Annotated in this window: 81 protein-coding genes and 1 riboswitch (2 of these 82 running past the window's edge); of the genes, 53 read left to right on the top strand and 28 right to left on the bottom strand. The window is 57.8% G+C overall.

Going from position 1 to position 115,343, the window contains the following annotated elements; all coding sequences use genetic code 11:
• The 7 genes from ETAA8_RS15765 to ETAA8_RS15795 all read right to left on the bottom strand — a co-directional run.
• A protein-coding gene (locus tag ETAA8_RS15765; protein ID WP_145090060.1) for an outer membrane protein assembly factor BamB family protein crosses the window boundary here: on the bottom strand, positions 1-3,243 show its 5' portion. The gene continues 471 nt to the left of window position 1, outside the view; 3,243 of the gene's 3,714 nt are visible here — the first part of the coding sequence; it begins with the start codon at positions 3,241-3,243; its stop codon lies off the left edge, out of view.
• Positions 3,244-3,253: 10 nt separating this feature from the next.
• Positions 3,254-4,138: a hypothetical protein gene (locus tag ETAA8_RS15770; RefSeq protein WP_145090063.1), complete on the bottom strand. Its 885-nt coding sequence runs from the start codon at positions 4,136-4,138 to the stop codon at positions 3,254-3,256.
• Positions 4,139-4,178: 40 nt separating this feature from the next.
• Positions 4,179-5,828 carry a prenyltransferase/squalene oxidase repeat-containing protein gene (locus ETAA8_RS15775; RefSeq protein ID WP_145090066.1) on the bottom strand — a complete coding sequence of 550 codons (1,650 nt, stop codon included), beginning with the start codon at positions 5,826-5,828 and terminating at the stop codon, positions 4,179-4,181.
• 224 nt (positions 5,829-6,052) lie between these two features.
• Entirely contained in the window at positions 6,053-6,862 is an 810-nt protein-coding gene (locus ETAA8_RS15780) for an alpha/beta fold hydrolase (protein ID WP_145090069.1), read from the bottom strand.
• A 63-nt stretch (positions 6,863-6,925) separates the two neighbouring features.
• On the bottom strand, positions 6,926-7,420 hold the full coding sequence (locus tag ETAA8_RS15785; protein ID WP_202921864.1) for a DUF2752 domain-containing protein: 495 nt from the start codon (positions 7,418-7,420) through the stop codon (positions 6,926-6,928).
• Between the two features lie 43 nt (positions 7,421-7,463).
• Complete coding sequence (locus tag ETAA8_RS15790) at positions 7,464-9,371, bottom strand: tetratricopeptide repeat protein (protein WP_145090072.1); 1,908 nt, start codon at positions 9,369-9,371, stop codon at positions 7,464-7,466.
• 224 nt (positions 9,372-9,595) lie between these two features.
• Positions 9,596-12,640 carry a PVC-type heme-binding CxxCH protein gene (locus ETAA8_RS15795; RefSeq protein ID WP_145090075.1) on the bottom strand — a complete coding sequence of 1,015 codons (3,045 nt, stop codon included), beginning with the start codon at positions 12,638-12,640 and terminating at the stop codon, positions 9,596-9,598.
• A 147-nt stretch (positions 12,641-12,787) separates the two neighbouring features.
• Between ETAA8_RS15795 and ETAA8_RS15800 the strand changes: the two genes are divergently transcribed.
• The 4 genes from ETAA8_RS15800 to ETAA8_RS15815 all read left to right on the top strand — a co-directional run bounded on the left by ETAA8_RS15800 (position 12,788) and on the right by ETAA8_RS15815 (position 14,605).
• Positions 12,788-13,330 (top strand): pyridoxamine 5'-phosphate oxidase family protein, encoded by a 543-nt coding sequence (locus ETAA8_RS15800; RefSeq protein ID WP_145090078.1) that lies wholly within the window; start codon positions 12,788-12,790, stop codon positions 13,328-13,330.
• 98 nt (positions 13,331-13,428) lie between these two features.
• Positions 13,429-13,677, top strand: coding sequence for a hypothetical protein (locus ETAA8_RS15805; protein WP_145090081.1), 249 nt, complete (start codon positions 13,429-13,431; stop codon positions 13,675-13,677).
• An 86-nt stretch (positions 13,678-13,763) separates the two neighbouring features.
• Complete coding sequence (locus ETAA8_RS15810; protein ID WP_145090084.1) at positions 13,764-14,075, top strand: type II toxin-antitoxin system VapC family toxin; 312 nt, start codon at positions 13,764-13,766, stop codon at positions 14,073-14,075.
• A gap of 146 nt (positions 14,076-14,221) precedes the next feature.
• On the top strand, positions 14,222-14,605 hold the full coding sequence (locus ETAA8_RS15815) for a Dabb family protein (RefSeq protein ID WP_145090087.1): 384 nt from the start codon (positions 14,222-14,224) through the stop codon (positions 14,603-14,605).
• A 104-nt stretch (positions 14,606-14,709) separates the two neighbouring features.
• Here ETAA8_RS15815 and ETAA8_RS15820 read toward each other — a convergent pair whose 3' ends face one another.
• Together ETAA8_RS15820 and ETAA8_RS15825 are read right to left on the bottom strand one after the other, a co-directional pair.
• The gene (locus ETAA8_RS15820; RefSeq protein WP_238397780.1) at positions 14,710-15,783 is read right to left on the bottom strand and encodes a ribonucleotide-diphosphate reductase subunit beta; all 1,074 of its coding nucleotides are present in this window, start codon (positions 15,781-15,783) and stop codon (positions 14,710-14,712) included.
• Positions 15,784-15,946: 163 nt separating this feature from the next.
• A complete protein-coding gene (locus ETAA8_RS15825) occupies positions 15,947-18,784 on the bottom strand; it encodes a ribonucleoside-diphosphate reductase subunit alpha (protein ID WP_145090089.1) in 2,838 nt (945 codons plus the stop codon).
• 257 nt (positions 18,785-19,041) lie between these two features.
• Positions 19,042-19,296, bottom strand: a riboswitch (cobalamin riboswitch).
• Positions 19,297-19,475: 179 nt separating this feature from the next.
• Between ETAA8_RS15825 and ETAA8_RS15830 the strand changes: the two genes are divergently transcribed.
• Complete coding sequence (locus ETAA8_RS15830) at positions 19,476-20,885, top strand: PQQ-binding-like beta-propeller repeat protein (protein ID WP_145090092.1); 1,410 nt, start codon at positions 19,476-19,478, stop codon at positions 20,883-20,885.
• Positions 20,886-20,918: 33 nt separating this feature from the next.
• Entirely contained in the window at positions 20,919-22,403 is a 1,485-nt protein-coding gene (locus tag ETAA8_RS15835) for a M81 family metallopeptidase (protein ID WP_145090095.1), read from the top strand.
• Between the two features lies 1 nt (position 22,404).
• On the opposite strand, the gene ETAA8_RS15840 is transcribed toward ETAA8_RS15835, so the two are convergent.
• On the bottom strand, positions 22,405-23,910 hold the full coding sequence (locus tag ETAA8_RS15840) for a GGDEF domain-containing protein (protein WP_145090099.1): 1,506 nt from the start codon (positions 23,908-23,910) through the stop codon (positions 22,405-22,407).
• Between the two features lie 465 nt (positions 23,911-24,375).
• On the opposite strand from ETAA8_RS15840, the gene ETAA8_RS15845 reads away from it, so the two are divergent.
• From ETAA8_RS15845 to ETAA8_RS15890, 10 genes are all read left to right on the top strand, one after another.
• On the top strand, positions 24,376-25,392 hold the full coding sequence (locus tag ETAA8_RS15845; RefSeq protein WP_145090102.1) for a hypothetical protein: 1,017 nt from the start codon (positions 24,376-24,378) through the stop codon (positions 25,390-25,392).
• Between the two features lie 189 nt (positions 25,393-25,581).
• Positions 25,582-26,844 (top strand): ornithine cyclodeaminase, encoded by a 1,263-nt coding sequence (locus ETAA8_RS15850; protein ID WP_145090105.1) that lies wholly within the window; start codon positions 25,582-25,584, stop codon positions 26,842-26,844.
• A gap of 39 nt (positions 26,845-26,883) precedes the next feature.
• The gene (locus ETAA8_RS15855) at positions 26,884-27,306 is read left to right on the top strand and encodes a VOC family protein (RefSeq protein WP_145090109.1); all 423 of its coding nucleotides are present in this window, start codon (positions 26,884-26,886) and stop codon (positions 27,304-27,306) included.
• 147 nt (positions 27,307-27,453) lie between these two features.
• Positions 27,454-29,328, top strand: a complete 1,875-nt coding sequence (locus tag ETAA8_RS15860; protein WP_145090111.1) for a leucine-rich repeat domain-containing protein — start codon at positions 27,454-27,456, stop codon at positions 29,326-29,328.
• Positions 29,329-29,383: 55 nt separating this feature from the next.
• Positions 29,384-31,783 (top strand): DUF1592 domain-containing protein, encoded by a 2,400-nt coding sequence (locus ETAA8_RS15865; protein WP_145090114.1) that lies wholly within the window; start codon positions 29,384-29,386, stop codon positions 31,781-31,783.
• 50 nt (positions 31,784-31,833) lie between these two features.
• Positions 31,834-33,024: a hypothetical protein gene (locus ETAA8_RS15870; protein ID WP_145090117.1), complete on the top strand. Its 1,191-nt coding sequence runs from the start codon at positions 31,834-31,836 to the stop codon at positions 33,022-33,024.
• Between the two features lie 49 nt (positions 33,025-33,073).
• Positions 33,074-34,444 carry a DUF1552 domain-containing protein gene (locus tag ETAA8_RS15875; protein WP_145090120.1) on the top strand — a complete coding sequence of 457 codons (1,371 nt, stop codon included), beginning with the start codon at positions 33,074-33,076 and terminating at the stop codon, positions 34,442-34,444.
• A 47-nt stretch (positions 34,445-34,491) separates the two neighbouring features.
• A complete protein-coding gene (locus tag ETAA8_RS15880; protein ID WP_145090123.1) occupies positions 34,492-35,622 on the top strand; it encodes a hypothetical protein in 1,131 nt (376 codons plus the stop codon).
• 29 nt (positions 35,623-35,651) lie between these two features.
• Positions 35,652-36,590: an SMP-30/gluconolactonase/LRE family protein gene (locus ETAA8_RS15885; protein WP_202921865.1), complete on the top strand. Its 939-nt coding sequence runs from the start codon at positions 35,652-35,654 to the stop codon at positions 36,588-36,590.
• Positions 36,591-36,622: 32 nt separating this feature from the next.
• Positions 36,623-38,998 carry a DUF1592 domain-containing protein gene (locus ETAA8_RS15890; protein WP_202921866.1) on the top strand — a complete coding sequence of 792 codons (2,376 nt, stop codon included), beginning with the start codon at positions 36,623-36,625 and terminating at the stop codon, positions 38,996-38,998.
• A 5-nt stretch (positions 38,999-39,003) separates the two neighbouring features.
• Here ETAA8_RS15890 and ETAA8_RS15895 read toward each other — a convergent pair whose 3' ends face one another.
• Complete coding sequence (locus ETAA8_RS15895) at positions 39,004-39,720, bottom strand: isochorismatase family protein (protein ID WP_202921867.1); 717 nt, start codon at positions 39,718-39,720, stop codon at positions 39,004-39,006.
• A gap of 138 nt (positions 39,721-39,858) precedes the next feature.
• Here ETAA8_RS15895 and ETAA8_RS15900 point away from each other — a divergent pair, with 138 nt between their 5' ends.
• Positions 39,859-40,998: an alpha/beta hydrolase gene (locus tag ETAA8_RS15900; RefSeq protein WP_145090132.1), complete on the top strand. Its 1,140-nt coding sequence runs from the start codon at positions 39,859-39,861 to the stop codon at positions 40,996-40,998.
• Between the two features lie 36 nt (positions 40,999-41,034).
• Here ETAA8_RS15900 and ETAA8_RS15905 read toward each other — a convergent pair whose 3' ends face one another.
• Genes ETAA8_RS15905 through ETAA8_RS15925 form a run of 5 tightly spaced genes read right to left on the bottom strand, consistent with a single transcriptional unit; the run spans position 41,035 to position 48,152 of the window.
• A complete protein-coding gene (locus ETAA8_RS15905) occupies positions 41,035-42,300 on the bottom strand; it encodes an NAD(P)/FAD-dependent oxidoreductase (RefSeq protein ID WP_145090134.1) in 1,266 nt (421 codons plus the stop codon).
• A 24-nt stretch (positions 42,301-42,324) separates the two neighbouring features.
• On the bottom strand, positions 42,325-43,092 hold the full coding sequence (locus ETAA8_RS15910) for an SDR family NAD(P)-dependent oxidoreductase (protein WP_145090137.1): 768 nt from the start codon (positions 43,090-43,092) through the stop codon (positions 42,325-42,327).
• The gene (locus ETAA8_RS15915) at positions 43,089-43,922 is read right to left on the bottom strand and encodes an MIP/aquaporin family protein (protein ID WP_145090140.1); all 834 of its coding nucleotides are present in this window, start codon (positions 43,920-43,922) and stop codon (positions 43,089-43,091) included. The genes ETAA8_RS15910 and ETAA8_RS15915 overlap by 4 nt, the downstream gene beginning before the upstream one ends.
• 10 nt (positions 43,923-43,932) lie before the next feature.
• Positions 43,933-45,483, bottom strand: coding sequence for a GMC oxidoreductase (locus ETAA8_RS15920; RefSeq protein ID WP_145090143.1), 1,551 nt, complete (start codon positions 45,481-45,483; stop codon positions 43,933-43,935).
• Positions 45,480-48,152 (bottom strand): MGH1-like glycoside hydrolase domain-containing protein, encoded by a 2,673-nt coding sequence (locus ETAA8_RS15925; RefSeq protein WP_145090146.1) that lies wholly within the window; start codon positions 48,150-48,152, stop codon positions 45,480-45,482. The genes ETAA8_RS15920 and ETAA8_RS15925 overlap by 4 nt, the downstream gene beginning before the upstream one ends.
• A gap of 310 nt (positions 48,153-48,462) precedes the next feature.
• Here ETAA8_RS15925 and coxB point away from each other — a divergent pair, with 310 nt between their 5' ends.
• The 10 genes from coxB (at position 48,463) to ppdK (ending at position 62,302) form a co-directional block, all read left to right on the top strand.
• Complete coding sequence (coxB, locus tag ETAA8_RS15930) at positions 48,463-49,488, top strand: cytochrome c oxidase subunit II (RefSeq protein WP_145090149.1); 1,026 nt, start codon at positions 48,463-48,465, stop codon at positions 49,486-49,488.
• A gap of 19 nt (positions 49,489-49,507) precedes the next feature.
• Positions 49,508-51,169 carry a cytochrome c oxidase subunit I gene (gene ctaD / locus ETAA8_RS15935; protein ID WP_145090151.1) on the top strand — a complete coding sequence of 554 codons (1,662 nt, stop codon included), beginning with the start codon at positions 49,508-49,510 and terminating at the stop codon, positions 51,167-51,169.
• Between the two features lie 42 nt (positions 51,170-51,211).
• Positions 51,212-51,820 carry a cytochrome c oxidase subunit 3 gene (locus ETAA8_RS15940; protein ID WP_145090154.1) on the top strand — a complete coding sequence of 203 codons (609 nt, stop codon included), beginning with the start codon at positions 51,212-51,214 and terminating at the stop codon, positions 51,818-51,820.
• Positions 51,821-51,882: 62 nt separating this feature from the next.
• On the top strand, positions 51,883-53,136 hold the full coding sequence (locus ETAA8_RS15945) for a hypothetical protein (RefSeq protein WP_145090157.1): 1,254 nt from the start codon (positions 51,883-51,885) through the stop codon (positions 53,134-53,136).
• Positions 53,121-53,876 carry a cytochrome c gene (locus ETAA8_RS15950; protein WP_145090160.1) on the top strand — a complete coding sequence of 252 codons (756 nt, stop codon included), beginning with the start codon at positions 53,121-53,123 and terminating at the stop codon, positions 53,874-53,876. Before ETAA8_RS15945 ends, ETAA8_RS15950 begins: the two co-directional genes overlap by 16 nt.
• A 29-nt stretch (positions 53,877-53,905) precedes the next feature.
• Positions 53,906-54,493 (top strand): QcrA and Rieske domain-containing protein, encoded by a 588-nt coding sequence (locus ETAA8_RS15955; RefSeq protein ID WP_145090163.1) that lies wholly within the window; start codon positions 53,906-53,908, stop codon positions 54,491-54,493.
• Positions 54,486-55,958: a cytochrome b N-terminal domain-containing protein gene (locus tag ETAA8_RS15960; protein ID WP_145090166.1), complete on the top strand. Its 1,473-nt coding sequence runs from the start codon at positions 54,486-54,488 to the stop codon at positions 55,956-55,958. The genes ETAA8_RS15955 and ETAA8_RS15960 overlap by 8 nt, the downstream gene beginning before the upstream one ends.
• Positions 55,959-55,969: 11 nt before the next feature.
• Positions 55,970-58,264 carry a cytochrome c oxidase assembly protein gene (locus tag ETAA8_RS15965; protein WP_145090169.1) on the top strand — a complete coding sequence of 765 codons (2,295 nt, stop codon included), beginning with the start codon at positions 55,970-55,972 and terminating at the stop codon, positions 58,262-58,264.
• Positions 58,264-58,794 (top strand): hypothetical protein, encoded by a 531-nt coding sequence (locus ETAA8_RS15970; RefSeq protein ID WP_145090172.1) that lies wholly within the window; start codon positions 58,264-58,266, stop codon positions 58,792-58,794. Before ETAA8_RS15965 ends, ETAA8_RS15970 begins: the two co-directional genes overlap by 1 nt.
• Positions 58,795-59,617: 823 nt before the next feature.
• The gene (ppdK, locus tag ETAA8_RS15975; protein WP_145090175.1) at positions 59,618-62,302 is read left to right on the top strand and encodes a pyruvate, phosphate dikinase; all 2,685 of its coding nucleotides are present in this window, start codon (positions 59,618-59,620) and stop codon (positions 62,300-62,302) included.
• A gap of 193 nt (positions 62,303-62,495) precedes the next feature.
• Here ppdK and ETAA8_RS15980 read toward each other — a convergent pair whose 3' ends face one another.
• Complete coding sequence (locus ETAA8_RS15980) at positions 62,496-62,768, bottom strand: hypothetical protein (RefSeq protein WP_145090179.1); 273 nt, start codon at positions 62,766-62,768, stop codon at positions 62,496-62,498.
• A gap of 77 nt (positions 62,769-62,845) precedes the next feature.
• Between ETAA8_RS15980 and ETAA8_RS15985 the strand changes: the two genes are divergently transcribed.
• From ETAA8_RS15985 to ETAA8_RS16010, 6 genes are all read left to right on the top strand, one after another.
• Positions 62,846-63,139, top strand: a complete 294-nt coding sequence (locus ETAA8_RS15985; protein ID WP_145090182.1) for a hypothetical protein — start codon at positions 62,846-62,848, stop codon at positions 63,137-63,139.
• 51 nt (positions 63,140-63,190) lie between these two features.
• Entirely contained in the window at positions 63,191-63,472 is a 282-nt protein-coding gene (locus ETAA8_RS15990) for a hypothetical protein (protein ID WP_145090185.1), read from the top strand.
• Positions 63,473-63,562: 90 nt separating this feature from the next.
• Positions 63,563-63,985, top strand: coding sequence for an archease (locus tag ETAA8_RS15995; protein ID WP_145090188.1), 423 nt, complete (start codon positions 63,563-63,565; stop codon positions 63,983-63,985).
• A gap of 23 nt (positions 63,986-64,008) precedes the next feature.
• Positions 64,009-65,472 carry an RtcB family protein gene (locus tag ETAA8_RS16000; RefSeq protein ID WP_145090191.1) on the top strand — a complete coding sequence of 488 codons (1,464 nt, stop codon included), beginning with the start codon at positions 64,009-64,011 and terminating at the stop codon, positions 65,470-65,472.
• 334 nt (positions 65,473-65,806) lie between these two features.
• Complete coding sequence (locus tag ETAA8_RS16005; RefSeq protein ID WP_145100611.1) at positions 65,807-66,721, top strand: DUF1559 domain-containing protein; 915 nt, start codon at positions 65,807-65,809, stop codon at positions 66,719-66,721.
• 65 nt (positions 66,722-66,786) lie between these two features.
• Entirely contained in the window at positions 66,787-67,212 is a 426-nt protein-coding gene (locus ETAA8_RS16010) for a hypothetical protein (protein WP_145090194.1), read from the top strand.
• A 40-nt stretch (positions 67,213-67,252) separates the two neighbouring features.
• Here ETAA8_RS16010 and ETAA8_RS16015 read toward each other — a convergent pair whose 3' ends face one another.
• Together ETAA8_RS16015 and ETAA8_RS16020 are read right to left on the bottom strand one after the other, a co-directional pair.
• Positions 67,253-69,556 carry a DUF1592 domain-containing protein gene (locus ETAA8_RS16015; protein ID WP_145090197.1) on the bottom strand — a complete coding sequence of 768 codons (2,304 nt, stop codon included), beginning with the start codon at positions 69,554-69,556 and terminating at the stop codon, positions 67,253-67,255.
• A 177-nt stretch (positions 69,557-69,733) separates the two neighbouring features.
• Positions 69,734-74,632 carry an outer membrane protein assembly factor BamB family protein gene (locus ETAA8_RS16020; RefSeq protein ID WP_145090200.1) on the bottom strand — a complete coding sequence of 1,633 codons (4,899 nt, stop codon included), beginning with the start codon at positions 74,630-74,632 and terminating at the stop codon, positions 69,734-69,736.
• A gap of 435 nt (positions 74,633-75,067) precedes the next feature.
• On the opposite strand from ETAA8_RS16020, the gene ETAA8_RS16025 reads away from it, so the two are divergent.
• Both ETAA8_RS16025 and ETAA8_RS16030 read left to right on the top strand, forming a co-directional pair.
• Entirely contained in the window at positions 75,068-75,394 is a 327-nt protein-coding gene (locus tag ETAA8_RS16025) for an HU family DNA-binding protein (RefSeq protein WP_145090203.1), read from the top strand.
• 697 nt (positions 75,395-76,091) lie between these two features.
• Positions 76,092-77,210: an HD domain-containing protein gene (locus ETAA8_RS16030; RefSeq protein ID WP_238397781.1), complete on the top strand. Its 1,119-nt coding sequence runs from the start codon at positions 76,092-76,094 to the stop codon at positions 77,208-77,210.
• 99 nt (positions 77,211-77,309) lie between these two features.
• Here ETAA8_RS16030 and ETAA8_RS16035 read toward each other — a convergent pair whose 3' ends face one another.
• The 3 genes from ETAA8_RS16035 to ETAA8_RS16045 form a co-directional block, all read right to left on the bottom strand.
• Positions 77,310-78,200, bottom strand: coding sequence for a WD40/YVTN/BNR-like repeat-containing protein (locus ETAA8_RS16035; RefSeq protein ID WP_145090206.1), 891 nt, complete (start codon positions 78,198-78,200; stop codon positions 77,310-77,312).
• 91 nt (positions 78,201-78,291) lie between these two features.
• Entirely contained in the window at positions 78,292-79,743 is a 1,452-nt protein-coding gene (locus tag ETAA8_RS16040) for a DUF1552 domain-containing protein (RefSeq protein ID WP_145090209.1), read from the bottom strand.
• Positions 79,744-79,774: 31 nt separating this feature from the next.
• Complete coding sequence (locus ETAA8_RS16045) at positions 79,775-82,192, bottom strand: DUF1592 domain-containing protein (protein WP_145090212.1); 2,418 nt, start codon at positions 82,190-82,192, stop codon at positions 79,775-79,777.
• Between the two features lie 117 nt (positions 82,193-82,309).
• Between ETAA8_RS16045 and ETAA8_RS16050 the strand changes: the two genes are divergently transcribed.
• The 4 genes from ETAA8_RS16050 (at position 82,310) to carA (ending at position 86,931) form a co-directional block, all read left to right on the top strand.
• On the top strand, positions 82,310-82,549 hold the full coding sequence (locus ETAA8_RS16050; RefSeq protein WP_145090215.1) for a hypothetical protein: 240 nt from the start codon (positions 82,310-82,312) through the stop codon (positions 82,547-82,549).
• A 29-nt stretch (positions 82,550-82,578) separates the two neighbouring features.
• Positions 82,579-83,460: an SDR family oxidoreductase gene (locus tag ETAA8_RS16055; RefSeq protein ID WP_202921868.1), complete on the top strand. Its 882-nt coding sequence runs from the start codon at positions 82,579-82,581 to the stop codon at positions 83,458-83,460.
• 638 nt (positions 83,461-84,098) lie between these two features.
• Positions 84,099-85,364: an aminotransferase class I/II-fold pyridoxal phosphate-dependent enzyme gene (locus ETAA8_RS16060; RefSeq protein WP_145090220.1), complete on the top strand. Its 1,266-nt coding sequence runs from the start codon at positions 84,099-84,101 to the stop codon at positions 85,362-85,364.
• Positions 85,365-85,782: 418 nt separating this feature from the next.
• Positions 85,783-86,931, top strand: a complete 1,149-nt coding sequence (gene carA, locus ETAA8_RS16065; RefSeq protein ID WP_145090223.1) for a glutamine-hydrolyzing carbamoyl-phosphate synthase small subunit — start codon at positions 85,783-85,785, stop codon at positions 86,929-86,931.
• A gap of 194 nt (positions 86,932-87,125) precedes the next feature.
• Here carA and ETAA8_RS16070 read toward each other — a convergent pair whose 3' ends face one another.
• Positions 87,126-87,773: a thioredoxin family protein gene (locus tag ETAA8_RS16070; RefSeq protein ID WP_238397782.1), complete on the bottom strand. Its 648-nt coding sequence runs from the start codon at positions 87,771-87,773 to the stop codon at positions 87,126-87,128.
• A gap of 213 nt (positions 87,774-87,986) precedes the next feature.
• Here ETAA8_RS16070 and ETAA8_RS34690 point away from each other — a divergent pair, with 213 nt between their 5' ends.
• The gene (locus ETAA8_RS34690; RefSeq protein WP_202921869.1) at positions 87,987-92,864 is read left to right on the top strand and encodes a hypothetical protein; all 4,878 of its coding nucleotides are present in this window, start codon (positions 87,987-87,989) and stop codon (positions 92,862-92,864) included.
• A gap of 249 nt (positions 92,865-93,113) precedes the next feature.
• Complete coding sequence (locus tag ETAA8_RS16080; protein ID WP_145090226.1) at positions 93,114-93,695, top strand: hypothetical protein; 582 nt, start codon at positions 93,114-93,116, stop codon at positions 93,693-93,695.
• A 27-nt stretch (positions 93,696-93,722) separates the two neighbouring features.
• On the opposite strand, the gene ETAA8_RS16085 is transcribed toward ETAA8_RS16080, so the two are convergent.
• Positions 93,723-94,130: a response regulator transcription factor gene (locus ETAA8_RS16085; RefSeq protein WP_145090230.1), complete on the bottom strand. Its 408-nt coding sequence runs from the start codon at positions 94,128-94,130 to the stop codon at positions 93,723-93,725.
• Between the two features lie 192 nt (positions 94,131-94,322).
• Between ETAA8_RS16085 and ETAA8_RS16090 the strand changes: the two genes are divergently transcribed.
• The 4 genes from ETAA8_RS16090 (at position 94,323) to ETAA8_RS16105 (ending at position 98,695) form a co-directional block, all read left to right on the top strand.
• On the top strand, positions 94,323-95,093 hold the full coding sequence (locus ETAA8_RS16090) for a phytanoyl-CoA dioxygenase family protein (protein WP_145090233.1): 771 nt from the start codon (positions 94,323-94,325) through the stop codon (positions 95,091-95,093).
• Positions 95,094-95,360: 267 nt separating this feature from the next.
• Positions 95,361-96,770 (top strand): transposase, encoded by a 1,410-nt coding sequence (locus tag ETAA8_RS16095; RefSeq protein ID WP_145090236.1) that lies wholly within the window; start codon positions 95,361-95,363, stop codon positions 96,768-96,770.
• A gap of 53 nt (positions 96,771-96,823) precedes the next feature.
• Complete coding sequence (locus ETAA8_RS16100) at positions 96,824-97,738, top strand: hypothetical protein (RefSeq protein ID WP_145090239.1); 915 nt, start codon at positions 96,824-96,826, stop codon at positions 97,736-97,738.
• 417 nt (positions 97,739-98,155) lie between these two features.
• The gene (locus ETAA8_RS16105) at positions 98,156-98,695 is read left to right on the top strand and encodes a hypothetical protein (RefSeq protein WP_145090242.1); all 540 of its coding nucleotides are present in this window, start codon (positions 98,156-98,158) and stop codon (positions 98,693-98,695) included.
• A gap of 40 nt (positions 98,696-98,735) precedes the next feature.
• Here ETAA8_RS16105 and ETAA8_RS16110 read toward each other — a convergent pair whose 3' ends face one another.
• Complete coding sequence (locus ETAA8_RS16110) at positions 98,736-100,226, bottom strand: cryptochrome/DNA photolyase family protein (protein ID WP_145090245.1); 1,491 nt, start codon at positions 100,224-100,226, stop codon at positions 98,736-98,738.
• 268 nt (positions 100,227-100,494) lie between these two features.
• Here ETAA8_RS16110 and ETAA8_RS16115 point away from each other — a divergent pair, with 268 nt between their 5' ends.
• Positions 100,495-101,640: a GTPase gene (locus tag ETAA8_RS16115; RefSeq protein ID WP_145090248.1), complete on the top strand. Its 1,146-nt coding sequence runs from the start codon at positions 100,495-100,497 to the stop codon at positions 101,638-101,640.
• Here the strand turns inward: ETAA8_RS16115 and ETAA8_RS16120 are convergent.
• On the bottom strand, positions 101,637-101,948 hold the full coding sequence (locus ETAA8_RS16120) for a hypothetical protein (RefSeq protein ID WP_145090253.1): 312 nt from the start codon (positions 101,946-101,948) through the stop codon (positions 101,637-101,639). The genes ETAA8_RS16115 and ETAA8_RS16120 overlap by 4 nt on opposite strands.
• A 508-nt stretch (positions 101,949-102,456) precedes the next feature.
• On the opposite strand from ETAA8_RS16120, the gene ETAA8_RS16125 reads away from it, so the two are divergent.
• Positions 102,457-105,996 carry an efflux RND transporter permease subunit gene (locus ETAA8_RS16125; protein WP_145090255.1) on the top strand — a complete coding sequence of 1,180 codons (3,540 nt, stop codon included), beginning with the start codon at positions 102,457-102,459 and terminating at the stop codon, positions 105,994-105,996.
• 32 nt (positions 105,997-106,028) lie between these two features.
• On the opposite strand, the gene ETAA8_RS16130 is transcribed toward ETAA8_RS16125, so the two are convergent.
• The gene (locus ETAA8_RS16130; RefSeq protein WP_145090258.1) at positions 106,029-107,603 is read right to left on the bottom strand and encodes a 30S ribosomal protein S1; all 1,575 of its coding nucleotides are present in this window, start codon (positions 107,601-107,603) and stop codon (positions 106,029-106,031) included.
• Positions 107,604-108,838: 1,235 nt separating this feature from the next.
• Between ETAA8_RS16130 and ETAA8_RS16135 the strand changes: the two genes are divergently transcribed.
• The 4 genes from ETAA8_RS16135 (at position 108,839) to glsA (ending at position 112,743) form a co-directional block, all read left to right on the top strand.
• A complete protein-coding gene (locus ETAA8_RS16135) occupies positions 108,839-110,014 on the top strand; it encodes a zinc-binding metallopeptidase family protein (protein WP_202921870.1) in 1,176 nt (391 codons plus the stop codon).
• Between the two features lie 351 nt (positions 110,015-110,365).
• Entirely contained in the window at positions 110,366-110,872 is a 507-nt protein-coding gene (locus tag ETAA8_RS16140; RefSeq protein WP_202921871.1) for an FHA domain-containing protein, read from the top strand.
• A gap of 48 nt (positions 110,873-110,920) precedes the next feature.
• Positions 110,921-111,691 carry a MinD/ParA family ATP-binding protein gene (locus tag ETAA8_RS16145; RefSeq protein ID WP_145090264.1) on the top strand — a complete coding sequence of 257 codons (771 nt, stop codon included), beginning with the start codon at positions 110,921-110,923 and terminating at the stop codon, positions 111,689-111,691.
• A gap of 20 nt (positions 111,692-111,711) precedes the next feature.
• Positions 111,712-112,743 (top strand): glutaminase A, encoded by a 1,032-nt coding sequence (glsA, locus tag ETAA8_RS16150; RefSeq protein WP_202921872.1) that lies wholly within the window; start codon positions 111,712-111,714, stop codon positions 112,741-112,743.
• Positions 112,744-112,775: 32 nt separating this feature from the next.
• On the opposite strand, the gene ETAA8_RS16155 is transcribed toward glsA, so the two are convergent.
• A complete protein-coding gene (locus ETAA8_RS16155) occupies positions 112,776-114,347 on the bottom strand; it encodes a serine/threonine-protein kinase (protein ID WP_202921873.1) in 1,572 nt (523 codons plus the stop codon).
• 242 nt (positions 114,348-114,589) lie between these two features.
• On the opposite strand from ETAA8_RS16155, the gene ETAA8_RS16160 reads away from it, so the two are divergent.
• Entirely contained in the window at positions 114,590-115,006 is a 417-nt protein-coding gene (locus ETAA8_RS16160) for a cupin domain-containing protein (RefSeq protein WP_145090270.1), read from the top strand.
• A 208-nt stretch (positions 115,007-115,214) separates the two neighbouring features.
• On the top strand, positions 115,215-115,343 hold the beginning of the coding sequence (locus ETAA8_RS16165) for an SDR family oxidoreductase (protein ID WP_145090273.1). The gene runs 624 nt beyond the window's last position; the window shows 129 of its 753 coding nt (coding positions 1-129); it begins with the start codon at positions 115,215-115,217; the stop codon falls past the right edge of the window.

Raw genomic sequence — 115,343 nt, forward strand, 5'->3', positions numbered from 1 at the left:
GGAAAAATCGGCAGACTTGGTGGCCAAGGCAAACGGCGCGGCGAGAGGCTCGCCGGTTTGGGGATTCAAGCAGGCGATGGTCCCATCGGTCAGGGGCACCAGCAATTGCTGGCCGCAGAGCGCGGGCATTCCCGCGACGACCCCGGGAAGTTTCCTGGTGCGAGTCATTGGCGCAGTTCCGGTCGCTTCGGACGAATCAACCAGCGAGAGTTCGCTCTTACCAATCGCGAATAGTAGTAACTGTTTCTCATTGAGAGCGACCGCGCCCAGTTGATCCGCACGATGAATCGCAGAAGTGGCCGCCGTTGGGGAGGCGGGAATGTTCTGCCACGGAATGATGAGGGGGAGTGCCTCACCTGACGCGCGGCTGACCAGGCTCAAAGGGAGCGACAGTGGTACTTGCCAGCGCGGTGCGCCAGCGGCTGAACTCACGGCTGTAGCCCAGGTGATTCCTTGCCCTGCGTCGTGATGCACGGCAATGGTGGTTTGGTTTTGGGACTGAGCCGCAGCGTCAAACGTGGCCGTGGTTACTGCTGACCAGGCTGGTTGGAGCTTTTTGTCTGCGCCGAGCGTAAGTTGTGAAAGGCCCTGGCCGGCGCACAACAGGCCGCCGCCACTGGCAGACAAGTAACATGCGACGGGCTCCGCAGTCGCCGGGCTGTGCGAACTGACCAGCTTCAGAGGCTCGCCTCCTTCGGTCGCAGCTTCGAGCACGTGAATCTTGCCCGCCAAGGTAGGAACAAGGAGCCGCGAACCGACAACCAGCAGCGGAGTGCTTACGTTGCCGTCTACGCGCTGCGACTTCGTCTCAGCTGAACTGCCGGTCAAGGAGATTGAATTCAACTTAGTCTGATTGCCCACGTTCTCGGCCATCACAAGGCGGCTAAGAAATTCAAGGGGCGGGTCGACGATACTCCCCGCATCGTGCCCCAAGTAAACAGCGCGCTGGCAATTGAGATCAGCAGCATTCAGGACGTAGAGCAAGCCTTCATTGGCAACCTGAATCAATTGCTGGCCATCGGCCGTGGCCTGCAGACCAAGCGTCACCGTTTGTGGCAACTGAGCGTGCGCCAGGAGTTCGCCGCTGGCGGCATCAAAGCAATTCAGTTCGCCGGTGCTGAGAGAAACATAGGCTTTGCCCTCGACCACAAGTGGCGCGCCTACCGGATCACTGGCCAGCGGTTGTCGCCAGGCGAGCTGGCCTGTTTGTGTGCTGACTTGCAGCAGTTCGCGGCGCGCGAAATCGACCAGCAAGCTGCTGCCGCTCGTTTGCGGGAAGGAAGCGACGTTCGCCGGACAACCCAGGTAACGACTCCAACGCACATCGCCGGTGGATTCATCGAGCGCGTAGATAGTGCCACCCGCCACCACAGTAACAACGGTGCCATTCGCGACACCGCTCGCTTGTCCCGTCAGTTGTTGCCAAGGAATTGTGTTGAGGACCGCCGACTTCGCAGCCGCCGTCTCAGCAGGACGTTTGTCGCCGGAGCTCTTCACCGCACGCTGCGCGGCTTCGGCCAGTGGTGCCGCCAGTTCCTGCCAGAATGGCTCGCTCGCAACTTCTGGAAAGTGAAGCAAGAGCGTGCTTCGCGCCGCGAGTGCGCCCTGCACATCGCCGGCCGCCAGCTTTGTGGTAATGGTCTGCCGGGCTTGCTCGCGGGCTTGGGCCCGGAGTTCATCGCGGGCGATGAACTGCAGGCTTTCTTCGATCTCGGCCAACTTTTGCCAGGGGCGGAGATTGGCCGGCAGCAGGCGAGCATCGTTGCAAAGGGCGAGGGAAGCGCGAACCGAGGCAGCCGACGCTTGCCGCTCGTCAGCCGACTTCGCTTGCAGCAGTTGCGCGCCGAAGTACTCGGTCAGCGGCAGCAACAAGGGAGCAAGTTCGGTGTGAATTTGCGCGGCAGCTGATTCGCTGGCGAGGGTACCGGCCTCTTGCTGCATGGCCGTGAGCAGTCGCGGCCAATCGGGGGGCGAACTGTGGGCCGCATGAATGGCTGCCATGCTGCGGTGAACCTTGGCCAGCGACGCCTGGTCGTGGTTCGGAAATGTCTTCAGCAGTTGATCGTACTTCGGGATCGCCGCCGCGTACTGCTTTTCTTGATACGCCTGCTCGGCAGCTGCGAATTCTTCCTGCCCACTACCGCGCGGCCACAAGAACAGGGCGAGCCCGACAATGACTACCAGCAACGCGACGCTGCCAATGCCAATTCCCACCCAAAGCGTTTGCCGATTTTCAGTGGCCACTGCGATTGCAGTAGGTGCGGCCGGCGCAGGTTGCGTGCCAGACCCTGGCTTGGCAGCGGGTGGTGGAGCAGAGAGTGAGTTGAGGTCGGCAGGAGTGGCAAAAGGATCGAGCGCCGCGGAACCAAGGGGATTGTCATTGTTGAGTGAATCGAGCGATTCAAGTGAATCAAGGCCGGCTGAGCCCAGATCGTCGAGTGCGGTTAAATCATCCAGTCCACTGGCAGCTGGCGCGGGTGCTGATAGGGGAGCAACCGGTATCGCGGGCTTATTCGCCGGTGCAGGTTTAGCCGCTGGCGCAGTGGCTGGCTTGGATGCGGACTTCGCCGGTGTCGCAGCGGGGGTTGGTTCTGATAAATCGTCGAGCGGCGCCAGCCCCAGATCATCCAGCGCGATGGGTGTGACGGTGGGTGCAAGTGCTGGCTTCGCGGGTATAGTCTTCGCCGGGGCGGCCGGCGCTTTGCTAACAGCAGAAGCAGCCTTGGCAGGAGTCGCCGGCAACTCGGGCAGGTCGTCCAGCGGCGCGAGGCCCAGATCATCGAGCGCGAAAGGAGTGTCAGCTGGCGCTTTAACAACGGCTGGGGCAGGTTTGGCCCCGGCAGGTTTAGCAGGTGCAGCGACCGCTTGATTCACAGCCGGCTTGGCGGGCCCCTTGGCGGGCGGTTCTGGCAGATCGTCCAGCGGCGCAAGGCCAAGGTCGTCAAGTGCGGAACTGCTATGCACCGGCGCAGCTGCCGGTTTCTGAATGGCCGACGCACCAGCGGGCTTGGTTGCCGGCGCGGGTGCGGCGGGCTTTGGCGCTGCGCTCGCGGTACCTCCCGCATCGAGCAAGCGGTACGCTTGGTTGGGGGTCAAATGGCCTTTATCGACGAGCAGTTTGGCGATTGTCGCGGGCACAATCGGTTGCTTAGCGGCCGCGACTTGCCGGCGCAAACTGGCAACAATCTCCGGCGGCGCGAGTCCCCCTTGTTCCAACTTCTGCAAAAATACTTCGCTGGTCATGGCTGCTGGGTCACTCGCCTGTTTGATCGGTCACGACGAGGCGAAATTGATCCAGGCCAGCGGGCTGGATGCCGAAGACGGTGCGGCGAACCCGCGCGAATTGATTCACCTTCGCTTGCTCGCTTTCGACCCGCAGCAGTTCGGCTTCGAACTCCGGCGGACAAAAGTGAGCGAGGACTTTGCCCGCGGGATTCAGCCCCGCACGTTTGACGAGAATTTCGTCGGCTTCGTGCATCGGCCCGCGGTTCCAAATCAAATACATGCGCGTGTCGGCATTGCCGGGTGCTTCGCGGGTGGGTGGCTTGGGGTTCGAGAGATCGGTCAGATAGGTGACGTTCGGCGAGCCGCCAATTACGCCCAGTTCGATCCCGAAAAAGTCGAGCTGCCGGGCGTAAGTTTCGATGGTCGTGCCGGTCGGGAACCGCAACTCCCAGCGCTCATGATTGGGCAACTCCAGCCCACTCACTTCGTTCGTCCCGCCGCCGCGCACAATGTACGGTGGTGGCGCGGCCACTTCACCAGCACCGACGAAGTTGCGCGCTTGCATACGCAGCGTCGCGCTCATCACCTTGCCGATCACTTCGGGCGTATCGCTGGCTGAAGATTGCTTCGTGTCATCGCCGCTCAGGACAAACGCTGGCAATGCCGGCGGTGGTCCAGGTTCGGCAGCGACGGGAAGTGAATCGGCGGCGGATGTAGTTGTTGGAGATGAACTAAAGCGGTAGCTGGCGACCACGCCCCCCACGACGATCAACAGCACGACACCCACCGCGCCGATGATGAGCAGAAATCGATTCGACTTCGCGGGCGCGACTGCTGGAGCACTTGGTTCCGCCGCAACGGAAGTAACCGGCTGCGAAGGTTGGGTGTCAGCGAGAGGAGTGCCGGAAGTCATAAGAGAGAGTCGCAGGCAGACGGGTGCATTTCGGAAGGGGTCAGTTGAAAAATTCCGCATCCGGGCGAATCGACAGGAGCCACAGTTTCCAACTCTGGATGGCATCGGCGCGGGCCACTTTGTTCGGCTTGTCGCCAAGCGTGCTGGGCGAAACGATCCGCCCAATTTGCCGCAAGCTGTGGTCAGCAGCAACGACAATTCGCCAATCGAGATCGTCGAGCGCGGCGATTAGCGATTCGGCCCCGTGCAGATCTCTCACCAGACCCAGCACCTTCACCGCGGCCAGACGGCTCTCTGCGCCCCCCGTTAGCGCGAGAGTGCGTAGGCGAGCTAAGTGTGTTGCCTGTTCGGCAGCCGTTAGTGGCGTGAGTCGTTCGCGGAGCAGCTCCAAGTCGCCACTGACAGTGCCGAAAGCCTTGTGCTCGGGTGCGTGCAGGATATCGACCAGCTGCGTGATGGTGACGTTGACCTTGGTCTGCACGATGCGGCCGGAGCGAATCGCCACTTCCTGGCTATTGCCCGGCAGCCCGCGACCAGAGACAAGGGTCGCCTCGCTGTACGCTCTCGATTTCTCGATGGCCTTCTTCGTCGAGCGAAGCAGGAAGAGGACGGCGAAAGCGGTATCCGGCGCGTTGAGCGCTTCGTTGGCCCCCTTCCAGCTGCCGTCTTCTTGTTGTTCTTTCTTTAGATAGACGAAGCCTTCGTTGTACCAACGGGGTTCTTTGATGAAGCGCCCCTCGGAGGCTTCGTAAAAGCTCTGATATCGTTCGAGGCCGTAGAGGTAATAGAACGTGAAGCCGGGTGGATCGATCTTATAGTTCTTGGCTAACCAACTGCGGCCGCGCTCTTGCGCCGCGCGAATGTAACGCAGTTCGACCTTGTCGGTCAGGGCAACCTGAGCCAGCGGCTTTTTGACCGGACGCAGAGCCGGCGGCAATTTGGCGTCGCGCTCGGTGGTCAGTTCGCTCAGTTTGAGCAAGTCGGCAACCATGTAGGTGCAACCGAGCCCGGCTGCGGCCATGCTCAGTTTGGCGCTATCCTGCTTGACGAGTTCCATCTTGGGCTTTTTGCCCTCTTCTTCTTCAAAGGTGGCTTCGCGCCCTTGATAGCCAAAACTGCCGCCCGGATCTTGGGTGCGGATGATCCAGTTGGCCACTTTCTCGGTCGACTCGATGTCGCAACCCAGCCCCGCTTTCGAGATCTCCCAAAAACTGAGAACGGCGTACTGCGTCATCGAGGTGTCCCCCGTGTCGCGCTCGGGATAGCCCCAGCCCCCGTGCGGCTTTTGGCGGGCGAGCAAAGAATCGCGCAGCTTGAGGATCTCGACGGAGTACTTGCTGGGATTGAGGGTGCAGAGAAAGATGATCGCGATGCCGGTGCTATAGATATCATTCTTGATCTCGGTCGCATCGCGCTTGGTGGCGGCAATGCAGGCCTTTACGGCCGCTTCGATCTTGGGATGCTTTTCGTCGGCGCCATTCTTTAGGAAGGCGAGGCCGATCAGGCACTTGCCCCCCAGTCGCGCGTCGTCGGCTGTCTCGAGAAATTGGAAGGCCTTGTCGAGGACAGCTTTGACATCCGGGCTATCGGGCGTGACAGCGCGAGCGGATCGCCACGGGCCGCAGGCCAGTGTCGCAAATACCAACAAACCGCTGAGCCAGCGGAGGTGGTGGAACCGTCGAAGCATCATGGCGGCAGCCCCGGGGTGGACAAACCCAAGTCGGCCAGGCGTGCAGAACTACGGTAAATAGTCGGTGCAACGCAGAAAAGATGGAGACAAGTCGTTCGCTCGGCGAACTCCAGGGATGCTAACGAGCCTGCTGGCCGCTGTCAAACAAAAACCGACAGTAATGTCGAGGAACTCGACAAAGCGAGGAGAAAAACGACTTCATGAAGCGTGATGAGTAGTAGACCCTATTTCGGCAGCGACTTCAAAAAGGCCGAGATGGCCGCGTTCACTTCGGCTGGCTTTTCGAGCGGGGCCATGTGCCCAGCACCCGCGATGCTGACGTATTTCGCACCGGGAATCGTTTCGGCAATTTCTTTCATTTCAGCGGGAGGGGCGATGGCATCTTCCGCGCCGCAAATGATGAGCGTGGGAACATCGATCTTGGCCAGTTCCTTGGTGAAGTCGGGCCGCTCGGCCATGCCGCGGAGCGCGGCGGCCACACCCGCGGGAGGTGCAGCGAGCATCACTTTTTTCGTAGCGGTGACGAAGTCAGCGTCGCGTTCGACGGCGGCAGCGGGGAATAACTTAGGGAGCATCGCGTCTGCTACCACTTGCGAGCCCTCGGTCTCGACCTTGGTCGCTGTTTCCAGTCGCCCGGCGGCCGCTTTCTCGTTATCGGCCACCGCCCGCGAATCGCAGACAATCAACCCGGCGAGTCGTTGGCGATGGTGGGCATAAAATTGCCACGCCACGTAGCCACCCATCGAGAGCCCGCAGAAGACAACCGGTTCGGTGATCTCCAGCGCGTCGAGCAGTTGGGCCAGTTCATCCGCATATTCCCGCATCGTCGTCTTGGACGATGTGGCCGCAATGCTTTGGCCGAATCCGCGCAAGTCGGGAGAAATCACCCGAAATTCGCTGGCCAGCGCGGCGATCTGTCCTTGCCACATCGTGTGATCCAGCGGAAAGCCATGCACCAGCAAGAGAGGCCGGCCACTTCCTTGATCGACGACATTCATCTGCAGATTACCGACGGTAACTTTGTTGCCACTCATGGTTGTCTCGTTTCTGTTGTCCGGTTGGTCAGGCGCGATTGCGCATGCGCGACGCTTCCAAATTCACCACGCTGGGAGAAATTTAGCCACCCATTGAACAATGAGCACAACGAACAGGGCGATAAACACGCCTTGCGCGACAGTGGTCAGGTTCCAGGGTCGGTGGCCACGCCCTACACGCAATAATTGCGCCAGGCGATAAGGAATCTGAAAGAGAACCACGGGAAACAGCAACACGCCAGCTGGATTGAAGTGCCAGGCTGCCAGCAGTTGCCCGTGCGCGAGCGAAATGAATGACCGCGTCAGCCCACAGCCCGGACAATCGAGCCCCGTAGCACGACGAAAATAGCAGAGTTCCGGAAGTGAGAACCAGGTGCCAGGCAGGCGAACCTCGTGCACTTCGTGCACCTTCATTGTGGCCGCCAATACGATGACCAACACCGAACCAGCCAGCAGCCATAAATGAATTGCCCCGTCGAAGCGACGAACTTCGCCCTCCGTAGCTTGAGCGGGCACCGATTCATCGGGCGCGGCTTCATCGGTGATGATAGCAACCATGGCAGGTCGGGCAGTCGAAGAACTGGCGGCAGTCATCATCAGCTTATGGCGTGGCCGCCGGCTTTGCGGCCCGCTGCCTGGCCAGAGCTTGTTCGAATAATTCAAGCTGCCGGCGAATCTGCCCCGAATGAGGCTGCAACTTCACGGCCTGCGACTGCTGCTTCACCGCATTCTCAAAGTCACCTTTGGCATAGTAACAGCGGCCCAGGGTATCCCAGTAACCACCTTCATCGGGGCGGACTTCCAGCGACCGCTGGCTGCACTTCAGGGCCTCGTCGAAATCTCCCTGCGTATTGCTCACCAGCCAGGCAAGTTGATTGCAGGCAATGGCCAATTGCAGATTGAACTGTGCTCGCATCTGTTCGTTCTGCGCTTCCTGCGCATTCTCGCGCGACTCGGCAACCTGATCGCGAAAATCTTTGGCCGAAGCTTCGATCTGGTCGATGACTTCTTTCCGCTCGTCGGCCGTCAGGTTCGGCAGGCGAAACTGCCCAATCAGCACATCGGCATCGGTCGGGTCGGACTCAATCGCCTTGGCCAGTTCGGCTTTTTCTTTCGCATGGTCCTTCTGCTCGTGATAATGCCGCGAGAAGAAATAATGCATCCGTGAGCGAACTGCTTCGGGGTCTCGCCGGGCACGAATGGCCATATCGCGGGCTACTTCTCCCTTGGCATCGTCCCCTTCGGGATACATCAGTTCGATGGCGGGCTTGAGCGATTCTGCCGCGGCCAGTTCTTGCCCCTGATCGTGCAATTGTTCCGAAAGTTGAAAGCGGGCCTTAAAGTCGGCAACGGATCCGGGAGCGGCCGTCTTCATGACGACGCGATATTCCTGCTCTGCAAAATCGAACAAGCCTCGGTCGCCGAGCAAGGCTGCGACTCGCAGATGCTCTTCCAGGTTGTCTTTACGCAGTTCGAGTGCCGTTTGCGCCATCTCGGCAGCCTTCTTCGCGGCAGCTTTATCGTTTTTGCCGAGCGCCAGAAAAGCTTGAGCGCGCAGATAGAGGAGCAGCGCATCGTCGGCAACGATATGCGGGAACCGATCGCCGACATCGATCACCACTTGCCAGGCCTGGCGATGAACCAGCCAATCGACAATCTCGGTGACTTGCGCTGGGTCGCCATCGAGCAGGTCGATGGTTTGCCGCATCAGGGCGATCGCTTCCTGATCGCGATTCAACTGCTGCAGCAGTTTGATCTGCCACCGATACAAATCGCGCACCAGTTGCCGACTGGTCAACGCGGGCTGAAGCGCGAGCAGTTCCTGCTCTTTCTCAATCGTGACTTGCCACTCGGCCACGCTGGCGGCGGGATCGCGGAGCGTATCGCAATAGGTTTGCAGCCATTGTATTGCGGGACGTTTGCTTGCCCCGATGCCGGCGGCAATGGTCGTGGCCGTTTGTGCGCGCAGGTCACCCTTTGTCGGTTCGGGGCGATGCAGAACTAAAATCGCGGCATGCTTCGACAGAATCGGATTCACTTCGTACCGCGCGAGTCGGCAGAGAGCCGTGAGGCTGGGCAGATCTTCCATGTTGCCGAGACGATCCATTCGGCTGCGGCGCTCTTCGTCCGATTGTTCGCCATACGACTTCAGCAGGCGGGCCACTTCGGGAGGATCGGTTTCGTCGTACCAACGCACCGACATGCCGCGAACCAAAAATCGGGCCCGCATTTGCACTTCGAGCACGGGGTGATATTGCGCGGCTACCAGCGCATCGAACGCTTCGAGCCCCATCCGGCTCAGCCGAGCCTGCGCCAACTGACGAATGGCGAAATCGTCGTCACCCAGTTGCTCGACCAGGGCGGCAACTTTCGGGTCGATATCGCCCGCCCCCCGCTTTTCCGGCGGATCGGCAGCTGGCAGCAACGCACACCAGGCAGGCCCGAAAAACAACCAGCCCAATAACAACAGCCCCACGAAACTGCTGGCTGTTTTCGATTGATGATTCATCAGCGTGTGCCCTTCTCGCGCCTGATCCGTGAGCCTCTACCGACAGTGTAGTTTAATTCCTACCCGCCCATCTTCCTGATTCATCCCAGAATAACCCAGCTTGCTCGACTGCGGCAAGCGCGATTACCCCGTAGACGAGTCATTCCATGACTCGCTGGGCCTCGGTCACGGAATGACCCAGCTACGGATAAAGCGGCCCGTGCGGGACGAAGACAAGTCCGCTCTTACTTCCCGTTGGCGTCATCCATCGGAAGTGGCACTTGCTCGGGGCCCATTAGATAAGCGAGTAGTTGCTGAACCTGGTCGGTCGAGAGATTTTGCAGCAGGCCGTCGGGCATCATGGAGACGGGCGAGACTTTTCGCTCCTCGATTTCATCGGCCGGGACAACGATCTTTTCGTTGACCGTTTGGACGGTGATGGCGGTTTTCGATTCCTCCACAATCAGCCCGGTGATGATTCGTCCGCTAGTCGTGGCAATCACTTGCATCTGGTAATCCTTATTCACCGCAGCGCTCGGATCGATGAGCGTATTCAGCAGGTAATCGAGATTCGTCCGCTGCGAGCCGGTGATATCGGGACCGATCTTGCCCCCGGCATCAAAGAATCGATGGCAGTTCGCGCAGGTCTTTTGAAAGAGGACGCGGCCCGCGGCGCGATCGGCGCGGGCAATCGCGTCGGGAGTGACTCGCCGCTTGATGTTCGCGACCAGCAGTTGCTTATCGGCTGGCGACTCGCGCAATTCTCCCCAGACCGCTTTCACGCGGGCAGTGAGCTCGGCATGATCGAGGCTGAAGAGTTGCCGAGCGGTGTAGGCGGTCACATCGCTGCGGGCAATCTTGTTCGCTTCTAACGCATCGACCAGCTTCATGGCCCAGGCGCTGCGCGCGGCCAATGTTTGCAGCGCATCTTGCCGGGCCGCGCTGGGGAGCGAGTTGTAGTTATTCAGAATGATTGTCGGCGTTTCCGGATTCTCATATTCGGCGAGTCCGCGCAGCGCTACCCGCGCGACAGCTGGATCGGCAGCTAATTTGAGCAAGAGAAAATCGACATTCGCAGCCTTCTTTGCGACGAGCGCTTGCAGCGCTCGATTGCGGACGGCGGGAATTACTTTCTCGTCGGCAGCTTGAGTTTTAAGGAGTTCAAGCGCCGTGGGATCATCGAAAATCAGCGCCAATTGCAGGGCTTGTTCAAGCAAGCGGTCATCGCGGCGTTCCTTCAAGCTGACAAACGTTGCAGGCCACGATTCCGGCATCGGCACACTGCGACGACCTTCGAGCCCGGTAATGATGCCGGTGAGAAACTCCTGCTGCGTCTCTCCTTTGGTGCCGCCGAGCAGTTTAATCGCCGCTGCTAACTCATCCTTCGCCGCTGGAATGCCGGCGATGCGTCGGCCAATGAAGCGGGCCACGAGTGGCAACTCCGTTGTGCCCGCAAGTGACACAAAGCGCGCAGCATCTTCGTTCACCAGCGGCTCGATCGCATACCAGATCATCAGCGGCAGGTTTTCATCGTCGGCGTCTTCGCTTCGCTGTAACAATCGTTCGGCAATCGTCCACCGCTGCTCGGGCTTCAAGCGCTGCAAGCAACTGGCAATATGCAATCGCACGAGGGGTGAAACATCGTGCGCGGCCAGCATGGAGAAGCGATCGAGGGCAGCAGCTGGAGGATCGCGATCTTCGCACAGCAGCCGCACCGCCCAGGCGCGAATGTATTCGTTTTCATTCCCTAATTGTTCGATCAGCAAGGCATCGTTCAATTCGCCGATCACTTGAAGTGCCCACAGTGCGCGGAGCTTCTTCGGCACTTCGATCTGTTCGCTGTACATTGCCCTCAGTTGCTGGGCGACGTCGGTCATGTCTTGTCCCGCCGCCATTCGTTCTTGCAGCAGTCGCCGCGCATGTTGCACGTGCCAGTCGTTGCGATGCAATTGCTTCTCGACCAGCTCTTTGTTGCTCAGCTTCGCGAAGTCGACGGCACCCGTTTGGGGCTGGCCATACGAAATCTTGTAGATGCGGCCCGTCTCGCGTCGTGTATTCTTCACGCTATGGCATTCGCCCGTATCCGACCAATCGCTGGCGAAGACCGAGCCATCGGGGCCGTAGCGTAGCGTCACGCCCATGTACCAAGGGTCTTTCGAGCGCATCAGGTCGTCGCCATGCGCAGCGAGATAACCCGAGCCTGAACGGCGGAGCAGGTCGTTGTTGATGCGACGGCCGTGAATGTTGTTCGTAAAGAGGGTGTTGCGATATTTGTCGGGCCAGTTGTCGCCCAGATAAACCATCGTGCCGCAGTGGGCATGTCCGCCTCCCGCTTTGTCTTCAGCAGCGGAACCAAGACCATCGCGCACGTTGCCGGCCCCGACAAAGTGCAAATGGTCGGCAATGGTATCTATTCGCTGATAAGCGTATTGGCTCGACTCGCGATTGCGCCACGGTTCGTAATGCGCGCCATAGATGACGTGAAACAAGTGTGGATTGACGCAATTGCAGATGAACGATTCGCCGAAGTCGTTCCAATCGATGCCCCAAGGGTTGGTCGTGCCGTCAGCGTACGGTTCCCACTCGTGCGTGATGGGATGATAGCGATAGACGCCGCCATCGAAACGTACTCGCTCTTCCTTCGGAGTACCCGGTTTGCCGAGGAGCGACCAATTTGTGCGGCCGTGAGTGCCGTACAGCCAGCCATCGGGGCCCCACGAAAAACCATTGGCCAGGTTGTGCGAATTGGCGTGATTGCCAAACCCATCGAGCAGCACTTGCGGCGCGCCGTCAGGCTGGTCGTCGCCATCGCGGTCGGGAATGAAGTAGAGGTTCGGTGGCGACATCACCCACGCGCCGCCAAAGCCCACTTCGATCCCGGTCACATAGTTCAGCTGATCGTAGAAGATGGTGCGCTTGTCGAAGCGGCCGTCGTTGTCGGTATCTTCGAAGATGAGAATTCGATCGCCCGGTTTCGTGCCGTGATGCGGATAGTTGTAAGCCTCGGCGACCCATAGCCGGCCACGATCGTCGATACAGAAACCGATGGGCTGTTGCACGTCCGGTTCGCCAGCGAACAGCGTGACTTGAAAACCAGCAGGGACCACCATTGTCCGCGCGGCCTCGAGCGGCGGCAGAGGTTCGTCGACTTCGAGCTCGCGTGGCGGATTGGCAGCGGGCTGCTGCGCCTGCATGACGGTGCCACTACTGAAGAGGGCGAGCGCCAGCAGCGGCACGAGCAGGCCGATGGATAGCAACCTCAGCCGGGCAGGAATCAACTTGTTCGACATTACAGCTCTCGCGGCTCGCTTGCACACATGAATCGACGAGCTTGAATAATCGCCCACAGAATTGTGCCTGACAAGGCACACAGCTTGCACTTCGTGAAAGCCAGACCTTTTGATTCCCCAGCAGATAACACCTTCAGGTGCGCAATCATGACTGCCTCAACTCAGAAATCGGTGCACAATAACAATGCTACGGGCCACGAAACTCACGGCGATATCGACAGGCTGGCGGAGCTGATCAGCGATATTCGCGTGGCCATGCTCACCACGTTCCCGAGTGGCGGCAAGCCGCACGCGCGCCCCATGTACACGCAAGAAATCGAGGCAGAAGATTTCGATGGCACCCTCTGGTTTATGACCGATGCGGAGTCGCTCAAGATTGCCGAGCTGGCAGCGAACCCCGCCGTGCTCATTACTTATGCGGCTCCGAGCAAGAACCGCTATGTCGTGGTGACTGGCACCGCCCACAGCGAACACAATCCCGAGAAAGCGCACGAGCTTTGGAATATTCACGCCAAGGGCTGGTATCCCAATGGGCCCGACGACCCCTCGCTAGCGCTCATTCGCGTGCAAGTCGCCTCGGCCGAATACTGGGACGGCCCCTCGAACACTTCTTATCTGCTCAATCTGCTGACCGCCGTGGTGACCGGTACCCGCGTAAGCACCACGGGGAAGCATGGGACGTTGGGGTGATTTCTTCCGAGCTGCTTTTGACCAGAGACTGAAATCGTTGATAGAATTCAGTTAGGCTTCGATGCTATTTTACGGCTTCTCCCTGCTTGAACAAAGTAATGATTCAGGTCAACCTTTCGCCTGATCGGGAAGCAGTGCTTGCGGAAGCTGCTGCGGAGACGGGCTCGGATGTTTCCGAGTATATCTGGCAGGCTGTGCAGGCAAGAATTGCCGAGCGCAACGCATTGCTCGCGCCAGGAGATCAACGATCTCGCGAACACCGGAAAAGAGAGTATCGCGCATTTATTGAACAACAGACCTCGCACAACCCGAACTTCGACGATAGTCGAGATAGTATCTACGACTAATGCGAGTCTCGCTCGACACAAATATTTAGCTCCGCCTTGCAGAGACTGGGCATCCTCAACACACGCTTGCTGATACAGCAGTGGAAATGCTATTGGATGCCGGATACGAGCTAGTCGTTGTGCCGCAAAACTTTTATGAGTATTGGTCAGTGGTGACTCGTCCTGCAGTTCAAAACGGCTTCGGGTTGTCGGTAGCAGAGGCAACCTCGAAGATTCAATCGTTCCAGTATCACTTTCGATTTCTTCGGGACGAACACGCCATTTTCGAATTCTGGTACCCACTCGTAAACTCGCTCGAAGTAAAAGGCAAGCAAGCCCACGATGCTCGGCTGGCTGCGGCGATGCAACGTCACGCCGCGACGCATTTGCTGACATTCAATGGTGCAGATTTCAAGTGATTTCCTTTCATTCAAGTCATAGAGCCGAGTGCGCTGCTGCTCATTCCGCCCGCGAATTGACCGCCGCGTTCCCCACCTTGGCGTCTAATCACAGCCAGCCGATAATCGCGCAGCCGTTTTGTCTCACGATTATCTGGAGTCTTTCGATGAAAAGTTTGCTTTGCGCGTTTGCGCTGCTCGCCTTCGCCACTAACTTCGCTGCCGCTGCGGAGCCGCAGCTGGCGCACATGGTCTTCTTCACCTTGGCCAGCGATACGCCCGAGAATCAGCAAAAGTTGATCGACGGCGCTGAAAAGTATCTCTCGAACCACGAAGGAGTTGTTTACTTTTCGGTCGGTGCCTTGGCCAAGGATCTCGACCGCGAAGTGAACGATAAGGGCTTTCAGGTCGCCCTGCACATCGTCTTCGTGAACAAGGCCGCGTATGAAAAGTACGCTCCCCATCCGCGGCACAATAAGTTCATCGAAGAGAACAAGGCCCTGTGGAGCAAGGTCCGAGTCTTCGATTCGTACGTGAAGACAGCGAAATAAGTCGTTCAGCTGTCCATGCGGTGAGCGTCTAACCACAAAAGAGGGGTGTTCAACAATCGAACTAATTGTTGAACAAGCTGATTGAAAATAGGCGACTTTGGCGACTAATCCCAGCTCAGCGTGGACGCACTCTGATACTCCGTGACGCGGGTCTCGAAGAAGTTCTTTTCCTTCGAGAGGTCGATCGTTTCGCTCATCCACGGGAATGGGTTCGAGCTGCCGTACTGTGTGGCCAGGCCGATGCGTTCGAGGCGACGGTCGGCGATGAACTGCACATAGTCGCGGAACAGGTCGGCATTGAGGCCGAGAATGCCGCGGGGGAGCACGTCGCGAGCGTAAGCAATTTCCAGTTCAACCGCCTGGCGCACGCGGGCGATCATGGCTGCCTGAAACTCGGGCGTCCAGAGGTGTGGGTTCTCGTTGCGGATGCCGTTGATCAGGTCGATGCCGAAGTTGAGATGGATCGTCTCATCGCGCAGGATGTACTGAAACTGCTCGCCGATGCCGGTCATCAAGTTGCGGCGATGGAACGACAGGACCATCACAAAGCCGGTGTAGAAGAAGATCCCTTCCATGATCAGGTAGTAGCCGATCAAGTTCTTCAAAAAGGCCTGCGCGCCTTCAAACGTATCGGTGGTGAAGTTCGGGTCGAGGATTTCGGCCGTCAACTCCATTTCCATGTCGTCTTTATCAGCGATCGCGGGAACCTCGTGATACATGTTGAAGACCTCGCCTTCGTTCAGGCCGAGGCTTTCGACAACGTACAGAAACGTGTGAGAGTGTACCGCTTCTTCGAACGCCTGACGCAACAAGTACTGCCGGCATTCGGCATTGGTGACGTGGCGAAATATCGCAAGAACCAAGTTATTGCCGACCAGGCTTTCGGCCGTTGCAAAAAAGCCGAGATTCCGCAGGATTACCCGCCGCTCATCTTCGGTCAGTTTGCTGCCGCGCCAAGTTTCGATGTCTTTATTCATCGGCACTTCGGTGGGCATCCAATGGTTCGCGCACGCATTGACGTAGTGCTCCCAGGCCCAGCGATACTTCAGCGGCATCAGCTGATTCACGTCGACCTGGTGACAGCTGATGAGTCGCTTTTCGCTGGCCTCAATCCGCTTATTGGCGGCATTAGCCATCGAAGACAAAGAATCCATTTTCAAAGGAGAAACGGTGGACATGAGTATTTCTTTCGTTGGGTTGTAATTGTCTGTTTCATCGCCCCCGAGCCTGAGATCGGGGGTTTATTAGCTTTTGCACTAGTTGATGCCAGAGGCCTCGTCAGTTAGTGCAGAAGCCGTTGAACCCCCGCCGCAGGGGCGGGGGCGGAAGATTCGCGAGATGCTACTGGCACGCTTCGCAAGTTGGGTCGGTGATGAGGCACTGCTTGGGGCCTGTGTCGGCGGTGAGTTCCCCCTCGCGGCGAACTTCGACGTCGCTCGAGGCGCTGCGGTTTTTCATCCACTTGGGCTGGATGCCGAAGCGATTCACGTCCACCGTCGATTTTTCCACTTGGGTTGCCGCCAGAGTGCGCAGGTAGTAAGTCGTCTTCAAACCCTTCGACCAGGCGAGCAGGTACATATCGTGCAACTTGCGGCCGCTCGGTTCGGCCAGATACAAGTTGAGCGACTGCCCTTGATCGATCCACTTCTGTCGCCGGGCAGCGCACTCGATGAGCCACTTGGGATCGATTTCGAACGACGTGAGAAACCGGCTGCGAAGATCGACGGGAATCCGGCCGATGTTCTGCAGCGAACCATCGTAGTACTTAATCTCTTCCAGCATCTGGGCGTCCCACAGGCCGCGGCGTTTCAGTTCTGCGACGAGGACTTCGTTCACCTGCGTGAACTCGCCCGAGAGATTGCTCTTCACATACAGCAGCTTGTACTCAGGCTCAATCGACTGAGTGACGCCGATGATCGTCGAGATCGTCGCCGTGGGAGCAATTGCCAGCACATTGCTGTTGCGCATGCCGTGCCTGGCAATCGCCTCGCGTACCGGCTGCCAATCGAGCGAGCAGTTGCGGTCGACGAGCACCGGGTCGCGGCGCTCTTGCTCGAGCACATCGACCGTGTCGATTGGCAGCAAGCCGCGGTCCCACTTCGAGCCGACATAGGTCGGATACTGACCACGTTCCGCGGCCAGCTGAGCTGAGGCCGATAGCGCGTAGTAGGAAATGGCTTCCATACTTTCGTCGGCAAAGGCAACCGCTGCTTCGCTGGCATAGCTGATGCCCAGCGCGTGCAGCGCGTCTTGAAAGCCCATGATGCCAAGCCCAATAGGCCGGTGTCGCAGGTTCGAAGTTCGCGCCTCGGGCGTCGGATAATAGTTGATGTCGATGACGTTATCGAGCATTCGCACCGCGGTGCTCACGGTCGTCTTCAATTTTTCCAGATCGAGCTTGCCGTCCTTAATATGGTTCCCAAGATTCACGGAACCCAAATTGCAGACCGCAGTCTCGGTTTCCGAAGTGTTGAGCAGGATTTCGGTGCAGAGATTACTGCTGTGTACCACGCCCGCGTGATCCTGCGGCGAACGGATGTTCGATGGATCCTTGAACGTGATCCACGGATGTCCGGTTTCGAACAGTCGCGTCAGCATCTTGCGCCACAAGTCAGCGGCGGGAATGCGGCGGAAGAGTTGCACGTCGCCAGCATCCGCCATTCGTTCGTACTCTTCGTAACGCTCTTCGAACGCGCGGCCAAACAAGTCGTGCAGATCGCTGACTTCATCCGGGCTGAAGAGGGTCCATTCGGCGTTCTGCTTGACCCGCTTAAGGAACAAGTCGGGAATCCAGTTGGCCGTGTGCATGTCGTGCGTACGCCGACGATCGTCACCGGTGTTCTTGCGGAGGTCGAGAAACTCTTCGATATCGAGATGCCACGTCTCGAGGTACGAACAAACGGCTCCCTTGCGCTTGCCACCTTGATTCACAGCGACAGCTGCATCGTTGACGACTTTCAAAAATGGAATCACGCCCTGGCTGCGGCCATTGGTTCCCTTAATGTGGGAATTCGTCGCCCGCACATTGGTCCAATCGTTCCCCAGTCCACCAGCCCACTTCGAGAGCAACGCATTATCCGAAACGGCCTTGAAAATGTGAGCCAGGTCATCGCTCACGGTGCTCAGATAGCACGAACTGAGCTGTGGGTGCGGAGTCCCCGAGTTAAACAGCGTCGGCGTGGCCGAAGTAAAGCTGAACGTCGACAGCGCTTCATAGAACTGAATTGCACGTTCTTCACGCGCATCTTCCTTGAGCGCGAGGCCCATTGCCACGCGCATCCAGAAGTATTGCGGCGTTTCAATCCGGCGACCGTCGATATGCAGCAGATAGCGGTCGTAAATCGCTTGCACACCGAGGTAGCGGAACTGGCCATCGCGCTCCGGCTTCATCGCCGCGGCGAGCTTAGTCAGATTCAGTTCGCGCAGTTCATTCGACAAGCGGCCGGCGCGAATCCCATCGATGATATAGTGCTCGAATTGATTCTCGTGGACGCGCTGCAGGTTCTTTGCGTCGGGTGTTTCGCCGAACGCTTCGCGATAAATGACGTTGAGTGTCAGCCGCGAGGCCACAATATCGAAGGCCGGGTCGCGTTCAATCCGCGAACGCGAGGCGAGTATCTGAGCGCGATAGATTTCGTCGACCGAAATGCCATCGAACACGCTACGAATCACTTCTTCCAGTAGTTCGTCGACGTTGACCACGTCTTCCAAGCCGCGGGCTGCTTCGGCCAGTCGCTTGCGAGCGCGACGTTGATCGAAAGGAACGCGCGAGCCGTCTTCGAGCACAACATGTACGGTGGTCGTCGGGATGTTTGCTTCATCCGCCAGAGGCACATCGCTGCGCAAGGCGCGAATCTTGGCATGTTCCGCGCGGTAGATGATGTAAGTGCGCGCTACGCGATAATGCCCGCGCGACATCAGTCCCATTTCGACAAGGTCTTGAATCCGTTCGACATCCACGCCGTTCGGCTGGCTGGCGAGTGGGCCGACGTCGTCGGCGACGGATTGCGCAACGGCCGCAATTTCGTGCATCAAGTCGGTATCGAGAGGCTGACCATCGGCCAGTCGCAACTCGGCGCGGAACGCATTGGCGATCGCGTTTTGAATACGACCAAGATCAAACGTCGTGACGCGGGCATCGCGTTTCCGTACCAGCCATTCGTGCGGGGCAAGCAACATCTCGCAAGACTCCTGTGGGCGTATCCGTCCGATACGCATGTGCGGGGCCACGCCGAGGCGACGCGAGAAGCGGAAGATCGAGGTGCGTTGCCGTAGCCTGCGCATGACCAAGCGGCGACAGAAGTGCCGATGAGTCGTGAGTGCGCGCGGGCATTCGCAAGGCCGGCTTTCGCCAGCTGTCCTCGACCGACCTTCCCCGAGAAGGTAACGGCGGATGAGCGTGCACGGCCTGACAGTAACCGGCTGTCATGGGTAAAGCCGCTGCTCAGTCGCTGGCAGGTCTTCGGACTTGTGGACAAACGGGCAAGGCGAACCTCGACCGAACCTACTGGCCATCGCTTCCCAAGGTCGTGCGCGAAGATGTAGGCAGTCCATGCTCCGGGGCAAAATCTCAGTGCTGTTGATGGCGGTCGTTTCCACTTACCGCTGCGGGGCAGTCCCGGTTTTTCACCGGCGTTCCCTCTTTTCGAGGCTCTGAGCGTTCAGAGCCAACCAGCAACGAGGCCCATGATATCGTGCTACCAGAGTCCGTCAACCACAACGTATAGATTTTATGAAGTTGCCGGGTAGGACGTCGGGAGAACTTGCCCAGTGTGAAAAGTCTTCCGGAAAAAGTTGGTTCAGCGGCCTCGCACCGTTAGAATCAGCGGCGCGTGCGTATCCCAGATCGGTTCGTCCAAGCGAGTTCACCATGCGTTGGCAAAGTGATTGGTCGGCGTCCCTGGCCGTTGTTGTGGCGGTTTCATTATTGACTGGCTGCGGGCAGCAGTTGCCCAATCCTGACCAGCGCTCAGCGGCGGCTACAGCAGAGACGGTAGATGACGAAGCACGGGAAGTGGACGAGAGCCCGGCACGAGCGATAGCACAACCTGCGGTGAAACTCACTTCGTTTAACGCAGCCTCGTCCGACGCCAACTGGTCTAGCTTTCGCGGACCGAGCGGTATGGGCACGACCGCAGCCAAGGGCTTGCCGCTGACTTGGAGTAAGGACGAAAACATCGCTTGGAAGGTCGAAATGCCCGGCCCGGGAGCATCGAGCCCGATCGTCTTCGGCGACCGAATCTACATAACATGCTATTCAGGCTTCTTCGTCCCCGGCGAGAAAGGGGACAAGGCAAATCTTAAGCGTCACCTGCTCGCGCTGAAAAAGAGTGATGGGAGTTTGATCTGGGAGCAGAAGGTTGCCGCCAAACTGCCCGAAGAAGACAGCATTCGCGATCACGGTTTCGCCGCCAGCACACCTGCTGCCGATGCCGACCACGTTTATGTCTTCTTTGGCAAGACAGGAGTAATTGCCTTCACTCACGATGGCAAGGAAGTCTGGCGGGCTGATGTTGGCAGCAAGACCAACAAGTGGGGCTCGTCGTCATCGCCGGTTCTTTACAAAGACCTCGTATTCGTGAATGCGAGCGTCGAGAGCGAAACGCTTTACGCCCTTGATCGAAAGACGGGCGAAGTGAAGTGGCAGCAGAAAAAAATCCGCGAGTCGTGGAATACTCCAGTGCTGGTGATAGCAGATTCTGGCCGCCAGGAATTAATTGTGTCGGTGCAGGGCAAAGTGCTGGCGTTCAATCCCGAGACCGGTGAACCGCTGTGGAATTGCGACACTGACATCGGTTGGTACATGGTGCCGAGCGTCGTCGCTGCTGATGGAATTGTTTACTGCCTCGGTGGTCGTTCGGGCAACGCCGCCCTCGCAGTGAAGGCCGGTGGCAGTGGCGATGTGACCGATACTCATCGCTTGTGGACGAGCATCAAAGGCTCGAATGTGACGTCCCCCGTTTACCTCGATAAGCACCTGTATTGGATGCACGAGCAGCGGGGCGTGGCTTATTGTGCGAAGGTCGAAACAGGAGAGGTAACTTACGAAGAACGACTCGAACGAGCCGGGCAGGTCTATGCTTCGGCATTGCTGGCTGAAGGGCGCGTGTATTATCTGACTCGCGAGGGTAAAACGTTCGTGCTCGAAGCCAATCCGCAGTTCAAGCAGTTGGCGGTAAACGACCTGAATGACCGAAGCGTATTCAACGCCAGTCCCGCCGTCGATGGTTCGCGGCTGCTGATTCGGAGCAACAAGTTTCTGTATTGTGTGGGTAAGTGATTTGGTCATTACGTAGGGAGAAATGGGGCTGTCATGCGAATCGGGATCATTGCGCTGTTGCAGGAGTCGAACACCTTCATTGCGCAGCCCACGACGCTGAAGCATTTTGAGCAGGATTTGCTCGTCACCGGCGAAGAGGTTCGCACGCGCCTCGCTGGTTCGCAGCACGAAGTGGGGGGCATGTTTCACGTGCTCGACGATGCGGGCGTGGAAGTGGTTCCCATTTTCGCCGCCCGGGCTCTTCCTTTTGCCTGCATCGAGAAGGCCGCGGCCGAAGAACTGCTGCAGCGAATGTTCACTGCCTACGAAGCGTGCGGTCCACTCGATGGGCTGCTCGTCGCCCCCCACGGAGCCACAGTCAGCGAACCGTGGCCCGACTTCGACGGTCATTGGCTGAGTGAACTTCGCCGCTTATCGCGCCCCGAACTGCCGATCATCGGTACTCTCGACCCGCACGGCAATCTCTCGCCGAAAATGGTCGCGGCCTGCAACGCGCTCATCGCATATCGCACGAATCCCCATCTCGATCAGCGGGCGCGGGGCATCGATGCTGCCCGGCTGATGATTCGCACTGCCAAAGGTGACTTGCAGCCGACAATGGCCGCTGCGTTTCCGCCTCTTGCGATCAATATCGAACGGCAATGTACGCACGACGAGCCGTGCCATTCGTTATATAAGCTGGCTGATGAGCAATTGAACGACGACCAGGTGCTTACTAACAGCATCATGCTGGGCTTCCCCTATGCCGACGTCGAAGAAATGGGCTCCGCGATGCTTGTCGTGACGAACAACAATCGCCCCCTCGCTCAGCATTTGGCCAACCAGTTGGCCGGATATTTGTGGCAACATCGGCAGGATTTCGAAGGGCACTTGATCAGCATCAATCAGGCACTTGATCAGGCCGTGCACATGCCGGGACCGGTTTGTCTGCTCGATATGGGCGACAACGTCGGTGGGGGCTCACCCGCCGATGGGACGTTACTCGCGCAGGCCATCAACGACCGGGCGATTCCCGATTCGTTCGTCTGTCTTTACGATCCGGCGGCCGTGCAGGCCTGCGTGGCTGCTGGCGTCGGTGGCAAGTTGTCGGTCGCGATGGGAGGCAACACCGATTCGTTGCATGGTGCGCCGCTGGTCGCCGAAGTTGAAGTTCTTGGCATCTACGACGGCAAGTTCGAAGAAACGCAAGCGCGCCACGGCGGCTTTACCAAGATGGATCAAGGCGCAACGGCGGTTGTTCGCACCTCGCGCGGGCTGACGTGCATGCTCACGACGCGCCGCGTGCCGCCGTTCAGTCTCAAACAGATTACGACCTTCGGCATCGAGCCAACCAAGTACAAGCTGCTAGTGGCCAAGGGCGTGAACGCGCCGCTGGCCGCCTACAAGGAAGTCTGCAAGAGCTTTATCAAGGTCAACACGCCGGGCTGCACGTCAGCGGATCTGAATTCATTTCACTACGACCATCGTCGCCGACCGCTTTATCCACTCGAACGAGATTTTGAGTGGTCGCCGGTTTGACCTACTCGTCGGTTGCTGTGGGCAGTTTGATGGTCACGTCTTGCGCGCTGAGGCCGGCGAGACGCTGTGCGGGATGGAGCAGGGCGTTGTCGAGAGCTTTGCGAGCTCGTCGCAGCACCGCTTGCAGGTCATCGGAATTGCTCGCTTCGGCCACACCAATGGCAACCGAGACCCGCGTCACGCCGGCACGTTTCGGAAGTGGATAACGGGCCACAGCCGATTGTATGCGCTGAGCAATGGCAAGGGCATCGGTCCCCTGAATGCCTGGCAAGAGGAGCGAAAACGTGTTGTCCTCAAGTCGCGAAATCTGATCGAGGTCGCGCAGATTGGCTTTAAAGATCTGGGCTGCCACGCGTACCGCGATCGAGCCAGCTGAGACGCCGTGTTCGGTACGAATTCGCTCCAGCCCATCAAGTTGCACTAGCAACAGCGACAGCTTGGTTTTCGGCAATTTCTTCAAGATCGAGAGACGCTCGATCATGCAATCGAAAAATGCTGGGCGACTGGAGACTTGCGCGGCGGGATCATCTTCCGCGATCTCTTCGGCCGCGGGTTCGTAGAGCCATTCGTCGCCGACAACCGGTTTGCCGGTTTTGGCCGGAGTCGTCGGGGCGCGGGTGCTTTCGAGCTTAACCGCGTGATTGGCAAAGCCATCGTTGAAGTGGGCACAATTGCGCCCTGCGTGCTTCGAAGCATAGAGCGCTTCATCGGCGCGCTTCACCAGCGAGACGTCCGTCTCGCCGATCATCAGTTCGGCCAGGCCGGCGCTAGCGGTCACTCGCAGTTCGCGACCTTCGTAGCGAAAGCGGGCCGAGGCAATCGCCAGCCGTGCTTTTTCGGCTATTTCGCGCGCCGCGCCGAACGTGGAGCCGGGAAATACGATGGCGAACTCTTCGCCGCCGTAGCGGGCCACGAGATTTGACTCCGCCGTTGACTGCCGCAGCACGCGCGCCACGCTGCGGAGGATTTCGTCGCCGGCCTGATGGCCATGTGTATCGTTGAACTTCTTGAAATGGTCGACATCGATAATCATCACCGACAACGGGCGACCACGTTGCTGATAGTCGTCCACACCGCGCCGCAATTCGTCCTCGAGCGCGCGGCGATTGGCGACCTGCGTCAGCGGATCGGTGCGGGCTTCGACAGCATGTGATTCAATTTGCCGGGCCTGCGACTTCAACCGGTCTTCAGCAGCTTGCAGTTGCTGCTTCATGTGCTCGTTAACGTCAATCAACTTGTTGACGGTCAGCAGCACGTCTTGTTCATCGGGTTTATCAAGCGAGGCGAGCTCGTCGCTGATTTCCTCTACCTTATGCGAATGCTCATCGACCTGCTGAGCAACTCGACCGGCCAATTCTCGTAGTTTGCCCAGCGTTTCTTTCGCTGCTTGCTGAGTGCCGGCCTCTTCTTCGTGAATGGCAAACGCCGCGCGCAGCCGCCAGCCCGTGAACGCCAGAGCGGACACGAGTGTGATGACGACCGCGGCGATGACAATCCAGAGGACCATCGGCAAGGAACTTGGATAACGAGTAAACGGACGATCGCTGGCTTGGAATAGCCTGCAATTTCTCCATTTAGAGCTACGTTGCGGGCAGCAACTGTCAAACCGAGGTAGGGGGAATCAGCCCACCAGTCGGCGTGTTCGCGACAAAGTTGTTGGCAATCAATCACGTAACGGCGAAGTTTGCCGTAGGGAGCGAAAGTGGCACCCGTGGATTTGATCCTTCATGGCATCCTATTCATTACGACCGACACTGCCCCAATTGCAGGCAACGGCTGCAGATTAGTTACGATTGCCGCAGGTGGAACCCGCAGGGAGCTACATTGCCTGCTCGCTCAAGTTGGCTTCGTATCTTGTTTCTAATGCTCGCGAGGGTTCTATTAAGTCAACGCGATTCGGCAACTGCGGGAGGGTTGTTCACGTCGCGATTTACAACACAGTTGAGTTCACCACACGATACGGGAGTTTACGATGAAAAAGTTGGCAGGATTGGCCCTGGGATGCGCTGCTTGGCTCGCAGGAACTGTGGCTTTAGCAGAAGTTAAGACAGAGGTTGTCCTCAGCGGGTTGAGCAATCCCTGCGGCGTGGCAATTCAGCCCGAAACCGGACACGTGTTCGTGTCGGATAGCGGTACCGGCAAAGTGATTCGCGTCGTCAACGGCAAGGCCGAAGATGTGATCGTCGGCTCGCCGAAGGACATCTACGGCAAGGGCCCGATGTACGATATCGGACCATTGGGATTGATCTTCCTCGATAAGAACACACTGGTTGTGGGCGACGGTGGCTTCAAGGATGGCGAAGAGTATGTCCGCGTTTACAACGTTCCCGAAGCCGGCAAGGCCCCGCTTGATTTCGAGAAAGACGCCAAGGAAAAAATCGGCCCCCTGGCAGCTGATGGCGAAATCAAGGGAGAAGGCAATCTCTACGGCTTGGCCGCCACTCCGACCGCCATCTACGTTACGTGCAACGGCGACGATACCAAGGGTTGGGTCGCGAAGATCGAACGCAACGGCACCAAGTTCGGCAAACTCGAACGCTCGATTGCCACTAAGGAACAAGTGGAAGTCGACGCTCCCGTTGCGATCACTATTAATGCCGAAGGGCAGATTGTGGTTGGCCAAATGGGCGAAATCAACAAGCCCAAAGATGGTCTGCTGACGTTCTACTCGGCGAAGACCGGCAAGAAGCTGTTGAACCTGGAGACGGGCCTGTTCGATATCACGGGCCTCGGCTACGCCCCGAAGACCGGCCTGCTATACGCGACCGACTTCGCTTGGATGGAGCCTGCGGAAGGTGGCCTGTTTCGCTTGGATCGCGAGAGCAAGGGTGGCACGCAAAGCGTGAAGGCCACCAAAATCGCCAAGCTCGATAAGCCCACCTCCCTGGTCTTCGCCGACGATGGCAGCGTTTATGTCACGGTCATCGGCACTGCCAAAGAAGGCGAAACCGGCAAAGCAGGAGCCCTGCTGAAGCTGTCAGGATTGTAAACGATCCCGAATTGTTTTCTCGCTCCAGACTTTGGGGAGAGATGTTTCGGATGACGGGCTCAGCTGCCGGTAGTGTCGGTCATCGCAATTGAGTTTCACCAAGAAGTGAACTTTGAACGGGGAGCCCAGTCTCCCCGTTTTTCGTATCTGGCTCTTATGGATTGCGTAGAATGCACAAGGAGGTGTTTCATGCCGAAGAAAACTCAGCCGGCTGGCGAAGTCTTTACCGAGCGGGTCGAAGTTTCAGGACACATCATCGATAGTCTGATTCTTCCCAAGATTCTCGATTGCATTACCGCTGCGGGTGGGGCATTCAAGATCGACCGGATCACGGTTGGCCAAGCGCGCAAAGACCCGAGCTACGCGCTATTGGAAGTGAGCGCACCGAGCGAACAACGATTGCAAGAGATTCTGGCTGTGATTGCCGATCACGGCGCAGTTACCGTTGCCGGCGCTGATTGCCGACTCGTCGCGGCCGATATGGACGGCGTATTTCCCGAGGGGTTTTACAGCAGTACCAATCAGCGCACCGAAGTGCGCCTGGGTGGGCAGTGGATCGATGTCGATTTGCAAGAAATGGATTGCGGCGTCGTCGTCGATCCGCAATCGAAAACAGCGGCGTGTCGCGCGATGACCGAAGTGAGGCGTGGCGAACTTTACATCGTCGGTCATGCCGGCACTCGGGTGCACCCGCCCGAACGGCAGCAGCAACAGCATGGCTTTGAATTCATGAACAGTCCGGTTTCAACCGAGAAGCCCAAAGGAGTGGCCATTCGGCAGGTCGCAATCGAACTGGTGCGAACCAAACAGCAAGGCGGTAAGTCGCTGCTGGTCGGTGGTCCGGCCATCGTGCATACCGGTAGCGTCGAACACGTCTGCGAACTTATTCGCCGGGGCTATATTCACCGCCTCTTTGCGGGCAATGCCCTAGCCACTCACGACATTGAGCAGTCCCTTTTCGGCACCAGCTTGGGCGTGCGGCTCGATTGTGGCGACATTGTCGAAGCGGGGCACGAGCATCACTTGCGGGCGATCAATCGCGTGCGCCGCTGGGGTGGCATCAAACCAGCGGTAGAAATGGGAGAGCTAAAGAGCGGCATCATGTACGAATGTGTCAAGTACGACGTGCCGTTCCTACTCGCCGGCAGCATTCGAGACGATGGCCCGCTGACGGATGTCGTTACTGATGCGCTCGAAGCGCAGCGAATCATGCGCGAGCAAGTTCGCGATGTGTCGTTTTGCCTGATGGTCGCCACGACATTGCACTCGATAGCGGTTGGAAATTTGCTGCCAGCTTGGGTGAAGGTCGTTTGCGTTGATATTAACCCTTCGACCGTCATCAAGCTTGGTGATCGCGGCTCGTTTCAGACGGTCGGCCTGGTAACCGATGTCGAGCCGTTCTTCCGCTCGCTCGTGGCCGAGGTCGACCGCCTGGAAAAGTCAGCATCGTGATTCCGTTGAATTCTTACCATCGAACTCGCACCTCTCATCATGAAACGTGTCGAACATATTCTGGAAACTTGTCTCTGCGTCGATGACCTGCATGCAGCGCGGCGGTTCTATACCGAAGTGCTGGGGCTAGAAGTTGCCGCAGAACAAAACGAACGGCACCTCTTTTTCCGAGTGGGGAATCGCATGCTGCTGCTGTTCGATCCTAAAGAGAGTAGCAAGCCGCTGGGCACTATTCCTCCGCACGGCACTCACGGGGCCAGTCACGTTTGCTTTGGCGTGCGTGAGGCAGAACTGGCCATTTGGCACGAGCAACTATTGAGCGCGGGAGTAGTCATTGAAAGTGTCCACGATTGGCCCCAAGGGGGACGTTCGATCTATTTCCGCGATCCCGCCGGCAACAGCCTGGAATTCGCCACGCCGCGAATTTGGGGCATTCGCGAGGACACGCTTGCGAGGGACTAATTCGGCTGGGCACCTTTAGCATTCCAGTGCTGTAATTCCCCTGCAAACGAACTACACTACTCGTAGTTCCCACCCTGCCCCCTCCCACCTTGGTTTGGTGCGCCTCTCGCTCTCTGGCACCGCCCTTTTTTTGCCAACTGTCATCTCATGAGAACACACATCATTGTTCCCCTCGTCGTGCTGTGTACCTGCTTTGCTGCAGCTGCGAATGAGCCCGCCGCATCGCGCTACTTTCTGATTGGCAACTCGCTAACTTGGGACACAGTTCCGTCGCTTCTGTCGGGCGATACGCAGTGGCATGTCGACTGTGGCGTGAACTTGCCGTTCATTCATGCCAATTCTGCTCATCCTTGTGTGAAGACCTCCACGCTCTGGCCAAACGCGCTGCGCGATAAACAATACGACGTCGTCTCGGTGCAGCCGCACTACGGTTCGACGTTGGCACAGGATGTCGAAACAATCTCCGCTTGGATGAAGCTGCAGCCCCAGGCGGTATTCGTCATTCACTCCGGTTGGGCGAAACACGCGCAACGAGCGGACGAATTCGCCAGTTACACAACACCCGATCTGATGGTTCACAGCCCGGCATATCTTCGCGCACTCATTGCCGAACTGCAGCGGCTACATCCTGACCGCGAGATTCGCCAGACATTCGCGCAAAACTTACTAGCCAAGATTGCCGCCGACGTTGATGCCAAACAGGCTCCCTTCAGCAAGCTCGAAGAACTCTATCGCGACGAAATTCATCTCACACACGACGCTGGCAAATACCTGATGCACAATGCCATGCGCAAAGCACTCGGCCAGCCCGCATCGGCTGCGGGTTTCGACAAGATCGATCCCAAGGTGAAGACGTATTTGGATGGCGTGCTCGCACTGCTCGATACCACACCCTCAGATAAAGCGTTGCTGACAGAGATTTTGTCGAGTGCAGCTAAGGTGGATCGCGCCGCGCTAGTCGCCAAATTGTCTGACAAGGACTTACAGCGCAAGCTGACGACTCTGCTGCCGAACATCGAGCGGGCCGCCGAAGTGCGCCAAAGCACACTGAAATTAGAAGCCGAGATCAAAGAGATTGGTGGCAAGCTAATCTGCACCCCTAGTGGTCCGGAGTGGCTGTATCTCGCCACCGGCGACAGCGGAATGGAGATCTTCGAGACCCCCGCAGCGATTGACCTCTACAACGGCAATAACCCGCTTAAGGGAAAGGGTGGACGGAACGAGTTAGTGACCGATGCCTGGCTTGAGCGACTCTCGGGACTTGCTTCACTGCGTAAACTCGACCTGGCCAATTGTGCCGTGCAGGGAGATGGGTTGCGATTCGTTGGCACACTGAGCGGCCTCCGCGAACTCAACTTGACTTTGACACCGGTGAACGACGACGGCTTGAAACATCTCGCTGGTCTGACGGAGTTGCGCACGTTGGGACTGGCTTCGACCAAGTGCACTGGTACCGGTTTTGTCCATCTCAAGTCGTTGAACAAACTAGAGAACGTGAACTTCCATTTCACTCCCCTGAACGATGCTGGCTTGCGAGCGATCTCGCAGGTTCCCATTTCCGGCCGCTTGTGGTTTGCCCACACGCACTTTACCGATGAAGGAGCCGCCAGTCTGGCCGCCCTCACGCAACTCAAGCGTTGCGGCATTGGCAGCATGGAGAAAGCCAGTTCGGGGGAAGCAGTGGCTGCGCTAGTCAAACTCCCACTTGAAGACCTCTCTTTGCTCGACAATCAGGCCACGCCGCGGGGACTGGAACATGCGGCGAAGATTGCCACTCTCCGCCGACTCGATGCTTCGCATGCACCCACCGTCGGTGATGATTCGTTGAAGCTGCTGGCTCAACTGCCGCAACTCGAAGAACTTAAGCTCGGCAATGCTCAAATTACCGATGAGGGGTTGCAGGCGTTGGCGTCGATAAAGTCGCTGAAGAAACTGTTCCTCAGTGGCTTAAAGAAAGTCACCCCTGCCGGCTTCGAGCGTTTACGTCAGGCTCGTGCCGATTTGGTGATTGAAGCCAAGTAGATGCAGGTCACTTCGGTCGGTTGTCGATTCAACTTTGCCAGATGAAGACAATGGTATGGTACGAAAAACAGGCACATTCACCTTGCTGCTGATCGCGCTAATCGGCAACTGTTTCGCGGCCAACACGTGGGCTATTGAACCTGCGGGTTACGAGCAGCAGGTTCTGCCGTTTTTTCAGAAGTACTGTCTTCGCTGCCATAACGACAAAGAGCAGCAGGGTGAGTTTCGTCTCGACACTTTGTCGCGCGACTTCACCGTTGAAGACAAGGCACAGCGCTGGGGCGAGGTTGTCTTCCGGATGAACTCGGCAGAAATGCCGCCGAGAAATGAGCTGCAGCCGCAGGCAGAGGAACTAGGCAAGGTGGTCGATTGGCTCGCTGCACGCTTAAAAGAAGGAGAAGCAGCGCGGATGGCCAAGCGCGGGCCGGTTTCGCATTATCGACTGAGCCGCGAAGAGTATGGCAACACAGTTTATGATCTGCTCGGAGTTTACTACGACGTCAATCTGCCGGGTGCATTTAACGAAGATCCTCGCTGGCACGGTTTCGAACGTATCGGTTCCATGCTGTCTCTGTCGCCTTCGCATGTCGATCGCTATTTCAAGGCAGCTGAGATTGTGTTGGATCGGGCCTTTCCAGCGCAGCCTCCCAAAATCGCCAAAGGTCGACGCGATGCCAACGAAGGTCGAGAAAGTTGGCTGGCAGAGCGAGGAATCACGGGCCGCGTACGCTGGCCGTTGTGGCCGGAAAAAGGGATCGGTGCCATTACCACCAGTGTGCCGGGGACGTATCGCATTCGGATGCAACTGAGCGGCCTGCAGCCGCCTAACGGCAGAACACCGCACCTGTCGCTCTGGCATCAGCAGCTGAAGCGTTCGGTATTCGATCAAGACATTCTCGCGCCTGAGGATAAGCCGGTCATTCTGGATTTTGAACTCGATTTGTCGCCAGGCAGCTTAAGCATCGTGAATGAAGTTCCCCGGGCATTCACCGATGTCGGCAATCACACGCTCAACGTGCTCAATGGCGGGGGAAGCGTTTTTACAAGCTCGCGCGAGACGAGGCATCTGAATCCTACCGGCTACAAGCTGTTCGACGATCAAGGACAGGCTCTCTATCCGTTGTTGCTGCTGGATTGGGTCGAATGGGAAGGACCGCTGACCAGCGAGGCTGATCTGCAGAAACGCGAGGGGCTGATTCCTGCTACTCAACTCGAAGCTCGCGAAGGTTTGCGCAAACTTGCGACGCGCGCGTGGCGGCGACCAGTCGCCGATGCGGAACTTGATCGCTATTTAAAGGTTGTCGATGACGAATTGGCCGCGGGCGAGAAGTTTCCCATCGCCTATCGGGCAGCCATGGTCGGTGTTCTCACGTCTAAGAATTTCTACTACTTGGAAGAAGGCTCGCCGGAACAGCGTCGCGACAAGGTGAATGACTGGGAGCTTGCCTCGCGATTGTCGTATTTCATTTGGGGATCGATGCCCGACGAAGAAATGTTTGCCGCGGCACGGTCTGGTCAATTGCACCAGCCCGAGGTGCTGCGTGGACAATTAGCTCGACTACTTGCTGACCCGAAGAGCGAACGCTTTGCCGAGTCCTTCCCGCGGCAGTGGTTGCAATTGCACCGGGTGGGCATATTTCCGCCCGATCCCCGTCTGTTTCCCGACTACGATAACTGGCTGCAGACGAGCATGGTTCTCGAAACGACTCACTTCTTTGGTGAAGTGCTGAACAAGAACCTGTCGCTCGCTGAGTTTTTGGATTCCGACTGGACGATGGTCAATCCGCGTCTGGCACTCCACTACAAATTGCCTCCGCTACATGAATCGGGCATGCAGCGCGTCGCGCTCAGGCCGGAGGATCATCGCGGTGGCCTGCTAACTCAAGCTGCAGTGCTGATGCTCACTTCCGACGGCACGCGGCACCGGCCCGTGCATCGCGGTGTGTGGGTTTCGGAAGCGATCTTCGGCCGCACACCTCCCCCGCCGCCGCCGAATGTCGAACCGTTGGCACCAACTCCCAGCAATCAAACCAAGGCAACAATCCGCATGCAGCTGGATGCTCATGCCACACACGCAACGTGTGCCTCGTGCCACCAAAAAATCGACCCGCTCGGTTTTGCCTTTGAGAACTTCGATGCCATCGGCCAGTGGCGAACCGAGGAAGTTGTGCCGGCGGGCAAGGGAGCCAATCCCCCTGTGAATGCTACTGGTAAGTTACCTGGTGGCCGCTCTTTCAACGGTGCCGCAGAATTCAAGCAACTGCTCAAGCAAGATATTGATCCATTCGCAGAGGCCTTTGTCGAACAGTTGGCGACCTTTGCGCTCCGCCGCGTGATGACCATCGACGATCGGGCGCAGCTCAAGCTGATCGCGGCGAACAGCAAGAAAGACGACTATCGCCTGCGAGCCGTGATTGAAAACTTCGTGACGTCCGACTTGTTTCAGAAGCGGTAAAGCAGCAACTTCAATCCACAGCTTGTAGATATAGATGCATTGAACTTCGAATGAGTACGTTCCTCGCAACAACACGTTCCAATGATGCTAACTCGAACAAGCGAGTGGTTCGTGTTATCGCTTTGCTGCTTGTAATAATTGCTGGGCTCACGTCGCTACGCTCAGCGGAGCCTGACTACGTCCCAAAGCTCGGCGAATTTCCGCCAGTTACGGCGGGCGAGTACTTCGCAGGGGAACTTGTCGCCATCGATCACGTCAATCGCCGTGGAGCTTTGCGACTCGATGGCGATGGGGTGGATGATAGGTATCACCACGCCGAATCGCATCGGTTTGCCATGCTTCCCTATGGAATGATTCGTTATCACGGTGCGCCTGCCGAACTGCGAGACATTCCCATTGGCACGCATTTGCATGGCAAGTTCGTGTTGCCACCGGACGGCGATCAATCGATTCCTCCCACCAAACGAACTCCCAAGTACGTCCCGAAACAGAATCACGCCTTGCTGTTGGAAGACGATTTCAGTTTTTACCTGCGGCAAGGGCAAAGTTGGAGGGTCGAAGCTGTTGACCCTGTCAAAGGCAGACTAAAAGTGACTGCTACCGGGCAGTCAGTTGCCGTGGGATTGAAAGGGGAACAGAACTTTGATTTCGACGGTAGCACGCGAGTTTGGAAAGGGCGCCAAATCGGCGGTTTGAACGACCTGGCACCGGAGCAAGTAGTTCAGGTCAACCTCACTTGGGCTCCCGATTGGAAAAACGGGCAGTTCCATGTGGCCGATGTCTGGATCGACCAAGAAAGTCGTGAAGTTGCCAGCGAAGTGCAACGCCAGATCCACATCCGCCATCAACGCCATCGCTGGCTTGCCGGGTGGGTCGATCATGTCGAGCATCAAGCGGCTGGCAAGGGTATTGTGACGGTCACGCTGTTCGGCGGCATGGACAACTCGCTCTACGACCTGGCTAGAGCACAGGCTAAGCCCGGCGGTGGTGCTGCGCTCGCAGCCGGCGAACCGACGCTGCGCACCTGGTGGCAGGAACACGATTCGAAGAGTGGCCCAGTCCTCGACTTCAAAGACATTCCTAATCCTCCACCGGGCAGCAGCGGTCTGCAGTTGAGGGTACAAATAGATGAGTTATTAGAGGGTTACCGTCCGGGACGCATCATCCGCTTTCGCCCGAATGGTTTCCCCAGCGTCAAATTACCGCCCGAAGAACGAGTTAAAAGCTTGGACGACCGGTAGTCTCCCAGCATCCACCTTACGAAGACAAATTCCGCACAAGGAAACACGCATGGCTCACTTCCTTTCGCAGAACTGGCTCATTAGCCGCCGGCACGCGCTGCGAGGCCTCGGCGTCTCGCTGGCGTTGCCGCTGCTCGACTGCATGCGTCCGCTTGGAGCGGCAGAAACCAAATCTCGGGCCAAGCGAAGTGTGTTCATCTATTTGCCCAATGGCGTTAATACGATCGACTTTCAGATCACGCAACCGGGCGCGGACTACAAGTTTTCGAAGTCGCTGCTGCCGCTGGAAAAGCACCGGGCGAATATTACACCGATCAGTGGGCTCTACCATCCGCATGGCCTCGGCCATCACCACAATTGCAGCAGCATTTGGCTTACGGGCGGCAAGATTGGGCAGTCGGAGCGGAACACGATTTCGGTCGATCAACTCATGGCGCAAGTGACCGCGCCGCAAACCCGCTACTCTTCCATCGAAATGAGCAATCAGGGTCAATCGCTGGCCTATACGGCCGATGGTATCGGGCTCCCGGCACAGGGCAATCCCGGCGTAGTGTTCCGAGAAATGTTCACGGCACCGCAAGGTGGCATCGTCAAACAGCGCCGTGGTCTGCAGCGCCGCGGTAGCATTCTTGATGCCGTCTTGGGTGAAGCAACCACTCTAGGAGATCAACTGGGACAGGAAGATCGAGGTCGGCTCGAGCAGTACTTAACTTCTGTCCGCGAGGTGGAAGTGAGGACCCAGCGGGCCGATAAGTGGCTCGATACTCCCCGCCCGACGGTCGACGCTGCTGTTCAATCCCAACTTAATCGAGACATCGCGCTCGATCGTCTCGGCGAGTATCTGCGCACAATGTACGACATCATTGTGTTGGCCTTCCAAACCGATATGACCCGGGTCGCAACATTCAGCACTGGTGAGGAAGGGAAGGGGCCAGCTGTGCCAGAGATCGGCGTGAAGCAAGATCGCCATTCCCTCTCGCATCACAATGCTAATCCGAAACTGATGCAGGATTTGACGGCCAGCGACACGTTCAACATCCAGCAGTTCAGCTATTTTCTCGATCGATTGAGCCAGGTGAAGGATGCCGATGGTCCACTCCTCGATTCGACGATGGCCCTTTATGGCAGCGGCATGGCGTTTGGCCACAGTCACGGTAACGCGAACCTGCCACTCATCCTCGCCGGTGGCGGAGGGCTTGGCTTGAAGCACGGTCGGCACGTCGATTTCAATGCCAAGTCGAAGCCGGAAGGCTATGCCTACAATTTGGACATCCACGCCAAGCACTACGCCATTTGCCACAACCCGGTGAACAACAAAGCCCACTTGAGCAACTTGCTGCTAACGATGGCGCAAAAGATGGACGTGAAGACCGAAAAGTTTGCCGATAGCACGGGCACCGTCTCGGAGGTGCTCGCGTGATGCGACGTTCCCTTTCCTGGCTACTGGCTTGTTCCGCAACTTGTTGCTTGTTTTCAGTTCCTGCCAATGCTCAGGAAGTAGTTAGCTACGTGCCGAAGGTGGGTGAGTTTCCACCGCCGAATAGTGGCACCTATCTCGCGGGTGAACTGGTGGTAATCGACCCAGTAAATCGCCGCGGGGGTTTACGACTCGATGGCAACGGTGCCGGGGACCGTTACAACAGCGGGCCGCTTCATTACTTTGCCATGCTCCCGTACGGCACAATCTCATTCAACGGTGCGCCGGCGGAGCTGCGTGATATTCCCCTCGGCACACATGTGCATGGTTACTTCTATCTGCCGCCCGTTGGCGAAGAAGCCACGATCCCGCCTCTGCCCAAGGATTTGGCCAAGTACGAGATCAAGCAGAATCATGCCGTTTCGCTGGAAGACGACTTCAGCTTTTATCAGCGCCAAGGTCAGAGTTGGAAGGTGGTGTCGCTGGAACTGATGAAGGGAAAGATCAACGTTGCGCCGTCGGGGCAACTTGCTAAGGACGGAATCAACACGACTTACACCTTCGACATCGACGATTCGACCACGGTCTGGAAAGGTCGCAAGCTGGTGGACCTGGCAGACATCACTCCTGACCAGATAGTGCAGTTCAATCTTGGCTGGTCACCGGGCTGGCGTGATAAAGAATTCACGGTTGCGGAAGTTTGGCTTGATGAAGAAAGCCGCAACTTTGCTACGGAACTTCAGCGTCGTCGGCATGTGAAATATCAGAAGCAGCGTTGGCTGCCCGCATGGATCGATCGCGTGGAAGACAACGACTTCGGCGGTGGCATGGTCACACTTACTCTCTTCGGCGGCATGGATCCTTCGCTCTATGCCGACTTAAAGGCGACCCAAGACAAAGGCTTCGGCGTCGCAGCTGCCGAGAAAACATTGCGCACGTGGTTTCATCGTGGCGACAAGAAAATCGGCCAGGTAATTGAATGGAAAGAATCCACGAACCCTCCACCCGGCAGCAGCGGCATTCAAATTCGGCTGAAGTTTACCGAACTTCTCGATGGCTACCGACCCGGCAGAGTGGTTCGTGTGAAGTGCCACGATTGGATCTTTGTCACCATGCCGCCGGAAGAGCGCGTAAAGTCCGTTGAGGACCAGCAACGTTCCACAATCTTTAGCATTCCTTAAGTCAAGCTTTCTCAGGAACCGAAACGATCATGTTCAAACAACTCTCCTGTTCGTTCATCGCGGTCGTCGCCTTGGCGATGACGTTGCGGGCTGAAGAAGCAGAATCACTCGTGGCTTCTGGCGCCAAGATTGAGAAACTTGCCAGCGGGATGAAATTTACCGAAGGACCAGCGTGGTTTCCGGCGAAGAAGACACTGGTTTTCTCTGACATTCCCAACAGCAAGCTTATGCAGTGGCGCGAAGGTGAAGGCCTGTCGGTGTTTCGCCCCAGTGAACAAGCCAATGGCAATATTCTCGATCTGGACGGCCGACTCGTTTCGTGCCAGCATGCGGCCCGCAACCTGGTGCGGACGGAGACCGACGGCACGATTTCAGTGCTTGTCGACAAGTTCGACGGCAAGCGGTTTAACTCGCCCAACGATGTAGCGGTTCGTTCCGACGGGACTCTCTGGTTCACCGATCCGCCGTGGGGACTCACGGGTGCTGCAGAAGTTCCTGGGCATTGGGTCTATAAGTTTGACCCAGCCACGAAAACCGTTGTACCGGTCGTTAAAGACCTGGCCATGCCTAACGGCATTAACTTTTCGCCAGATGAAACCCGCCTTTACATCGCCGATACTGGCGGCCATGCCAAGCATCCTGATCCTGCTTTTCATAAGTTGCCGGCTGGGGTTCATTGCTACGAAGTCAGCAAAGCGGGCGAGCTTGGCAAGAAGCTGTTCACCATCAAGGAGGGCAGCGACGGCATGACTATCGATGTGAAGGGAAACCTCTACACGACCCACGGCGGTGTGAATATCTACAACGCCGACGGCAAGCTACTGGAGAAGATCGAAGTGCCTGAAGGTCCAGCCAATGTTTGCTTCGGCGGCGAGGATATGCGGACGCTATTTATTACCGCCCGCACTTCTCTCTATAGCATTCGCATGAAGAACCCCGGTGCCAAGCCGGTCGGTGCGAAGTGGTAAGCAGCATGAATTCCTCGCTCATGGCGTCAATAATGAAGTACGTGTTGCTTTTAGGTTTGTTGGTGGCAGCTGCACCTGCTGTGCAATCTGCTGATGGGCCACTCGGTTTTGAGCAAGCAGTGCAACCATTCTTTCAGACCTATTGCTTGCACTGTCACGACGGCAAGCAGCAGGAAGGAGAGTTTCGGCTCGATACTTTACCCCGCGACTTTGCGGACGAAACGACGGCACAGCGCTGGGCCGAAGTTGTGTTTCGCATGAACTCAGGAGAGATGCCGCCGAAAAAGGAACTGCAACCAAAGCCTCACGAATTGGGAGTTGCCGTAGATTGGCTCTCCACGCGGTTGAAGGAAGGGGAAGCGGTACGAATGGCGCGCCGCGGTCCCATTGCGCACTACCGTCTCAGTCGCGAAGAATATGGCCACACCGTTTACGATCTGCTCGGCGTTTACTTCGATGTGAACATGCCAGGCGCATTCAATGAGGATCCCCGTTGGCACGGCTTCGATCGCATCGGCTCGCTCCTCTCGCTGTCGCCGTCGCATGTGGACCGTTACTTTCGTGCCGCAGAAACCGTAGTCGCACAAGCCTTCCCCGATCAACCTGTCAAGTTGCAAAAGGGGCGCAACGAAGCCAACGCTGGCCAAGAGAAGTGGTTGCAGGAGAGTGGGCTGACCGGCCCGGTTCGCTGGCCTCTTTGGCCAGGACATGGTCGTCAGATTTTCAAAGCAGCTTCCCCTGGCCTATATCGCATTCGTATCCAGCTCAGTGCATTGCCGTCGTTCAAAGGTCGATTACCGCACCTCAGTCTGTGGCATCACCAGCTGAAGCGCTCGGTCTATGGGTTGGACGTGAGTGCGCCCGAAGACAAACCAACGACCATCGAGATCGAAACGTTCTTGCCCGAGGGGAACTTCAATCTGATGAACGAATCCCCTGGTATCTTGAACGATGGTCAGACCCCCAGTATCTCTCAAATTACGTTTGTGAACACGAAAGTCAGTCGTCAGAATCGCCCCACGGGATACCGGCTGTACAACGACCACGGAGAGTCGATCTTTCCGCTGCTAATCATTGACTGGGTCGAGTTCGAAGGGCCCATTCAACTCGAAGCGGATCAGCAGAAACGGGCAGGGATGTTCCCAGTGAACAACGGCGATCTTGCCGAAGCGCGCGAATGTCTGCGGCGATTTGCCTCGCGTGGCTGGCGTCGCCCCGTGCCCGATGCCGAGTTAGATCGCTATGTGAAGGTCATCGATAGCGAACTGGCAGCTGGTGAAAACTTTCGCTCGGCCTATCGTGCAGCATTAGTGGCTATCCTTACATCTAAGAATTTCTATTACCTCGAAGAAGGTTCGCCCGCTCAACGTCGCGAGACGGTGAACGACTGGGAACTAGCCTCGCGTCTGTCGTACTTCCTTTGGAGTTCACTTCCGGACGAAGAACTCGCCAACCTAGCACGGCAAGATACTTTGCATCGTCCTGAGATCCTGCGGGCTCAACTGACGCGCTTGCTTGCCGATCGCAAGGTCAACCGTTTTACGGAGTCGTTCCCCAAACAGTGGCTGCAGTTGCACCGCGTCGGCGTGTTTCCGCCCGATGAAGGACTTTATCCCGACTACGATAAATGGCTCGAACGAAGCATGGTGCTGGAAAGCACTGGGTACTTCGGCGAGGTGTTCTCGCAGAATCTGCCATTACGCGAGTTTCTCGTTTCCGACTGGACCATCCTGAATTCGCGCTTGGCGATGCACTACGGTATGCCTCGGCCAGCTGCCGCAGGTTTGCAACGCGTCGCGCTTCGCCCAGAGGACCATCGCGGCGGATTGCTTACGCAGGCCTCGATTCTCTCCCTGACGTCCGATGGAACCCGGCATCGGCCCGTCCATCGTGGTGTCTGGGTATCAGAGGCCGTTTTCGGTCGCACTCCGCCTCCGCCGCCCCCGAACGTCGAGCCGCTCGCTCCGACACCGAGCGATCAACCCAAAGCGACGATCCGCATGCAGTTGGAAGCGCACGCGACGCATGCGACCTGCGCGTCGTGCCACGAAAAGATCGACCCGCTCGGTTTTGCCTTCGACAATTTCGACGCCATTGGTCGTTGGCGAACAACAGAACAAGTAGCTGGCGGCAATGGCGACGACCCAAGCGTAAATGCCAGCGGCAAACTGGCCGACGGTCGGCCCTACAACGGCTCGGATGAATTCAAACAGTTGCTGGCGCAAGACCTGGATCTCTTTGCCGAAGCTTTCGTCGAGCAATTGGCCACCTATTCGCTGCGCCGCGTGATGACACTCGACGACACCGCGCAGATCAGGTCCATTGCGGCTGCTAGCAAGAAGGACGATTACAAACTCCGTACTGTCATCGAGAACTTTGTACTCTCCGACTTATTCCGCAAGCGATAGTTGGTTCAATAATTTGCTGTTCGCGGTTCCAAGCCCTGCACCGCGACGATGACATCGTCGAGAGGCATGACATCACCCAAGTCGATATCGATATCCAGCAGATTCACTTCGTGCATGATCTCGCATCGTTCTCCCACAGCTTCACGAGGAACGATGACGCGCACACTGTCGGTTGCATCGCGGCACGTTGCATAGACGCAGTGACTCGTGCTGATGCCGGTGACAATCAGCGTATCGATGCCGAGCGAGGCAAGCATCTCGTGCAGATTCGTTCCTTTGAACGCTGAGGCATAGCGCTTGCGAATCAGCTTCTCGCCCAGTCGCGGCGCGAGGCGCGGATCGAGTTCAAACAGCCGTTCATCACCCGGCTGCAACTTTAGCTGCAGCTTTTTGTTCTGCGGGCTCGGGGGATCGGACGGATCGTAGGCATAGGTTGTGAAGAAGACTGGAATCTTTGCATTACGTGCTGCGTCAAGCATTCGCAGGGTTGCCTGCAAGACCGGCTCCGCCTCGGTGCCAATTTGTGCCCGCGGCTGCGTCCAAAACACTGCCAGATCAATCACGATCAGCGCCGGCCGTTTACCGAAGCCCACGCGACCCGCCCAGCCCCGGGCGAGATACCGCTTGCGCAGTTCGGCCAGATGCGCCAAGAGTGGTGTCCGCAAATCATCCGGCAGTCGCAAGTCTGCAGAGCCGCAATGTGATTGTCTTTCGTGTGTCATCGGGTCAGTCCTACTGCGAAGGAAATATGGCAGCAGGCAATTGTGACGAGCCGTCATGTTTCATGCAAATATCGTTCAGCCGGCGGAAGTGCTAAACTCCATCATTCAACTTCGACGTTATTTGTAGCAGGCAAGAATATGAACGCCGTTCGCAGCTTGATTGCGGCACTGGTTACTTTGTCGGTGCTTGTTTCTGCAGTAGCGCAAGAGCGCGTTGTTCCACAAAGTGCCAAGGGTGGCAAGGAGCAACAAGGTGAAGCGTGGGCAGAAGTACCAGAGCTCTTCAAGGCCATCAAGCTGCCCGGGTGGCAAGTTCCCCAGGATCTGAAGCGTTGGGAGGAAACTGATCGCGCGCAGACGAAGGCCACTCTGGTAGAGTGCCTAGGCGAAATGCCGAAGCGACCAGATCCGAAACAAGTGAAGGTGATTTCGCGCGAAGACAAAGGGACCTTCTGGTTGGAGAAGTTTGAGTTTCACAACGGTGCCGACATGGTCGTGACCGGCATCCTGGCGATCCCAAAGAACATCAAAGAGCCTGCGCCAGTGGTGGTTGGGATGCACGGCCATTCCGGCTCCAAAGGCGAATACATTCCGAACCCGGAGAACGAACTATCGCTTGGTTGGATGCTGGTGCAGAAAGGATTCGTGGTTGCCGCCATCGATGGTTACTTCAACGGCGAGCGTGTCGGCAAAGGTCCCGGTGGAGCGAAGCTCGATGCGGGTGCCTATCCGCAGGAACTGAGTCTGTTCAAGTTGCATCTGTGGCAAGGTCGTTGCCTGTGGGGCATGATGATTCGCGATGAGCAGTGCCTGCTCGATTATTTGGAAACGCGGCCGGAAGTCGATAAAAGTCGCATTGGCGTGACCGGCATGAGCATGGGTTGCACGCGGGCATGGTGGGTGTCTGCTGTTGACGATCGCGTTCAAGCTCAGGTTGGTGTGGCTTGTTTTACTCGCTACACCGAACTGATTGCGCACGGCAATTTGCGTCGGCACGGCATCTACTATTTTGTTCCCGGTGTCTTTCAGCACTTCGATACCGAGGCCATTTTTGCGTTGTCGGCACCGAAACCCAACCTGCAACTATCGGGCGATGAAGACGGCGGTGCCCCAACCGACGGCGTGATCGTGCTGGAGAAAAAACTGGGCGAGATCTACAAACTCTATGGCAAACCCGAGAACTTTCGCAGCGTACTGTACGCGAAGACAGGTCACGAATATCTGCCCGAAATGCGAGTTGAAATGGTCGCTTGGTTTACGAAGCACCTGAAGCCGTAGGGCCGTGGTAAGAAGTACATCGCATAAGCGGTGGGTTCAGGCTGGTGTCTTGGCGTCAGTAGATAGGCCGCTCTCGCCGCGCCGACCGGTGATGAGGTTCCAGCCCCAATCGACAATTGCGGTGTTTCGCTGCTCAGCCGTGTGCAGCAAGCTGAGATGAACGCCTAACCAGGCCAGCCAGGCAGGCAGGCCAGTCAAGGTGAGACCCAGTGGCAGTTCGACGATGGCAGCGCCATGACCGATGGTCGCCATTGTTCCCTTATCGCAATAGACAAATGGTTCGACTGCCTGGTTGGCAAGGCGGCGCTGTATCGACTCGCCCAGATACTCGCCAGCTTGCAGGGCAACAGCACCGAGTCCCGGCAGCGGCGCACCGGTTTTTGCGTCTTTCATGGCTGCGATGTCGCCTAACGCAAAGGCATTCGGATGTCCCGTGATCTGTAGGTCTGCATCAATGGGAATGCGATCTCCATGGGCCAGCGGAATTCCCAGCGAAGCAACCAGCGGATTCGCTTGCAAGCCAGCAGCCCAAATCAATGTTTGCGTCTTTATCGATTCGCCTGTGCTCAACACGATGCTTGCTGCGTTCACTTGGCTGACACCGTTGCTGGTACGCACGTCCACGCCACGCTTCACAAGTTCCTCGCGCGCATAGTTGCGCAGCGCCGGCTGAAAAGGCCCCAGCAAGTCGGGCGCGTATTCGAACAACATGATTCGCGCTCGTGACGTCGGTAAATTCGGGTAGTCTTTAATAAAATCCGACCGCAGCAATTCCGCGATCGCGCCAGCTACTTCCACCCCTGTTGGTCCGCCGCCGACAACACAAAATGTCAGAGCCCCTTCATCGCAAAGCGCTGGATTCTGATGGGCGGCCTCGAGTTGGCTGAGGATCTTAGCTTTCAGTCGCAAGGCGTCATTCAGCGTGTACATGGGTAACGCATAGCTGGCAGCGCCAGGGGTTTGAAAATAGTTCACGACAGCGCCGAGCGCGATCACCAGGTAATCGTATTGCTGTGGCGGTTGGCCCGCGACAAGAACTTGCCTGTTGACGAGGTCGATCTTCTGCACCGCTGCTTCGATAAACCGCAAGTTGGCATATTGGTTCGATAACTCCTGCAGTGGAAAGGAAACAGCGCTGGGCCCCAGTTCGTTGGTCGCCACTTGATAGAGCAACGGCTGGAAGGTGTGATAAGGATTCTTGTCGATCAGCGTGATTCGCACATTCGCAGCGCGCAGACGTTCGACCACGCCAAGACCGCCGAACCCGGCACCCAGAATCACAACATGAGGCTGATCCGTCATTGCTACTCCCAGAGGTTGGACCCTCTACAGCCCCGGGCTGCTCTGCATAATTCCACCGTCGGCAAAAATGGTGGTCGCTGTCAGGTAACTTGCGCCTGGACCGGCCAGAAATGCAACAACGCTGGCAATCTCGCCCGGTTGTGCCATGCGGCCGATTGGAATGGCGCTATCGAGCTTGGCAAGCAACTTGGGATCGTTCATGGTGCCGAGATTAATGGGCGTAGCGACCGCACCGGGCCCGACGCCCACAACGAGCACATTGTGCGGAGCAAGTTCGACCCCCGCAGTGCGGGTGAGCATTCGCATGCCACCCTTCGACAGGCAGTAGGCCGTGTTTCCGGGCATCGGCCAATCTTCGTGAACCGACGTGATGTTGATAATCCGGCCCCCTTCCCCTTGCTTGATCATCTGCTTCGCGGCCAGTTGTGTGCCGAAGAAAGCGCTCTTGAGATTGATCTCCAGCACCTTCTCGTATTGCTCTTCCGTGGTATCGAGAATCGAGGTGCGGGTCTCGACTCCGGCATTGTTGACCATGATATCAAGCCGGCCAAACGTGCTGACGGCGGTATCTACCAGCTTTTGTAGATCGGCGACCTTGCTCACATTCGCTTCGACACCGACGGCCTGATCGTTGAGTGCGACAACCTGCTTCACCAGTGCGTCGGTCGCTTCGGGATGGGCGACGTAGTCGATCACGATGTTCGCACCTTGCCGAGCAAGTTCCAGCACAATTGCCATGCCGATGCCACTGTTGCCGCCGGTTACGATGGCGACCTTTCCTGCGAGGTTCATAGGTGATCCTTTGCGGGTTGTGATTGTGAAGCTTGAGATTCCGTCGAGTGTTCGGGAGGCCGATAACCGCAGCGAAAAATGCAACGCCTGCGATGATCGTGATGTAACTTCGCACAACGGACGTTTGGCAAGCCCTGCACGCGGGCATATATTTCCGCAGCGGTCAGCATGGCGAGCGGGGGAGCAAGAAAGTAGATCCACCACGCGGTCCAGATTTGCGCGGGCCAGGCCGAAGCAAAAGTCCGCGCGGGATTCATGCTCATGCCCGAGAGGGGCGACTCAAAAAGAACAAAGCAGACAAGTAGCAGGCCGACCAGGCAGCCGGTATAGGGAGCCAATCGCCTGCTGTTGGAACTCAGCAGCACCGTGCTCATTAACAGAAACGAGATTGCGAACTCAGCGAGAAAAGCGATGGGTGTTCCCTGAGAACCGGGAACGGTGACGATGTAGTCGACGCCGGGGACAGAGATTGCCTGACCGAGGACGGCTGCTGCGAACAAGACACCGGCAACGCCGCCAGCAAACTGAAAAACAACATAAAACACAGCATCCCAAGTTTCGATTTTGCCCAAGCGCCAAAAGGTCAGCGTCACGGCAGGGTTGAAGTGCGCACCCGATTGTTTGCCCCAGGGTGAGTAGACAATCGCCACTGCAGTCCCTCCCATCGCCATTCCCATCAACAGTCGTCGCAGCCAGGGCGAAGATATCATTGCAGGAGAAGTGGGATCAAACAGCACCACGGCGGCTACGCACGCCGCCAGCATGAAGATTGCCAGTTCGGCAGCTTCCATGCAGTATTCCGGCCAATGGTGCTTGAACGCGTGCCGCATGAGTCCTCGACTAGGTCAACCGTTGAAGCAAATGATCGCCGACGCGCAGCGCATTGGCCATGGCAGTCAGCGCGGGATTGACCGCCCCGATGCTGGGAAAAAAGCTGGTGTCGACGACATACAGGTTATCGAGTTCGTGCGCCTTGCAATTTCGATCGAGGACCGAAGTCTGCGGATCATCACCAAAGCGGCACGTCCCTGCCTGATGCGCGACGCCTCCTAAGTCGATCTCGTTCTTCATGTACAGATTGCGCGGAATGAGATGCTCGTGCATGTCGAGTTGGTTGAGCATCGACTTCAATTTTTCAAAAAGCTTTTGCTTCGGAACCTGGTTCGAGGGCGTGTAGTTGAGCTTGATCGAACCCTGCGAATTGACGGTGACGCGATTCTCAGGGCGCGGCAGATCTTCGGTCGAGAGCCAGAAATCAACGGCGTGCAGGGCAATCTCGTCGAGCGTCCAAGTCGGGGCGAGAATGGTCTCAATCGGCTTTTCGCCGCGGTACATTGGCCCCTGGGACTTGCCGACCATTTGAATGTTCCCCATGGGGAACTCGAATCCGGGCATGCCGAAGTAGAAGTCGTTAAGCCCGAGTGTCTTCTGATACTTCGTCGGGTTAGGCTCTTTCGAGATTGCCAGCACGGCCTGGCTATTGTGGAACATATAGTGTCGCCCGACCTGGTCGGAGCCGTTGGCCAGGCCATGCGGATGTTTGTCATTGGCGGACATTAGCAGCAGTCGCGCGGAATTAGCTGCACCACAGGAGACGACGACAATACTCGCCGAGAAGCTTTCGGTATTGCCGCCGCGACTGACAAGGACGTTGGTGACCGCCGTTCCCGAGGCGTTTGTCTCGAGCTTCAAGACTTGCGAATTGGTCAGAAGCGTCACATTGGGGTGAGCTAGTGCGGGGCGAATGCCGAGGACTTCTGCATCGGACTTGGCGTGAACGAGGCAGGGAAAGCCATCACAGTCCATGCAGCGCACACATGCACTGTAGGGGCGATTCGCTTCGTTGAGCATGATGCCGCAGGGTGAATGAAACGGATGGTAACCAGCCCGGGCAAGATCGTCGGCCAGTTTCTGAATGCGCGGTTCGTGCGAAACCGCTGGAAAAGGGTACGGCGCGCTCGCAGGTGGCTCGGTCGGGTCTTCTCCCCGTGCCCCATGAACTTGATACAGCTGTTCGGCCTGCGAGTAATAGGGCTCGAACTCGTCATAGCTCACTGGCCAGGCCGGTGAAAGACCGTCGTAATGCTGCAGTTCACCGAAGTCTTCTTTTCTCAGGCGGTACAGGGCAGCGCCATACATTTTGGTAGCGCCCCCGACGTAATAATGTACGCCGGGCTGAAAACCGCGGCCGGTCTTGTCGTACCAGGTATCCTTCGAGACGTAACGATTGTCGATGAAGACGGCGGAGGCATCCCAGTTTTCGGGTTCGCGCGGCAGATAGTCGCCGCGCTCCAGCACCAGGATCTTTTTGCCTGATGGTGCCAGATGCCGCGCCAGCGTGCCGCCCCCTGCGCCGCTGCCAATGATGATTACGTCGTAGCTGGCAGTCATGCTCGCTCCTTAGAGGTTTTTGGCAGGCGGCCGCCATATTCGTACAGCAGCGAGACGATCAACGCCGTCCAACCCGTTTGGTGGCTGGCCCCCAAGCCCGCGCCGTTGTCGCCATGAAAATATTCGTGAAACGGAATGTGATCGCGCCAGTGCGGATCGTTTTGAAAGTAGGCGTTACCGCCATAAACAGCGCGCCAGCCGGTACTCGCGTTGCGTTTGAAAATGCTCGTGAGTCTACGCGTGATTTCAGCTCCTACTTCATCGAGATTGCACGTTCGCCCGGAACCGGTCGGACATTCGACTTGAAAGCTGTCGTCATAGTGTTTGTGAAACTCCTGCAGTGCCTGCACGAGCATGTAATTGACGGGAAACCAGATCGGCCCGCGCCAGTTTGAGTTGCCGCCGAATAAGCGATTCTCTGACTCCGCCGGTTCGTACTTGACGACAACTTCCTGGCCCCCTGCGCTAAACACATACGGATGATCGAGGTGATAGCGAGAAAGCGCGCGGATGCCATAGTCCGAGAGAAACTCATTCGGATCGAGCATCCGCCGTAGAACAGCCGCGAGGCGATCTTTGGTCAAGATCGCGAGCATGCGGGTGTTGTTGTCCCCCAAGATGTTGACCGGCGCGACATTCTTCAGCAGGTCGGGGCGGTGTCTCAAAAACCACTCTGCCCGCTCTGCAAACAGGTCGAGACCTCGCGAACGGTAGCGAGGTGTGGTGAGTACGGCAAAAATCGGTACCAGGCCCACCATCGAGTGGATCTTGAGCGGAATGTTTTGCCCGTCGGTCAGATGTACCACATCGTAGAAGAATTGATCTTCTTCATCCCACAGATTGATCCCTTCGCCATTCATGTTGGTCATGGCGTGAGCAATCGACAGGAAGTGCTCAAAGTATTTGAGCGCCATGTTCTGATAGAAGGGCTCGTGCTGTGCGAGTTCAGTGGCAATGGATAGCATCGTTGTGCAGTAAAGCGCCATCCAACTTGTGCCGTCGCTCTGCTCCAACTGTGCGCCGTCGGCCAGCGGCTTGTCGCGATCGAAGCAGCCGATGTTGTCCATTCCCAAGAAGCCACCGCCAAAGATGTCTCGGCCACTGCTGTCTTTGCGATTAATCCAAAAGCTGAAGTTGAGCATTTCGTTCTGAAATATTTCTTTCAGAAACGTGAGATCGCCGACTCCGGCCCGCTCTTTTTCAATTTGATAGACGCGCCACGCTGCCCAGCCGACGACTGGCGGATTCACGTCGTCGAAATTCCATTCGTAGGCCGGATATTGCCCGCTGGCGTGCTGATACCATTCGTGCCCCATGTTCAGCAGTTGTTGCTTGGCGAAGGCCGAGTCAATGCGGGCTAGCGCCACGCAGTGGAACGAGAGATCCCACGAAGCGTACCAAGGATACTCCCAGGTATCGGGCATCAGAATTACGTCGGCATTGTGCAACTCTTTCCAATTTGTGTTGCGGCCGTGCCAGCGCGCGTCTGGCGGGGTGGGTTCGGTCTCATCGCCCCGCAACCACCGATAGACATCGTAATGGTAGAACTGTTTCGACCAGAGTAAGCCGGCCAAGGCTTGACGCATAATTCGCTGCTCGTCGACATCGAGCCCTGCGGGTTGCACAGCGGCATAAAAGGAGTCTGCCTCGGCCGCGCGCGTGGTTAGGAAGTGGTCGAAGTCGCCGAACGGCTCGCTCGAATGCGTATCACTCAAGCGAACATCAACCACGATAGTTCCACCGGCGGGGATCACCGCGCGAGCGTGCCCCGCCAGTTTGCTGCCTTGCAGGTTGTTGACGGCGCTCTTTGCGTTATGCACCACAGCTTCATGAATGCCGTCCTTTACAAAGGGTGAAGTGTTTGGGTAGTGATCGAGCCGCTCGATGTTCGAGTCATTCTCGGTGAAGAGCAACTCGACTTGCTGGTTGTCGCTGGTGCGGACGTACCACCAGCGATTGCCGAGCACTTCGTGAGATGTACTCGCTGTGCCTGGCCCCACGGCTTTGATTGAGGGCCGGGTCGAGTTGAACTTCCACGACCAGGTATTGCGATACCAGAGGTGAGGCAACACATGAATGGGCGCTGCTGCGGGGCCGCGATTGACGACTGTGATACGGCAAAGCAGATCTTCGGGGCTCGCCTTCGCGTATTCGATGGAGACGTCAAAATACCGGTTCGCGAGAAAAGTATCGTGCAGAGCGTCGAACAACTCATACTCGGGCTGATCTCGCCCGCGTGCGCCGTTTACCTTCACCAGGTCTTCGTACGGGTAGGCCACCTGCGGGTACTTGTACACCATCTTCATGTACGAGTGCGTCGGCGTGCCATCGAGAAAGAAATAGTATTCTTTGACGTCTTCGCCGTGGTTCCCCTGCGGGTTGCTGAGCCCGAACATCCGCTCCTTTAAGATCGGATCGCGCTCGTTCCACAGTGCCACGGCCAGACAGAGGTATTGTTTGTCGTCGCAAAAGCCGCCGATGCCATCTTCGTTCCAGCGATACGCCCGGCTGCGGGCATCGTCGTGCGAGAAGTAAGCCCAAGAATCGCCGCTAGCGCTATAGTCTTCTCGAACAGTTCCCCAAGCTCGCTCACTGAGGTAAGGCCCCCAGCGTTTCCAATTGGTCGACTTGGCGTCGTGTTCGGCCAGGCGTTGTTGCTCGGGGGTCAAGTGGCACTCCGCTGCAAGAGACTATGGTGCGCTGGCCATTTTAGCGGCCGGGCGAAACGTTCCAAGTCGTAATCGGAGCATGGGGGCGGATTGTCATAGAGATAAATACAACAGTGAATTCTGGGCAAGTAATCAGTAACAATTCATCGTCGACCCCGGCTAGCGACGACGACGGCGGCAGGAGATACTTCACCTTCTCTCCACCGGCCGGAACTTGCGAGTGACCGGGCGATAGGTCGAGGCAAACTCGACAAAATTGCTGTGACGTGGATGTTGATCGACGTTGAAGCTAGGTGATGGGGCAGAGCGAATGGATCTGTTTGGTGTAGGCACGCTGCTCGCGGATTGCGTCCCACCGGAGAATTTATCGATCTTTCATCCCGTTTCTCCTGGGGGGCGTTCGATCGTCAGTTTGTCGATCTTAGTGCTCGCCATCACGGGTGGCATTCTGCTGGTTGTCGGCACCGTGCTGATGTACTGCGTTTTTCGCTTTCGAACCAAGACATTTGACGGTCACGAACCACCTCAAGTGTACGGCAGTGTGCCCATCGAAGTTGCCTGGACCGCCGCACCGGCAATGATCGTCTTCATTTTGGTTTTGGTGACCACCCGCACTCTGTGGGAAGTTGAAATTCCGGTGCCAGAACCAGTTGTCGGCGACAACACCCTGTTTGTCACCGTGGTCGGCCGGCAGTGGTGGTGGGAGTATCAATACGAATACTACAACGGCCAGAAGCTGGGTTTCACGACGGCCAATGAACTGCACATGCCGGTCAGTGAAGCGAGTCAGCAGCGGCGAGTTTACTTGACATTAAAGTCGGCCGATGTCTGCCACAGCTTTTGGGTTCCGCGACTCGCGGGCAAAACGGACTTGATTCCCGGCCGCGTGAACAGCATGTGGCTACAGACCGAACAGCCCGGGTTGTATTTGGGCCAATGCGCCGAATATTGCGGCACCCAGCATGCTCACATGTTGCTAAGGGTGAATGTCGAATCACCAGCTGAGTTTGAGCGTTGGTTGCAACAAGAGGCATCCGTGGCTTTGCACGTGGACGAGGCGACGATCACTCGAGGTCGTGAAGTCTTCCTCGGGCTGTCTTGCATCAATTGCCATGCAGTCCGCGGCACAGGTGCCAAGGGAACGTATGGCCCCGACTTGACCCACATCATGAGTCGTGCCACCCTCGCCTCGGGGCAGATTCCAAATAATCGTGAGAATCTGCGCAGCTGGATCGCTGATCCGCAGAAGATCAAGCCGGGCTGCTTGATGCCCGCTTTTGGTCTGTCAGATAAGCAGTTGGATGAAGTCGTTTCGTACTTGGAGTCATTGCGTTAGTCGCGCGATGAAACCTGCCATGGCAATTGCCGAACAGCGCCGAACCGACTACCAACGCCAAGTCGTGGCCGCGTCGGGCTGGACTGCTATCTTGCACGACTGGACCACAACCGTCGACCACAAGAAGATCGGCATCTTGTATGTGCTGATGAGCCTGGTGTTTTTGGTAATTGGGGGCTGCGAAGCGATATTGATGCGCTCGCAACTCCTCTTTCCGCGGTACGACTTTCTGCCGCCAGACACGTTCAATCAACTCTTCACCATGCATGGTACGACGATGGTGTTCTTTGTCGGCATGCCGATTTTGATCGGCGTGGGGAACTACCTGGTTCCGCTGATGATCGGCGCTCGCGACATGGCCTTTCCCCGCATGAACGCGCTGGGCTTTTGGGCGACGCTCTTCGGTGGATTGCTGGTCTACTCGAGCTATGCCACCGGCGGTGCGCCGGCAATTGGCTGGTTCGCCTATGCTCCGCTGACGGAACGCACGTTTGCTCGCACGGCAGCGACAGATCTTTGGGCATTGGGACTGCTGGTCAGTGGAATCGGCACGCTCACGGCGGGTATCAACTTCATCGTGACGATTCTCGGCATGCGTTGCCCCGGCATGACGCTTCGCAAGATTCCGTTTTTCGCCTGGACGATGCTCTGGACGTCAGTACAGATTCTGTTGGCAATTCCGCCCCTCACCGCGGCGCTCGTAATGGTACTTCTCGACCGCAATCTGGGTGCGCACTTCTTTGATACGCAAAACGGTGGTTCGGCTTATCTGTGGCAGCACTTGTTCTGGTTCTTTGGCCACCCCGAGGTCTACATCCTGGTCTTACCCGCGTTCGGCATGATTTCCGAAATCATTCCAGTCTTCTCTCGCAAGGTGCTATTTGGTTATGAGTTCATGGCTGCTGCCACTGCGGCCATCGCGTTTATCAGCATGGGTGTCTGGTCGCATCACATGTTCACCGTGGGCATGAGCAAGACCTTGGACCTGTACTTTGCGGCTGCCAGCTTGCTGGTTTCCATTCCCACGGGGATTAAGTTTTTCAATTGGCTGGCGACAATGTACGGCGGCAAGATTCGCTTCGCCTCGCCGATGCTTTTTGCCTTTGGTTTTCTTTCGATGTTCCTTATCGGCGGCCTGACTGGAATCATGCTGGCAATTGCCCCCTTCAACTTTCAGCTTTCGGATAGCTACTTTGTCGTCGGCCATTTCCACTGGGTGTTGATTGGTGGCACGCTGTTTGGCTTATTCGCCGGTTTGCACTATTGGTATCCGAAAGTCACTGGTCGCATGCTCTCGGAGCGGATGGCCCAGTGGCAGTTCTGGCTGCTGCTGATCGGTTTCATTTTGACTTTCGGGCCGATGCACATCTCGGGCATTCTCGGCATGCCAAGGCGGATCTATACCTATGAGCCCGATCGCGGTTGGGAAGTGTGGAATCAAATCACCACGCTTGGTGCGGCGATTCAGGTACCCAGTTACGCACTCTTTGTTATCAACATTGTCTGGTCGTACTTCAAAGGACCGCTGGCCGGCGATGACCCATGGAATGCCTGGACGCTGGAGTGGGCTACCACGTCGCCGCCGCCTGCGTACAACTTCGAGCAAATCCTGGTGGTTAAGAGTCGCCGACCATTGTGGGATCTGAAGCATCCAGACGATCCCGATTGGAACTACGAATAGTCTCTCCATTTGTAAAGCGACCCTGCCTTTCTCAGGCATAACATGTCTTCTACCACGAACCTCGCTCACGAAGAACATCCGCTGTCTGCCGGAAGCATCCTCACGCTTACGCAGATGGGCATGGTGGCATTTCTAGTCTCAGAAGTTGCCTTCTTCAGCACGCTGATCGTGGCGTACCTGACCTTTCTTGGCAAAGACACAATTGGTCCGACGCCACTCGAAGCACTCTCGTTGCCCACGGCGATTGTTTCGTCCGTCTTTCTGCTGGCCAGCAGCGGGACGATCTACCTGGCCGAGAAACAGCTCCATCTGGGAAGCCTGCGCGGCTTTCAAGGCTGGTGGACGTTGACGTTTTTGCTAGGGGCAACCTTTCTTGCAGCAACCGCTTATGAATGGAGTGAATTAATTCGCGTTCATCAACTGACGATCAGTCGCAATCTGTTCGGCTCGACTTACTACACATTGATCGGCTTTCATGCCCTGCATGTCTCATGCGGACTAGTTGCCATGTTGGCGATCTTGTTTCTCTCGTTCCGTGGGGACGTGAAATCGGAGCCTGGGGGCGGCGCGGAACTTGTCAGCTGGTACTGGCACTTCGTCGATTGCGTGTGGATCGTGGTCTTCTGCATTGTCTATTTGTGGGGGCGATAAGTGTGACCAGTGAGTCGCCGGACAATTTGCCGCCTGCCAAAGCAGAACATGGGTCTGTCTTGATGCCGGAGCCAACAGCGGCACCGCTGGTGTTGGCGCTTGGGCTTGCGACTGCTGCCTTGGGTGTGGCCTTCGGTATCGCTTTCATGGTCGTCGGTGGTTTATTGTTGACGGTTGGGCTGGGAATGTGGTTCGCTCATTTGCTCCCAGGCAAGGGGCATTTTCACGAGCCCCTCGTCGCGCCCGAATTTCGGCCCGCGGCCATCAGTGCCAGTTTGGGGACAGTTGCTGAACTCCATCCCGGCGTTCCTGGCTATCGCTTTCGACTGCCAGAGGAAGTTCATCCCATTTCGGCTGGCGTCAAAGGGGGAATTGTCGGCGGCCTGCTTATGCCCATCCCAGCGCTGGCCTATGGAATCCTCAGCGGGCACGGCATTTGGTACCCGATCAATCTGCTTGCCGGCATGGTCCTGCCCGGCATGGATCAGTTGACCATCGAGCAGCTTGAAGCTTTTCGTCTCGACCTGTTTATCGCGTCGAGCCTGATTCACATTGTGATCTGCCTGATCGTGGGGCTGATCTATGGCGTGCTGATGCCGACGCTTCCGTCGCTTCCCCGATCGGTGGCCTGGGGCGGATTGCTAATGCCCATTCTCTGGACCGGCACGATGTATCTCACCATCGGTTTGTTCAATCCGCTGCTGTCGCTTGGTGTTGACTGGCCCAGCTTCATTGTTTCGCAGTTTCTCTTTGGCATCGTAGTCGCCGTTGTCGTGCAGTTGGACCAGCGACGCCATTCGATGATCGCCGGGCTTCTGGGTGGGCTCGTCGGTGGTCTGCTCATGCCGTTACCGGCGATCGTTTGGGCCTGGTCGACTGGGCGAACGATTTGGTATCCCCCCAACCTGCTCGCGGCGATGATCTATCCTGAAATGCGTTCCCTGTCTTCACAAGAATTGCAAATGTTTCGCACCGACTGGTTGGTCGCGGCGATTGCGATTCATCTGGCGATGACCCTGTCATTCGGATTGGTCTACGGAGCCCTATTACCCCGCGTAACACGCATTCCCGGTCCCCTTGCCTGGGGCGGACTGGTGTTGCCGCTGGTTTGGACCGGCATGAGCTATGGACTGATGGGCATAGTGAATCCACTGATGCAGCAGCGTGTCGACTGGCCGTGGTTCGTGGTCTCACAATTCATTTTCGGTATCGTCGCGGCGATTGTGGTCCTGCGCAGCGAAATGGTGCATATCGCGCCAGCCGGAAGTGGTCCCGCTGTCGATCAGGAAGCAGCGACGAAGTGGCTTACGAAATGACGAGCACGCAGACAATACTTGCGAACAAAATCGAGTCGCTCAGCGTCTTCGCTCTCGGTGCGCTCGCGATCACTCTGCTCGCCGCAGGCTGCGGTCATTTGCCCGGCAAGCCCGACCCTGCGCTGCGCCCCATCGCGCCCAATGAGATCACCGATTTTAATGTTCTCTTTGAGCGCAACTGCGCTGGCTGCCATGGCCGCGATGGCACTCTCGGCCCGGCCCCGCCACTGAACGATCGCCTGTTTCTCGCGATTGTGCCGGACGCTGAGTTGCATCGAATCGTCAGCGAAGGGCGTCACGGAACCTCCATGCCAGCCTTTGTTCAGCATCGCGGCGGGCCATTGACCGAGCAGCAAGTTGGCATTCTCGCGGCCGGGTTGAAGCCTAAGTGGCAAGGCCAGCAGTTGCCCAGCAACGATTTGCCAACTTATGCAGTGAGTGCCGGCGATCCCCAAAACGGCGAGCAGGTGTTTGCGCAGGCATGTGCTGTGTGTCATGGCGAGCATGGACGTGGCGGCGATGCGGGAACCATCAACGACGTCGCATTTCTTTCCCTCATCAGCGATCAGGCCTTGCGGCGATTGGTCATCACTGGCCGCCCCGATCTGGGCATGCCCGATCATGCCGGCAGCGAGGGAAGAATCGCTGGCTTCCAGCCACTTAGTTCCGAGCAGATTAACGACGTCGTCGCACTGTTAGCATCGTGGCGAACGGCAAACTCAGTTTCACCAGCACAATAAATCCTCACTAGTGATCCAGGCCAGCGGCCATGCAAACTGAACCTACTCCGCCACTCGACTTGCTCCCCGGTCGCCGCACCTTCTTCGGTTGGTTCACGTATGCCCTCGGCGCGATCGCTGCCTTCGTGCTCGGTCTGCCACTCGCTCAATACTTTCTGGGCACCAACAAAAGTCAGCTGGCTTGGGTCAAACTGGGCGATGTCGATTCCTTTCCAACCGGCGAAACGCGAATGGTTACGTTTGACAACCCCATTCGCCAACCCTGGGATGGTAAGACGTCCCACACCGGGGTCTTTGTTCGCTACCGGGGCAAAGACACCAAGCAGCAAGATCAGTTCCTCATTTTGGCCGTGAATTGCGCTCACCTGGGCTGCCCTGTCTCTTGGTTTCCGCAGTCCGGGCTGTTCATGTGTCCCTGTCATGGCGGCGTCTATCATGCCAATGGCGAGCGGGCGTCCGGTCCACCTCCACGCGGTTTGTTTCGCTGCGTCTGGCGAGTCGAAAAGGGACAGCTCGAAGTTCAGGCTCCTCACTTTCCCAGCCTGCAGGACACACTCGATCCTCAAGGTGATCCGGCATTGTTAGCTGGGAACCTGCCGAGGTGCGATCATGCTTAAATGGCTGACGCAAATCGGTGGCTGGGTCGATCATCGCCTGGGTCTTGGCGCGTTTCTCGTCCCCATGCTCGAGCATCCCATACCGCGAGGTGCTGCGGGACCAATGGGCTGGTGGTATGTATTCGGCAGCGCCTCGATGACGCTCCTTGCCATTCAAATTCTCACCGGCATTGGCTTGTCGCTCGTGTATGTGCCGGCCCCGGACCAGGCCTTCGAGAGTCTCGAATACTTGAACTACGAACAGCCGATGGGCTGGTTTTTGCGAGCGCTGCACTACTATGCGGGCTCGGCGATGGTGGTGATGGTGCTCGTGCATATGACACAAGTGTTTTTGCATGGGTCGTACAAGTACCCGCGTGAACTGACGTGGGTGGTCGGCGTGTTCTTGCTCCTCTGCACACTGGGGATGTTCTTCAGCGGGCAGATATTGCGCTGGGATCCCGATGCTTACTGGGGACTGGCGGTCGCCGGTTCGATGGCGGGACGAGTGCCCGTAGCCGGCCCTTGGATTGTGCAGTTGTTGCACGGCGGGGCTGTCATTGGTGGCAGTTCGCTGAGTCGCTTCTTCGCCCTGCATGTATTCATCATCCCTGGCGCATTGATGTCGCTGCTCGTGGTGCACTTATGGCTGGTGTTGCGCTGCGGTGTGAGTGCTCCGCCCAATGCGCAGCAGCCCGTCGATCCGCGCACCTACGACGCCGACTATCACACTGAGCTGCATCGTACGGGCGTTCCCTTCTTCGGCGATGCGGTTGTCAAAGACGCCTGCTTCTCGGCACTCGTGGTGATTGTGGTGGTCGCTCTGGCGGCGATCATGGGTCCGAAAGGACCAAGCGAACTTCCCGACCCGACCCTCGGCGGCGCCAACCCGCGCCCGGAGTGGCCGTTCCTCTGGTTGTTTGCGTTGCTCTCCATGAGCCCTCCTGCTGCGGAGACTTTCATCATTCTGGTGTTGCCGGTGCTGCTCATCGGCCTGCTGTTGCTGGTTCCCTTCATCAGCAATCGGGGGCAACGAGCGCCGAGTCAGCGGCCCGTCGCGGTTTTGATCGTGGTCATCTCATACACAGTCCTCGGTGTGCTCACCTACGAGGGCTATAGTGCTCCTTGGTCACCGGCGATGAATGCGTGGAGTGGCGATCCTGTTCCTGTCTCGATGGTGAAGCAAAGTTCTCCGCTGCAGTTGCAGGGAAGTTTGGTGTTTCAAAACAAGAACTGCCGGAACTGTCATGCCTTGGCCGGAGTCGGCGGCAGGCGCGGCCCTGACTTGTCGACCATCGGCACGCGCCTGACGCGCGACCAACTCATCGACCAGATCAGCAACGGCACGCCCGGCGGCGGCAACATGCCCGCCTATGGTCAACAGATGGGCCCGCACGAAATGACTGCGGTCGTCGACTTCTTAGTTAGTTTGCGACCAGCAGGACAGCCCCCCGCCCGAGTTGCCACGGTCGATCCACCGCAGTAGGTTCGCTTCTCATGCCTCCTACGCTTGCTGCTTTCGCTCGCTCCTGGCCTTGGGATCCTTGGCTCGTCATTGTTCTGGTCATCACGGCTGCCATCTATGCGCGCGGGTTCTGGCTGCTGCACCGGCGCGATCCAACGCGCTGGCCGCTCCTTCGCCTGGTTGCTTTTCTCGCCGGTCTTGCCACTCTCTTTCTCGCGCTCGCTTCGCCGATTGAACCGTTTGCCAGCCTGCTGTTGCAAGTCCACATGCTGCAGCACTTACTGCTGATGATGGTGGTCGCGCCCCTCGTTTGGCTCGGCACGCCATTAATGCCACTCCTGCGCGGGCTGCCAAGACAGCTGCGCAAGAGCTGGTTCGCGCCGCTCCTCCGCTCGCGCTCGTTGCAATCTCTGTTAGCAGCAATGACTCATCCTTTCGTTGCCTTGCCTCTCTTCACGGCGATGACCTGGCTGTGGCATCTGCCGCGAGTCTACGATGCGGCCCTCCGCGCGCCGCAGTTGCACTACTGGCAACATGTTTCGTTTCTGCTCGCTGGTCTGTTGTTTTGGTATCCAGTTGTTCGTCCTTATCCGGCTCGGCCGCGCTGGTCTCCTTGGCTGCTCTTGCCCTACTTGTTGCTGGCCGATATTCAAAACACCGTCCTCTCGGCACTTCTCACATTTTCCGATCGCGTTCTCTACTCTTACTACAACGAAGTCCCGCGCATTGCCGGTATCACCGCACTCGAAGATCAGTCCTCGGCGGGCGTGTTGATGTGGGTTCCCGGGTCGATCGCTTTTCTCGGACCTTTGTTCTGGATCGGCCTGCAGTTGCTTTTCGGAAGCAGTCAGCGCGCACCAGTAAAACGCGAATCCCACCCCAGCCTGCGAATTCTGCCGGTTGAGCAAGTTGCTCCCTTCGATTTGCTGCATGTTCCCGTCCTCGGTCACTTTCTTCGTTGGCGCTATGCGCGCTTCACGGCCCAAGCCGCGATGACGGTGCTCGCCGCGGTTGTCATTTATGATGGTCTTGTTGGTCCGCAGGTCGGTGCCATGAATCTCGCCGGCGTCTTGCCGTGGATCCACTGGCGCGGGCTGCTGGTCTTGGGTCTGCTCGTTGCCGGCAACTTCTTTTGCTTCGCTTGCCCCTTCACCCTTCCCCGCGCGCTCGCCCGCCGCTGGCTGCCGCAGGGGCGAGCGTGGCCCACTTGGCTGCGCAGTAAATGGCTCGCGGCTGGTCTGTTGGTTTTGTTTCTTTGGTCGTACGAGGCTTTCTCGCTGTGGGATAGCCCGTGGCTGACCGCTTGGATCACCGTTGGTTACTTCGTCGCTGCCTTCACGATTGAAGGCTTCTTTCGCGGCGGTTCGTTCTGCAAATATGTTTGCCCCATCGGTCAGTTCAACTTCGTGCAATCGCTCATCTCTCCCCTGGAGGTTCGCGTGCGCAGGGCAGACACCTGTGCCAACTGCACGACGCACGACTGCCTGAAAGGTAACGCGACCAACACGGGCTGTGAGTTGCAACTCTTCCAGCCACGCAAGGGCGGGAACATGGACTGCACGTTTTGTCTTGACTGTGTTCAAGCGTGTCCTCAGCAAAATGTGGGCATCCTGGCGACGACTTCTGTGACTGAACTCTGGAGCGATCGTTGGCGTTCGGGTGTGGGTAGGTTTTCGCAGCGGCCCGATCTCGCCGCTCTGGTGTTGGTGTTGGTGTTTGGTGCCTTCGCCAATGCGGCTGGCATGGTGGGTCCGGTGGTCGATTGGCAAAACGAGTTGAGTAGTCGACTTGGTCAACGTTCGCATTGGCTGACCTCCACTCTTTTCTATTCCGCAACCATCGTGGCATTGCCGCTGCTCGCCGTAGTAAGTGCCTCTGCGCTGAATCGTTTGGGCAATCCACTCACCACCTCGCGCCGGGAACTCGCCACGCGTTTTGCGTTTGCGTTCGTGCCGCTCGGGTTTGCCATGTGGCTCGCTCATTACAGCTTTCATTTTCTGACGAGTAGCGAAACGATCGTTCCCGTGACGCAACGTTTCACTAGTGACCTGGGTTTCAGCTGGCTCGGTTCGCCGCTGTGGAGTTGTGCCTGTTGCCGACCATTGACCGATTGGTTGTTGCAGTTCGAACTCCTCGCGCTTGATGTCGGCTTGCTCGCTTCGCTATATGTCGTTTGGAAAATTGCCGGCTCGCTGACGAACTCGTCCTCTTCTACTTGGAAGATTGCCGCTCCCTGGGCGGGCCTCGTGTTGCTCCTGTTCGCGCTGGGTGTCTGGATCGTTTTTCAGCCGATGCAAATGCGCGGCACGTTGCCGGGAGGTGGCTGATGCGAACCAATCTCTCGCTGCTGATCGTTACCTCCCTCACTATGCTGTGTCCGCACATGGCCAGTGCAGATGGCGGGACCGTGCGATTACTGGAGCGCCGTGGCAGTCAAACGATTACCGTTTTCACCTCACCCGCGCCGCTTCGCGCCGGCATTATCGACGTCAGCGTACTGGTGCAGGACCAAACCGGCACGGTTGCCATGCGCGAGGTCGCCATCGAAGTCGTGGCTCAGCCCCGCGACCACTCGGGACCGATCATTCGCCTCCCGGCCACAACTGACGCCGCGACGAACAAGTTGCTGCGGGCAGCCAAGTTCAACCTTCCGCATTCAGGCTGGTGGCAGGTCGAAGTCGTCATGCATTCCCCCAATCAGCCCACGGAGCGTTTTCACTTCGATGTGGAAGTTGCCCCGGCCCAACCGCGCTGGGTGACGTTCTGGCCCTGGTTCACCTGGCCCATACTAGCCATCGTCCTGTTCGCCTGGCACCAATGGCGGGCGCCATCCAGGGATTGCACTAAGGTGAACTAACGGCCCATTGGTTCGAGTCCGTCACCTTGGCAATTTACTGCTTGCTCAAGTCCACCGCCCGTTTGGCCAAGTGGAAAAATTTCCGGAATTCTCAATTTTCATCAACTGAGAGTGTTATACAGAGAAACAACTTACGTCAAAAACTCTAGGAAACTTTCCATAATCGATTTCCGGAAATTTACCGCTTTTGGAACTGGAAAAATCCGTCGCGACCTCCCCAAACTTCGCATCCTAATCACTTGTCGACCCGGGCAGTTCAAATGAGTAATGGTGAATCCGTTTCCCTTGTCCGGGCGAGCAGGCAGGCGTTCTGCGACTCGAATTTCCCCTTCGCAAGTGACCACAACTTCGCCGGCCAACCGCGGTACGACGCTGCGCAGTAAATTGCCAGTAAAATACTACCGTATTGTCAAAGAACTTCTCCCAACTCATTAGACGCAAGGGGCGTGACACGTCAGGTCATACGGCAGCAAGAAATTTCGAGGCCGCTACCCATGCTCGTGCGCCGCACCCGGCTCGATCTCCAATCGTTCCTTGCGATTCCCTTATGGCAGCACTTTCAGGGCTAACGCCAGCTTCACCAGATATTCAAAATGGCCGCCCAAAACCCGCTCCCAGCCCGTTTCCCCTTCATTGACGATCAAAGCCTGCGTTGGTAAATTTTTCGCTTCATTTCTAGGGAGTTTCGGCCGATTTTGTAGGCTTCGACTCCCCTCCTGCTGGAAACTAGGCCAGCGGGCCGCCGGAGAGCCCCTGGATCAGCCAGGAACGAGCCTCGCGGTGGTCGGTTTTGTGGTTTTTTCAATTTTGTGAGAAGAATTTCATGGCCAAGACTCGCCCCGCCGCCAAAGCATCCAACGGCAAGATGACGTATTACTTCAGCAAGACCAAAACCGAAGGCAAAGGCCTGAGCAAGGAACTGCTGGGTGGCAAGGGACTCAATCTGGCTGAAATGACCAGCATCGGCCTCCCGGTCCCTCCCGGCTTCACCATCACCACCGAAGTTTGCGATGGCTACTACAAGTCGGGCAAGAAGCTGCCTGCCGGCCTGATGGACGAAGTTCGCAAGAACGTCGGCATGCTCGAAAAGGAACTGGGCAAGAAGTTCGGCGACGACAAGAGCCCGCTCCTCGTCTCGGTTCGCTCGGGCGCTGCGATGTCGATGCCGGGCATGATGAACACCATTCTCAACCTCGGTCTGAACGACGTTTCGACCGCCGGCCTGGCGAATGCCACCCAAAACGAACGCTTTGCCTACGATGCCTACCGCCGCTTGATCGACATGTTCGGCGATGTGGTGATGGGTGTCGATCACGAGCACTTCGATCACGCCTTCGGCAAGATCAAGGCCAAATACAAGGTCAAGGCCGATACCGATGTGCCTGCTGAAGGCCTGATCGAACTCTGCGCGGCCTACAAAGAAATCTTCCGTAAGTACACCGGCAAGGACTTCCCTCAAGATCCTTACACCCAGTTGGAAGCGGCCGTCGAAGCGGTGTTCAAGAGCTGGATGGGCGCCAAAGCTGTTACCTATCGCGAAGTCGAAAACATTCGTGGCTTGCTCGGCACGGCGGTCAACGTGCAATCGATGGTGTACGGCAACATGGGCGACGACAGCGGCACGGGTGTCGCTTTCACCCGCGACCCCAACACCGGCAAGAACGAATTCTTCGGCGAATTCCTCGTCAACGCCCAGGGCGAAGACGTGGTCGCCGGTATTCGCACGCCGCAGCCTGTGGCCGAAATGCCCAAGTGGAACAAGGCCATCCACAAGCAACTCCTCGAGATCAAGGACATTCTCGAACAGCACTACACCGACATGCAAGACATTGAGTTCACCATTGAAAAGGGAACTCTGTTCATGCTGCAAACTCGCAACGGCAAGCGCACCGGCACCGCTGCCGTGAAGATGGCCGTCGACATGGTCAAGGAAAAACTGATCGACGAGAAGAAGGCCATCCGCCGCATTCCCGCCGGTGACCTTTCGCAACTGTTGCTCCCCAGCCTCGATACCAAGGCTTTGGAAGACGCTCGCGAAAAGAAGCTGGTCCTCACCATCGGTTTGCCGGCTTCACCAGGCGCTGCCGTGGGCAAGCTGACCTTCACGGCCGAAGAAGCCGTGGAACGTGCCGCCAGTGGCGAACGCGTGATTCTGTGCCGCAAAGAAACCAGCCCCGAAGACGTCGCTGGTATGCACTCGGCCGCTGGTATTTTGACCAGCACCGGTGGTATGACTAGCCACGCAGCCGTCGTGGCTCGTGGTTGGGGACGCTGCTGCGTCGTGGGTGCAGGCGAAATGACCATCGACGAAAAAGCCAAGAAGATGACCATTAAGGGTAAGACCTATAGTGGCAACGACATCATTACCATCAACGGTACCACCGGCGAAGTTTTCGCCGGGGCCATGCCCACGATGGAACCGAAGCTGGGTGGCGACTTTGCCACGGTGATGAAATGGTCCGACAAGTACCGCACGCTCGGTATTCGCACCAATGCCGACTCGCCCACCGATGCTCAGCGGGCTCGCGAGTTCGGTGCCGAAGGGATTGGCCTGTGCCGCACCGAGCACATGTTCTTTGGCGAAGACCGGATCGCAGCGATGCGTGAAATGATCCTGGCGACCGAAGTGGACGCTCGCAAGACAGCCCTCGCCAAGTTGCTGCCGTTCCAACGCGAAGATTTCGTCGGCATCTTCACTGCCATGAAGGGCTTGCCCGTTACGGTTCGTCTGCTCGATCCGCCGTTGCACGAATTCCTGCCGCACGATGCCAAAACGCAGGAAGAACTTGGCAAGCAAATGGGTCTGAAGCCGGCCGTGATCAAGGCTCGCGTGGCTCAATTGCACGAATCGAACCCGATGCTCGGTCACCGTGGTTGCCGCCTCAGCGTGACGTATCCCGAAATCCTCGAGATGCAGGTTCGCGCGATCATCGAAGCGGCCATCATCTGCAAGGGAAAGAAGATCGACGCCAAGCCCGAGATCATGATTCCGCTCGTCGGCACCGCCGTCGAACTGAAGTACTTGAAGGAACTGACCCAGAAGACGATCGACGAAGTCATCGCCGAGAAGAAGTTCAAGGGTTCGCTCGACGTGCTGATCGGCACGATGATCGAAATTCCTCGCGCGGCTCTCACGGCCGACGAGATCGCCGAGCATGCTCAGTTCTTCAGCTTCGGCACGAACGACCTGACGCAAATGACGTTCGGCTTCAGCCGCGACGACATCAATAGCTTCTTGCCCGACTACCTGCGGAAGGATCTGCTCACCGCCGATCCGTTCCAAACGCTCGATCAATCGGGCGTCGGCCAACTGGTCGAAATGGGCGTCCAGAAGGGTCGCAAGACCAACAAGGACCTGAAGGTCGGCATCTGCGGCGAACACGGTGGCGACCCGGCTTCGGTCGACTTCTGCCATCGCGCCGGACTCAACTACGTCAGCTGCTCGCCGTTCCGCGTGCCCATCGCTCGCCTGGCTGCTGCCCAAGCAGCGATCAAGCACGCGAAGTAAAAGCAGAAGTTAGAAGTCAGAATGCAGAAGTAAAAACAAAAGAGGCTCATTGCGATCAACTCGCAGTGAGCCTTTTTTCGTAGCTCAGTCACTCCGTGACTGAGAACCAACTCACTGATTTGTGCGCGCGAATGTAGTGATTCCCTAACTCGGGTAGTGGGCTAATTTGAGGAACTAGTCTGGTCACCGCTGGCTAGTAATAGCCCTCAGGAATTTCCACGCCCCCGCCCATTGGTTGCTCCTTGACGTGTTTGAGGATTAAATCGCGGATAGCGGGATCGCTTATTGCTTCTGCCTTGCTGTTCCACCACATTCGACTTTCCTTTTGGCCCTGCATATGTCCAGCCACAAAGACAAAGTCGCGATCTAACTTGATTCTTCGGATTGTTATTGCCGTGAGTGACCAACCCAGGCCCATGGCAACAATTAAAATCAACCAGAACAAGTCGCGGGTGGTGAATTTCATTCCCCAATTCTACCCGCGCACGAAAAAGCCCCGCTAGGTTTCGCGGGGCCAATTCGGCTCACGTACAATTCATCCCCATGCCCACCACCCGCACAGCTGCGCCGATCTTTGCAGCCCTCTTGCTGCTGCTGGCGATCTACGTGGGAAGCTACTACGTGATGGTCTTGCCAGTGGGGTTTGTGCAAGTCAGCGGCGTCTACGGCTACATTCGCTGGGCATTTTGGCCGGTGGAACAAGTTGACCGCCGGTTGCGACCCGAATGCTGGTATCTGATCGAGGAAGAACCCCGTGACCAGAATAGCCATTCAAAACCGGAGACTCCCGAAACCGATTGGTTTGATTTTGAGCCGATAAACAATGTCAAACCGTGACCTAACTGGTCCCCCAAATTAGCCCACTACCTCAAAATGGATCCGTTGGCGATGAACAAAAACCCATACGAATCGCCGGAGCAGCCATCAAAGGGCGATCTGGGTGGGCCTACTTCGCAATCGGTCTGGCGAATGGCATTCTTGGGCGCATTGTGCTTGTTCGGGGTATCGCTGATGCTTCGAAACTGGTTGCCATTCGAAAAGGCATTTGGTTTCTCGTCGCTCGAATGGGATAACGTGGTGATCGCGTCCATGTTGTTAGTTCTCGTCAGTTTTGCCGCCACGCTGGTAACTGGTGCCGCCTGGTTCGTCGCTTGGGTGCGAAATGCCTAAATACCAGCGGCTTTCAAGTGCGAACTTTGACTACGGAAACTGCCTCCTGGCACAGTAGTAGCGGTAATTTGGCGCGGAGTAGACGCCCCCATGTACGAAGTCTTCGAGCACACTGCCGACCTGGGCATTCGCGTGCGGGCAAGTTCGCTGAATGAACTGTTTGCCGATGCGGGGCGGGGATTAATTGCCCAACTCGCGAACCTCGCGCGCGTGCAGCCTGTCTCGAAGAGAACGATCACGCTGCAGAACGAGTCGCTCGAATATCTGTTTTTCGATTGGCTCACCGAGTTGCTGTACGCGTTTGAAGAGTCTCGGCTGCTGCTATGTGAGTTCGACGTGCAGGTCGAACAGAGTGGCGAGACGTTCACGCTTAGCGCAATTTGCCGCGGCGAGGCGGCCGATGAAACCAGGCACGAATTGGATCACGAAGTGAAGGCAATCACGTATCACGATTTGCTCATCGAGCAGGCGGACGACGGCAGTTGGCTGGCCGAAGTGATTGTCGATATCTAAGGCGGAAAGTAAGGAAACGGGGCATGGCAAAGAGTGGATTCTATGGGCCGCTGGAGCAGGTCAACGAGTGCCTTTGGCGAATTCCTAAGTCGTACAAGGAAGGCATGCGCGTCGACGGGTTGATCTTCGCCGACGAGAAGCTAATGGAACTGATCCGTAAAGATCAGGCTGCGGAGCAGGTGGCCAATGTCGCGTTCTTGCCCGGCATTCAGCGGGCCAGCCTGGCCATGCCCGATATTCACTGGGGTTATGGGTTTTGCATCGGTGGCGTATGCGCTACCGACCCGAACGAGGGCGGTGTCATCTCGCCCGGCGGTGTTGGCTACGACATCAACTGCGGCGTGCGACTGGTGCGGTCGAGCCTTTTCTACCAGGACGTGAAGCCGCATCTCAAGCGACTGATGGACACGCTCTATACGCACGTGCCGGCCGGTCTGGGCCAGGATGGCAAGTACCACTTTAGCCACAAGGAGCTGCGCCAACTGATGGGGCAAGGGGCTTCGTACCTGAAGAAGCGGGGCCTCGTCACCGCCAATGACCTGGAGCACACCGAAGCGGGCGGCTATTTGAATACCGCGGAGCCAGACTCCGTCAGCGAGCGCGCACTCACCCGCGGCAGTCAGCAGTGCGGAACCCTGGGCTCGGGAAATCACTTTCTGGAAGTGCAGGTAGTCGATGCGATCTTCGATGCCGAAGCTGCCGAGACCATGGGCCTGGAGAAGGATATGGTCTGCGTAATGATTCACTCCGGCAGTCGCGGACTTGGCTACCAGGTTTGCGACGACGCCTTGCGCGAACTGCGACAAGCGCCAGCCAAGTACGGTATTCATCTGCCCGATAAGCAACTCGTTTGCGCGCCGGTGAATAGCGATGAAGGTCGCCAATATCTGGGCGCGATGTCGGCTGCGGCCAACTATGCGTGGTGCAATCGCCAGCTACTAATGTGGCAGGCCCGCGAATCGTTCGAGCTTGTCTTTGCGAAAGGCTGGGAAGCGCTGCAGATGAGCCTCGTCTATGACGTGGCCCACAACATCGCCAAGCTGGAAGAGCACGACGTGAATGGCACCCAGAAGAAAGTCTGGGTTCATCGCAAGGGTGCGACCCGCGCGTTCCCCAAGGGACACCCGGAGATTCCATCGCAGTATGCAGCCATCGGTCAGCCCGTAATCATTCCCGGCGATATGGGGCGGGCCAGCTGGGTGCTCGTTGGTGCGCAGGGGAGCATGGAGCAGTCGTTCGGCACTGCTTGCCACGGCGCTGGCCGCGTGATGAGTCGCACGGCTGCCGTTGCCCATGCCGCGGGCCGACGCATCGATCAGGAATTGCTTGCCAAGGGAATCGAAGCCCGGGCCCGCAGTTGGCGCGGCCTGGCCGAAGAGCAGCCCGATGCTTATAAGGACGTCGATCTCGTCGTCGATGTCGTGCATCGCGCCAACCTGGCGCGCAAGGTCGCGCGCATGCGCCCCATCGGCGTGGTGAAGGGATAGTGACTGTTAGAGAATGCGAGTCACGGAGTGACTCGCCAACGTAGCTCAGTCACTACGTGACTGAGAAACAAGCGCTAGCGGCCTACGAAATCAAACTGCTGACTTTCGCTGACGGCGGCCGAAGTTACGCTAACAGCGACATTATGCCGCACCAACCGTGCAGTAAGACTGCGAAACAAGCTCAAAACGCAGCGCAAGACTGCGAACTTGTTCGCGTGAGCGGGCTTTGCGGACCTCCGCAGCGTTCGAAAGGTCGACCAAAAGGGCGAGTGTTTCTACAATCGAAGGAACACAGTCAGAGTTGGCTCACCTCTCCCACCAGCCTGGATCGATCATGCGTCTCTCTCCGCGACGCTCGGCATTTACCCTTGTCGAGTTATTGGTTGTCATTGCCATCATTGGTGTTTTGGTTGCGCTGTTGTTGCCTGCTGTCCAAGCAGCTCGCGAAGCCTCGCGCCGCGCCAAGTGCCAGAATCACCTCCGCCAGTTGGGGTTGGGCGTTCACAATTTTTCGGATACCAACGGCTTCCTGATTCCCGCCCGAATCGATTTTGAGTATCTCGGTTGGACGACGATGATTCTGCCATACATCGAGCAGCCGGCCTTGCATGCGAAGTTCGACATGAAGAAAAAAGTGTCGGCGCAGCCTGCGGACGCGATGAAGACAACTGTGGCCATTTATCAATGCCCTTCGCGGCATCAACCGGGCCAGCTGACGAAGCAGTTCGACAGTGGAGGCTCTGGCCAGCACGGCTCACTCGGCGACTACGCGACCGTCGATGGTACCGACTCTGCTGATCCACCTTATCGTCGCGATGTTGCCCGCGGCATGCTCGTCAATGCAACTGGCAGCATTACCAAATGGGAAAGCACGACGCGGTTTGCCACCATTACCGATGGCCTGAGCAATACGATCATGATCGGCGAGAAGCACGTGCTGCACTCTGCGTTCGCCACGGAAGAACCTGGTGGCGATGGCCCAACCTTGGGCAGCTATGCCTATTCGACGATGCGCGTTGCTGGTGGTCCCAGCTTTGGCGCAACCCCGACCTTGCCGATCGCCAAGAGCCCCTACGATAAGGTCGGCGGGCAGGCGAAAGTAGTTTTCGGCAGCTGGCACGCTGGCGGATCGTGCAATTTTGTCTGGGGCGACGGTAGTACCCGCCCGCTAGCGCCGAACGTCGATTGTGTCACCTTGGCTCACCTTGCCACGCGCGACGACGGCGGCGTTCCTCCCGGGCAGTACTAAGCGCTTTGCACTCAACTGCCTCCTTGTTCGGTTCTGCTTCCTCGTTCGACCATCGAAAGCATCGCATGAGCTGTTTTGTTTTTCGCAGCCAACAACTTGGCTGTCTGCTGGCGATCCTGTTTCTGGCCGGTTGCGGCGACACCGGTCCCAAGACTTACAAGATTCCAGGCAAGCTCGTCTATGAAGACGGCACCCCGGTGCCTGCAGCGTCGGTCGTATTTCAAACAACGCTCGATGGTCAAGTAATTCCCGCTCGGGGCGTGTCGACTCCCGAGGGACAGTTCGAACTCACGACATTTAATGATGGGGACGGCGTCGTGGCCGGCGAGCACGACGTTGCGATCTCGCCCGTGCCGGCACCTGAAGGTGCAAAGCCTGTGCAGCCGCCGGTTCCGAGCAAATACGGGGACTTCGCCAATTCGGGACTGCGGACGAGCGTCACGCCTGAAACCAAAGAAATCGTGATAACGATCGATCGCCTCGGCAAGTAGTCGATCCTACGCTGGCCGCTGACCGGGCATCGGCCAGCGACTATTTTCCTGGTCGCAGAGTCGTCTGCACTACAATTTCAGTCACCAGATTGCGAATGTTGAAATTGTCCTGCACGAACTTCTTCTGCAGGTCGCTGCGCGTGGCGGGGCCATAGGCTCGCCACTGCTGCTTGACGAAGTAGTGAAACAACTGCTCGACGAAGGCGGCATGCGTTTCGTCGCTGGCAGCGAGGAATGTGGCCAAGTCGCGGGCATTCTTGAATTGTTTCTGCTCCCCGCTGCGAGTCAGATAGCCGCCGCTGGCATCAATGGCCCGCCCCTTTTCTTCGGCCCGAAAACGACCGATGGCGTCGAAGTTCTCGAACGTGAAGCCCAGCGGGTTAATCATTTTGTGGCAGCCCATGCAGGCGTCAGCCTTGGTTTGCAATTGAATCCGCTCGCGCGTCGTAAGGCTGGCATGCAGGTCGGGCGCGAGGGGGGAAACCGCTTCCGGTGGTGGCCGGAGCGTGCGCCCCAGCAGGCTGCGCGAAATGAAGACACCGCGATGAATGGGCGAACTCGTCGCAGTGTAGGCAAAGCCCGCAAGCAGATAAGGATGCGAGATCAGACCGGCCCGCTGCAGCGGATCGAGGGCGACTTTCTCAAAACCGGCCTCGGGGGGCATCTCGACCCCGTATAGCTTGGCCAGGCGGCCGTTGAGATAGAGCGAATCTTCGCTGAGCAGGCGGCGGAAATCGGAATCGTCGCTCCAGACGATCTCTTCCAGCGATAACTCCAGCGACGCGCGCAGATCGGTCGCAATCACTTCGTCGAATTCGGGAAAGAGTTTCTCGTCCTTCGAGAGATCCGGCGCTTGATCGACTCGTAACCATTGCAGGAAAAACGCCCGCAGCTTGGCATGTGTGCGCGGATCGGGCATCATCCGCTGCACTTGCGTGCGGACTTGCTCCGGGGTCGACAATTTTCCCGCGGCAGCTTCCTTGACTAGAGTGTCGTCGGGCAAGCTGTCCCACAGCGCATACGACAGCCGCGCTGCCCGGTCATATTGATCGGGTTCAGCGCTGCCCACTTCGTGATAGAGGAACCGCGGCGACTTGAGCGTTAGCAGAACCACCCGCTTCAGCCCCAGCGTCAGGTCGGGCGCTTCGTCCAACTGCTGATCGATGTAGAGTTTGGCCTGTTCGTCGGTGAGTGGGCGATGAAAGGCCCGCTCGACGAATTTCTTGCAGAACTCCCGCAGCTTGGGTTTTTGTTCGGGCTTGCTGAGATCGATGCCACCGCTGAAGTCCTTCACGTATTTTGCGACATAAGCGGCCGCTTCGAGCGCGCCATCGGTGGTCGCCTGGTCCCAGGCTTTGTTGATGGAGGTCCCCCGCTCGTAGCCGATGCTGCGGTCATCCGGTGGGAAGGGAGTCTGGGGAATGAATTGCGTGGCGAACATCTTGGGCGACAAATTGCGGGCAGGAATTACTTCCTGCTCGCGCTGAGGCGGCTGCCATTCGAGCACGATCATCGCCTTTGCCGGCGGCCGCTCTTTGGCCTTTTTGGAATCGTCGACTCCTTGGTTCGCCTTGATGAACTCCAATTTAATAGGGTAGATCCGCCCGGAGTACAGGCGAATCGAAGCACGATATTCGTTGTCCTTTCCCGACTTTACTTTGGCATCGATGAGTGGCTCGCGGACGTCGTTGACCCAGAGTTGCATCGCATGCTCGGTCTTGACGATTATCTCATACACGCCCGTCTCGGGAGCGAGGAGCGACCCTTCCCAGCGAATCGAAAACTCGTGGGGCCCGATCTTGTCCGGATCGGGACTTTTATCCTCGAAGTTGAAGTTGATCACCGGATCGATTCGCTCGATAGCGCGATCGTTGCCGCGGACGCGACGAGTTTTGTAATACTCCCCCTTCAACCCCTGGGCGGTGGGCCAGGTAGTTGCCAGGCGAAAGCTGCCGATCAGATCGGCGACCGAGTTTTGATACTGCCGCACGGTGATCCGCGAAAGTTCGATGCGGGCCGATTGATTACGGGCCTGCGCGATGGGCGAATAGAACGAATCGAAGACGAACCGCGCGACGTTCTCCGTCTCAGCGCCGTCGATAGCCTCCGGTTCCCCTTCCGGCATTGTCTTTTCGATCAGATCTGTCAATTCCATCAGCGAGCGATCGCCGACCAGCGGCTGCGCGAACTGATCCTTCACACCTTGTCCCCGGTCGCCATGGCACGATGCGCAGTGGGCTTTGTAAATGACTTCGCCCGAGCGTGGGGCGGCAGCAAGCACCGTACTGGCGCAGCCGAAAACCAGGGTAATCGACAACAGGCGACCAAGGATAACCACGGACATACGCGTCGTTCCGTCAGGCACTGGCGGTGGGAGTTAAAGACCCGCGATGCCTACTCAAATACAGGTGGGAAATGAACCGAAGGGCAAGTTTTATCCTAGCCCAAGCGTCCGCGGCAGCCAAGCGAAACGAGTTCGCTCCGCGCGGCGAGAGCGTCGTTCTGACCGCTTCTGTGCCTGCTATTTGAACGGATCGTTGTCGTTCGGGTCAGCGGGTTTATCGGCGGGAAGCGGTGGGAAGCCAGGCGGGAGTTGCCCCTTCTGTTGCAATTGCTTGAGACGTTCGAGAATTTGCGGCGGCAAATTCGGCGGCAAGCCGCGGACGGGCAGACCATTGGGTCCCATCACAGGCATAATTCCATTGGCTCCTCGCGCCGGATCGACCCGCCCGAACAGCCCTTCGGTCGGCTTCACCAAATCGCCTTGAGGGAGGCCAGCCATCAGGCTCGAAAGATTGCCCGTTTGCGCCGGAGCTTGCGGGGCCGCCGGTTCGTCACTGAGCTTGATAAGGGTCACGCGCATGGTGCCGGGCTGAACCCAGGTCGTCACCTGGACCGCTTGCTTCTCGAAGTCGGCCTGTACTTCGCACATGTTGGCCTGCGCGTTGGCAATGTCCCCTTCATAGGCAATGGAGCCATCGCGCTTGTCGATGCAGAGCAAGTTCGCGGCCCAGTTGCCGCTGTTGTTGCCACGCCGGTTGCGAATGAAGACCATCAGCGGAGCATCGACAGGTTGATCCCACGGCAAGCCATGCTGGGCGACAAACGCGGGTGTTTGCCACCGCTGCTTGCCGGTGATCCGATCGATGGCATAAACGCGGCCGTGAGCTTGTTGTCCAGGCATTCCGCCCCCCGAGAGAGGCGTGGTCATTAGTCCGGGAACCGAGTCGGCAATGGGTTGATTGGCGAGCACCGTGTATTGCTCTTGCGAGCGCAGCACGTTCAGCGACGTGAGCGTGGCTTCGGCGACCAATTGCGAAGCAACAAGGACTTGACCCGACTGCAGCGAGATGACCGTAAACTTGCCGGTATTCTCCAGCACGGCGAATTCATCTCCATCGAGCACTTGCCCCTTGGCGCCGATTTTGGTTTCCAGCTTCCAGAGGTCGTCCCCTTCGCTCCAAGGGTCGGTGAGCCTTAACTGGAGCGATTGTCCCACTTGCTCCCAGGCAAGAATGCGACGACCATTCGTGGTCAGGCGGGTATTGGACTTGGGAACCGTCCGCTTACCGACCACCGAGCCATCAAGCATGCTGTAGACAGTTGCCTGGTCTGTATTCGGCGGCACGGCGAACACATATTCGTCGTCGCCGAACAGGTCGCACGCCGGGTCGACTCCACCCCGTTCCCACATCGTTTCGCCGCTGATGGGATCGACGCAGATCAGTTGCCGCGAGCGCTGATAGACAACTCCCGAGGGTGTGACCGGTCCCGGTTGGCAATTCGTCTGCCCCGATTGATCGAAAGCGACCGTGCGATTTCCCGTTACCGGGTTGGTGACTTGCCGCAACTGCGAGTATGAAACCGCAGCCGTCAGCATGTCGAGCGAAACCACTTCGCCGCGCCACAGAATGGGCTCGGCCGTTGCTCGATTGGGTCTGAGGGCATCAATGGCGAGTACTTCGCCGCCGGTATGCACGACCACGATGTGCCCCGCAGCGCGCCCGACCAGGCCTGAATAAGGAATGGAGTACGAACGGCGATAAATGCCGTCGCTGCGGCGGATGGGAGCTTGCGCGATGGTCTTACCCAGGCTATCGACCACCTGCAGCGCCTGCTGCGAAGGATCGTAGAGCGCTCGCATGCCGCGCGGAGCAGCCCCGGTGAACTCCGTCAAATAGACATTGAAGTTGTTCATGTAGGGCCGCGCGCGGTTGGGGTCGATATTTCCTTCGACCTTTGTGACTCGGCCGGCTGGCCAGTGATCGAGAACCAGCGTCTTCTGATCCGTATTATCGATCACCAATTTCGCAACGAATGGACCAGCGGCATGGGTGGCGGCTACCGGGTCACTTGCCAGAAGTTTCTGCAGTTCGGCGTAATACTCTGCGGCGAGCAGCGGGCGCTGAGCTTTTTGATAAGCGGTAATCAGCGCGGCGAGCCCCGCAGCGCGATAGCCAGGATCAGCCGACTCGCGCAGTTCGCCGGCGCGCAGTTCAGCTTCCAACAGGTTTCCTTCTGTCAGCAGATTTTCAACCAGCTGCAACCGGGCCCGATCGGCCAGCGGATGAAAACCGTAGACTTCGACAAACCGCCGAGCACTCGTCAGTGTGCCGGTCTTGATGCACATGGCCAGCCGCGCTTCGAGCCGTTCTTGCAGCCGAGCACGATCTGCTTCGTTGGAACCTCGATACAACTCGCTCAGCCGGGCCTGCAGCCAGCGACTGGTGCGAACTTGCAACCGATTGTCGATGTACTCCATCTGCGCGGTGTTATCGTCGGGCGTATTAGCCGTCTGCAATTCGTCGGCCAGCATCACAAACGCTTCGAGCGATTCCGTGACCAGGCCCGCCTTGTGCAAGCCGACCGCCTGCAAACGGAGCAACTCGCGCCGCTGGGTGGGGTCATCGATCAATTGACTCGCATCGGCAACCAACTCGCGATGTTTCATGAAGTCGCTGCGCAGCAACACGAGCATTACGCGGGCCAGCAGGCCGCGCACTTTGGCATCCTCGGGTTGCAGGGCATTCGCTTCGCGCAGCAGGCGGAGCGATTCGTCAATCTTGTTATCGGTCAGCAATAGTTCGCCCATGCGAGCTAAAGCGCGGACGTTTTTCGGATTGGCGGCGAGGTCTTTTTCGACCTGTGAACGTAAATGGTCGGCCAGGTAGAACGTGGCGATCTGATCGCTGCCGACGGAAACAACCTGCCCTTCAAAGCTGGTGAGGTTACCCAGGGCGAACTCGGTTCGTGCCCGTTCGTTCACTTTGCCCGAATCGAGATCCAGCTTCAGCAACTGCTGCCCCGTGGTCGGCAGGTAGTAATGCGAACCGCTGTAGTAGCCGCGCCCGGTGACCAGTTCGGCTTGCGGATCAACCGGAGTAGACCACGCCTCTTTCCCGTCGCTCAGTTGAATCGCCTTGACGCGATTCTTACTCACGAGAATTGCCTTGCCGTTGTGAATGCAACCGACAAACAAGAAGTCCTCTCGCTTGAGAGGAGGCCAACGAGGCTTGCCAGTGACCAGGTCGAGGCAATGTAGAAATTGCGATTCGACCGGCGTGACCACGACCGAGCCGTCGGCAATGACTGCTGACGAATCGAGCCAGCGACCGGGACTTGCAGCGGGTGTGCCTCCCGACGAAGTGATGATGCCGCGCGATGGACGGGTCGCCAGGTCGTTGCGGTCGTAGGTGTAGTTCCACTTGAGTGCCCGAGTGCCGAGATCGATGGCGACCACCGCACCGGCCGAAGTGGGGCAAATTATCATGCCATCGGCAAATGAAGGCGAAGCACCGGCCAGCCGCCGCGTGGCATCGTAGCGAATGTTCAAGCTTTCGTCGGGAATGCTGCCGAGTTGCTGCTTCCATTCCAGCGCGCCCGTTTCTGGCGACAAGCAGAGGAGCCGCATCTCGCCTTGAAACTCGGCGAGGACATACAGCCGATCGGCGATGGCCAGGGGAGCGCCCAGAAAGAACGCGCCGGCCAGACTCGGATCGTCGCCGCCACCTTCACCACCAATTTGCCAACATAGGGTTCCCTGGCGGCGAAGGTTGAGCGCGCGAAGTTGATTAGCTCCCTTGGTTCCCATGTTGGGCCGCGCACCGATCCAAACGCCACGCATGTTCGGATTGGTCGGACTCATGTATTCCAGGTCGTCGACAAAGTACAACTGCGTGCCGTCGCTGCTCATCTGGCCGTACAGGTTGTCGTCCCACAAGCGCTGCCGCATTTGCGATTCACGCGCAGACGCCTGCTGCTGCGCACCTTGGCTCAGCTTGGCGGCGTTGGTTTGCGGAGTGTCGTTCCACGGATGGACCCAGGCTACTTTGCCGGTCTTGAGCGAAATTCCGCGCACGTGTTCGGGAGTGCGGACCACGATATAGTTCGTCTTCTCTCCGGTCCGCGACGTTGTGGCAAAGGCCAACGGTTGAATCGCGGGGACGAGAGAATCGCCCCGGTCTTGCAGTCCGCGCGCGATTTGCGCGATCCGCTTGTGCATGTCGGGCTCGTTGATGGTGGGATAGTGCCACTCGGAGTTCACCAAGGGCAACCCACCGGCAGTTGCCGCATTGCGGGCTTCGTCGCCACGAAACGTGATCCATTGATTGGCCACGATGGCAGCTGGTGCGAGACCGCGGCCAGCAACATTGTCTAACCAGGTCAGCGCATCGTCATCTTTTTCAAAGAGGGGTGTTTCGCCATCCATCAGGCGAACTTTGACGCGCGGCGTACGTGTACGCAGTGCGATCAGCGTCTCGCGGGCTTTATCGGGGCGGCGGGCATGGCTCCATGCGGTAGCAGTGAGTACCGAAAGTTCGGGGTCGAGCATGTCGCGCGCGGGACCTTGTTCGCACAGCGGTTGCAGCAACATGGCGGCGGCGAGCGTGCGGCCTTGATCCATTTCGACGCGACCAAGTAAGAACGCGGCTTCGTAGCCCGCTTTGGTGTGTACATAGCGACGGGCCACTTCGGCCACGCCGGGCAAATCGCGGGCAGTGAGGGCATCGTTCAGTTTTTGGCGAGCATCGTGCCCCACCTGAGTTTCGTACAGTTGCCGGGCTGGCGCGGGGAGGGTGCCGAGGAGTTGGTTTCCCAAAGACTTCACGCTGAGCTGCGCATCGGGCTGGCCGGGAGGAGCGAGAAAGTAGTCGTCGAGCGATGAGTCGGTCAGCAGTTCTTCGAGCGCCTGCACGGCAGCTGGATAATCTTGCTCGTCGAGCGCGCGGCGAGCGCGATTGAGCAGTTGACGCAGCTCGCGCGTGGCCGGGCGAATGATCGTGCCCGTCGATTCGGTGGTAGGGTTGATCTGTGCTGAAGCAACCACCGGCGCGAGGCAGGCAATTGCCGCCAATAGTAGACCGGCGAGTAGCACCGGCGGAGCCTCCGAGCGGCAAGCGGCGAATCGACCATGAAGCATGAGAAGTCGTCCTGTCTGCGTGGTCCGGCGCGGCAGCGAAGGGGAAAGGGCGATTGCTGGCAATCGGGTTTCGCTGAGCGCAACTCGTTTTCTTAAAATATCTTACCAGGAGCAAGCAAGGAGTTGAAAGGAAACATCGGGCATTCGGGCACCTTGCAGCAGAGGTGAGTCGCCTGGCAAGCCTCGCGAGTTCGCGCCGGACAACTACCGCAAAATTACGCCACCAGTCCGGAAAAACAGGCGATATTTGGGAGGTTTGGCGGTCATTTCGCGTTATTTTGCGGTTTTTAAGAGGTTTTGCCGCTCTGCCCAGTTGCATTTTCGTGGGCAAACTATCTAATTTCGCCGCAATTCCGCCTTACGGACGGACAAACTATTTACTCGTTTCATCGAGGCATTTCGCAACGGAATGTCTCCCAGGGAGGTCGGTAGCAGATGGCAAAGAAAGCCCCCGCGGCGAAGCCCGCCAGCAAGTCAGAAGTCTACGCCAACATCGCTACGGCGACGGGTTTGACCAAGAAGCAGGTCAGCTCGGTGTTCGATGCGTTGACGGCCGAGATTGGCAAGGCTCTGGGCAAGAAGGGTTCGGGCGTGTTTCAGATCCCAGGCCTGGCCAAGATCAATCGTAAGGATATTCCCGCCAAGCCCGCTCAAAAGAACGTGCTCAACCGGTTCACCGGCGTGGTCGGCGATGTTCCTGCGAAGCCAGCTCGCAAGTCGGTCAAGGTTCGCCCTCTGAAGGGCCTGAAGTCGATGGTCTAAGTGACCGTTGGCCGATCAATCATTGGTCGAGGCAAGCAAACCGCTTGCTAAATAGAAGCTTACTGAACTCCCGTCGCGGCCCGGCCGATCGCGATGGGAGTTTTTTTGTTGGTGGCCCGCAAGTCGTCGAGAACCTATAACTCGTGAGACAATGTGTTTCGATGGATTCTGGAAAGAATTCTGCCAATGAACCCGTTTATTCCCGCACCGACAGCTTGGATCGAGTCGATCGGCCAATTGTGTTTGCCGCCTGCGGCGGACCAGCACCTGCAAAGATTAATGGACCGGAATACCGAGGGACAATTGACCCCAACAGAAGTCGCTGAACTTGCAGCACTCGCGGAGTTGAGCGAAAGTCTGTCTTTGGTGAGAGCGGAAGCCCTTCAGCTTCTCGGCCGCAAGCCGCAATGACTTCGCAGTCGGAGTTGGAAAAATTGGTTCAATGGCGCGCGGCAGATCGCTGCGAGTACTGACGGATGCACCAGCAGTTGCAAGGCGCGACTTTCCATATTGAGCATGTCGTTCCAAAGTCTCGCGGCGGACTCACGGAATAACAGGATGTGCATCAAACACTTATTTCGCTTATTCTGGTATGCCAACGAACCTTTCTGCCGCGATTCGCGTCTACAATTACGTCTACGTTACAATGGCCGTACTTTACTAAGTGCTGCTGCAGCCTCCACCAGAGCCGTCCGAAATGCGGCTCCTCATCATGCAACGCTCGAAGCTGCGAAGGCAAATCACCTTCGAAGCGGCTCGCCTCATGTACTCGCGGGAAGAATCGGAATATTTCCGCGCCAAGCAGAAGGCCGCTCACCGTCTTTGCCAAGGCTGGGTTAAACCCGCCGATTTGCCCAGTAATGCCGAAATTCGCGACGAAGTTCAAGCGCTGGCCCGCTTGCACGAGGGCGATCGCCGCACCGATAACCTGCGCGAGATGCGGATCGAAGCGCTGCGGATGATGCGGCTGCTCGCGCGGTTTCGCCCGCGCTTGATTGGCAGCGTGCTCACGGGGCATATTCGCGCGGGGTCCGATATCGACCTGCATTTATTCAGCGATAGCATCGAAGCGGTGTCGCACGTATTGGATGAACAAGGCCTCATCTACGACCTGGAGCGGAAACGCGTCCGCAAGCACGACGAAGAGCGGATCTTCACGCACATTCATGTGCAGGATCGCTTTCCGTTCGAACTCACGCTTTATCCGGCCGACAAAGCGCACTTCGTTTTCAAGAGTTCGATCACTGGGCAAGCCATCGAGCGGACCAGCATCGCGGAACTCGAGCAGTTCTTAGAGCGCGAGTATCCGGAGCTCGACGTAAACGAGGCTGTGCAGTCAGCTGCCGATCGTCCCGATCGGTTTCAGGTCTTTCAAAGCTTGCTGCTGCCGCTGGAGAACGTGAAGCAGAACTTGAAATATCATCCGGAGGGCGAAGCTCTCTATCACAGCTTGCAGGTGTTCGATCACATGCGCGACGAGCGGCCGTATGACGAAGAATTGCTGCTCGCCGCGCTGCTGCACGATGTGGGGAAGGCGATCGATCCACATAATCATGTGGTAGCCGGACTCGAAGCGCTCGATGGCTTCATCACGCAGCGGACGCGTTGGCTCATCGAGCATCACATGCTCGCGCAGCAAGCGCTGGATGGCACACTCGGCGCGCGAGCGCATCGGCGGCTGAAGGAATCGGAAGACTACGACGATCTGCTGACGCTAGCGCAGTGCGATCGTGCGGGGAGACAGCCAGGTGCTCAAGCACCGGAGTTGGACGAAGCGCTCGATTACATTCGTGAACTTGGCGCAACGTTTGGTTAAGCTGCGCCGGAGTATTCAATAGCGTGGGCTTTAGCCCACGTGAACTTGCCTGCGAGAAACGAGCCAGCGAGCGTTATCGAATGTGGGCTAAAGCCCACACTACGGGGTCTTCACGTCGAGGTGACCGAAGGCGAGCGCTTCGACATGATGTTCAGCCTGGAAGACGTCGGTCCAAGTGATGGCATCGGTCGAGTGGAGCAACCGGCCGCGCCAATTGGAACCGACGAATTGCTTTTCGCCGAAAACAGCAATCAGCGGGGCATTCGTATTGGGCTGGCGATCCCACTTCAGCCCGTCAGTTGAGTGATACGTGGCCCCCTGGCCGACCGCGACAAACCTCTCGCCGGTCCAGAGTACGCTGTTAATGTGCTCTCCTTCTTCGCCCGTTAGTCGCTCGGACCAAGTCACGCCGTCTGCGCTACTCATCCGCAGGCCGTGCAAGCCAACTCCAACGAACAGCCCGTTGCCGAAGGTGACATCAATGAGCGTATCGATGGCCTTCACCTTCTCGGTGTCGATCCATTCCTTGCCATCTTTCGAAGCTGCCCGCCGCCCGCGATCCCCCACGGCGACAAACCGCTCGTTGCCATAACAAACGCGGCGCAGCATGTTGCGGCCGGCAATCGGCGTGACGTCGCTCCACGTTTGCCCATCAGCGGAGGTCATCACAAATGGCTTCGAATCTCCCACGGAGCCCGGATCGCCACCCAGCCCAAGGAATTTGTCTTGGCCAAAACCGAGCCCGCGCAGGTAGCTGACGTATTTGGCATCGCGGGTGCCTGTTTGCCAGGTTGTGCCGTCGGCAGTCGAGGCATAAATGTTCGCGCCGCCGAAGGTGCCCACTGCAGCGAAGCGACCGTTGCCAAAACTGACCGCGCGATAGACCTCACCCTCTTTGCCGGTTTGGGCGTTGGACCAGGTTTTGCCATCGGTGGAAGTCATCCGCAATCCGCGGTGACCGACGGCGACGAAGAGGGGAGAGAGTGGCATGAGGCTTTGAGGGAGTGAAGGAATCCGCTGAGGCGCAGAGGGGACGGAGCGGAGAATTCTCTGCGCTGTCTGTGCCTCTGTGGTTTAACTCTTACACAAGCCCAGGCAGCCGACCGTTGAGATCGCCAGCAAACCGCGACGTATGACTATCGCCAAACTCCTCGGTGGGAATGCCGAACAGGTTCAGCATCTCCAAGTAAAGGTTTGACATCGGGGCCTTCTCGTACGCCAAATGCCGTCCCCCCTTCATCAAGCCACCTGCTTTGCCGGCTAGGACGACAGGGTAGTCATTGCGACCATGTCCGCCATCGGCCATGTACGATATGTACAGAAGCAGGCTGTTATCGAGCAGCGAGCTGCCACCTTCATCGATGGCTTGCAGCTTGGCGACGGTTTCCGCGAACAGCTGCGTGTACCAGGCATGAATCTGGCGACAGGCTTCGCGGGCGATGGGGTCGGCATCCGTCGGCCGGGAAGCATTGCCTTGATGTTCCAGCGTATGACAGTGCCGCTCGTAACCGACGGTGACCACGCCGGGGAACATGCAGTCGTCGTTACCGACCGCCACGCTGACGACGCGCGTCGTATCGGTTTGAAACGCGAGAACAAGCATGTCGGCCATCAGGCGAATATAGTCGGCATGACGGGCCGGGTCCTGATCGGTGGGGCGAGTAATTTCCCAAATCGGCGTGCCCAGTTTGGGCAACGCCTCGGGAAGCGTGAGCTTGGATGAGCCGGGAGTGGCCAGGTCGAGCAAATCTTGCCGCTGGCGCGCTTCGGTGAAAGCGATTCGTTTTTCAACCGAGCGGACCGATTCCAAATACTGATCCAGCTTCTGTTGATCGCCTTTGCCCAGCCCGCGCCGCAGATCATTCGCCTGGCTCAGGACCAAATCGAGCACGCCGCGGTCGAGAGAATCGTTCGTCGGCGGTTCGCTGTTGGCTGTGGCTCCGGCGGCCGCGCGACGTTGCCAGTTCGGCGCGACCGGCTGGCGGCCCCGAAACATGCGATCGAAGATCAGCCGGGGGTTGCCTTCGTAAGGAACGACCGAATCGCGCGAGCGGAAGGAGTAATTCTTTTCGCCGCCGTTTAAGCCGATCTCCAACGATGGAAGTAACGTCTCTTTGCCGATTGCCTGAGCCGCGGCCTGATCGACCGAGATGCCGGCGAAAAACTTGCCCCCTTCCTTCTTCACCGAGGTCGCGCCCGTCAGATGCAGCAGCGCGCAGTGCTCGTGAGCATTCAGGTTTTCGGAACGTCCCGAGTGAGACAACCCCGAAACAACCGTGATGTTGTCTTTGGCAAACTCGAGCGGCCGCAGAATCGACGGCAACTTGGCCAGTGGTCCCGCTTCGGCCGGCTTCCACGATTCCAAAACCGTGCCTCCGGTCACGCTGAAAATGCCGAGTCGCACGGGCGGTTTGGCAATCTCTTTGCCCGCGGCAACACGCGCTGGAAACAGCGACTCGAAAAAAGGCAGCGACAACAGGGCCCCGGCAGAGCGGAGCATGGTGCGGCGGGATAGCGGCTGGGGAGATTTCATAGGACAAGCTTGGTTGGTACGACGCGTGGCTCTATTGGCTTAAGTTCGTGCGGCGGTATTGGAAAGGATAACTCTTCACGATCTGGGTGACGAGAGAAGAAAAACGATAGTCGTCCACCTTTAATTGCCCGGCAATTTCGCGCACGGGGCAATCGTCGCAGTCTTCCAGTTCGCGACCGAGGGCATACGTTAACATTTGCTCGCTCAAATTGCGGGCGAATTCGTCCTTGCGCGCGAGGATGATCTGCTTCAAATCGGCCACGCCGTTGAGCTTCTCGCCGGTGGGCAATTCGCCCGAAACATCGAGCGGCTGATCGCCCAGCGAATCGCGCCAGCGACCGACCGCGTTGAAATTATCGAGCGCGAAGCCGAGGGGATCCATTTTGCGATGGCACGCTGCGCACGAAGCATCTTGGGCATGTTGTGCGAGCTTTTCGCGGAACGTCTCCGCTTCCTTCTTGTTTTTGCCGGTCTCTTCTTTGATCTGACTCACGTTAGCCGGCGGCGGTGGGGGCGGCGTACCGAAGATCACTTCGAGAATCCATTTGCCGCGCATCGTTGGGCTGGTTCGGGAAGTGTGTGAGGTCAGTGCGAGGATGCTTCCCATACCAAGCAGTCCGCCACGATGATCGCCGGGTTGCAGCGTGACGCGTTGCATTTCTTTGCCTGTGACCGCAGGCAGGCCGTAGTACTTCGCCAGTTCATCGTTGGCGAACGTGTAATCGGCAGCAAGCAAATCCAGCACGCTGCGGTCCTCGCGGCGGAGCGAATCGAAGAAAAGCGTCGTCTCTGCGAACATCGCTTGTCGCACGTTGGCATTGAACTCTGGAAAGAACTCGGTGCTCGGACGCGCGACGGGTAACTTGTGAATCTGCAGCCAATGCACCGCAAAGTTATCGGTGAGGGCCCGCGCGCGACGATCGCTGAGGAGTCGCTGCACTTGCTGTTCGAGCACCGTGCCCGTTCCGCGGCCGCGAACTTCGAACTCGGCAATGTTGCCGAACGAATTCTTCGGCGGCACATATCGGACATAACGCCGCTCGACGATTTCCGGCACGTCGTGACTCGTCCACCCGCGCGCAGGAGCCTTATCGACGGTGAGCAGTTCAACCACGTCGTCGCTGAAATCAGCTGTGCTAGAAGCTTGAAACTTGCCCCCTACCAGGCGCTGTTCGTGGGCGACGCGCCCGGCAAAACGCAATCGTTGAATAGGTTGTGGTTTGCCCAAGTCGAGGCCAACCCAATAGCTGTTGGCACTGGGGCCATCGAGTTGAGTGAGCAGGTCGTTGTCAAAGACTTTGTCTCGATTGTTGCCTTGATGCGATTCGGAACCGGGGGCGGAAATCGGTTTGCCGCTGAACTTGATCGGTTCGGTCGAAGGACCGGCGGCGGTTAAACGGCCGCGATCTGCTAAATCAAGCAGTTCGTCGTCCGGCATGCTCGACCAAAGGAAATACGACAATCTCGCAGCCAACTGATGATCGGTCACCGGCACGATTTCGCCGGGCTTGGCGTTTGCAATATCCTGCTCGATTCGAAACAGAAACTTCGGCGAGACGAGAATCGCCTTGAGCATGATGCGGATGGAGTCGCCGTAGCTCTTCTGCTGAGCGCTGGCGCGGTCGAACAGAATCAGCAAGCGATCGACATCGGTGGGCGTTGACTGACCGCGATAAGCGCGGCGAGTCAAACCAGTAATGAGCGCGCGAGCCGCTGTGCGCGGTTCCATGCCAGCCGGCGGCGCGACGACATAATCGGCAGCGCGCCAATCGCCGGGCTTGAGCGAAAAGAGTTGCTCGCGGCTGTTGCGAGCCTGGTCGCGAATCTGACCGGAAACCGATGAACGGAGTTCGGTTTCGAACAGGCGATCGAGTGCCTGGTCGGCAGCGGCGAAGTACTTTTCGAGCAAAGTTGGCGGCAGTTCGAGCGCGGTAGCCAGATTGCCGTAGCTGTTCCCCTCACTTGTGTCGTCGGTCATGCCAACAGCTGCACCTGCGTCGAACTCGAAGCCCAGCAGGTCGCGGATCGTGCGGTTGTATTCAGACATGGTCAAACGCCGCACGACAGCTGGTCCGGGGTCGCGATTCGCCGGGTCGTTGCAATCGACGTTGTCGACGGCCCGCTTGAGCCACGCGAGCAGTCGTTCCTTCTCGCCGGGCTTCAGTTGCGGCGCGTCGGCAGGGGGCATATCGCCCGCTTCAAGCTGCGCGATCGCCTTGCGCCACAGTTTGCGTTGGCGGGCAGCCGTTTTGTCGTCGGTGATGGTGGCGAAGTTGACGTTGCCGGACTTTTCACTGGCTCCGTGACATTTTTCGCAGCGGGTTTGCAGTAGCGGGCGAATGTCTTCTTGAAAACTAGATTCCTCGGCATGCGCTAGCGAGCAAGAAAGCAGGTTGCCTGTCAGGAATAAAGCAGCACTAGTGAGCCAAATTCGAACGCGGAGTGCCACGTGGCGGCCTCGGAGACTTTAGAATTCAAAACGGCAGTTCAAACAGCGGGTGGAAGTTCTAAGTATAACAACCAGCCGAGATTTCTGCAGTCTTTCGCAGCTGAAGGAGCCGATCACGTGACCGAACGGACGATGGAAGAGCGTGTGGCCACGCTCGAGCAAGTGGTCGCGACGCAAAGTGACATGCTGATCAAATTGGTGGAAATGATGAACCACTTAGGTCAGGAGACGGCCGGCTTGAGCGAACGTCTGCAGGCGGTGAGCGATTCGAACGCTCAACGGCTGGAGAAGATCGGCAATATGTTTCAATCGCTCGTGTCGCAAATGGGCGGTAAACCGGACGCGAGTTCAAATTAGCGATTCAAAATGGGGAAGGATGGACTGTTTTGGCGAAGTTGATTGTCGGCTGTGGTTATCTGGGCAAACGAGTCTTGCAACTGTGGCAAACTGCGGGGGAGAAGGTGTATGCCACGACGCGCTCAACAGAACGAGCCGCAGAATGGTCGCGGAATGGCGTCGTGCCCTTGGTGGCAGACATCACGCAGCCGATTGCGGCAGACGTTCCCAGCGATATCGATACGGTGCTGTTTGCCGTCGGCTTCGATGCCAAGGCAGGCCACTCAATTCACGAGGTGTATGTTGATGGTCTAGCGCGAGTGATCGATTGGCTCCCCGCTTCGATTCGTCGCTTCATTTACATCAGTTCGACCGGTGTCTACGGTTCGTTCGCCGGCGAATGGATCGACGAAGAGTCCCCCTGCGAACCACTGCGCGAGGGGGGCAAAGCTTGCCTGGCTGCCGAGCAGCGGTTGGCAGCGTCGAAGTTCGCCGCGCAAAGTGTCGCGCTACGGCTGGCGGGCATTTACGGTCCCGATCGAATTCCGCGAGCGAAGGATCTGCTCGCGGGGCAAATGATTGACGCGGCACCGGGCGGCTATCTGAATTTGATTCATGTAATGGATGCCGCGCGGATCGTACTCCTGGCGGAACAGCGGCCGACTTCGTCTCGGCTGCTGGTAGCCGATGGCCATCCGGTGATTCGGGGAGAGTATTACGCCGAACTGGCGCGGTTGCTGCAAGCGCCGCCACCAAATTTTGTTCAGTCGCCGGGCGAGTCAGCCGTGGCAAAACGTGGCTCCGCTGATAAGCGCGTGAATAACAGTCGACTGATGAAAGAACTTGCGCCGCAGTTTCAATTTCCCGATTACCGCGCCGGGCTGGCGGATGCTGTTGAGCACTGGAAACAAAGCGACGCCGCGAACCTTTGAGCCGAAAAGCTGTACTTGGGAGTGTGGCGAAATTGCGTCAACAGCGTCGTTTCTTCAACCGAAGTTTGACCAGACGTGTCACGCGGCTGTGATTCAATCGGTGGGGTTCGATGGCTGGGTGGTGCCTGATGAATTGCCTACCTGGCAATGATGAGCCCCCTTGTTGGGGACTGTTCAGCCCGGACTGTGAACAGGGGATTTCGGTCGCGTGCATATTTCGAAATGATGCTGTAAGTTGTTCACAAAAAAGCATTTGCGGTGTGATCGCGACGCGAACGAGTTGCGGAACGTTCGCTATTCGCGAACTGTTCAAAGTGCGGTGAGAGAGCCGAGTGCGGCGATTGAAATAGCAAGGAATGGCGTGGAGTGATCCCTGTCGCTGTGCGAATTGGTGGCTGACAGCTGCACAGATTTTACCTGTTCAACACCTGCTCGGCAGAGCTGATGCTATTTCGGTGCGAGCCAGTTGGTCAGTTTGTCGCTCTCGTCGTACGCATTTGCGCCCTGGCAATCGAAGGTGACTTTAACGATTAAAGAGCGCCAGATTGCCCATATCGCAGATTACACCCGATGAGTATTCTAAACATTACAAAGCCTGCAACTTTGTAAGCGTCAGTGCTCCTTGCTGAGACTTTTCTATGACTGCTCCATCGACTCCTTTCAAAATTCAATTGGCCGATCGCCTCGTTAAGTTGCCGCCGTATGTGCTGGCACGGGTGAACGCCCTCCGCGATGCCAAACGGCAAGCTGGGCAAGATGTGATCGACCTGGGAATGGGCAACCCCAGCGAACCGCCGCAAGACATCGTCATCAACAAGCTGAACGAGGCTGCGCGCGACCCGAATAACCACGGCTACAGCAAGGCCACGGGTATTCTCAATTTGAAGCGAGAAGTCTCGGCCAAGTATTTTAAGAAGTTCGGCGTGCGGCTGGATCCTGAGAGCGAAGTCTGCGTGACGATCGGCTCGAAGGAAGGCTTTAGCCACATGCTGCTGGCGACCGTTGGTCCCGGCGACAACGTGATTATTCCCGCACCGTTTTTCCCTGCGCACAAGTATGCCGTCGCCATGGCCGGCGCTAGCGTGATTTCGCTGGAAGTTTCCAATCACGAGCGGTTCCTCTCCAATATCGCCTTCACGTGCGAGCATTTATCGCCCGTGCCCAAACTGGTGGTGTTTAACTATCCTCACAATCCGTCGAGCGTCACGGTCGAGCCCGAATTCTGGGTCGAAGTGGTTAAGCTGGCGAAGCGCTATGGCTTTATGGTGATCAGCGATTTCGCCTACGCAGATGTCGCCTTCGATGGCTATCAGCCCCCGAGCTTTCTGGCGGCTCCAGGTGCGAAGGAGGTGGGCGTCGAGTTCACCACCATGAGCAAGGGATACAACATGGCCGGCTGGCGAGTCGGCTTTTGCTGTGGCAATCCGGAAATGGTGAAGGCCCTGGGAGTTATCAAAGGGTATTACGACTACGGCCTGTTCCAGGCGATTCAAATTGCCGCGATCGTGGCGCTGCGGCACACCGATGCAGCCGTTGAGTCGCAATCGCGCTTGTATCAGGCCCGTCGCGATTTGCTGCTGGATGGCCTGCGCAAGCAAGGCTGGCAAGTTCCCACGCCGCGAGCTGGCATGTTTGTTTGGGGTAAATACCCCGAACCGTGGGCGAGCCAGATGAACTCGGTCGAATTCGCGATGTACATGCTCGAGCATGCAAACGTCGCGCTCAGCCCGGGTACGGGTTTTGGAGCTGCTGGCGAAGGTCATTGCCGGATGGCACTCGTCGAAAACGAGAATCGCCTGAAGCAGGCGCTGCGGCAGATGGCCCGTTGCCTGGAACGGGACACCCGCCCGCCATTGGCCGAAAAACCAGCGAATGGCGTCCCTAAAGCGGCCATTGCCACTTAGGGGTAGTTGCGACTGGACGTGAACGACGGTTACTCGGTGCTGATGCCTCGCACCACCGAATCGCGCTGGCTCCTTCTCTGAATGCCAGCAGAGCGGTAAAATTCTTACCGCCGCCCAAGTTTGGCCGAACTGGCTGAAAATCCGTGCGAAGATTTGCCGCTGAGGCAATCTGTGCGGGTGGTGAAGCTACCCAAAGTCGCACACAGTTCGTTCGGCGCAAAAAAAATGGAAGGGCTTCTGTTCGCCGCAACAGAAACCCTTCCGGGAGGCTGTTCGGGCACTGCTCGCGCAGCGACCGAAGACCCACAGCCATTGATTCCGTATCGGGACTTCGCTTCACAAGACTTTAAGCCGCTCGGCTGTCGCGAGACATTCGGGCAGAATCAACGCAGCACATTCAGAGAAGGTTGACTCACGCATGTCGCAACCGGCAAAGCTTGCCTTGGAAGATGGCACGGTTTTCACTGGCGTCGCGTTTGGCGCGATCGGCGAGATCGACGGCGAGGTTTGCTTCAACACCTCGATGACCGGTTATCAGGAGATTTTGACCGATCCCAGCTACCGCGGGCAGATCGTGACGATGACCTACACCGAAATTGGCAACTACGGTGTGAATCGCGAGGATCTGGAAAGTGGGAAACCCCACCTGGCTGGTTTTGTCGTGAAAGAATTTGCCGAGAAGCCGAGCAATTTTCGCGCAGAAGAATCGCTCGACTCCTATCTGAAGAAACACAACATCGTCGGACTCGCTGGCATCGACACGCGGGCGCTCGTCCGCCGCTTGCGCAATCGCGGTGCAATGAAGGGCGTCATCAGCAGTGTCGACTTGAACGACGAGAGCCTGGTACAGAAGGCGAAGACCAGCCCTGGTCTCGTCGGGCGCGATCTCGTTCGCGAAGTGCTCCCCACACAGCCACGTGATTGGAATGAGAAACTGAGCAGTTGGGCTAAGTTGCCCATTGAGCCCAATCCAGCTTTCGACGATCAACGGTTTCACGTTATCGCGCTCGACTATGGCATGAAGTGGAACATTGCCCGCCATCTAACCGACGAAGGCTGCAAGGTCACCATCCTGCCGGGCACGTCGACGGCTGAAGAAGTGCTGGCAAGAAATCCCGATGGCGTCTTCTTGTCGAATGGCCCCGGCGACCCCGAACCATTGCACTACGCGCAGGATTGCATTCGCGGCGTACTGGGCAAAGTGCCGGTCTTTGGTATTTGCTTAGGGCATCAGCTGCTGGGGCTCGCCTGCGGCGCGAAGACATTTAAGCTCAAGTTTGGTCATCGCGGCGCGAATCAACCCGTGCAGAACCTCGATACCAGCAAGATCGAAATTACGTCGCAAAATCACGGCTTTGCGGTCGAGGAAGAATCGCTGCCGACGTGCCTTGAGATCACGCACCGCAACTTGAACGACAACACCGTCGCCGGCCTGCGACACAAAGAAGTCCCCGCCTTCAGCGTACAGTACCACCCCGAGTCGTCTGCCGGCCCACACGACAGCCGCTATCTATTCCGCCAATTCCGCGAATTAATGGCTGCGGCCAAGGGCGTGAGTGCGAGCTAATTTGGGTGCCTCTGGCATTTTGCCAGTGCTTGGCCAGCTCGGATACGTAAGCCGATCGCGGAATGCTGGCCAATCGACCTTCTACCTGAACGCTGCCCTTTGCAAAAAGGCAAGCACTCTGCTTTCCCTGTTAAGCAACCACGCAACTGCCAATCAGCACTGGCAGAATGCCATTGGCACACCAGAATAGACTCTTACTCTGTCTTCTTCCGGCGGTCGCGTTGATAGCGCACCGTGCAGCCAATCGGCACAGTCTCAGTCACTTCGGGAGCTTTGCCGGCGAGTGCGGCACCGACCGCTTCGTGGATGTAGTTACGCTGGGCCTTGGCTTCGTCCGGGTTATCGTCGAGCGCCCCCATGTAGACGATTTTGCGATCCTTGTTCAGGACGAAGAACTCGGGCGTGCGTGTGGCCCCAAAGGCCTTGGCGGTTGACTGGGCGTCGTCATCGTGGACGTAGGCAAACTGAAAGCTCTTTTCCTTGATTTTCTCGGCCATCTTTTCCAGCGAATCCCCTTCGACCTTGTTGGGATTGATGGCAACAATCGCACACTTGCCGTTGGCGGCGAGTTTCTTGTGCAGGGCATTCATCCGATCTTCGACGGCCACCGCGTACTCGCACGTATTGCAGAGAAAGGCCACGATGATGACGTCTTTGTCTTTAAGATCAGCCTGCGAGTGAGTCTTGCCTGAAGGATCTTTCAAGTCCGTCCAGCCTGGGGCGGCATCGCCAATGCTTAAAGTCTTGTTGTATTTTCCCGCCTGGGCAATTGAAATGGCCATCGCGAGCGCGAGGCTGAGGGCCGCGAGTGGGAACACTCGATAGCAAGATTGTTGAAACATTTTTGTCCCCTAAACGCCGTACAGAGTGGTCTGATAAGCGAATTCTAATGACCGGGCTTCGTCGGCTCAACGCGAGCGCGGCATCAACCGAGGCAGATGCAAGTTTAGCATAGACCACGCGATGTTCGCGGTTCGCTTGCTCATCGACCGGAAGAGCGGTATACCTGCGGCTACGGATTTCGAGCGAGATTGGGCAAGCAAAGGACCGGAGTCATGGCAGCCACGGCAGGTTCGGCAGCGGGCAAACGCTCGTGGCAAGGCACTCAGCGGCCGTCGTTCGACGCCAACGCCCGGCACATGTGGCGCTGGCTGTTGTCGCTTTTGGCAATCACACTGGTCGCCGCCGCGATTTGGTATCTCATAAACGCCTTTGACATTCCTCCCAAGACGCTGCTGATCTCGGTCACCGCCGACCGCGAAGAACTCGGCACCGTCCCACCCGTTCCCATGCTGGAACGAGACGAACAGGCACTCAAGGACTGGGCGCAGGCGACCGAAGTGCCGGTTCATTTTGCCAAGCTCAAAGGGCTGCGTCCTGTCGACGAGTTCTGCCGTAAACTCGGGTCGGACGAAGAACAGCCCCGCTTTGAAACGGTTACTGCCGACGGCACCTTGCGCCCCAGCAATAAATCGCTGCGCAAGCAGGATACGCTGATTATCTATATTCGCGCCCACGGCCTCGCGATGATTGAAGGGAAGGATCCCCAAGCCAAGCCGACGCCCTTTCTGGTCACTTCGTTCCAAGGGCTCGCGAACATTTCGCAAAGCAATTCGATCTCAGTAAACGAACTGTTCGCCAACCTCGCCAAGCTGGCGGACGTGAAAAAGCTGGTGATTATCGACGCGGTGCATTTCAATTACGATCCGCGGATTGGCCAACTGGTGAATCAGTTTCCCTCGGCAGTAGCGCAGGCCTTTCCGGTGAATGCGAAAAACCTGTGGGTGATCCTGCCCGGCGAAACAGGTGAACTTTCCGTCGTCGCGCCGCAGCAGCAGCAAACGCTATTCAGCACCGCCCTCTTCAGCGGCCTAAGGGCGGAAGATACGAAAACGGCGCGGACTTCGCTGCCGAAACTGGTCGAGCAGATTCGCGATCGTTACGCCCTCGCGCGCAGTGACGAAGCGGACCTCAGTTTCTGGCAGAAGTTGCAAATGTTGCCGACGGCGGAAGTCGCCAGCCAGGGTAAGCTGCCCGACCCCACCGGGACCGCGATCATTTTCCCAACCATTCCCGCGCCAAAGAAAGGGAAAGGCGAACCAGCACCCGAAGCCAAAGAACCGGCGGAAAAGAAAACTGCCGCAGGCTCGAAACTTCGCCTGCCGTTAGGCGTCGGCTTGAATGGACAACTCGCGCTGGCCCTTCAACAGCCAAGCGATGCGCCAGCGTCACCGGCCGACGATCCAGCGAAGCCTGCCAGCGAAGCGCCGCAAGCAACTGCTGATCCGACCGCTCCAGCTGCCGCGCCAATGCCCCCTGTCGTAGCGCCACCGGTCGCGCCATCTCCAGCACCACCAGCCGCGGCACCTGCGCCGAGTCCCGCCGATGAGAAACCGCGACATTCGCCGTTCTTGAGCGAGTTCACGCAGCAGTTGGCGGAAGCCTGGATGTTGCGAGATGAACTCGAAAACTGGGAGTCGACCTTTGGTCGGCAAGGCTGGTCGCCGGTGCATTTCGCCCCGCATCACTGGCGCAAGTTGAATGCCTTTTTGATTTCCTACGAAGAACGCTGTCGCGCGGGGGCCGTGAACGACAATCGCCAGTTGCTGCTCGACCTGCAGCAGTTGATCGACGGCATGCGTTATCTCAAGCGACTGTTGCAGCAGGAAGTGGAGCCGAGCAATCAAGGGACCGGCGTCGTTCAGGATTTATCGGACGCGTGGTATCGGCTGCGGAGCAATGGCAGCGTCGGGCCTTCGAAAGCCTGGCTCTCGTTCCAGGCTGCGGAGAAGAATTCGCTGCACGATGCGAACCGGGCGCTCAAGATTTATGCAGACACGGCGTACCGCTTTCCGGAGTATGTGCGTCTGCAAGGGATAATGCTCAGTGCCGCCGACGTCAAATTGGCAATCGGCACCGAGCTAGAAAACTGCGAACTTCAACTCAAGGAAATGCGGGCTTCGTTCGAGCGGCAGAGCGAAGATCATCAGATGCGGCCGAATATCGCCCGCGATCTACTCGCGCAAGCAGCGGAAGTTCAGCGGGCACGCCAGGCACTCGATAACAAACTCAGCCGTTTTGGCCAGTCACTGACTTCGAACCGCAGTGTCGCACTCCCTGGTCGCGCGCAGGCGATTGGCCTGCTGCTGGAGTCCCCGTTAATTGCAGCGGCCGACCGAGCCACGTTGTTAGATCGCGTGTTGCCGCTGCTTGATCCGCCGGCTTCACCGGCCACCTCGTTGCGGCCGGTTGCCAGCAGCGGCAGTGGCGAATTGATTTGGGATCATCTGTTCGATCAGGTTGGCAGCGAAGTGCGAGTCATTAAGCTCCTCACAGCTCAGGACCGTCCTGCCAGTCGGCCGGATGAATCGCTCATCGGCTCGGCCAAGTACTGTCTCGGACGTTTGAACGAACTCACGGGGACTGGTGCTCAGCCGCATTCGACGGCCAGTGCGCTGGGCTACGAGTTCCGCGAGTTCTATAGCCAGTTGCCGCCACGAATCATGGATCGCAACCGGTCGCTGACCAATTCATCGCAGGGCATTACTCGCCGTCAACTGCTTGACTTGTATCACTGGCTGTTGCTCGTAGACGGGCGCGATGCTTATCGTTTGCGCGGCCTCCCCGTCTTTTTGACGCAGCCTTTCTTACCGGAGCCAATGCCCGACAGCGTGAAGATCACCGTCACGCCGAATCCCGTGCAATTGACCGACAAGGAACAGCCCGTGCAGGTGACGATCGATGTGTCGACCGATCAGGTCGACATCGAGAACCTCAACGTTCAGCTGTTTCTGGAACCGGGGAGCGGCATCGATGTGATCGATCGCGAACGGCCGGATGCTTCGACCGCGATGAGCAACGTGCATGTCGGCAGCAGCAAGCGTTGGACGCATATCTTCCATTTGAAGAGCCAGCGTCCCGGTCAAGGGGAAGCAGTCAACCTTGCTGCCCGCGTCAAGTTCCATGAAGTGAGCGCGTCGCAAGATGTCTCTTGCTTGTTGCCGCGGCCGAACCTGGTCGATCTCAAGGTTATCGCCGCGCATCGCTACGACGAAAGCAAGCCCAGCTACGGCGCTGAAGAGTCCCTCTCGCAAGGCTCTGTAATGCGGCTGTATCCCAATCGAGATAGCTCGTTCAAGTTGATGCTGCAGAATTATGCCAGTGACGATAAGAAGGTCCGTGTGCAGCTGATTCGTGTGCCGCGGCAAACATTCGTGCCCGATGTGAACCGTCCGCAACCGTGGAGCCCCTATTTGTTCGGCGAAGGTCGGGCGCTAATTTCTGAATTGCAAGATCTCGATGCTCAGTTGGCGAAGATGCAGACATTGCCTGCCTTTCTTGCTGAGCAGGTTGTCGCTGCTTCACCCGAGAAGACGCCAATCGTTCTGCCGTCGGCCAATTCGCCCCTGGTGCCGGTCACGCTGGAGTTAAAGAATGGCGCACCTGTGAATCCGGCCAATCCCGCTGCAACTCCGCCACCCGTCGATGTCACCACGGGCCTGCTGTGTGTGATTACGAACGTCGAAAAACCGAGCGAGCGGTTCATTAAGTGGCTCGACCTGGTGCCGTATGCTCCGCACGAACTATTCGAGCTGCGCGAGAAAGACATCAGCTTCGTCGATGGCATGCTCAGCTTTAAGGTGACGTTGTTTGCGGCGGATGCCGCGGCTGGAATGCGGCTCGATCAGCCCCTGAAGGTGATTTGGGATCGAACCGGCACTGGCCTCGGCAAGCCGGATTACATGGAATCGATCATTAACCCGCAAACCTTGTCGGCGACCTTCAAGGCCGAGATTCCCGAGGCCATTCGGCAGGATGTGGTGCTGCGGCTGAATATCGACGACTATCCGCGGGCGTTCGTCTACGGCTTGCAACTCGATAACAAGATTCAGGTCATCAGTCCGCGGAATCTCAAACGCGATCAACTGAGCGGGTTGCATCTCAGCCGGCTGACGCACGACAAGACAATGTTCCTGATTCAATCGCAAGATGCGGTCTACACGCCTGCCGTGGTGCCCGAGACGGTGCCGCCCGATTTGGTGTTGAAGTACTTGCGGCGCGAAGAGCGCAGCATCGCCGGCATTCGCCTCGATACGCCCGGCAATCGACAGAAGATGACCGCCGACCTGCAAGCGGACGTTCACTCTTCGTTTTTCACCGACGGAGGTTGGATCGAACTGGGTTATGAGGGAGCTGAGCCCAAGTATCGCTTTTTGCAAGATCGCGATATCAAGGTCACACTCGAAGGTTTGCTAACCGATGGCGGGCTGACCTTCCACACCACGGTCGATGACTTCCGCGGGCTCGATGTTGCGACCGATGCTTCGCCGCCGGATGACACGCGCACGCGTCTGAAGGCCAGTCTCAAAGGTGGCAAGCTGGACCTCTCTAGCGATGCTGCCAATCACGTGCAGACGGTAGTCTTCGATCGCAAGGCACCGCTCTTTGAGGTGGAGGCGCTGCTGGTTAAGAACCGCATCCAGATCGACTACACGCGCCGCACCGACCTGATCGAAGTGCTTGGGCGCGTGACGGACGGCCAAGGCGTGGGGATTCAAACGGTGAAAGTGACCATGAGTCGTGAGCCTGACGGCAAGGTTGTCCCAGAAGGTATAAAGCCGGTGGTCTTAGAAACGATGCTCGCCCCTGACGGCACCTTTCGCGCGACTCGCGTAGTTCCCACGGGTCTGCCGCCAGGTACGACGCGCTTCAATATCGATGTGCAACCAATTGATCTCGTCAGTCGCGAAGGAACGCCGCAGACTTTGCAGCTGGAAATCGTCACCCCGGCACCACGAGTCAACATTACTGACCGGCCGTCATTCACGCCGGAAGTAAAGAAAAAGGCCGACGAAGAAGCGACCAAAAAGAAGGTCGACGATTTCAAAAAGAACTTCCCCGGCGCGACGCCGCCACCACCCGGTGCCCCGTAATCGCTGCCCGGCCACTGTGAGAAACTTTGTCGCTTAGGCCGCCCGAATGGGCGGCAGATTTGCCGCCAGCTGGCATATTCGGCAACTGCTCAAAAAAATCGAAGAAGTGAGTCAAGTCCGGACGAACCGAATTGCAGCGTATCGCTGCGCGGATGGAGCACAGAGAGAGCAGCACTGCAGCACTGCAGCACTGCAGCTGGCGGCAGGAATCCGCCGCTCGGCAAATCCAACGATTTGGAGTTCGGTTCGATGAATTCATTGCTAATGGCTCTCTGCCTTTGTTCCGCGGAATTGGGCGGCGGCAACTGCCCCAACTGCGTTCCCGGTCACGGCGACGTAATGGGCTCGCCAGAAGAAATCGGCTATCGCGTCGTCAGCAAGGGCGATCCTTGTTACCGCGGCACTATTTTCCCCGCCCTCAAACTCACGCGAGCCTATCGCGACAATCAGGCATTTGCCTACCATCACTTTGAAGGGAAACGGCTGCAAATATCTGGCCGCCTCGTCAACGTGAAGCGCGACCTGGTTCCCGTAGCCGTCCGTGATGCGGACGGTCGAATTGTGCTTGACCAGTTCGGCAATCAGCAGCTGGAACAGAAAGAAGCCTTCGTGGCGCTCGTCACGCCCGATGGCAAACTGCCGCTGCAGTTCGGCCTCGAGTTCCGCTTTCTGGTCGACGACATCAAGACCAAGCCAGAAATTCGCTGTGCCCTGGCCGCCCTCTGGGCGGGCCAATTCGTGACGCTGAAGGGAGACTGCAAAGGTGCCCTCACATCGCCCGATGGTCTGTACACCGCCATCATCTTCGAGAAGAGCGAAATCGTCCCCTAGTGGCGACGATGGCTTCCTCGCAGCGGCCTAACCAATTTGCCGCTGCACAGCGTCAATCAGCTTGTCCATGGCGAAGGGCTTACGCAGATAGTCATCGACCTGCAATTGGTCGACGGCATAGTCGCGGTGACGAGTCCCTTCGTTAGCGGTCACCATGATGACCTTCACGGTGCTCTTCAAACCCAACCGCAATTTCTCAAGCACGAGAAAGCCGCTCCGCTTGGGCATCATCATGTCCAGAATGATCAGGTCGGGATGTTCGACCTCGGCCATCGCCAGCCCTTGGTTGCCGTCGCGGGCCACCAGAATCTGATACCCCTTCGATTCTAGCGCGTAACGCATGGCGTCGATGATTTCGGCATCGTCGTCCACCAGCAAGATCCGCTTTTGCGCAGGGCTGGTGGTGTCGGCGACTGGCTGTTGCTCCTGGGGCATTTCGACGCTCGTTTCCTACGCGTTACTGCGGGCCTGAAAGTCATTTTCTCGCACGGGCTTTCTCAGGAAAGCACCCCTGCCGACCACGCGTGTGGCCAAAGCAGTTTTACCAACTGGTCTGTCTAGCTTATAAAAGCAGTTTAGCAGAAGCAATCTGCCAGTACGAAGTACCAGCTCCGAGCGCTGCCCAATATGAACACTCTGCAGACCACCGTTTTCACCGACCGCCAGCTTGCTACCTACCGGGAAGATGGGTTTTTCATCGCCCGCGGGCTGTTTGACGACGTCGAGATCAACCGTTTGCTCGAATATGCCCGCACCGACCCGAATTTTGCCGCGTCCCTTTATGGGCGCAAAGATTCGACCGGCATGGAGACCAAATTGGCCCTCTGGAACACGGCTGGCGAAGACCTGTACGGCATGTTTGCCCGCTCGCCGCAAATTGTCGACCGCCTGGAGCAGTGCCTCGGAGGCGAGGTCTATCTCTATCACATGAAGATGATGCTCAAAGAGCCGCACGTGGGCGGCGCTTGGGAATGGCATCAGGATTACGGCTATTGGTACAACAACGGCTGCCTCTATCCGCTGCTTGCCAGCTGCCTGATTGCCGTCAATGCCCACACCCGCGCCAATGGCTGCCTGCAAGTGCTGCGCGGTTCGCATTTGCTCGGGCGGATCGACCACGGCAAGACCGGCGATCAAACCGGGGCCGACCTGGAACGAGTGAATGCCGCCCTCGAACGGTTGGACCTCGTCTACTGCGAATGTGCGCCTGGCGACGCCATCTTCTTCGATAGCAACCTGCTCCACCGCAGCGACGCTAACACCTCCGACGACCCCCGCTGGTCCCTCATCTGCTGCTACAACGCCCGGCGGAACGATCCTTACAAGGACTCGCGCCATCCTCGCTACACGCCCCTCAGCAAAGTCAGCACGTCGGCCATTCGTGACTGGGGAGCGTAGATCAGCACCGTGCAAACGCGCCTAAACGTTCAACCAGCACTCCCTTAATTGAACAGTCATTGCTCGGAAACCCGAGAGTTGCGCTATCTGCTGTCCAATTAAGGAACTCTTATTTGAACACCCTCCCGTTTTTTGGGGGGTGGCACGCAACGCCGTGAACCCTTTTTGGCGAGAGTGAAAAAGTCTTGATGCGATTGAGGTTAGTGGCGATGCTTTCGTTTCTCACCGCGAAAGGATCGTTCACCGCTCACCCGAAAGGATTCGGGAATGTCGCATCAAGACCCTAGTCGAAGTCAGCAAGGTCGAAGTCAGGTTGTCGTTGCCGAGTTCCAAGCGGATCAGCTCAAGCAGTCACTGGAGCGATTGCTCGGCGAGGGGGACTGGGGTGCGATTCGGTTTCGTGACGACTGCACGTGGGGCCCACGGCAATTGGCGGCCACGGCGTTGCTCTGGGCTTGGTCGGATGAACTCACGCTGGGGGACCGCTTCTTTGCTGCCCGCAGATTAGCTCAATTTCTGTTTGCGCCGCAACAGGAGTTTGCCAGTTCGGTGCAAGCCTTCATGAAGTTGCTGCTGCGTTGGACGGTGCTGCTGGTCGGCGTATTGCAGGTGACGTTTCGACGGCAGATGCAGCGTGCATTTCCCACCCTTTGGCGAGTTCATGGCCTGGTCCTCTTCGGCATTGATGGCAGCCGAGTCGACGTGCCGCGAAGCAAGTCACACGAGGCGGCACATGCTCCGGTTCGCGATGGTAAGGGACGAAAACTCAAACGCAATCGTCGCCAGAAACCGCGCACCGCGATTCACTCGCGCAAGGCAAGCGTCCCGCAAATGTGGTTGACCCTGCTGTTTCACGTCGGCACAGGACTGCCTTGGTCGTGGCGAATCGGTCCGACCGGCAGTAGCGAGCGCGAGCATTGGTTGGCGATGCTCGACGAACTTCCGAGCAATGCCCTGATCACCGCCGATGCTGGCTTCGTGGGTTACGATTGTCTGCGCGCCGTTGTTAACAGTGGTCGCCATTTCCTGGTGCGAGTCGGTTCGAATGTGCGTCTGCTGTACAAGCTGGGCTTCTCCCGCGAAGTCGTTGGCACGGTGTATCTCTGGCCCGATCGTGCTGCCCGTCGCAGCCAGCCGCCGCTCGTGTTACGCCTCGTCGTGGCCACTGGTGGAAAGTATCCGGTCTACTTGCTCACCAGCGTCGGAGAAGAAGAATTATCGCGCGGACAAGTCCTCGACGTTTACCGTCGTCGCTGGGGCGTGGAACTCTTCTTTCGCCACTTGAAGCAAACGTATCAGCGCCGCAAACTTCGCAGCACCAATGCCGCGCATGCGCGTTTGGAGTTGGAGTGGTCGCTGCTGGGACTATGGAGCATGGCGCTCGATGCTCAGGTCCAAGCGACGCGCGTACAACTAGATCCTACTCAACTCAGCCTAGCGGGCGTCTGGCGCACGTATCGGCGGCTGATGCGCGACTATCGACATCCGCTGGCTCGGCAACAATCGCTCCCCCACCAACTCCCTCAAGCAGTGCGCGACACCTACGAGCGAGCCAACAAATCCAGCCGCAACTATCCTCGCAAAAAACGTCCCGACCCGCCCGCTGGCTCTCCCGAGTTCCTACTCGCTACCAAGTCCCAAATCCATCGCGCCCGCTACCTCACGACCGCTGCCTAAAAAGGGTTCACGGCGTTGGGTGGCACGTGGTGGTACTCCACCCGTGTGCTCCGATGTCTTCTGCGGTAAGGTTGCTTGCCAAGGGTGACGGAAATCAGCTCGAATTCGCCTGCAGTTGCAGCGCAGTGTTACCTCAGAATGGCATGTACTCCACCACTCGCTGCGTCATTCCCGCGCACGAAAATGGCCAGCAAACACGGGTGAGTACTCCCGTGCCACCCAATAATCAGCAGCGTTCAGACGTGCGACGCCGCCGGGGACGTCGATGCTGCACAGAAAACATGCGAACAAACAAATCCAGCCGACGTGCGGAAAGACTCGGCTCAAGATGGTTCATCAACCGCCGCACGCAGCTGATTTGTAGTGTTAGGCATCCAAAGGGCACAGCTGCTATGGACCACGACGACGGGTACGCGTTCCCGGCTGCAAACATCGGAGATACGGACTTGGTCGCTCTTGCCCAGACCAACCCCACGGCGGCCAAGGAGATCGCGCGACTCGAAGTCCTGTTGAGTCGCGGCGAGGAAACCAAGGAGGAGTTCCTGCAGCTTTGCCAGTTGCTATTCGATGTGGGTTCGATTTCAGCATCTGAAATCCTGCTGCGCCGCAACCTTGACTACTATGAGGGCCACGCGCTTTACGTTCGTCTGCACGGCTCAGCCAAGCAAGAAGAGTTCGCTACGGCGATTGCGGCTTTCAAGTCGCAATTCGAAGTGGACTTGGTGCTGATGGCGGAGAACTACTTTCTTGTTTCAATGTTTCGCTCGAATGGAGGCCCGCGGCGCTTCGACGATCTCGTCCTCCTTTCGAGCCCTTGTGAGATCAAGTTCGGTTACATTGAGCAAGACAAGGTCGAAGCGGACGTGACATTGCTTGATCCAGGGCGAGAGGTCTTCGCCGCCGATGAATGCTTGTTGTTGTTCTTCGTGAATGGTGTTTGGGAACTCGCGGATCCGCTGGATACATAACAAGTCGCTGCACCAGACGGGGGCCGCATTACGGTTTTTCGGAATTCACAGGTTCCTCGGCGGCCCCGGCGGGTGGCACGGGAGTACTCACCCGTGTTCTTCCCTGTCTTCTGCGGTAAGGTTGCTTGCCAAGAGTGACGGAAATCAGCTCGAATTCACCTGCAGTTGCAGCGCAGCGTTACCTCAGAATGGCATGTACTCCACCACTCGCTGCGTCATTCCCGCGCACGAAAATGGCCAGCAAACACGGGTGAGTACTCCCGTGCCACCCGATAATCAGCAGCGTTCAGACGTGCCACCCCGCTGCAAATCAAATTGTGGCCCCTTTTATTTTTCTTGCTTACTGCACTCTGCTCTGATTCAAATATCCTTCGCGGCGACGTTAGATCTAGGAAGTGAGCAGGTGGTGGCTAATTGATGACAGGAACTATCCGCACTCGTTTGGTCGCGATGGTTATGTACGGAGCTATGGTACTTGTAGGTTGCGGTGTAAGGACTAGTTCTTCCATAGACAACAAGATTACGACGAAACACCAGACTGTTTATGTCGTTCATGAATTCATGTGGCGTTGGCGTTCAAACCGCTCGCCGTTGGTTTTGGACGAAGGGCGACCTGGCAAGCCGGTAAAGTCATTCTTAGACCGTGAGCGAGCAGAGGAACATTGCCGAGCACTCAATTTGCACAAGCGTGCGAAATCAAACCCTTTTCGCTACCTGCCAGAAGAGGGAGAGTACACCTCGATGGATAGGGTGGCATTTCTGGCCGCCGTTCGCGCTGAAGGACTTATCCCACCCGCAGATTCGCCGGAAGCGGGCAACGATGAACTTGCTTGGATATGGTTTGAATGGTGGGAAAACCATCGACGCGAGTGGGATAACGATCGCGTGGAGCGATTATGGAAAGCAATGGACCGAGTCTATTTCTACGAGGTATTGCCAGTGGAACTCGTGCCTTAATCGCAAGGTTGTTCGGGTAAACTCACGAAGGCGCAGAATCTCACTCGCTGTATTCACTGTATTCACGCAAATAATTCTTCACCTTGATCTTCCGGGCGGTGTTTTCGCTGCTCATGTAGCGGATCATGCCGAAGATGGGGCGCTCGGGTGCCCAGGGGCGATCGTAGCGTCCGAGGCACCAGAAGATGCCGCTGTACGAGTTGGGATTGCGACCGTCGACTGCGTATTTGTTGTTCAAGTGAATCAGCGTCTGCAGCGCGTCCTCGGGCGAGGCCGACCATTCGAGTACCTTCTTGCCCCAGAGCATGCGCAGGTAATTGTGCATCCGCCCTTCGCGCACTAACTGTCGCTGGGCTGCATTCCAGAGCGGATCGTGCGTGGCAGCTGACTCGAATTGATCGAGGTCGTAAAGATTTGGACGAGCGTCTTTGGCATGTTTCGCCAGCGACTTGCGGCACCACTCGGGAAGGGACTCGTACTGGTCGTAATCGTCGGGACGATGCGTGCAGAAGTTGAAGCCGATCTCGCGCCAGGTGATGAGTTCGTCGAGAAACGATTCGAGCGGCGGTGATGTGCCCCACCAGCCCGAGTTCTTGCCATCGGCCTTCTTGGCCAGACAATCGAGCGACCAGTCTTCTTGCCGGACGGCCGCGGTAAACATTTCGTGCACCGAAAGGTGACCAAAGTGCAAATAGGGTGAAACTCCACTGGCCGCGTTCGCATCGGGCTGATTCCGCTCATCGGCATAACGAGCAAGGCGATGTTTGAGAAACTCTTTGAGGACAGTTTCTGCAACCGCGCTTCCGCCGTGAATCGACGCGGGGAGCACACTGTGATCGATGGGCAACGCTTGCAAGCCGCCGGGCGCGAGCAGCTTTGCCAAATCGGCAGGGCGCCATTCCTTGGTGATACTCGCCGGCAGCTTTTCGAACGTGGGGAGTTCGCAGCGCTTGAGGGGGTCGGCGAGCGGAAACTCACTCTTCTCGAGCCACCTCGGCAGATTTTTCTGTAGCCAGCGGCGAAAGTGAAATGCCATGGTAAAGGCGTGATCGGTACCACGCAGCGGCACGATTCCATTCGAGTCGACGGCTTCGAGCCGCACGGGGAGTTGCCGCCCCGCGACTTTCACGAGCCTGGGCAAAAAGAAGCAAGGAAAATCGTCGGTGACCACGACGGCTGCCCGCTTGGCGAGTGTTGCCAACAGCCCCGAACCCTCGCCGTGAGCTGGTTCGACATAAGGAAAATAGTAGACGCCGGGATTGGCTGCCGCGGCAATTGCCTGCTGATTGGCAGCCATCCCTTCAATGACAAACCGATGAAGCCGATCGCTGGCCCAGTGATAGCGCGTTCGCAGTGCTTCGAGAATGAGTAGCGGCTTGTTCAGTTCGCGGCAATGTTCTAGTGCTCGCTGCAAACTGAAGTTGGAACGGACGCGGCGAAAGGCCGTCATCCAATACAGCACATAGTCGCCGCCAGGTTGAACGGGGGCTTGATTGACCTGGCGAATCCGCAGGGGCGGGACAGTGTGCATCGCAAGCTTTCGGGTAGTGGGCAATGTTCGCAAACTGCAAAAGGGGGGTGTCCAACAATCGGGTCGATTGTTGGACAGTACCTAGCGCCATTCACGGGTTTGCGAGCGATTCGTGTTCAACAATCGGTGGTATTGTTGGACGTTTGGGATGGAAATGGGCAGGTGATTTCGCGGCGAAGTGCGGACCCTGTTGCCCTCGACGGCAGCAATTTCAAACGACAACGCGTGATACTATACAGGGCCGACCACCTCCCAGGCTTGCAAACGCATGTCAGCAGCTGAACCTCTCATTCCGACACTTGTCGCCCTGCTCACTCCGCCTGGCCGCGGCGCGCTGGCGACGATTGCCCTGCGCGGTCCCGAGGCATATCGATTTGCCCAGGGTTGCCTCGCCACAGCGGTTCCTGCTGCCGAACGCACAGAGCGTCCCTGGTTGCGGCAATTCCAAGCGGGAGCAGGTGCCGGCGAAGAGTTGGTGGTTGCCTTTCCGAATGGAGACGAAGCCCGCTTGCATTGCCACGGCGGTGCTGCCGCCTGCGAGGCCGTGCTGAACGCCCTCGAGCGGCAGGGAGCGGTGCGCGTCGGCTGGCAGCAGTGGAACGAAGCGGTTGCTGATAACGCGATCGCTAGTTCAGCCAGAATTGCGCTAGCCGGCGCCCTCACCGAGCGCACGGCCTGCATTCTGCTCGATCAATTACACGGGGCTTTGGCAAATGAATTGCAAGCAATCTGCGATCTGCTGATGCAGTCACAAAACGTCATCGCTGCAACAGACCGGCTCGATGAGCTTCTCGCGCGTGCTTCGCTTGGCCTGCATCTTACGCAACCTTGGCGCGTGGTCATTGCGGGACGACCGAATGCTGGGAAGAGCAGTTTGCTCAATGCCCTGCTGGGATTTCAGCGGGCCATTATTAGCGAGATTGCGGGTACCACGCGGGACGTCGTTACCGCCCGCACAGCTTTTGCTGGCTGGCCCGTGGAACTGCTCGATACGGCCGGACTGCGCGAAAGCACCGATCCGGTGGAATTGGCCGGCGTCGCGCTCGCGCGGCAAGAGATAGCCGGTGCAGACTTGCTGCTGCACGTTGTTCCCGCGAATGAGCCGCTGCCTGGCAAGCTCTCGGCGAATGCCGGCTTGCTGGTGCGCACGAAGTGCGACTTGCTGCCGACAGCTGACGCGCGCGAACCGATTGACGGACTGCTCGTGTCGGTCGTTACTGGCGCAGGCTTGAAAGAACTTGGCACGGCCATCGCCGCGCACTTAGTGCCGCGTGCTGCGGAGCCTCAAACCGCGGTTCCATTTACGGCCGGGCAAGTCGCCGATTTGAAACAATGCCGCGCCGCGATCGCTAGCGATCCGGCGCGGGGCAGGCAGATTCTGCAATCAATGCTCATCGAGCGGGGGACGAACTAGTCGTCGATGATTGGCAGCAGGTAGGGGTCGTTGTACAGGAACTTAATCTTTGCGGCATTGGCTTTGAACTTGTAGTCGGCCATGGCGGCGTCGGTCGAACCAGCAGCGCGAAAGTCAGCCCACAGCACATCGAGTTCGGCGACGTAGGCATTCCAATTGGCTCGGCGAGCACGATCGACGGCCTTGCGTTCGAACAGTTGAATCGTCGGCTGAGCACTCTTGCCTACGGAGGCATGATTCTCAACCGGGTGACCAGGGGGGACCATCGTGGTCGACATTGCTACGGATACGAGCCAGGCAGACAACATAAGTCGCTCCCAAAAATGAACCAGCGGCGAACTCTGTGGACAGCAGTCTGCGCGGGGAACCAGGCCCTCGGCAGCCGCAAACTTTGCGTGTTCGGATAAATTTAGCTCACGTTCGGGGCGATGCCAGTAAAACGCCCCGTTCGCTGGGTTCTGCCGGGAAATCGCAACTTGCTGACCCGCCAGAATCGGGATAGGATGGCGAGCTCGGTTGAGCAGGCAAGATACGGGCAACTCAGCCGAAATGCGTCTGGCAAGCCTGGAGTTCTGCGTAAGACATCGCCCCCCGAACGGCAGTTTTCCGCTTTATTCCGAGCTGGCGAGCCGTACCTTTTGAAGCCAACCTTCCTTCGTTGCCGAAGGTGAGAATAACCCGGCTTGCGCTTGGCATTACGGCTTTACTAGCTGTGCTGTCACTTGGCAGGCCACCAGTTCCTCTCGAGCGGAACGCCGGCGATGAATTTCATCGCCGCCGGCCAGCGCCACCTCACCCCAGCCAGCCCACGCAGCGATGACAGAAAAGACCACCTTTTTCGGCCGGCGTGCGATCATCGTGCTGATGATTGTGTTCTTCCTCGTTCCCTTTGCGCTGCGCGGTGCGCGCATGTCTGTGCTGGGGATGAAGAACGATGTTCGCGATTGGCTACCCAAGGGCTTCAGTGAGACCGCGGAGCTTGCCTGGTTTCGCCAACACTTTCTGAGCGAGCAGTTTGTCGTTGTCAGTTGGGATGGCTGCACAGGCAACGAAGCCGATCAACGCTACAAACTGTTCCTTGCCAAACTCAAACCCGAAGAAGCTCCCTCGAAGTTAGCTGCCGAGCAGGCCGCGGTGGCCAAGCGCGAGCAGGCCGCCCTTGCCAAACTGAATAGCGAAGGCCAAGAAGCCGCCAACGATGGCGCAGGTAGTAGCGAAACAATCAGCGACGCCACCGAACAGGTCGCAGACGAAGCGTCGCCAACCCGGTATATCCACCAGGCCGATTTCATTGGCGATCGCCTGGGGCTCTACTTACCCAAGTATGTGGACGGCTCCTTTGACGTTGCAGAAAACTGGGGCATGCGCGGCGAGAAGTGGCTGCGCGGGCGGGCCAATCCAGATAGCGACAGCGTGGAAGAAGCCTGGTACTACATTACACCCGACGGCGACTTGTATCGCTGGGATGGCGTCGACGCGCCGTTAGCATCTGCCTATCGCGAGCTGCAAAGAAAAATCGCCCCGCAACCGGTTCGCGGTCAGCTGGTCCATTCATTTGGCAAGGTCGATGGCCCCTGGTATTTTGCCGAGCCGCGGCGTCTGCGTGCCCAACTCTTCAAAACGGTGACGACCGGTCCTGACGTTCTCGCCAGCCTCGTTCGCCCCGGTGGTGAACTCGCCAGCAATCCAGAAGAAGCCAAAGAGCGTTTGACCGGCATGCTCTTTGGTCCGAACGGCGAGCAGACCTGCATGGTCCTCACGCTCAGCGACGCCGCCAAACACAACTTGCACTTGGTGCTCGGGCGCGGTGGTCTCGGCAAGCCGCGCGGTCGCCTCTACGAGATCGCACAAGAATCGAACATCTCCGAGCAGCAACTGCGCCTGGGTGGGCCGCCAGTCGATAACGTCGCGATCGATGAAGAAGGTTCCATCACGCTGGTTCGCCTAATTGGCATGACGGCCATCTTAGGGCTGGGCCTTTCGTTGGCCTGCTTCCGTACCATTTCGGCCACCATCATGGTCTTTCTGGTTGGTGGCATTAGTGCAGTCGTCACGCTTGCCATGATGTGGTGGTTTGGCGACACCGTCGATGCCATCGCCATGTCGATGCCAGCGCTCGTATACGTGCTCGGTCTGTCAGGAGCCGCGCACACGATCAATTACTATTACGATGCCGTTGAAGAAAAGGGGCTGATCGGCGCTCCCGAGCGCGCGATCATGAAAAGCTGGAAGCCGGCACTACTCTGTAATATTACCACTGCCATCGGCCTCTTTTCGCTGATTACCAGCGAACTCGCACCGATCCGCAAGTTCGGCTTTTATGCAGGCCTCGGTGTGCTGGCCACGCTCATCATCACGCATACCTACCTGCCAGCCGCTTTGCAGATCTGGCCGCAGATTCGCAAAAAGAAGGCCGCTGGCGCAGACGACAGGCCTTGGCTCGATACCTTCCTGGGCGACTTCTGGCAAAAGCTCGGCGGCTTCATTGTGCGCAATCATGCGGTCGTAGCGATCGTCTGCATCATCGTCATTGCCGCCACGGGCTATGGCGTGATGTACACCAATACTTCGGTGAATATGCTGCGGATGTTCCATTCCAAAGCCAAGATCATTCAGGACTATGAATGGCTCGAGGCCAACCTCGGCGAACTCGTGCCGATGGAAATTGTGGTCCGCGTACCGAAAGCATCGCTCTTGCCACCGGCTGCTGAGTTAACGGCTGAGAATCTGCGCGTCGACGAGCTGACCCAGCAGTTTGAGTCGGCGACCGATCCAGCGGAAAAGCAGAAGTTCGCGACCGAACTCGGCAAGCTCGAAGTGGTCCAACTGCAGCGGCAAAAACAGATGCCATTTCTCGAACGGATGGAACTTGCCGCCCGCGTTCAGCGTGTGGTGCAACAAGAGTTTGGTGCCACTGGCAATGGCAAGATTGGCCGAGCAATGAGTGCGGCCACCTTCGTCCGCAACCTGCCGGAGCCCAAAGGGGACAGCCGCAGCATGCTCACTCGCGGAGCCACGAGCAAACGATTGGAGGCTCACCGCGAAGAGTTTCTGCATAGCGACTACCTCCGGTTAGATGAGCAAGATCAATCGGAACTTTGGCGCGTGAGTATCCGCGTTGGTGCCACCAAAGGCGTGGATTACGGCACTCTCATTCACGAATTAAAGGATGCCGTCGAGCCGATTCTTTCGGCCCAGCAGCGTCGCGATCACATCATGCAGGAACTGATTGCCAAGCGCGGCAATAAGTCTCCGGCCAATAGCAAGGTTTTGTTGCTCGGCGTACCCGCACCTGCTCCGCAGGAAGTGGCGGCAGCTCCAGCGGCCAATCAGAACGGCACGACAAAGCGTCAGGTGAACCAAACGGCGATCTTCAGTGAAGCACTCACCGACATGCTCACCATTAAGCGCTTGAAGGTAATAACCTTCATTCCTGGTGTGGATGAGGCACCCGCCAATTGGAAAGAATACCTGGGCAACTTCGATTGTGTCGTACTCATCAGTGATCAGGCTGCTTATAGCGGTTTCGATCTGAGTCGCGCGACCAAACTCCTGGTCGATGCCCGCGATCATAAGTTCGACGGCAACGAGTTGAACTCGGCTGCCCGTCGCTCGAAGTCAGATGTCGGCCTGACGCATGCCACGTATACCGGCGTTGTTCCGATCGTCTACAAGGCGCAGCGCACTCTGCTCAATAGCCTGATCGAAAGCACCTTCTGGTCGTTCATCACCATTACCCCGCTGATGATGTTCATCAGTCGCAGCTTCTGGGGCGGGCTGGTGGCCATGCTACCGAACGTGCTGCCAGTCCTGATGGTCTTCGGCGGCATGGGGTGGCTTGGCATTGATGTGGACGTCGGTTCGATGATGACGGCCAGTATCGCGCTCGGGGTCGCGGTCGACGATACGATTCACTATTTGAATTGGTATCGCGAGGAACTTGACCGGCTGAAGGATCGCAAGCTGGCCATCCTCGCGGCCTATAAACATTGTGCGACGCCCACCTTCCAAGCGGCCATCATCAGCGGCCTGGGACTCTCGGTGTTTGCCCTCAGCACCTTCACGCCGACCCAACGCTTCGGTTACTTGATGCTGGTCATCTTGTGGATGGGCGTGGTGGCCGAATTGATTTTCTTCCCCGCACTATTGGCTGGTCCGCTTGGTGTGGTCTTTAAGCCCCGCAAGCGGAAAGACGAAGATCTGGCGATCACGCCTGAGTTGCAATTGCCGTTGGCCGCTGTTCCAGTACCAGCAGCCAGTGAAGCGGAATCGGTTTCGTCCGTTCCGCAGCCCGCTGGCAAAGCAGCCCTTCTCAATCACTTGCGGCAAGACAACTCCCACAGCCGCCGGCACTAGTCGCTCGGTAACCAGGGTTCGGGCTGAATTAGCTACCAGTTCAGTCCGAACTTTTCGCCACCAGCTTTGCGCTTGGTGCCACCCTTAAGTTCGCCTTCGCGCTTGGGCACGATCGGTGCCCGCACGGGCTCTTCGACCACGGGAGCCGCTTCTTCCTTCTTGGTGTTTTCTTTTTGCGGTGGCTGAATCGTCGCCTTCATCGAGAGTGCGATCCGCTGCGCATCGGCATCCACAGCGAGAATCTTGGCTTCGACCTCTTGCCCTTCCTTCACGACGTTTTGGACAGCGTAGACGCGGTTATGAGCCAACTCGCTGATATGCACCATGCCTTCGACGCCCGGAGCAATCTTCACGAAGCAGCCGAAGCTGGCGAGTCGTGTGACCGGCCCGCGAATGATCGTGCCCACCGGGAACCGCTGTTCGATGCCGGTCCAAGGATGTTCTTCTGGGTTCTTCAGCGAGAGGCCAATCTTGCCGCTCTCCAGGTCGATCTTATCGACGCGAACGCGAATCTTCTGGCCTTCCTTCAGGATCTCGCTCGGGTGCTTAATCCGTTCCCAACTCATTTGGCTAATGTGAATCAAGCCATCGACGCCGCCCAGATCGACGAACGCCCCGAAGTCTTGAATCTTGCGCACGATCCCCTCGCGCAGCTGGCCCGCTTCGAGTTCGCCGAGCAGCTTCTTCTTCGATTCTTCCTTCTCGCGTTCCAGAATCCCGCGGCGGCTCAGAACGAGGTTGCCCCGACGTTCGTTGGCTTCAGTCACGACGCAAACCAACTTCTGGTCGACGTAGTCTGCCAGGTTCTCCGTGCGGAATAGCGATACCTGGCTGGCGGGAATGAAGGCCCGCGCGCCACCGACCGTGCATTCCAAACCGCCCGTGTTCGCGGCTGTCACTTTGGCTTCGACGATCGAACCTTCAATCAGGTTCGTCCAGTCGCCGCCGACAACTTTGCCCCCCGCCACGTTCACTTCGTGCAGGTCGTCTTCGGCATTGAAGCCAGTCACGGTCACTTCAAGAATGTCGCCAACGGCAGGCGGGGTTTCGAAATTGCGAACCGAGACCACTCCCTGATTCTTGCCGCCGAGCGAGACGAAAATATTATCGCCGTGAACTTCAATCACCGCCGCTCGCACTTGGGTTTCGTTCTCGACGCGGCCAGCTGAAGGCGCGGGCGATGTCTTGCCACTAACGACGTCTTCAATCGAGAGATCGCCGAGGGCTTCCTTCAACTCGGCTTCCAGTTCGGCCGACAAGGGGCCACGGCGGTTGGGCACCGGCACTGGCCCGCGGCGACCGGCCTGGCGTTGCTGCTCGGCAGCGGCGTCCAAGGCGGCTTCTTCCGAGTCTTCGCGCTCGTTGGCCGACTGCGGTTCCCCTTCGCGGCGCGGACGTTGCGGCTTGGGTGGCCGAGGCCCACGGTCGCGACGCTGGCCGCCCCCCTGTTGTCCGCCGCCTGGCTGGCCACTGGGTGCCCCACTCGTGCGGCCCACTTTGATTGGGCCACGCTTGGCTTCGTCCCCACCCCCAGCCGGTGTGGCGGGAGTCGCGGTTTCAGCAGCGGGAGGAGCAGAATTTTCGGGAGAGGTTGGTGCGGTGGACATAAGAGAATCGCGAAACAGTAAACGGGTTTATTAGCGGTGACACCTCGCCGCAACGGAAACCCCTCCATCGCAGCGAAGCTAAGCAGTCTAACATTCGGCTGCCAGCGAAGATAGCCAAGGTTGGTGCTAGCCTCCCCCTAACGATCATCTCTCAGCCGTCAGTGTTCGATCCAGGTTCTTGCACTCTCATTCCTCAGTTCGACCTCGGTTCGCTTAAGGCGAAAACAACCGCCTGAAGCAATCTCCGTTCAACGGGTCCCAGCGACCGCGCCAGTTACTGGTTGGTTCCCTTCGCGGCTTGCGGAAATTTCCGTTATTCTCAAATTTTCGACTGCCTAAGTTCTCCTTCAAGCTCAATTGGTGCAATCACTTACGGTTTAGTTAGTCAGGAAATTTCCACTAAACGATTTCCAGATAAGCGGCACTTATTTCCAAAATATGATCGCAGTAAAGTTACCTGGTTTGCCAGTTGTCGCCTCGATCGACCGATCCTGCACTTGTCCAGTCCGCGACTTTAGGGCAGCGTCCTTTCCCTAAAAACTGCCGCCGCCATGCGCTGTGAGGGGGCCAAGTAACCCACTCATTCATTGGCGCCGGCCAATAGCATCCCCGCCCCCCGCATTTGTCTAGAAATGGGGAACCAAATGCGAGTAACGTTGTTCCATATTGCGCAAGACATCTTGCCAACCTATTAGACAATGCCGTCGTGACACGTCTGGTCACGGGATGCGAAAAAAAGTAGGCGTTCGCGCTGGCACGTAGGGTGTGGCCGAGGTCGCGTCGGTGGTCTTGGTCATGGCAACTGAGTTTCCCGCGACGAGGCCCACCAGCGGGCGAGAGGGATAACGTTCTCGCGTTCCGCGAAAGCGCCAACCAGATTGAAGGCGAGAATGTGCTTCCAACCGGTTGCCAATAGCGCTTTCGCGGCCAGAGAGATTGGATCCGCTCCCTTCCCTCGTGGTGGGTCTCATCGCGGCTGAGTCCAGCGAGATGGGCAGGCCGATAGCGCGATTTGACCCACCCTACCCGCGAATGGCTGTCGCCGATGTCAGCGTGAACGCTTACGAAAAATCAAGCGGATCATTTCTGCCGATCCTCTCTTCCAACTTGCCCGGCAAGTAAAGTGGCCATTTCGTCTGCAGCAGCAGCGTCACTTCGTGTTTAGAATCTCAGGATTACAATACGGTTCTACAGTATCTCTTTCCTCTCCCGCCTTGCCCAGGAATCAGCGACACGTGGCCACCTCGATGACCGGCATTTTTGAGACCATCACCAAGCGCCTCGCCGAAGTCTGGCGGCCGACCGAACCGCTGGGGCGAGGGCGCACGTATCGCTGCCAGTGCGACCGACCCATCTTCTTTCGCAACAGCCTTTGCCTGGGCTGCAAGTCGGTGTTGGGCTACGAGCCGGAGACAGGGCAGTTGCGGGCGATCGAGCCGGGCCCCCAGCCGGACACGTGGAAACTGCCTGGTCAGACCACCGACACACCTCTCTGGAAGCGCTGCGAAAACTTCGATTCGCCCGCCGGCTGCAATTGGCTGGTAACTGCCGATGACCCCGAGCCTCTCTGTCTTTCTTGTCGCTTAAATCGCACCATCCCCGACTTGGACGACGCCCAGAACAGTCGCTGGTGGCGGCTGATCGAAAACGCCAAGCGTCGCCTCGTCGCGCAGCTAATCAGTTTGGGTTTGCCGGTCAAATCGAAGGTGAGCGAAGATACTGAGCACGGCGTGATGTTCGACTTCCTTCGTTCACCCGCCGAGGGACCGCGCGTTCTCACCGGCCATGCCAATGGTTTGATCACCATTAACGTCGAAGAAGCCGATGACTCGATTCGGGAAAAGACCCGCCACGATATGCGCGAGCCCTATCGCACGTTGCTCGGTCATTTCCGTCACGAGATCGGCCACTACTACTGGGATCGCCTGATTGCCGAGACCCCCTGGCACGAAAAATTCCGCGAGTTGTTCGGCGACGAGCGCCAGGACTATGCCGAATCCCTGCAGCGCAATTACACGCAGGGCCCGCCCGCCGACTGGGCCGATCGACACATCAGCACTTATGCTTCGGTGCATCCGTGGGAAGATTGGGCTGAATGCTGGGCTCACTACCTGCACGTGGTCGACAGCCTTGATACGGCCCTCGGCTTTGGGCTGCGGGGCGAAGATGTCGAAGCGGCTATCGAGCCCTTTTCGATTGACGACCTCTACGATCCCAAAGCCCCGGACGCCAAGCGCGTCGTGCTCCTTGTGAACTCCTGGATTCAGCTAACTACCGTGCTCAACGAACTGGCCCGCAGCATGGGGCAACCAGACTTCTATCCGTTTGTCATGTCTCGTCCCGTCCTGCGCAAGATCCACTTCATCCAAATCGTGGTGAAAGAGGCTCGCGTAAAAGTTGCCGAAGAGTAACCTCACCCATGCTGCCCGCAGAGAATCGAGGTTCACCAAACGGCTTCCCTGACTTTCAAGGTCCGATGGAAGCGGTTGAAGAATTCACCTGCAACAGATGCACTTACCCTCACGAACTCCAACGAGTTAGTGCCTGCAAATCACGCATTGCCATGCCGCATTTCTTGTCACACGCAAGCCTCTCAAAAGCCCGTTGCAGTTGTATCTCGTTTTCTGGTCAAACGTTGCAGCACCGATTGAGGGTTGCTATCGTTAGTGGCGCAAAAAGTGCTGGAGCGTGCTGGTTACGGTGAACATGGCCTTAAAACTCACGTTTCTCTCCATGCCATGCGAGCTTTTGGCGGGCTGCTCATGACTACAGACAGCGTACATCCGGATCCCAACCTATCCGTGCTGATCGAACTTCTGGATCCGACGTTCGAGAAGCCTGTGAAGTCGTGGTCCTTCGTCGGACGCACGTCCATCACCATCGGCCGAGCCAACGATCAGGACGTTGAAGTTAGTGACGTCTACGTCTCCCGCTCACATGCCAAGCTGTCGTTTTGCGACAACCGTTGGATCTTAGTGTCGCTCGGGCGAAATGGTGTGTTGGTCGAAAACAAGCAAGTCACCGACTATCCGCTCGAGTGCGGCTGCAAATTTCGCTTAGGGAGCGGTGGCCCATTTCTGCGGATGCAGACTTCGGGTGAGCAATCTGAGGGAACTCACACGATTTGTTTCGATACGTTTCCCGTCTCGATGTTCGCTCTGGACGAGGCCAATCTCCAGCAGGAAGTGACCCAAATCGCCGGCGGCAATTACTTTCAAACCTTGCAAGAGAAGGCGCGCGAACTTCGACTCCGCCGCAACTCGACCTGACTATTTCCTGCCAACCGTCTCGTCTCTCGCCGATAAGGAATTCCTCGCTTGCCGAAAATCATCTCGACCCATTCCTTCCGCGGCGGAACGGGCAAATCCAATACCACTGCTAATCTAGCGGCGCTCACGGCCAAGGCTGGCTACCGGGTCGGCATTATCGACACGGACATTCAGTCTCCGGGTATTCACGTGCTGTTTCAGATGGCCGACGGCGAAATCAAGTTCTCGCTGAACGACTATCTCTGGGGTAAGTGCGCAATTGAGGACGCCGCCTACGACGTGACCGAACGGGGGCTTGGCGGCGGCAAAGGTGGCGAGCGGACGAAGCTGTTCTTGATTCCGTCCAGCCTGAAAACAGGCGAGATCGCGCGGATTCTGCGCGAAGGCTACGACGTCGCCCTGCTGAACGACGGCTTGCAGGATCTGCTCAAGCGACTGCAATTAGATTTTCTCTTTATCGATACCCACCCTGGCGTTAACGAAGAGACGTTGCTTTCGATTGCAGTTTCGGACCTGTTGCTTCTGATCGTACGACCTGATCAGCAGGACTTTCAGGGAACTGCGGTGGCTGTCGAATTGGCGCGCAAGTTGGAAGTTCCACGGATGGTGATGATTGTGAACAAAGTGGCCCCCGGAACCGATTTCGTACAACTTCGTCGCGATGTCGAGGAATTGTTCGGAACCGAGGTCGGTGCCGTGTTGCCATTGAGCACGGAAATGGTCCGCAACGCCAGCAGCGGGTTGTTTTGCTATCGTTATCCCGCGCATCCGTTGACGCAGGAATTGGTGGCGGTCGTCGAAAAAATTATCGTTTCGTAGCACCTCCCGGAGCCTGTGTTGTGGCCGCACCTTCTGACGAGCGGGAATTGGACATGCTGCTGGGCCGCATGAAAGCGGCCGCTGCCCCAATTCGGGAAGTCCTCCGCGAAATTCACGCCAAGCACGCGTCGAACAACGCCGGCAAGGTTGCCGACTACATTCCCGAATTGGCCAAGGCCGACCCGCGCTGGTTCGGCATTTCGATCGCCACAACCGATGGCCAGGTGTTTGAGGTCGGCGATTGCAAACAAACCTTCACGATCCAGTCGATCTCCAAAGCGTTCGTCTATGGACTCGCGCTGGAAGATCACGGCCTGGAACATGTAATGTCGAAGGTCGGCGTCGAACCGACCGGCGAAGCGTTCAACGCCATCGTGCTGGATGAAGAATCCAACCGGCCATTCAACCCCATGGTCAACGCGGGCGCGATTGCAACTGCCGACTTGATTAAGGGGAAGGACTATCCCGAGAGAGTCAACCGCCTGCTCGCAATGTTCAGCAAGTTTTGCGGCCGGGAGGTTTATGTCGACAACACGGTCTTCATGTCAGAACGTGTCACGGGACATCGCAACCGGGCGATCGCGCACTTGATGCGCAATTTCGGCATGGTCGGCGAGAAGATGGAAGAATCGCTGGAACTCTATTTTCAGCAGTGCTCGATTCTCGTCACGGGACACGACCTGGCGATCATGGGGGCCACTCTGGCCAACGGCGGCGTGAATCCACTCACCGGTGAGCGGGCCATTCAACAGAAATACGTGAAATATCTGCTGGGCGTGATGCTGTCGTGCGGCATGTACGACTACGCGGGCGAATGGGCCTTCCGTGTCGGCATTCCGTCGAAGAGCGGCGTGGGTGGCGGGATTGTCGGCGTGGTGCCGGGCCAGTTCGGCATCGGCGTGTTTTCTCCTCCGCTCGATGCCAAGGGAAACAGCGTGCGCGGCGTCGCCACCTGTCGCGACCTGGCCGATCGATTCGGGCTGCATTGCCTCGAAACCGGCTTTGAGGGGACGAAGCTGAAGCAGATGATGGCGGCAACTCGCGCGGGGTGAGGGCCAGATCCCTTTCGCGACGCGCCATCTTGCTAACGCCTTCTGAGCCGCTTCAGTGCGATCACGGCGATGGTGCTCATGGCTGTTTGCAAGACGAAGACCATAGCCATCATGGGATAGACGATCCGAAAGCCAGGAATGTCGTCCCAACTGGTCATGCCAGCTGGCACGAAGCCAACAATAAACAGCAGCGACAAGAAAACCATTGCCGCACCTGCAATCAGCGAAACCCAAGCCGCCCACAAGCGCTGCCGCATCAGCATCCAGCCAATAAAGATCATGGGCACATGACCCGTGAACATAAACAGACAGGCTTGCGGTGCCCATGAGTACAAGCTGAAACTGTCTGGACGCTGAACAACGTTGCCAGCCTGAACCATGTACAGCGTCATCACCATGCTGGCGATGACAGCCGCATGTGTGCCAATCACGGTGAGTCCCGCCTCCCGGATTCGCTGCGGCTGCTGACAAACGCGCAGGGCTCGTTGCCAGATTGAAATGGGCTGAGCGCGCACTTCGCTGCCCGCAATAAATCTGCGCAGATCTTCGGCCAGCTCCTCGGCCGATGCGTACCTCTCTTCCGGACGCTTTTCGAGGCAATGCAGACAAATCGTCTCTAAATCGCGCGGCACATCACTTCGTTCCGTGCGCAGGGAAGGGGGCTCGGCATTTCTCACCCGATCCAACACTTCGAGCGGCGCGATTCCTTGAAACGGAGGGTGCCCGCTGAGCAACTCGTACAATATCGTCCCCAACGAATAAACGTCCGCCGCAGGACCGACATTTTCCGGATCGCCCAGTGCCTGTTCAGGTGCCATATAGAGCGGCGTTCCCACCACGCCGCTGGTTCCTGTCGCTTCCAGGTCTTCTTCTGCCAGTCTTGCGAGTCCAAAGTCGACAATTCGCGGTACGAAGCCAAGGGCCGTCGCATCTCCAACAGGCGCTTTCGCAGGAAACAGCAGCACATTGTTCGGTTTGAGATCTCGGTGCAGCACGCCGCGAACGTGGCTGTAATGCATCGCTTCAGCCAGTTGTTGAACAATGCGAGCTGCCGTCTCAAGTGGAACTCGCGTCGACCTGGTCTTGAGCCATTCGCCCAGGCTTGGCCCTTCGCAATAGGCAAAGGCGATGTAGCACACCGAATCTCCCTCACCCAATTCGTGAATTGGAACGATGTTGGGATGGTCCAAATTAGCCGTCGCGCGCCCCTCGCGACGAAAACGCTCGCGCAGGCTCTCGTTAGCCAGCACATGCAAGCGAGGCACCTTTAGTGCGACCTTGCGTCTTAGCAGCGGGTCGCGGGCCAGGTAGACGATTCCAAAGCCCCCGTGACCGAGTTGCCGCTCGATCTCAAAGCGGCCGATGGCAGATGGCAGACTTTCCTTGGACGACGATGGCTTGCTGCGGGGCCACACCTGCTCCAGCCTGCGCAAGCAGTCGGTCAGTTCCTCGGGCAGGAGCGCGTCGCTCCCGTCAGTACTCCCTGTGGCGACAATCTCGATACCCTGCCGCAGCTGTTCGTCATACGCAACCAGCGCATCCACTTCGGCAGTGTTTGGTTCGCCAAGTGCGCTGGATTTCGGTGATTCAGTAGTTGATTTCAACGGGTCTGCGTTTCTCAATATTCTCTGCCAAAGAGTACATCAAACGGGCACAATAACTACGGTCTCATTTAACTCGCAGTCGCCAATAAAGTGAACCCGCCTATTTGTTGAGGGGGGCGGAATTGTTGCGGCCTCCCGCTGAGAAATAAAATATCTGGCACGCGTGTCACAAATGTGACCAACCGGCCGTCCTAACTCTCGAACGCATTACCAAAGGCACAGATTTGCAAAGGAGAGTGCTCATGATTCGGTCACTTCTTACGTTCGCGACTGGGTTGGGGGTGGGAATCGGCGGAGTACTTGCGGTCCATCACGATGGCGAGCACGTCAGAACAATCTCGGAACGCAATATCACTGAAAAACTTGACGGCAAAGATGCCAAGGTGACGGTCGTCGAGGTGACCCTGGAACCAGGCCAGGCTGGGGTTCCCCACCGACACCCAGGTCCAGGATTCGGCTATGTCCTCGAAGGTGAATACGAATTGGGCATCAACGATCAACCGTCGCAGGTGCTCAAGCAGGGTGAGACATTCTACGAGCCGACAGGCTGTTTACACCGAGTGTCGAAGAATCCATCGGTTAAGGGAAAAACTCGCGTGATCGCGGTCGTCCTCCAGCCGCGGGACGCCAAGGAGATTGCCATTCCCGAGGCCAAGTAAGCGAGACATGCGCTGTGCCTCGTAGTCCAACTAACGCTCCATGTCATCTGGTTCACCCACTCGCTTGCGCGGGTGAACTGCAAAACCAACGAACCGCCAGTTCAGCGGCCGCAAGCGGCCCGGTTAACCAGGTTTAGCAACCTGACATCGATCGATAGTTCAGTTACTAGGCAGGAAGATTCAAATTCAAAGAAAGAAGGAGTTGGCCATGAAGATCGTCGTCATCGGTGGTACGGGGCTGATTGGGAAAAAGCTGGTGAGCAACTTGCGCGGGCAAGGCCATGAAGTGGTTGCAGCGTCTCCATCGACGGGTGTCAACGCCGTTACAGGAGAGGGA

It is taken from the genome of Anatilimnocola aggregata, from assembly GCF_007747655.1.
GTDB lineage: Bacteria > Planctomycetota > Planctomycetia > Pirellulales > Pirellulaceae > Anatilimnocola > Anatilimnocola aggregata.

What these genes read in the sequence shown, in the direction of transcription:
- ETAA8_RS15770 (WP_145090063.1), bottom strand. Translation starts at nt 4,138, where the DNA reads ATGACTTCCGGCACTCCTCTCGCTGACACCCAACCTTCGCAGCCGGTT.
- ETAA8_RS15775 (WP_145090066.1), bottom strand. Translation starts at nt 5,828, where the DNA reads ATGATGCTTCGACGGTTCCACCACCTCCGCTGGCTCAGCGGTTTGTTG.
- ETAA8_RS15780 (WP_145090069.1), bottom strand. Translation starts at nt 6,862, where the DNA reads ATGAGTGGCAACAAAGTTACCGTCGGTAATCTGCAGATGAATGTCGTC.
- ETAA8_RS15785 (WP_202921864.1), bottom strand. Translation starts at nt 7,420, where the DNA reads ATGGTTGCTATCATCACCGATGAAGCCGCGCCCGATGAATCGGTGCCC.
- ETAA8_RS15790 (WP_145090072.1), bottom strand. Translation starts at nt 9,371, where the DNA reads ATGAATCATCAATCGAAAACAGCCAGCAGTTTCGTGGGGCTGTTGTTA.
- ETAA8_RS15795 (WP_145090075.1), bottom strand. Translation starts at nt 12,640, where the DNA reads ATGTCGAACAAGTTGATTCCTGCCCGGCTGAGGTTGCTATCCATCGGC.
- ETAA8_RS15800 (WP_145090078.1), top strand. Translation starts at nt 12,788, where the DNA reads ATGACTGCCTCAACTCAGAAATCGGTGCACAATAACAATGCTACGGGC.
- ETAA8_RS15805 (WP_145090081.1), top strand. Translation starts at nt 13,429, where the DNA reads ATGATTCAGGTCAACCTTTCGCCTGATCGGGAAGCAGTGCTTGCGGAA.
- ETAA8_RS15810 (WP_145090084.1), top strand. Translation starts at nt 13,764, where the DNA reads ATGCTATTGGATGCCGGATACGAGCTAGTCGTTGTGCCGCAAAACTTT.
- ETAA8_RS15815 (WP_145090087.1), top strand. Translation starts at nt 14,222, where the DNA reads ATGAAAAGTTTGCTTTGCGCGTTTGCGCTGCTCGCCTTCGCCACTAAC.
- ETAA8_RS15820 (WP_238397780.1), bottom strand. Translation starts at nt 15,783, where the DNA reads ATGTCCACCGTTTCTCCTTTGAAAATGGATTCTTTGTCTTCGATGGCT.
- ETAA8_RS15825 (WP_145090089.1), bottom strand. Translation starts at nt 18,784, where the DNA reads ATGTTGCTTGCCCCGCACGAATGGCTGGTACGGAAACGCGATGCCCGC.
- ETAA8_RS15830 (WP_145090092.1), top strand. Translation starts at nt 19,476, where the DNA reads ATGCGTTGGCAAAGTGATTGGTCGGCGTCCCTGGCCGTTGTTGTGGCG.
- ETAA8_RS15835 (WP_145090095.1), top strand. Translation starts at nt 20,919, where the DNA reads ATGCGAATCGGGATCATTGCGCTGTTGCAGGAGTCGAACACCTTCATT.
- ETAA8_RS15840 (WP_145090099.1), bottom strand. Translation starts at nt 23,910, where the DNA reads ATGGTCCTCTGGATTGTCATCGCCGCGGTCGTCATCACACTCGTGTCC.
- ETAA8_RS15845 (WP_145090102.1), top strand. Translation starts at nt 24,376, where the DNA reads ATGAAAAAGTTGGCAGGATTGGCCCTGGGATGCGCTGCTTGGCTCGCA.
- ETAA8_RS15850 (WP_145090105.1), top strand. Translation starts at nt 25,582, where the DNA reads ATGCCGAAGAAAACTCAGCCGGCTGGCGAAGTCTTTACCGAGCGGGTC.
- ETAA8_RS15855 (WP_145090109.1), top strand. Translation starts at nt 26,884, where the DNA reads ATGAAACGTGTCGAACATATTCTGGAAACTTGTCTCTGCGTCGATGAC.
- ETAA8_RS15860 (WP_145090111.1), top strand. Translation starts at nt 27,454, where the DNA reads ATGAGAACACACATCATTGTTCCCCTCGTCGTGCTGTGTACCTGCTTT.
- ETAA8_RS15865 (WP_145090114.1), top strand. Translation starts at nt 29,384, where the DNA reads ATGGTACGAAAAACAGGCACATTCACCTTGCTGCTGATCGCGCTAATC.
- ETAA8_RS15870 (WP_145090117.1), top strand. Translation starts at nt 31,834, where the DNA reads ATGAGTACGTTCCTCGCAACAACACGTTCCAATGATGCTAACTCGAAC.
- ETAA8_RS15875 (WP_145090120.1), top strand. Translation starts at nt 33,074, where the DNA reads ATGGCTCACTTCCTTTCGCAGAACTGGCTCATTAGCCGCCGGCACGCG.
- ETAA8_RS15885 (WP_202921865.1), top strand. Translation starts at nt 35,652, where the DNA reads ATGTTCAAACAACTCTCCTGTTCGTTCATCGCGGTCGTCGCCTTGGCG.
- ETAA8_RS15890 (WP_202921866.1), top strand. Translation starts at nt 36,623, where the DNA reads ATGAAGTACGTGTTGCTTTTAGGTTTGTTGGTGGCAGCTGCACCTGCT.
- ETAA8_RS15895 (WP_202921867.1), bottom strand. Translation starts at nt 39,720, where the DNA reads ATGACACACGAAAGACAATCACATTGCGGCTCTGCAGACTTGCGACTG.
- ETAA8_RS15900 (WP_145090132.1), top strand. Translation starts at nt 39,859, where the DNA reads ATGAACGCCGTTCGCAGCTTGATTGCGGCACTGGTTACTTTGTCGGTG.
- ETAA8_RS15905 (WP_145090134.1), bottom strand. Translation starts at nt 42,300, where the DNA reads ATGACGGATCAGCCTCATGTTGTGATTCTGGGTGCCGGGTTCGGCGGT.
- ETAA8_RS15910 (WP_145090137.1), bottom strand. Translation starts at nt 43,092, where the DNA reads ATGAACCTCGCAGGAAAGGTCGCCATCGTAACCGGCGGCAACAGTGGC.
- ETAA8_RS15915 (WP_145090140.1), bottom strand. Translation starts at nt 43,922, where the DNA reads ATGCGGCACGCGTTCAAGCACCATTGGCCGGAATACTGCATGGAAGCT.
- ETAA8_RS15920 (WP_145090143.1), bottom strand. Translation starts at nt 45,483, where the DNA reads ATGACTGCCAGCTACGACGTAATCATCATTGGCAGCGGCGCAGGGGGC.
- coxB (WP_145090149.1), top strand. Translation starts at nt 48,463, where the DNA reads ATGGATCTGTTTGGTGTAGGCACGCTGCTCGCGGATTGCGTCCCACCG.
- ctaD (WP_145090151.1), top strand. Translation starts at nt 49,508, where the DNA reads ATGGCAATTGCCGAACAGCGCCGAACCGACTACCAACGCCAAGTCGTG.
- ETAA8_RS15940 (WP_145090154.1), top strand. Translation starts at nt 51,212, where the DNA reads ATGTCTTCTACCACGAACCTCGCTCACGAAGAACATCCGCTGTCTGCC.
- ETAA8_RS15945 (WP_145090157.1), top strand. Translation starts at nt 51,883, where the DNA reads ATGCCGGAGCCAACAGCGGCACCGCTGGTGTTGGCGCTTGGGCTTGCG.
- ETAA8_RS15955 (WP_145090163.1), top strand. Translation starts at nt 53,906, where the DNA reads ATGCAAACTGAACCTACTCCGCCACTCGACTTGCTCCCCGGTCGCCGC.
- ETAA8_RS15960 (WP_145090166.1), top strand. Translation starts at nt 54,486, where the DNA reads ATGCTTAAATGGCTGACGCAAATCGGTGGCTGGGTCGATCATCGCCTG.
- ETAA8_RS15965 (WP_145090169.1), top strand. Translation starts at nt 55,970, where the DNA reads ATGCCTCCTACGCTTGCTGCTTTCGCTCGCTCCTGGCCTTGGGATCCT.
- ETAA8_RS15970 (WP_145090172.1), top strand. Translation starts at nt 58,264, where the DNA reads ATGCGAACCAATCTCTCGCTGCTGATCGTTACCTCCCTCACTATGCTG.
- ppdK (WP_145090175.1), top strand. Translation starts at nt 59,618, where the DNA reads ATGGCCAAGACTCGCCCCGCCGCCAAAGCATCCAACGGCAAGATGACG.
- ETAA8_RS15980 (WP_145090179.1), bottom strand. Translation starts at nt 62,768, where the DNA reads ATGAAATTCACCACCCGCGACTTGTTCTGGTTGATTTTAATTGTTGCC.
- ETAA8_RS15985 (WP_145090182.1), top strand. Translation starts at nt 62,846, where the DNA reads ATGCCCACCACCCGCACAGCTGCGCCGATCTTTGCAGCCCTCTTGCTG.
- ETAA8_RS15990 (WP_145090185.1), top strand. Translation starts at nt 63,191, where the DNA reads ATGAACAAAAACCCATACGAATCGCCGGAGCAGCCATCAAAGGGCGAT.
- ETAA8_RS15995 (WP_145090188.1), top strand. Translation starts at nt 63,563, where the DNA reads ATGTACGAAGTCTTCGAGCACACTGCCGACCTGGGCATTCGCGTGCGG.
- ETAA8_RS16000 (WP_145090191.1), top strand. Translation starts at nt 64,009, where the DNA reads ATGGCAAAGAGTGGATTCTATGGGCCGCTGGAGCAGGTCAACGAGTGC.
- ETAA8_RS16005 (WP_145100611.1), top strand. Translation starts at nt 65,807, where the DNA reads ATGCGTCTCTCTCCGCGACGCTCGGCATTTACCCTTGTCGAGTTATTG.
- ETAA8_RS16010 (WP_145090194.1), top strand. Translation starts at nt 66,787, where the DNA reads ATGAGCTGTTTTGTTTTTCGCAGCCAACAACTTGGCTGTCTGCTGGCG.
- ETAA8_RS16015 (WP_145090197.1), bottom strand. Translation starts at nt 69,556, where the DNA reads ATGTCCGTGGTTATCCTTGGTCGCCTGTTGTCGATTACCCTGGTTTTC.
- ETAA8_RS16020 (WP_145090200.1), bottom strand. Translation starts at nt 74,632, where the DNA reads ATGCTTCATGGTCGATTCGCCGCTTGCCGCTCGGAGGCTCCGCCGGTG.
- ETAA8_RS16025 (WP_145090203.1), top strand. Translation starts at nt 75,068, where the DNA reads ATGGCAAAGAAAGCCCCCGCGGCGAAGCCCGCCAGCAAGTCAGAAGTC.
- ETAA8_RS16030 (WP_238397781.1), top strand. Translation starts at nt 76,092, where the DNA reads ATGCGGCTCCTCATCATGCAACGCTCGAAGCTGCGAAGGCAAATCACC.
- ETAA8_RS16035 (WP_145090206.1), bottom strand. Translation starts at nt 78,200, where the DNA reads ATGCCACTCTCTCCCCTCTTCGTCGCCGTCGGTCACCGCGGATTGCGG.
- ETAA8_RS16040 (WP_145090209.1), bottom strand. Translation starts at nt 79,743, where the DNA reads ATGAAATCTCCCCAGCCGCTATCCCGCCGCACCATGCTCCGCTCTGCC.
- ETAA8_RS16060 (WP_145090220.1), top strand. Translation starts at nt 84,099, where the DNA reads ATGACTGCTCCATCGACTCCTTTCAAAATTCAATTGGCCGATCGCCTC.
- carA (WP_145090223.1), top strand. Translation starts at nt 85,783, where the DNA reads ATGTCGCAACCGGCAAAGCTTGCCTTGGAAGATGGCACGGTTTTCACT.
- ETAA8_RS16070 (WP_238397782.1), bottom strand. Translation starts at nt 87,773, where the DNA reads ATGTTTCAACAATCTTGCTATCGAGTGTTCCCACTCGCGGCCCTCAGC.
- ETAA8_RS34690 (WP_202921869.1), top strand. Translation starts at nt 87,987, where the DNA reads ATGGCAGCCACGGCAGGTTCGGCAGCGGGCAAACGCTCGTGGCAAGGC.
- ETAA8_RS16080 (WP_145090226.1), top strand. Translation starts at nt 93,114, where the DNA reads ATGAATTCATTGCTAATGGCTCTCTGCCTTTGTTCCGCGGAATTGGGC.
- ETAA8_RS16085 (WP_145090230.1), bottom strand. Translation starts at nt 94,130, where the DNA reads ATGCCCCAGGAGCAACAGCCAGTCGCCGACACCACCAGCCCTGCGCAA.
- ETAA8_RS16090 (WP_145090233.1), top strand. Translation starts at nt 94,323, where the DNA reads ATGAACACTCTGCAGACCACCGTTTTCACCGACCGCCAGCTTGCTACC.
- ETAA8_RS16095 (WP_145090236.1), top strand. Translation starts at nt 95,361, where the DNA reads ATGTCGCATCAAGACCCTAGTCGAAGTCAGCAAGGTCGAAGTCAGGTT.
- ETAA8_RS16100 (WP_145090239.1), top strand. Translation starts at nt 96,824, where the DNA reads ATGTCTTCTGCGGTAAGGTTGCTTGCCAAGGGTGACGGAAATCAGCTC.
- ETAA8_RS16105 (WP_145090242.1), top strand. Translation starts at nt 98,156, where the DNA reads ATGACAGGAACTATCCGCACTCGTTTGGTCGCGATGGTTATGTACGGA.
- ETAA8_RS16110 (WP_145090245.1), bottom strand. Translation starts at nt 100,226, where the DNA reads ATGCACACTGTCCCGCCCCTGCGGATTCGCCAGGTCAATCAAGCCCCC.
- ETAA8_RS16115 (WP_145090248.1), top strand. Translation starts at nt 100,495, where the DNA reads ATGTCAGCAGCTGAACCTCTCATTCCGACACTTGTCGCCCTGCTCACT.
- ETAA8_RS16120 (WP_145090253.1), bottom strand. Translation starts at nt 101,948, where the DNA reads ATGTTGTCTGCCTGGCTCGTATCCGTAGCAATGTCGACCACGATGGTC.
- ETAA8_RS16125 (WP_145090255.1), top strand. Translation starts at nt 102,457, where the DNA reads ATGACAGAAAAGACCACCTTTTTCGGCCGGCGTGCGATCATCGTGCTG.
- ETAA8_RS16130 (WP_145090258.1), bottom strand. Translation starts at nt 107,603, where the DNA reads ATGTCCACCGCACCAACCTCTCCCGAAAATTCTGCTCCTCCCGCTGCT.
- ETAA8_RS16140 (WP_202921871.1), top strand. Translation starts at nt 110,366, where the DNA reads ATGACTACAGACAGCGTACATCCGGATCCCAACCTATCCGTGCTGATC.
- ETAA8_RS16160 (WP_145090270.1), top strand. Translation starts at nt 114,590, where the DNA reads ATGATTCGGTCACTTCTTACGTTCGCGACTGGGTTGGGGGTGGGAATC.